The sequence below is a fragment of the Actinoplanes sp. NPDC051388 genome, assembly GCF_055586225.1.
Genome location: NZ_JBVJIP010000004.1, coordinates 228,316 through 341,975, shown reverse-complemented (window position 1 = coordinate 341,975; position 113,660 = coordinate 228,316). Strand labels below are relative to the sequence as shown.

The following is a 113,660-nucleotide window of genomic DNA, read 5'->3' as shown; positions in this document are numbered from 1 at the left end:
GACGCACGGTCGCGCAACGCCTGGGTGAGGACCAGTTGAACGACCTGCACCACGGGGGCGTCTTCGTCCGCCGTCGGCGCCTCCTCGCGAATCAGGTCCCGGCGGACCTTCGCACGTTGCTCGAACGCCTCCACCTGCGTCCCGACGCGGCTCAGCGCGCGGTACGCGTTGCCGATGGCGCGCAGCACCTCCGCCTCCGCCGCCACCCGCAGCGACACCGGGCGAGCGGCCGCCGCGGCCAGCGTCTGTGTCAGCGAGTCCGACGGCACCGCGACCGCCATGGTCACGCCGGCGGCGTCCATGGACAACGGGATGGCCAGCAGAGCGCGGGCGGTCTCCTCGTCGAGCAGGGCCACTGCTTCCGGTTGCGGCGCCACCTGCCGCAGATCGACTGTTTCGAGCTCGTGCCGTTCGGCCAGCATCCGGGCCACGTCCCGCTCGGTGACCATCCCCCGGTCGATCAGCAGCCGGCCGACCCGCTTGCCGCCGCCGCGCTGTGCTTCGGTGAGGGCGGCCACGATCTGGTCCTGTTCGGCCAGGCCGGCCGCAACCAGCAGCTCGCCGAGCCGCGTGCCGTCCGGTTCGACGGTCAGATCAGCCGGTCGCGCCGGGGCGGTGAGTGTCTGAGCCGTAGTCGCGGCGGTCGAGGCGCCGGGTCGCTCGGAGCGGTTGCGCAGTCTCATGCGACGGACCCCGCCGTCACTCGCGGCTGCGCCTCGATGTCCTTCGGGTACAGGCTTCGGGCGGCCGCATCGGCCAGGCTGACCACGCCGTGCTGGACCAGCCAGGACAGCGACTGTTCGAGCGTGCGCATGCCTTCCTTCTGCCCGGTGAGCAGGGCGTTGCGCAGCTGGTTGTGTTTGCCCTCCTTGATCAGGTTGCGCACCGCGGTGTCCGCGACCAGCACCTCGTGGGCTCCGACCATGCCGCCGCCGATGCGGGGAACCAGCCGCTGGTAGACGATGCCGGTGAGGGCCGCGGCCAGCTGGAATCGCACCTGGGCCTGCTGGTGGGCCGGGAACACGTCGATGATCCGGCCCAGCGCCTGCGAGGTGTCGTTGGTGTGCAGCGTGGCGAACACCAGGTGGCCGGTCTCGGCCAGGGTCAGCGCGAACTGGATCGATTCGAGGTCGCGCATCTCGCCGACCAGCAACACGTCCGGGTCCTCGCGCAGAGCGGCCCGCAGGGCGTCGCCGAACGAGTCGGTGTCCGTGCCGACCTCGCGCTGGCTCACCGCGGAACGGCGGTGCGGGTGCACGTACTCGATGGGGTCCTCGATGGTCACGATGTGGCAGGCCCGCTCCTCGTTGATCTGATTGATCACCGAGGCGAGGGTGGTGGACTTGCCTGAACCGGTCGGGCCGGTCACCAGCACCAGTCCCTGATGCCGGCGGGCGAAGGCGGTCAGAGCCGAGGGCAGGCCGAGCTGCGCCATGGTCGGCACCACGGCCGGGATCATCCGCAGGGCGACCGCGGTCGCGCCGCGCTGGCGGTAGGCATTCCCGCGGATGCGCGCCGTGTCCCGCCAGGTGAAGGAGAAGTCGTACTCGTTGGCCGCGGCCCACCGGGTGGCCTGCTCCGGGCTCAGCATCTCGGCGAGCAGCGCGTCGGTGTCGGCGCCGGTCAGCATCGGGTGGTCGGCCACCGGGCGCAGCTGCCCGTCGATCCGGATCTGCGGCGGAAGGCCGGCGGTGAGCAGCAGGTCGCTGCCGCGGAATCGCCACAGAGTGTCGAAGAGGGCGTCGGCGCGGTGCATGGGGACCTCCGGGTGACCGTACGGGCGGGGGAGCGGCGGGCATGGGCGAGGCGCCGGGATCAGCGCCTCGCCCATCGGTGCTCAGATCAGCAGCCGGCCAGGTTGGAGGTGACCGTCGCGTTCTCCGGGGCGGTGGCGGTGGCGGGCACGACGGTGTACGTGATCGAGTACTTGGTGCTGGCCGGCTCCGACTTGAGGTAGCCGGCGGTGACCAGCGCGGCGACGTTCGTCGCGTGGACCCCTGTGGCGCTCTTGGCGAAGAAGGCCTCGGAAGCGGTCTCGACGCTCTTGCGGTCGGTCTTGCAGGCGGCGAGGACGCCGTCGTTGTTGAACGCGCTGACCGCGAAGACGACGATGCCGGACAGCACGCCGAGGATGACCACGACGATGAGCAGCTCGATGAGTGTGAAGCCGTCATCGGTGGAGCGCGCCTGAGCCATGCGGTTCTGGAACATGCGGATCATGGGATGCCTGCTCTCTTCGGATGCCGCCGTGGCGGCGCATGGGGGGTTCGCCGGTCAGGGGGTGACCGGGCGTCTTGGGTGGTGCGGGGAAGCGGCCGGTTCAGCCGGTGATCGGCCCGGCCACGGTGCTGTAGTTGCGCCAGCCCGAGGTCTCGAGCTGGTTCGCCATGCCCCACACGGTGATCGCGTTGAGGTTGGCGCTGGTCGTGCTGTAGGACGGCGTACCGGTGGCGGCGGTCGCGGTGAGCGTCGCAGCGACCGACGAGCTCGGGCACGGCCACGTGTTCACCCGGCAGAGCACCACCGTGACCGCGGGATTGAACGCCGGGGACAGACCGGCCGTGCCGGTCGCCCGGATGGCGCGCCCGTTGGCGGCCGCGAGCGACAGGGTGATCACCTTGGTCGTTCCGGTGCCGGTGGGCACGGTGCCGTTTCCGCTGCCCGACGCACGCCAGTAGGCGGATGCCGGTGTCACGATCGCGGTGGCGAGCGTTGCTCCGGCCAGCACGGCCGCGGCGATGCGTCCGATCATTGCCATTGCTCTGCCCGTCCGGTGAAGCTCAGTGGGAAGGAAACGCGCCGGCAGGCGTTCGATGCCTGCGTCGACAACGTGATCGTCAGCTGGACCTCGACCTGGCCACGCCCGGGCACGATCGTCTGCGGGGCGCCGGCGAACGACGTGATGGCCAGCAGACTCGGCGGACAATCCCGGCCGGCCGATTGCGCCGCCGCGCTCACCGAGGTGAGACGGATGGGCTGCGCATCGGGGTTGGTGACGGTGACCTTCAGCGGCACGGCTTTGCCCGGCATCAGGCCGGCGGCCGTTCCGCTGATCCGGAAGCTGTGCCCCGGAGCGTCCGATGCGGACAGTGAGATGGCGAGCTCACGTCCACCGAGGACACCGACACCGATCAGGACCGTCACGGCTGCCGCCATGGTGTACCGCCGCACCGCCGTCTCCTTTCAGGTGGGTCGCGGATGCGGTCCGGGGCGAAAGGAAGTCCACCGCCCCGGACCGGTCACCGGGCGGTCAGCTGGCGGTGTAGGTGAGGGTGACGGTCGCGCCCTTGCAGGCGTCCTGGTTGGTGGCCAGCGTGTCGTTCAGCTTCACCGTGCCGGCGAAGTTGACGCTGCCACCGGCCGGCACCGAGCTCGGTGCGCTCAGGCTCGGCACGCTGTACCAGGCGGCCGAGCAGCCGGCCTGGGTGTGGGTGGCGTCGACCGCGACGCTCGCGACGAACGAGGCGATCGGCACGGCGAAGGTGTTGGCGTTCGCGATCGTGCCGCTGACGGCCTGGGCGTTGCCGCCGGGCACCAGGGCGCTGCCGTTGAAGGCGGTCTGCGTGATGGTGAGGTTGGTGCTGGCCTCCGCGGTGGTGGCGGTGCCGGAGCCGGTGCCGGTGGCGGTCCAGAACGCGAAGGCGGCGCTGGCGCTGACGGCTACGATGCCACCGGCGATGGCGGCGGTGACGAGGGGCTTGCGGATGTTGAGCTTCATGTGCCGTACTCCTCGAAGTCTCGACCGTGGGTGGTCGATGAAGCCTTCGGGGTCGGTTTCGCCTCTTGCTCCCTGCCGGACCTAGGGCGACCAATGCGTCCTGGCAGATCTTCGCTTCCCGGCGGCCCGGGTGGGCCGCTGCCATAAGTGAAGACCCTCGAGCCGCGCTCTGGATCACCCGTTCGGTCCCTAAAAACAGTGCTTTGAAGTCCTTAAGCCGGAAAAATCCCGACACCAGGCATCAAACACCCAGCGCCGGCCTCCTCGACGAGGCAGATCAGGCCATCGACCGCGCGGCGTTGTTCCTGTCCCAGCACCTCGGCTGACCTCGGCGGCCGGTAAGTTGGCCCAATGCCTCGGTGGGAACACGGCAGTGCAGAGCGGATGAAGCAGGCCGCCATGGAGCTGTTCGAAGAGCAGGGATTCGAGGACACCAGCGCCGTCCAGATCGCGAAACGTGCCCGGGTCACCACCCGGACCTTCTTCCGGTACTTCTCGGACAAGGAAGAAGTGCTCTTCGCCGACGCGGACGCGCTCAACGAGGCGCTCGTCCAGGAGCTCCTGCAGATCCCCGACCTCACGAATCCGCTCGAGGCGGTGGCCCGGACCCTGGCCGGTTACGACTGGGCGAAACTCGGATCACGAGAGACCCTGCGTCGGCGGGGCCGGATGATCGCGTCGGATCCCCGGCTGCTGGAACGCGACCTGATCAAACAGGATCAGATGGCCGGCGGGTTCCGGCGAGCGCTCTGCGAGCGTGGGATCGACCCCGACATCGCGGAACTCGCAGCCAGCACGGGGAGCCAGATCTTCCGCACGGCGTACCGGAAGTGGTTGGAGAGCAACGACAACACGGACCTGACGACCATCACCGAGACAGTGATGTCTCTGCTGGCCGCCATCGTGCCCAGGGCCGGGTCGCCGCGCGGGCGGCGCCGGGCACCGGCCACCCGGCACCCCTGATCAAACCTGGCCAGGCTCTGCCCGGACCGCCTGCGCACCTCTTCAGCGGCGCGTTGACGTCACGCCGCGACATCAATAGGATGATGTCGCGGCGTGACATCGCGGCATGGGCGTCGCGCTCGGCCTGGTGGCCCTCTATTACCTGTGGAAGCCGGCCCAGACGCGTGCGTCGCTGGTAACCGCCGCCGTCGTGGCGAGCATCTACGGCCTCACCCAGCTGTCCGTCGCGCTCTATCCGGGAGTTTCCAGCGTCGACCCGCCCGGTGAGAACACCTGGCCGCAGCTCTTCACCACTCTGCCCAGCCTCGGGTGCGTCCTCGTCGGCTATCTGATCGAGCGCCGCCGCATGGCACGGATCTAGCCCCGGCCCGCGCCGTCGTCGTCGGCGGCTGGCCAGCTTCCAGGCAGCTTCCAAGCAGGCAAACGTCCTGCGGTTTCACGACCGGTGCGGTGTTCGACGCCTCGGGTGGACGGGCCGACTATTGATGAAGCCCCGGTAGGTTCGCGGCGGGTCAAGGCATCGCCCGGACCCGCCGCGGAAACCGATCGCGGTCAGGCGACGACTCGGGTGTGCTGGACGGCGGCGGGCCCGGCGACGTGCGGGCCGATCGCCGCGCGCCACTTGGCGAACTGCTCGGAGCCGCGGTAACGCTCGTGGGCCGCGACGTCGGTCCACTCCACGAGAAGGACGAAGTTCGTCGGGGTCTCGACCCCCTGGGTGAGGCGTGCCGAGAGCATTCCCTCGGACGGCCCGAATGCCTCGACGGCCGCGGCGTGCGCTTCGGTGAATGCCTTCTCACTGCCCGGCTTTGCGCTCAACTCGGCGATTTCGAGGATCATGGTCATCGCTCCAACTTCTGGGAGGCGTCCTGGATCGACTGGATATCCAGAACTCTACGCGATGATGTCACGTCGCGACATTGCTTTGTGATGTGCATTCCGGCTTTGCCGGCGCCCGCTGCCGCCCGTCTACACTGCCGACCGTCGGCAACATTCCGCTCCAGCCTCGGGCGCGGTCCACGACGCTGGGCCGAGCATCGTGAGCTGGACGCGGCCGGTCATCACCGCGGACGCAACGGATTGAGGCGAAACGTCGTGGTGATCCCGCACCGGTGCAGCATGCCGAACCGGCTGCGCGGATTCGCCTTCGCCTCCGCCCGCACCAGCCGGACAAACCTGTCCGTGACCCCGTTCCGTTCGTCCTTGCCGGCTACCGCGTGGCGGTATGCGCGCGACAGGTCGCTCGCCCGAAGTCCCGACAGATCGAGCATCGAGCCCGCCTGGACATAGCAGCCCAGTCGAGCGCCCTCCGTCTCGGCAGGAATGCGGCAGACGCCCGGCGTGACATGAAAGGTGATCGCGTCCGCCACCGTCACCCCGACCGCCTCGGAACGGTCGGCCGCGCGGACGCACTGCAACGCACGCTCGGCGCTCCGCAGCGTGAAATCCTCGCCGACGCGCGATTGCTGGAGTCCGTGGTCGTGGAGGAGGCAGGCGACGTAGAACAGCTCATCGTCCAACTGCCGATTGTCCAGCAGGGCGAGAGCACTCCCGTACGCCCACGTGCGGAACGAGTGGCGCACCACATCCGGGCTCATCTCCGCGCACGCCTCTCGAGCCTCTTGGCCGGCGATCCCAGAATCGAGCTCGTGGACGATGATGACCTGGCCAAGGCAGACGTGCTGGTCGTCATCGTCGAGAAGGCTCTTCCGCTCAGCCTTCAGACGTCGAGGCGGACCTCCGGCGGCAGCAGCGCGCCGATCGTGCTCATCGAGAACGACATGACCGAACGGCACGTCGTCGCGGCGATCTCCTACGGGGTGCGGGGTGTGATCCCACGCCGCCACGCGACGAGCGACAGACTGATCGCCACCGTGCTGGCCGTGGCCGCCCGCCATGGCGTGCTTCCGTCAAGCGTGGTCGGGGCAGCCCTGGAGTCATTGAGACCGGCATATTGGTCTCAGCCCTCGGGCCGGGAGTCGCACGCGGTCTTGTCCGCTCTCGAGTTCGACATCGTCCGGCTCCTCTCCGAAGGTTTCAGCACCGCGGAAATCGCGCTGGACGTGCACCTGTCGGAGCGTTCGGTCAAGAACTACGTCACCAGGATCATCAAGACCATGCAAGCCAGAAATCGCCCCCACGCGGTCGCGAATGCGATCCGGCAAGGCCTGATCTGATCCTGCGGAGGCGCCTGTCGACGCCGGTGCGGTCAGGAAGGCGTCAGGCAGAAGGGGTGGCCGGCCGGATCCAGGAGCACCCACCAGCGTCCGTCGCCGGGCTGATGCTCCGGTTTGATGGCACCGAGCTTCAGCGCCAGCTCTTCCGTCGCATCGAGGTCGTCGGCGCGGAGATCCAGATGGAACTGCTGTGGCACGTCCTGACCCGGCCACTGCGGAGCCCGGTATCCGTCAACCCGCTGGAATCCCAGATCACAGCCCGAGCCGCCCGTCAGAGCGACGAACTCGTCCGAACTGAACAGCTCGCGCATCCCGGTCAGTGCACCGTAGAAGCCGGCCAGCGTCTGCGGGTCGGCACAGTCCAGAGTGACCCCTCGCAGTTCAGCGCCTGGCAACATTCGCTCCTTCGGGTCCGCACGCCTGTGTCCGTAAGCCGCCGCCGCACGCGATCGCCGGCCAGCCACACCGTACGCGCCACACCCACCGCTGGAGTAGCGGTTTATCCCCGATGCGCGCGCTCGGGGGCTTGGGGCGGGGCGCTGACGAGCCGCAGAGCCAGCGCGGGGCAACGGTCGACGGCGCGGCGGGCGACGTCCTCGAGATGGCGCGGGACCGTGGGCTGAGACTTTCCGGTGCGGGCAACGGGATAGCCCCAGTCGTCCTCGACCAGCAGCTCCGGCAGCAGTTCCGCACACAGGCCTCGTCCGTCGCAGGCAGTCCAGTCGACGTGCAGGTAGCTCATCGCCTGACCCCTTCGCTCACCGAAGCCAGACAGTGGCCGGCAAGATGGGCAGTGACGTCTTCCTTGAAGGTGCGCATGGCACTGATGATCATGCGTGCCGTACCGTCCGGATGCCGGCAGGCGCCACGGCCGGTGACCATCGCGGCAAGCCTCGCCACCTCGGCCGGCAGGCCGGGTCTGGCCCGTTGCCGTGCCAGGTCGGCCATCGTCCCGGCGAGCCGCGGCAGCCCGTTGATGCAGGGGCCACATTGCCCGGCCACCTCTCCGGCGAGGTAGCCGGCGATCCGTGCGGTCTCCACCAGGCCGCATTCGTCTGCCGACAGCGCGCGCACGATGCCTGCGCCAGGCGACGCTCCGAAAGGCGCGAGGGATGCCCGGCTGATCTCCAGGTCCCGCCGGGCCGGCGCCCAGCCGCCGTGATAGCCACCCAGCAGCACCGCCTGCAGCGGTGCGGTGGGCCCGCCGGCCGCGGTGATCAGCTCGCCCAGCCGGACGCCGTGGCCCGCCTCGATGACGCCGGGGGCGGCGACCGCTCCGCTCACCGTCGTCAGGAAGGTCCCCGGTTCGTCGGCCGTGCCCGCAGACCGGAACCAGTCGGGACCGTGCCGGGCGATCAGTGCGAGCTGGGCGAGCGTTTCAACGTTCTGGACCAGGGTGGGCGCGCCTCCGACGCCGGCCTCAGTGATCCGGCGCCGTTTGTCGGCCGGCACCGCGGGCCGCCTGGAGACGGCGGCGACCACGGCCGACTCCTCTCCGGCGATGAAGGTGTCCGGAGCGACGGTGACAGTCACCGGGACCGGATCCAGCCCCGTGCCGCGCCGGTCGATGAGGGCGGCCCGGACGCCGTCGGCAGAGGCCCGGCCGGTGTACAGGTGGGCGGTGCGCGCGCCGAGCGCGCGTGCGGCCAGCTGGAGGCCGTCCAGGACGAGGTGTGGCTGGTAGCTGAGCAGCGCCCGGTCCTTTCTGCTGGACGGTTCGCCCTCGGCGCCGTTGGCCACGACTACGGGGGTGCCGCCGGCGCGCAGCACCGTGTCCACCTTGCGCCAGGTGGGGAAGCCGGCGCCGCCGCGTCCGGTCAGCCCGGCGGCTCGCAGCTGGGCGACGAGCTGAGGCGTTCAGCACCGGTGGCCTGCCGTGCCGGTCGAGGTGGGTGTCCAGCCGGCCATCGGCGGGACCGTTCAGCAGCGTGGTCATGGGGTCTCCTCGAGGGTGCGGACCCGGCGGTTGGCGCGAGCGGGGAACTGGGTGAACGACGGCGAGAGCCGCCAGACAACGGCGGCAAGGACCAGAGCGGCACAGAAGACCAGCACGGTACGCAGCCACCAGCTCCCGCCGTCCGAGCCGGTCTGCAGCCCGTGCATCAGCGCGGTCGGCCAGCACAGGTACGCGAGCCAGTGCACGATCCGCCAGCTGCGGGCGCCGAGCCGGTGCCGCAGCAGGCTGGTCGCGATCAGGGCCAGTATCAGGTCGAAACCGAGGGTGCCGAGGCCCAGCCAGAACGGCCGGTACGCGCCGGTGAACGGCAACACCACATCAATGAGGCGGAGTTGCGCGTACGGGTCGAAGTAGAGACTGCCGACGTGCCCGGCGAGTAACACCAGGGCGAGCAGCGCCGCGTTGCGGTGCAGCATGTTGACGGCGAAGCGGGGCAGCCCGAAAGCTGTGCGCCCGGAGCGTGCGCCGATGCCCAGCGCGACCACGATGGTGAGCAGGACGAGCGCGACGACGCCGGTGCCGCGCCCGATGTACCACAGCGCTTCAGTCATGCCGGCCACGTGCCCAGTCGTAAGACGTCGCCGGCGGCGGTCACCAGGCGGGCCGGCACGCCGGCGAGAAGTTTCGGTGCGGCATGTCCTCGGACGACTGCCGCGGTGCTCAGTGTGTTGGCTCGCAGGCAGGAGGCCGCGGCAACGGAAACCGTGCGCCAGACGCGGGGTGCGGGCCGGCCGCTGCGCGGGTCGAGGATGTGGTGCAGAGGCTCGCCAGGGGCGCCCCAGGCGCGGGCCACCGTGCTGGAGGTCGCGATCGCCGCGCCGCCCGGCAGCCGCACGGTGCACTGCGGGTCGCCCGGCCGATCCTGCACCAACACCTGCCAGCCGCTCACGGGGGCCGGGCCGGCGGTGGCGATGTCGCCGCCGAGCGCGACCAGCACGCCGATGCCGAGCCGCGCGGCGACCATCATCGCGGCCCGGTCGGCGGCGGCGGCCTTGGCGGTGGCGCCGAGGTCGAGCAGGACGCCGTGGGGCACGGTGAGCTTGCGGTCGTCCAGCCGTACGGCCCGCCAGTCCGGCGCCGGGAAGACGCGGACGGCCGGCGCCACCGTGTGACCGGTGATGGCGGCGAAGTCGCGGTCGTAGCCGAGCCCGCACAGCGCCGCACCGACCGTCGGGTCGACGTCACCGTCGCTGGTCCGGGCCGCTTCCAAGGCCGCACGGAGCAGCTCGGCGAGCAGCGGGCTGACGGTGACCGCCCGCCCACCGGCCCGGCAGGCGGCGGAGAGTTCGGAGTCGGGACGGAATCGGCTGCACGCCGCGTCGATGGCGTCCAGTTCTGCTCCGACGATCGTGACGGCGTCAGCCAGCAACGCGGGATCGGTGACGACGATGCGCGCTACGGTGCCCCAGGCGGACCACTGGGCGGTGTCCGGCCCGATCGGAAGGGTCTCGGCGAGCGGCATGTCACGACCCACCTGAGGTGGCCTGGCCGGAGCCGTCGTCGCCGGGCGACAGCGTGGGCGAGTCTGCGGTGCTGCCGCTCGACTCGCCTTCGCCGTCGGTGTCGGTGGTGGCTCCGTCGGTGCTCAAGGTCGCATCGCCGGTGGGCGGGGTCGTCGTCGTACCGGTGGACTCCGCGTCGCGGGCGACGAGGCCGACCGCGAGAGTCCCGCTGAGGCTGGCCACGACCAGCGCTCCAGTGATCGTCGTGGTGCGGTTCAGCCCTCTTTGCCGGTCCATCGGATCAGTCTCCCTAATCATTGAGATCTCAAATTGCCTGTCGGCCGGGTCCGCTGCGGTTGCCCTTGCGGGCTCGTCAGTCGCCGGACTAGCCGCCGACCGGTGCCGGTGCAGCGACCGGACCCATTGCCGGTCTGTCGGCCGGGTCGTGCAGCTCGTTCTCCCACATGCTGGTGTCCCTGCCGGTTCGAGCAGGCCTGGCACGGCGCACCGAAGGCCAAGCGAGCACCAGGATCGCGGCGATTTCCATACCCGCCATTCCCCGCTCGATCAGCCCCAGCGGAACGACGGTCCACCAGGGCGCTCCACCGGTGAAACCCTGATAGGCCATGGCCACGAACATCGGCACGAACCAGGCCAGCGACCCGATGCTCAGCCACTTGGCCCACGGCCGGCGGCCGGCCGCGCTGCGGGCGACCAGGAGCACGGCAATCGGCAGGGATACGAAGGCGATGAAACTGGCGTACCGGTGCACGTCGCCGCCGAGGCCTTCAGTGGCTGTGTAAGGCGCCTTGGGGAACAGCACGAGCACGATCAGTCCCGCGGACCAGAGCATCGCGAACACGCTCGCCGACGACAGCAGCGGGATCCGGCGGCTCATCACCATGGCGGCGAAGACGCTCAACGATGCGCCGGCCAGGATCAGCACGGCGAGTCCGAAGGCCCATCCGGAACTGGCGAGCGCGTACTCGCTGATGGTCAGGTCGACAGGTGAGATCGCTGCGGTCGGACCGAACACGTGCATCAGCGCGATGATCGACGCTGCGACGCAGACGCCTCCGAGACCGACCGCGGTTGCCCAGGACGCCGGCGTGCGGCGATCTGTTGACATCGCCAGATCGAGCTGGCGTTCGCTCTGTGCGTGGACTGTGGTCATGCGTCAAAGGATGGCCGCCGCAAGGGCATTGCACGTCGTACGCATGTGGTGAACGACAGCTACTGCAACAGTGGTAGATCACATTGCGGGGCCTACCACCGCCGCACGAATCGCGGCCGAGCCGCCGTCTGCCGCGGTCGTCCCGATCGCCGTTAAGCTGCCCCCATGAGTGATGGAGGTGACGCCGTGACCGCGTCGGGGATGCAGCGTCGCCCGCATCTGGTCGGCAGTTTTCCGGCGCCGGATGCCGGCGCCGCGATGCGTCAGTTTCTGGAAGCCGTCGGTGATCGACTGCCGGTGCTGCCCGACGGCGAGACCGGAGAGCGCCATCACTGGATCGTCCACATCATCGAGGGGCTGCGCCGGCATCCCGACCTCGAGGTCAAGCAGGACGGTCGCTGGACGGACTACGACGACCTGCTGGTGTTCAAGGTCCGCCGCGGGCACGCCTTGACCGGCGACAGCCTCGACTTCGGTCACGTGGCCGCGTTCCGGGAGAGTTATCCGACCTATCAGCAGGTGCGCGGCCCGGCCCAGACCGGGTTCCAGGTCGGTGTGCCCGGCGACCTCGACATGGCGCTCTTCGCGCTCGGCCCGCTCGGCGCTCTGCGTCACCGCCGGCCCTTCACCGATGCGACGATCGCCGAGGTCCGAGCGATTCACGCCGAGGCCGGCGACGATGTCGTGTTCCAGATCGAGATCCCGGTCGAACTGATCATGGTGGCCCGGACGCCGCCGCCGCTGCGGCCGCTCATGGCGCGCATGATGGGCCGGGGCGTGGCCAACCTGGCGCGGCAGGCGCCCCACGGCGCCCGGTTCGGGCTGCACCTGTGCCTGGGCGACATGAACCACCGTGCGCTCGGGCGGATGACCGACACCGGACCGCTGGTCGCATTGACCAATGCGATCGTCAAGGCGTGGCCCGGCGGACGTCCGCTGGAATATGTCCACGCGCCGTTCGCCGCCGCCGAGGAACCGCCGCCGACCCACCCGGGCTGGTATGCGCCGCTGCGCCGGCTGCGCCTTCCGGCTGACACCCGGTTCATCGCCGGCGTGGCCCACGAGGACCAGGATCTCGCGACCCAGCGACAGATCATCCAGATGATCGACGAGCTCGTCGGCGGTCGTGCCGGAGTGTCGACCAGTTGCGGGCTCGGTCGCCGCACCCCCGAAGCCGCGGCCCGCGCCCTGCAGCGCATCGGCGAGCTGACCATGTGACCGGAGGCGGCCGGTGGGGCCGCCGGGCTGCGAAGCGCGGGTGCATCGGGCGGCTCACATCGCCATGCCGCACAGGAGGCCCGCACCCGCTGCCAGGATCATCAGGACTGCCAGGCCGGTTGACCCGGTGAGGGTGCGCAGGCGATGCCGGCGCAGCGCCCGGCGGCCGTTCTCGAGGATGGCGTCGGCCCATTGTCGATCCGGCTGGACCGCACTCGGCGGGAACGCAGCGAGCAGCGCTCTGAGCTCGTGCTCGGGATGGCTTCGGCCGGCAAGCGTTGCCTGGTTCTCCTCTGACTGCAGGCGACGAGCGAGGCGCGACAACGCGCCGGCGGTGCAAAGCCCGGAGCGGGTTCGCGGACCTGTGATGTGATGGTTCTTGGTCACATGTCGTTGACGTGTATCGAACCAGGAAGGTTGCATCCAGTCGTCATTGACCTGGCGGATCGTGCGTGATCTACTGCTGCCCTCGATAGTTGTCAACCTCAATCATTGAGGAACGGAAGCGCATGCCCAAGAGAGCGGTTCGCGCCGAGCTACTTCGAGAACTCACCATGCTGTTCCGGGCGACCAATCGCCGAGTGACCGCGCAAACCGATGCCATCCTGCGCAGCCACGACCTCACCCACGCGCTGGGAGGGCTGCTCTGGGAGCTGGATCCGGCCATCGAGCCGCCGGCCATGAAGGACCTTGCGCTCACCCTGCATTGCGACCGCTCCAATGTCACCGCCATGGTCGAGAAGCTCGTTCAGCGAGGGTGGGCCGAGCGGCACGAAGATCCCGACGACCGTCGCTCCAAGGTCGTGCAACTCACGGCCGCGGGAGCCGAGGTGCGCATCTCAGTCATGCGCCAGCTCGTCGAAGACTCGGTGTTCGCCATTCTGCCGAACGAGGACCTTACCGGTCTGATCGCCCTGCTTCGCCGGCTCACCGTCGAGGAGCAATCCGTTCGCTGAACAGTCCTGCTCGACACACTGGCCGAGGCGCCGGCCGGACCAGGTGAAGAGAACGCCGCGCCCGCCTGGCGGGCCCAACGAGGAGTGACCACGTGGACGACAGTCAACAGCGCACGAACGCCGGACCCCTGGCCGATCTGGAACGGCAACTGGCCGGAGGCGAATTCGACGTCATCGTCTGCGGCGCGGGCTCGGCCGGCTCGACGGTCGCGGGTCTGCTCGCGGCCGACCATGACCTCAGTGTGCTGCTGTTGGAAGCGGGACCCGACGACGCCGACGATCGGGTGTCCACTCCCGATCGGTGGTTCGAAAATCTCGGCAGCGAACGCGATTGGGGCTATGTCACCGCGCCGGGCGCACAGATCGATCACCGGCGCCTGTTCTATTCGATGGGCAAAGGACTCGGTGGCGGTGCAAGCATCAACGTCGGAGTCTGGTCCCGTGGCCATCGACGTGACTGGGAGGACATCGCCGCGATCAGTGGGGACCCGCGCTGGGACTATCGTTCGGCCCTCAGCGCGTACCGCGATCTGGAGACGTGGAGTGGCGAACCCGACCCCGTCCGGCGAGGCACAGCGGGGCCCATGCACGTTCAGCCGGCGCAGCAGGTGCACCCGTTCTTCGCTGCCATGCTCGAAGGAGCCGAGTCCGTCGGCCTTCGGCGGTACGACAGCCCGAACGGCGAACTCGCGGAGAACGGACCCGGCTGCGCCGTCCGGGACGAGATCGTCGAAAACGGTTCGCGGCTGTCGCCGTTCCGGGCGCTGGTCACCCCCCGGCGCCGGCAGCGCAACCTGACGGTACTCACGCAGACACTGGTCACGCGGGTCCTGTTCGACGGTAAGCGCGCGGTCGGCGTCGAGGCGGTTTCAGCCGGCCGCCCGGTCAGCTTTCGGGCCGCACGCCAGGTCGTTCTCAGCCTCGGGGCGGTGCAGACACCCAAGATCCTCATGCAGTCCGGCATCGGCCCCGCCGAGCACCTCGAAGACTTGGGCATCGACGTCCTCGAAAATCTGCCCGGAGTCGGCGCCAATCTCGACGACCACCTCATGTTCGGCTGTGTCTGGGAGGCCGGCGCAGAAGAGATGCCTCCGCCGCCACGCGCTCAAGCGGTGTCGTTCTGGGGCAGCGACGGCGGCGCGGACTCGCCCAAGTTCCTCATGTACTCCGGGGCCGACGCGTTCATGAGCCCCGAGGCGCAGGCACGTTACGGCAGACCGGAGAAAGCGTTCACTTTCCTGCTCGGCATGCGCCTGCGATCGCGCGGATCCGTGCGGCTCGCAGACTCCGACCCGGCGAGCGCCCCGCTGATCGACACCGGATTCTTCGACGAACCCGATGACCTCCGAGATGCCGTCGAGGCATACCGCTTCGCCGAATCGATCGCACACGCCAAGGCCATGGATTCCTACCGGGGCATCCGCGCCGTCCCGGGAGACGTCTCCGACGACGACGTCGCGGCTTACCTTCGCGCCGCCGCCAGCACGTTCTGGCATCAGTGTGGAACCGCACGCATGGGTCTCGACGAAAACGCTGTGGTCGATGCGGAGCTGCGCGTCCGAGGTTTCGAGAACCTACGCGTCGCGGACGCGTCGGTCCTGCCCCGCGTGACGTCCGGCAACACCATGGCGCCGTGCGTGGTCATCGGATACCAGGCAGCCGGTCTGATCCGCGGATGAGACCCCAGTCGGCGGCACAATCCCGTTCGGCAGTGATGATGCGGCAGGTCGCCGGCATGAAATAGCTGCCGAACGCGGTCTGGTAGTCGCTGATGATGTCGCCCATCATCTGCCGGGCGATGGTGCGTTCGCGCTCGTCGAGTGTGTCGAAGACGGGCTTGAACGGGCCGGCGCCGGACTCCAGCTGCCACCATGTCTCGAAGTCGGGGCACTCGATCTCCCAGGAGAACCGGGTCGCATCGATCCGCGTGAAACCCGCGCCCGCAAACGGTTTCTCCCACGCGCTGTCGAGTGCGAACTCGGCGTAACGGGCTTCGAAGTCGGGAACCGCGCTCTCGCCCAGCACGTGCCGCAGGACCGGGACGGCGACACCGGTGTAGGGGTTCGACGCCGGATCAGGCCATGTTGCGACGCTCAGCAGTCCGCCGGGGCGCAGCACACGGGCGGCTTCGCTCAGCGTGGCGTCGAGGGGCGCAAGCTCTGCCGTCAGCAGACCCATGCGCGAGACGATGCCGTCGATGCTGTCGTCGGCGAAGTCCAGGTCCTCCATGGGCATCGTCCGGAAGCCGACCCCGGCGAGCCCGTCGCGAGCGGCCTTGGCGCGGGCGGTGTCCAGCAGCGGCGCGGCGGTGTCGATCCCGGTGATGCGCAGGTCCGGGCGGCGGTGGGCCAGTGACAGCGATGGTTCCCCGGTCCCGCAGCCGAGGTCGACCACGTGTGCGCCGACCGGCAGGGAGTCGAAGGAGGCGAGCAGGGGATGGTTGACCGCGGCCAGATAGGACTGGATCAGATTCTGGGCGGGTGCCGCCTGAGCGTAGGTGAGCATGACGTTTCCTTCCTTCGGTGGCGGATCCGGTTGCCTCGGCGGCGATGTGCGCCCTCTACAGGCCGGCCTGGGCACGGGCTCGTCTGATGGCCAGCGCCACTTCTTCGCAGGTCCACTGGCTTTCGCCGCCGTACAGGACCCACCGCACATCGCCGCGTCCATCGGTCCGCCGCCGTGCCGAGAGCCAGCCGGCCGGTTGTCCGGACCGTTCGAGCGGCACGTGCAGCAGGGTGGTCGCGGTGATCCGCTCGCGGGCCAGATCGAGAAATCTGAGGTCGGCAGCCAGCCGCATTGTCAGTTTCGGCGCCGCTTGCGGCTCCAGGTGAACGAACGTGATCTCGGCGCGGTCGGCGTCGAAGTCGGCTCGTTCAACCTGCTCCCAGCCCAGCCGGTGCCACGGTTCCATCTCCCACGGGGAGCTCTGGTAGTACATCGCGTGCTGGGTCGCCACGACCTGTCGATCTCCCGTGGCGTCGTGCTCACTGGCCAGCACCCGCTCTCCTCGAGGCAGGGGCGGGCACGGCGATCGGGAACCTCGACGCCGAAGCCAGCCTTCCGCGGGATGCCGGAACAGAGAGGGCATCGGGTGAGCCCGGGTCATCAGTGATCTGTGGTCATCAGCCATGTCGTCACGATCGTCCGCAGCGGGTACCGTCCGCGTCCTCCGGCTGTGGGCATTGTCGGCTACCGCCGCAGTGGTAGCCGAGGCGGTCGGCGTGTGCACGCGTGTAGACGACGTGGGCTCAGGTGCTGTCCCGTACGGTGACCGGCATGCCCCTGTTGTCGACCTGGCTGCCGCGCGCCGAGGCTGTTGTGGCCCGCCATCCTCAGGTGATCGACGCGCTGCTGGGCGTGCTCATCGGCGGGTTGTCCCTGATCTCTGTGCTGGAGGGACCCCGCGGCATCCCAGGTCGCCACCTGACGGCACTGGACGTCGTGGTCGCCGCGGCCGCAGCCCTGCTGATCACCCTGCGGCGCCGCTGGCCGGTGCCCGTCCTGCTGATCGCCGCCGTCGGTGCGGCGTGGGCGGTGGCCGAGGCCGGGGAGATATACGTCCTCACCGCGGTGTCGGTGATCTGTGCGTACACCGTCGCCTCACGCATCAAGCGCACTACCGCGTGGATGACCGGCACGGCCGCCGCGCTGATCGTCTTCTTCGCCGCCGTCGTCTTCAACGGACAAGGATGGGACTCCTCGGAAAGTCTGGAGGACCTGGGCTGGATGGGAATGGCAATTGCGGTCGGTGACGCGGTGCGCACCAGGCGGGCCTACCTCGCGGCGGTCGAAGAGCGGGCCGAGCGGGCCGAGCAGAGCCGCGAGGAGGAAGCCCGGCGGCGGGTGGCGGAGGAGCGGCTGCGCATCGCCCGCGAGCTGCACGATGTCGTGGCGCACCACATTGCCGTGATCAACGTGCAGACCGAGGTGGCGTCACATCTGCTGCGGCCGCGCCCGGATCAGGCCGAGGAAGCCCTGGGACACATTCGGCAGGCTGTCGGCACCGTGCTCGAGGAACTCTCCACCGTGCTGACCGTGCTCCGCCGCTCGGATGACCCGGAAGCGACCACCGAACCGACACCCGGCCTGAGCCGGCTCGGCGGGCTGCTCGACTCCGTGGCAGCCGCCGGTTTGCGGGTCGCGCACCAGCAGGACGGCGAAGCCAGACCACTGCCCTCCGCCGTCGACCTCGCCGCCTACCGCATCGTCCAGGAATCACTGACCAACGTCCGCAAACACGGCGGCGACCCCACCGCCCACCTCCGGCTCAGCTACACCGCCGGCGGGCTGGCCATCGCCGTCGACAACCGGACCGGTTCCACAGCTCGTCCGCACCCGACCTCCGGGCACGGCCTGACCGGGATGCGTGAACGGGCTGCGGCGGTGGGCGGGACACTGGATGCTGGTCCCGACGCGGACGGCCGGTTCGCCGTACGGGCCTTCCTGCCGGCGCCTCTCGCGCAGGACATGTCGACGTGATCGGCGCGATCTCACTCGCTCACAGCTGAATCTCGGTCGATCCTCGGCCGTTCGCCGGGTCGATCGGCACGTGGGCCGCTGGATCGTGGTGGCGGAAGCGGCCCGGTGCGATACCGAACTCCCGCCGGAAGGCTCCGGCAAAGGCGAACTCCGACGTGTACCCGACCTGGTGGGCGATTTCGGCGAGCGTCGCCTGCGTTTCGCGCAGCAACTGCGCGGCCCGGACCAGCCGCCAGCTGATCAGGTAAGCCATGGGCGGCTTGCCCACTGCCGCATTGAAGCGACGGCTGAACGCCGTTCGCGAAGTGCCCGTCAAAGCACTGAGCTGCGGCACGGTCCAGGGCATGTGCGGGTTCTCGTGGATCTCGCGAAGCGCGACGACGACGGCGGTGTCTTCGACCGTGGGCCAGCCGGTGGGTCGGTGCTCGTCGTGCCACAGTCGCAGGACCTGCACGAGGAGCAGGTCGACCAGTGCAGCCAGGGTCACCTGACCACCAAGCGCCGGCCGCGACACGTTCTCATCCAGCAGGCCGGCGAGCGTCCTGAGGTCCGGGTGACGGTCATAGTCCGGCGATACCTGAACTGAATCGGGCAGCGCCCGCAGCAGATGGTGGACTCGACCTCGATCGAGGCGGTAGGCGCCGCAGAGAAATTCAACGGCGGAGGCCCGCGGATCGGGCGGCCCCGCGACCTCCGAAAACCCTGTCGGGAGTTCAGTGAGCGCGACCGGGCGGTGACAGAGCCCGTGCTCGGTGCCGTGGGGTGCGAGCACGATGTCACCGGCACTCAAGGCGATCGGGTCACGGTCGGCGGTGATCAACCATGGCGAACCGCGCCGGATGACGTGGAAGCCCGCGCCCTCGAAGGCCGCGAAGCGCCATCCCCAGGTGCCCGACTCGCGGGTTGTCCGGGCCATCACCCTGCCGGCCCGTGCGCTGCTGACCATCTCATCGATCATGTCCACGCGAGGAGATGATATCCGCCCGAGCACAAACGCTTATGCGGCGGTGCGGTACGGACATGGCGCCTTCGCCACACCGGGCGCTTAAGTCAGCGGACGACCTGTCGGCGCGCTGAACACATTGCGCGTCCGTGCATGTTCCGCCCGGCCAGTGAGGAACGCGCTATGACGAGCTCCACCACACCGATGCCGCAGCGCAAGAGCCCGGAGGTTGACTGGCAGCGTGCCGCTGCCGGGATGACTACCGCCGTGCCGCCGACCAGCCCGGTGACGGAGGCGCTCCTCGGCCGGCTGCCATCCCTTCCCGCCGGGTCGGAAATCGTCGATCTCGCCTGCGGTAACGGTCAGCCGACCTTCGTCCTGGCGCAGGACCGGCGAGACCTCGAAGTGCTCGGCGTCGATATGACCCCGGCGCTGATCGATCGGGCTCGGTCGATAGCGCGTACCCACCAGATCGGCAACGTTCGCTTCGAGGTCATGTCGCTGGACCGGCTGGACCTGGCGGATGGCAGCATGTCCGGCGCCGTCTCCCAGTTCGGCTTCCTGCAAGAGGGTGATCTCCCGACTTCAGCCCGCGAGCTCGCGCGAGTGCTGGCACCGGGCGCACCCTTCAGCTTCGCGGCCTTCGACGACATGGCATTGAACACCTTGATGACGACGATCGCGGACGCCTTGGCCGTGCAGGTGCCGGCAGACGCGCTGCCTGACTTCGCCTACCTGACGCAGCTGGCAGCTCCCGGTCTGCGTGAGCGAGTGATGCGTCAGGCGGGCCTGTCGGCGCTGGAGTCTGAACTTTTCCACTGGTCGGTGCGGCTGCCGTCGGTGGATGTGCTGTGGCAGATCGCGTCCGGACCCATTCCTTTCGCCCGGGCGTTCGATGCTTTGGACATCGCCGGAGCGAGCCGCGTCCGGTCGGGGCTGGAAGACGCGGTGCTGCCGTTCCAGGCCGAGGACGGCACCTTGGTGTTTCCGATGGCATGCCGAGTGTATTGGGGTCACCGCTGATCTGCGGCGAGTGCGGCCACACATTCGAGGTTCGTTGACTGGCCGTCGAACAGTCGACTGACGCCGCGAATCTTCGGGCAAGATCTCGGCCCTTTCGGGCACGACGCCTTGGTGGGCACCGTGTTGTCCACTCGTCGCTGTGTCGAGAGTGGAGCTTGCCGGCGCGCGATCCCGCTTGTCTCTACAACGCCGGCAGGCGGCTTTGCGCCTCAGCCCGCAGCGCTACTACAGCGGTGGTAGCCCGCATTGTCCCCAGCTGGAGGACGCGCCGTACGGCCCGCACGACGATTGTTTGTCTGGCAGCGATCGAGGCTCAGGCCGTTTCCCCCGCCGTTGCCACCACGGGCCGCCACCTCACAGAACGGGAGTAATCCGTGAACCGAACACCGGCTGTGCCCTCCACGGGCACGACCGTCAGAGTCGGCAACATCGCGCTCTGGACCCTTCAGATCGCCCTCGCCGCCCTCTTCATCGCCAATTTCGGTCTCGGCAAGCTGACGGGCAGCGAGCAGGCTGTGCAGACATTCACCGACATCGGCGTCGGGCAATGGTTGCGCTATCTCACCGGCAGTCTGGAAGTCGCCGGCGGCATCGGACTGCTGATCCCGCGTCTGAGCGGGTTCGCCGCGCTCGGGCTCACCGGCGTCATGGGTGGCGCCGTCCTGACCGAGATCTTCCTGCTCGACGCTGACCTGCTCGTGCCGCTCGTCCTGACACTCCTCGTCGCCGTCATCGCATGGATCCGCCGTGACGACATGCTCGAGTTCATCGGACGACGACTCGGCGGCACGGTCACATCGGATGGACGCTGACCCGTTCGCCGACTGTTCTCAACCATTCTTCGATCCGCAACACCGCATTCTAGGAGATTGATATCTGATGGCTGGTTTCTTGTATCGCGTGGGCCGGTTCGGGTTTCGCCGGCGTGGGTTCGTCCTGGTGGGCTGGTTGTTGGCCGTAGGTTTGTCGGTCGGCGGTTTCATCATGTGGTCGGGCACGCCGACCAACGGCCTGGAGGTGCCGGGCACCGAGGCGCAGGTCGCGATCGACACGTTGCAGCGGGAGTTCCCGCAGTCGGATGGCGAGGGCTCGTCGGCGCAGGTGGTGATCGCTGCGCCCGAGGGGCAGAAACTCACCGATCCGGCGAACGCGGCGGCGGTGTCCGAGCTGGTGTCACGGCTCGGCGGGTCGCCGCAGGTGGTGGACGTCGCAGAGTTGGATGAACGATCGACCAGTCCGGAGGGCCGATTCGGGATCATTGAGGTCTCCTACGGCGTGGACGGTGATGAGCTCACCACGGCGGCGCAGGATGGTCTGACGGCGGCGTTGGAGGGCGCCCGCACTGCCGGGCTGGCCGCCGAAGCCGGCGGCAACGCGGTCGACGGCGGGCAACCCGAACTGGGTAACGCGGAGATCATCGGCGTGGTTGTCGCGGCTCTGGTTCTGCTGCTGACGTTCGGGTCGATGGTGGCTGCCGGACTGCCGTTGCTGACCGCGATCCTGGGTGTGGTCATCGGTTTCACGGGGATCGGCCTGGTGTCGGCGGTGGTGGACATGCCGTCCGCGGTGAGCACGCTGGCCTTGATGCTCGGCCTGGCGGTGGGCATCGACTATGCCCTGTTCATCACCTCGCGCTATCGGTCGGAGCTGGCGAAGGGCCATGAACCCGAAGAGGCCGCCGGCCGCGCGGTGGGGACGGCGGGTTCCGCGGTCGTCTTCGCCGGCCTGACGGTGATCATCGCACTGGTCGGGTTGATGGTGGTCAACGTTCCGTTCCTGACCGTGATGGGTCTGGGCTCCGCGGGTGTGGTGGCCGTGGCCGTGCTGATCGCGCTGACGCTGCTGCCGGCGCTGTTCGGCTTCGCCGGCCGCCGGATCGTGGGCCGGCGCGCCCGCCGTGCTCCCGCTGTCGTGGCCGACGAGCGGAAGATGACGCTGGGGCGTCGCTGGGTGATGCTGGTGCTGCGCCGCCCGGTGATCGCGGTGGTGATGGGCGTTGCGGTGCTGGGTGTCGCGGCGATCCCGGCGATGGATCTGCGGCTGGGCCTGCCCGACGACGGGACGGCCGCGGCGGACTCCTCACCGCGCAAGGCGTACGACCTGACCGCGCAGGGGTTCGGGCCGGGCTACAACGGTCAGCTCACCATCGTGGTGGACGGCGCGGGCGCGGATGCGGATGCGGTCAGTGCGACGGTCGCCGCCCTGCCGGGAGTGGCCGGGGTGAGCCCGGCCCGAGCGTCGGAATCGGGCACGGTGTCGATCTTCCAGGTGATCCCGACGACCGGCCCGAACGACCCGGCCACCACGGATCTGGTGAACGCGATCCGATCGGCCACCGCGGACACGCCGGGCGGTGAAGTCTCGGTCACCGGTATCACGGCGGTGAACATCGACGCGTCGGAGACGATCAGCGGTTCGCTGCTGCCGTATCTCGCACTGATCGTCGGACTGGCGTTCCTGCTGCTGCTGGTGGTCTTCCGGTCGATCCTGGTGCCGATCAAGGCCACCCTGGGGTTCCTGCTCACCATCGGCGCGACGTTCGGCACCATGGTCGCGGTGTTCCAGTGGGGCTGGCTCAACGGATTGCTCGGGGTGCCCGCGACCGGGCCGATCGTGAGCATGATGCCGATCTTCATCATCGGGATCGCGTTCGGCCTGGCCATGGACTACGAGGTGTTCCTGGTGACCCGCATGCGGGAGGAGCACGTCGCCGGCGCCGAACCGCGGGACGCGATCATCGACGGGTTCTCCGCCAGTTCCAGGGTCGTGACGGCCGCCGCGGTCATCATGATCAGCATCTTCTCCGGGTTCATGCTCTCGCCGGACCTGCAGATCAAGATGCCCGGTCTCGGGCTGGCCACCGCGGTGCTGGTCGACGCGTTCCTGGTCCGGATGACGATCGTGCCGGCCGTGCTCGCCCTGCTTGGACGCTCGGCGTGGTCGCTGCCCGCCTGGCTCGACCGGATCCTGCCGAACCTCGACGTGGAGGGCAGTGCTCTGCACACCCCCACCCCGCCCAGCACCGAGGAGGAGGACAGCGCCCCGGCCGTCGAGCTCGCGCGATAGGCCCGAGCGACGACCGGCTTGACCGTCCACGTCCCCGCCGAGCAGACGCTCGCGGGGACGTGGACGGTTCGTCGTCAGCCTTGCAGCCTGGCGACCGCGACCCCGTATCCGCCCAGGACGAAGGTGTCGCTGGTGGCCCGCTCCTCGCGGATGGCGCCACCGGCGTTCTGCTGATCCACGATCCGGACGAGGGCCCGGCGCAGGCCGTCGATCTCGACGGTCACGGCGGTGTTCGTCTTGTTGATCATCAGCACCTTGCGGCGTCCCCGGTCGCGAACGGCGAGGGCGTAGAGCGTGCCCGCTTGCGGCTGGTCCGGGATCTCGATGAGTTCGCAGCCGGGCCGGATCTCCGCCAGGATCAGGTCGAGCACGTGGTAGCGGGCATTGGGATCACCGCTCGTCCAGTCCACCATCGTGACCGACGGGAACTGTCCCGGATGGCCCACCAACTGGCTCTCGCCGACGATGTCGATGCCCAGCAGCGCGAGCCGGGCGAACACGTAGGCGTAGATGCCGGCGGAGAAGTTCCAGTAGGCGTCCGGGATCGGCGCGGGATCGGGCTGGGTGGACGACTGCGGCAGGATCGTCCCGACCTCGTTGACGGTGGTGCGCACCGTGGGCGCGATGCTGCGGCGGATCTCCTCGATCTGCGCGACGGTCGCGACGAAACGCTCGGCCTGCGAGAAGCCGTCCGGGCCCAGCTGGTCCACTGTGTCCGCCGGGTTGGGCTGGGCGTAGAAGTGATAACTGATGAGATCGAGCGGAACGCCTGGCCGGTGGTTGTCCGGGTTGAGAAAGTACCGGTAGTAATCGAGACTCGCCGCGTTGCCGAGCGACAGCCCGACGAACCTGGTGTTGGGCGAGACTTCGCGGATACCGGTGACGATCGCGTCGTACAGCGCGGTGTAGAGCTGCGGACTGATCGCGTGCTCGAAATCGATCTCGTTGAGCACTTCCCAGTAGGGCAACGGGTAGTGGTGGCGGGACCGGTGAAACTTGCCGTACTCGTCGGTGAAGCCGCCGGCCGTGTACCAACTGATCAGCCGCTTGTAGTAGTCCGCGACGACCTCGACCGGAACGGCGAGCCTGGTGCCCGCCGAGTAGCCGAAGTCCGCTTGGTTGGGGTCCTGCGGATAGGCGACGGGAGGGGCCCATCGAGACAGGTCGCCCGAGAAGTCGTCGGCGAGCACCGTCTCTCCGCCGGCTGTCGTCACGGCGACGTTGTCGAAGGTCGCTGATTCGGTGTCGAACTCCCGGAATCCGACGGTTCCCGAAGGGTACGTCTCGTCGTGGACCGTGAGGACCTCGGTGCCGTCCACGGTGACCGTGAGATCGGCGCCGGTCACCGTCGTTCGCACCCGATAGGTGCGTCCGGGTTCGACCGCGAACGGCAGGGCGGTGGGACGAACGCTGACCGGTCGACCGTTCTGAAGGAGGACGAAGACGATGTATCCGGTCGCCGCAGGCGTGGAGTAGGCGAAGTTGGAGAGCAGGAAGGCGTAGCCGTTGTCCGGGTCCTGCATGCGCGACAGCCACCCCGCCTGCGCGTAAGGGGGCGTTCCCTGCGGCCCGGTCGCCAGGGGCGTGACATCGACGGCGAAGGTGTAGTCGGTCCAGCCCTTCCCGGTCGCGGCGATGGCGTTGTCACCGCCGGCGACGTGCAGCGCTCCGTCCCTGATCGTCCACGGGGTGGGTTGCCACATCCATTGCGGGATGGTGCTGAAGTTCAGCATCGGCGATCTGCCTCTGGTGGCTTCCACGAAGTCTTCGACGAGCGGGTCGATCAGGGTGAAGTCCCAGCTCGTCCGGCCGTTGGACGGGGGTTCGAGCTCGGCGACCCCGAGCTTCGGGTACGGGAACCAGGGAACGAAGCGCACGTACTTGGCGTTGAGGTCGCGAAGCGCGCGGTAGGCGTCTTCGACGATCGGGGATCCTCGCCGGACCAGAGGGTTTACGACGACCTGCAGCGTCGGTGTCGTCCTGGAGATGAGTCCGGCGCCCTGCCAGTCGATCGTGAGCGGCACCTCGGCGCGACTTGCCTGGGCAGGCGTGCTGGACACCAGGGGAGCGGCGGCTGCGGCGACCCCCGCCGCGCCGAACGACTTCAGGACGGCTCTGCGGTCTGCCCGGGAGGGAGCGGGGGTTGGGCCTGATGATCGAATCACGATGACTCCCGTCGGGGGCGCCTCCGGATCAGGGCGGCAAGACGTGACGCAGGACTGTCGATCGACAGGTCCGGACCCAGGAAGCGGCATGTACTGAATCGTTTCAGAAATCTGATTGTTGACGCTACTAATCGGTTTCTGGCGTGTCAAGATTGACGGAGATGATTGCGCTGCGCTCCTGGAAGCGGCTATCGCGCGACGGACGCAGCCGCCTGCCGGTCGATGCCGCGCACCTGCATGCTGGGCTGATAACGCTGGCAGCCGCCGTCGCCACGGTTCTTCGCCTCATACATGGCGATGTCCGCCCGGCGCAGCAGTTCACCCGGATCGTCGCCCACCGCACCGTCGACGACGCCGTAGCTGGCACGGACCGACAACAGGTTCCCCCCGGTGTGTACGGGCCCACCCACGGTGCCGGCCAGCCGGCTCGCGACCTGATGCACCTGAGGCGGATCAACGCCGTCGAGAAGCAACGCGAACTCGTCGCCCCCGAGGCGGGCGACGGTATCGCCAGGTCTGACTGCGTCACTCATCCGCTGGGCGACTGCGACAAGCAGAGAGTCACCTGCCGCGTGGCCAAGAGTGTCGTTGACCAGCTTGAAGTCGTCCAGATCGACGGGCGCGACGGCAAACCGGCTGTCGGGCTCGGTCCGGGACACGGCAGCGTCCAGTCGTTCGGCGAACAGGGCGCGGTTCGCCAGTCCCGTCAGCACATCGTGAGTGGCCTCGTACCTGAGCCGTTCCTGCACCTGGCGAGTCTCGGTGACGTCACGGGAGTTGTGCACCAGGCCGGCCACGCTGGGCTCGTCGATCAGGTTAGTGCTGGTCACCTCCATCCATTTCCACGACCCATCCGCGTGGGCCACCCGAGCCTGATACGTCGTGCTCTCGCCGCCGCCGCGGCCGCCGCCGCGAGTTGCTCGGCGACGGCGTCCCGGTCACCGGGGTGAATCAGTGGCAGGAACGCGACCTGGTGCAGGTCCGCGGGCTTGCGCCCGAGAATCCGCCACACCGAAGGGCTGACATAGGAGATGGAGCCACCGGGTTCGCTGATGAACACCACGTCGGTGGCGTTCTGCGCCAGCGACCGGAACCGGCGCTCCGTGCGGCGAAGTCGATCTTCGCTGTTGCGGGCGATGCTCATCACCAGCAGGACGTCGGTGGCGGCGATCGCCGTGTAGGGCAGGAGGCTGTAGTGACGTCGGCGCTGCGACGACACCGCCGTGGTTTCCGCCGGCCCCGACCCGGTCCCGGTGCGCGGCCGGGTTGAGTTCTCGAGGATCGGCCGAGCCCGGCTGACCTCGCGGCGGGCCCCAGGGCGATCAGCATGCACGACACCGGAACCCCGAGAAGACTGATGTCGAGATATGTCGCGTGCACCAGCGCCCTCGCCACGCTCGAGCCGGGGATGCCGGCGACGAGGGCAGCGCCCAGCAGCACGAGCACACCCCGGTCCAGGGCAGCCGAACCGGTCATAGCCACCTTCACCACGACGATGCCGATGAACGCGAGGATCGGCATGACGAAAGTCAAGATCGTCGTGGTCCGGACCTCGTCCCGGTCGAGGACCGGCTGGAGGCGGAAATGCCACAGGAAGACGGCGCTGCTGGTCATCACCGTGCCCATGTCCAGCCACAGCGTCACCGCCTGGCGCCGCGATTCGATGCCGGACGGAAGCCGGATCAGCGCGGCCATCATCACGAGCATGGCGATGGCATGAAATGCCGCGCTCAGCCCGCTGAATCGGGCGGTCATGGTCCCATCGGTGTTCAAGGAATCGGTGATTCGGGAGACCATTGCCACGCCGCATACGGCGAGTGCGGTGCTCATGGAACGCCAGAACGACCGCCCCACCTGACCGACCGATGGCGTCTCCGACGTCTGCCAGCACACGGCTGCCGCGAGCGCGGCGCTCGCCGGGGCAAGGAACCAGCCGAGCACGATCGGTTCCACCGGATGGATCGCCATCACCGTGAACCATGCGGCGGCACCGAACGTCAGCACGGCGCACAGCCCCATCATCGGGCTGTCCGACATCGATGCACGGCGCGCCCGGAGCTGTTTCTGTTTCGAACCGATCTGCGAGGCGCGCCAAGCGCCCTCTGTCCGATTCTCCGGCCGGTCTGCGCTTGCCGGGCCGGCAGTCGACTACGGCCGGGCGGTGTGCAGCAGCCGGAAGCCCTGTATCCGGCCGGAATCCAGGAAATGGAGCCAGACACCCGCCGGTGGGCAATGCGAGGGCTTGTCGGCGGGGTTGAGGAAATCGGTCTCCCAGATGGTGATGTCGTCACTGGCCACGACGTTGGTGAGCCGGTATCGCACGCCATCCTCGTGGTTGGCCGTGATGGCCTGTGCCAGCCGGCCGTACCCGTGCTCGAAGGTGCCGTCGGGCAGAACCGTGACCGCGGACGGCGACCAGGTCTCAGCGAGCGCCGAGGTAACCGCGCCGGCCCGCATCGCGGCCAGCGCCTCCTCGGCATCCCGACGTGACCGCAGCGTCCGCATGGCGGCATCGGGGTGGGCGAGGGCGGCGGTCGCCCGCAGCTGTTCAGCGAGCTTGGTCCGCGCTTCGCTGAGCCGGCTCCGCACCGTGCCCACCGGGACGCCGCACAACTCGGCGATCTGCGCATACGCGCTGGCCTCGGTGAAGTAGCGAAGCATCGCCACGACGCGCAGGTTCGGCGTGAGCCGTTCCAAGGCGTGCCACGCCCAGTCCCGCAGCGCTTGCCGCTCGAGCAACTCGGCCGGGTCGGCGTCGGCCGCGGCCACCTCCCGGCGCAGGTCTTCTAGAGGGAGGGGGACCGGTCGGCGCCGGGACGCCCGGCAGATGTTGCGGACGATGCCACGCAGCCAGGAGCCGACCGACTCCGGATCGCGCAACGCGGCGAGCCGGCTGACGGCGACGAGAAACGCCTCCTGGACGGCGTCCTGGGCGTCTGATCCGTAGCCGAGAACGGCATAGGCCGTGGCCAGCATCCCTGCCTCATGGCGATGCAGCAGCAGACCGAGGCTGGCGGCGTCGCCGGCCCGCGCGCGGCGCACCAACTCCGCGTCCGCCGGAATGTCGATCATCGATCGAGACTACCGGCAACATTTCCGCGACTCGATCGAACTAATCGCGCCCCCCGCGCACCTGCGGGTATGGAACTCTTCGCTACGACACAGGCCGGGCGGGTGCAGGGACGGCCGACAGCCACGGGAGTGGCCTTCCTCGGCATCCCCTATGCGGCACCACCGTTCGGACCGAACCGGATGCAGCCGCCGCGACCGGTCACCGCGTGGGACGGCACACGGCGAGCCACCGCATACGGTCCGACCGTCCCCAAAGGAACGTATCCGCCGCCCTACCGCCCGTATTTTCCCGAGGTCGACAACCCTGGCGCGGACTGCCTGAACCTGAACGTGTGGACACCCGATCCCACCGCCGGCGGGCTGCCGGTGCTGGTCTGGATACATGGCGGCTCGTTCACGAACGGCTCCGGGTCGGTGAACGCGTACGACGGCAGCGCCTTCGCCCGCGACGGTGTGGTGTGCGTGACCATCAACTACCGGTTGGCCGCCGAAGGCTTCCTCTACCTGCGTGGCGGATCCGCGAACCTGGGACTGCTGGACCAGATCGCCGCGCTGCAGTGGGTCCAGGACAACATCGCCGCCTTCGGTGGCGACCCCGCCCGGGTCACCGTGGCGGGCGAGTCCGCGGGCGCGATGAGCGCCGTCACGCTGCTGTCGATGCCCACCACAAAGGGCCTGTTCAGCCGCGCGATCGCCCAGAGCGGAGCCGCCGCGAACACACTCACCGCGGAGCAGGGGCTTCTGGTGTCGGGCCACCTCGCCGATGCGCTCGGCGTGACGCCTACCCGCGACGCCATCGCGAAGGTGCCGCTGGACAGACTGGTCGGCGCCGCTTCCGACCTGGTCACCGAGGTGCAGACCACACCCGACCCGGCCAAGTGGGGTGCGATCGCGGCCAGCCAGACGCCGTTCGCCCCGGTCATCGATCACGACGTGCTCGATGACGCCCCACTGGAGTCCTTCAGGCGCGGTGTCGGTGCGCACGTCCCGATGCTCATCGGCTTCAACCGCGACGAGGCCCGGCTCTTCCTGATCGCGCCGGGCACGTGGCACCGCATCGACGACTCGATGCTGGTGAACGCCGCTTCAGGCTACGGCCTGACACCCGCGCAGGCAGCGCTCTATCGCGCCAACCGGCGCGGGGCGGCAGCAGGAGACGTTCTCTCAGCCATCGCGACCGACTGGTTCTTCGGCGTTCCGGTGCAACGGGTCGCCGAGGCTCGGCACGGGAACACCTGGGTCTACCGCTTCGATCACCCGGAACCCGCTGCCAACGGGGGGCTGGGCGCCTGCCACGGCGCCGAGGTCCCGTTCGTGTTCGACACCATCGACGAGCCGGATGCCCGCCCCCTCATCGGCGACGACCCATCCCGGACGGTGGCCGACACGGCACACAGTCTGTGGGTCTCATTCATCAGCGGGTCCGTGCCCGGCTGGGCGCCCTACGAGATCCCCGACCGGGCCATGGCGCTGATCGCCGACCGGATCGACGAAGTCCGCGATCCGGCCCCGGACGAATGGCGGGTGTGGAACGGTATTCGTTGACCGGCGCTCGGTAGAACAGGTGTGGCATGGACGCGGGGTGCCTACTGCAGCCGTGGTATCCCGCATTGTCCATGGCAGGAGGACGCGGCTGGTGCCCGGCAAGGGGATCCTGATGCCGTGACCGAGGTCATCGGCCAATCCCGACACGTTAGGAGGGCTCGTGAACCGCGCATCGACCACGACAAGCGAGACCGGCACGCGTTCCAAGGCGGCCAACATCGCACTCTGGGTCTTCCAGATCGCTCTTGCGGCACTGTTCATCATCAACTTCGGGCCCGGGAAGTTGTTCGGCAGCGAGCAGGCCGTGCAGACCTTCACCGACATCGGCGCCGGGCAATGGCTGCGCTACGTTACGGGCACGCTGGAAGTGGCCGGCGGCATCGGTCTGCTCATCCCGCGCCTCTGCGGGCTTGCCGCGCTCGGGCTCGCCGGTGTCATGTCCGGCGCGGTGCTCACCGAGCTCTTCCTGCTCGACGCCGACGTGGTCATGCCACTGATCCTGCTGGTCTCCGTCGCGGTGATCGCATGGTTCCGGCGCGACCGCACCCGCGCGCTGATCCAGCAACTGCGGACGACACGCGCACCGGCCAAACGCTGAAGTCCCGGCAACCCGATGCCGGCGTCCTCATCGCCCGGTCGCGCAGCTCAGCCCCGAGAGCCCTTGGCCTCGGGGCTGAGCTGTGCCGCGGCCGCCCAAGCAGATGGACTCACCTGCGGCCGGTCTCAGCAGAGGTAGCCGAGACCGGCAGTGCCCTCCGTGGGGTAGCCGCCGAAGCGTCCGACCGGAGACCAGTCCGGGCTGATCGGCAGCGGAGACGGCGCCAGCTTGCGGAACTCGGCCACGGCGTAGGCGACCTTGCCGTCGGTCAGGGTGAGAACCGACTCGATGTCGAGGATCTCCCGCTCGGGGATGTGCAGATAGTCGTCGGAGAGCACGGCCAGGTCGGCCAGTTGCCCGGCGATCAGGGTGCCCTTCTTCGTCTCCGCGTTCTCCAGGTATGCACTGCCCTGGGTGTAGAGCCGCAGTGCGGTGAGCCGGTCGACCCGGTTGTCCGCGGCGCGCATCTCAGTGCCGGCCAGGGTGCGGCCGGTGACCAGCCACCAGAGCCCGATCCACGGGTTGTAGCTGGCCACTCGGGTGGCGTCGGTGCCCATGCCGACCGGGACACCGGCGCGGACCATCTCGCCCACCGGCGGGCTGCGCCGCGCGACTTCCTCGCCGTACCGTTCTTGGAAGATGTTGCCTTGGAAGGCCATCTGATGCTGGATGGCGATGGTGCCACCGAGCGCGGCGACCCGGTCGATGTTGCGGGCACTGATGTTCTCGGCGTGGTCGAGGATCCACCGTGATCCGCCGAGCGGCAGGTCCTGGTTGATGGTCTCCAGCACCGCGAGGAAACGCTCGATCGACTCGTCGTAGCTGGCGTGGTAACGGAACGGCCAGCCGCGTTCGATGGTGGTCCGCAGGACCCGGGTCAGATCGGCCTCCATCGCGAGTGGGAAGATCGGCCGGGGCTCGAGGAAGTTGTCGAAGTCGACGCCGTTCCAGACCAGGGTCTCGCCCGGGCCGTGGATCCGGAACATGTCGTCGCCGTTGTCCACCGTGAGCTCCCGGGTCACCCGTTCCAGCTCGGGATATTCGGCGCCCGGCACCTGTGGGAAGACGCTCGCGGCCAGCCGGGTGGTGATCTGGTCGTTGCGGTGCAGGTTGTCGATGACCGCGTAGTCGCCCGGGTAGGCCTGGCCGCCGCCACCCGCGTCCATTGCGCTGGTGACGCCGAACCGGTTGACCTCGCGCATGAACTGGCGGGTGCTGATGATCTGGTCCTCGAGCGACAGCCGCGGGATCTGCCCGACGATGCCGTAGAGGATGCGCGGGTCGGGCTTGGCGAGCACCAGCCCGGTGGGGTTGCCCTGGGCGTCGTGGTCGATGGCGCCGCCGGGCGGGTCGGGGGTGTTCTTGTCGTAGCCGAGCACCCGCAGGCCGGCCCGGTTGATGAAACCCATCGAGTACTGGAACAGCACGAACGCCGGAGTGTCCCCGGTGGCGCGGTTGATCTCGGCGAGGGTCGGCAGCCGCCGCTCCCGGAACTGGTCGCGCGACCAGCCGCCGATCACCCGGACCCATTGCGGCGGCGGGGTCACCTGCGCCTGGCGCTTCAATCGGCGCAACGCCTCGGCGAGGCTGGTCAGGCCGTCCCACCGAAGCTCCATCATGAAGTTGAGGCCGCCGCGCAGCAGGTGGGTGTGTGAGTCGTTGAGGCCCGGGATGACGGTCCGCCGCCGCAGGTCCACGACCCGGGTGGCGGGGCCGCGCCGGCGCAGGATCTCCGCGTCCGTGCCGACGGCCATGATGCGGTTGCCCTTGATGGCGATGGCCGAGGCGTACGGTTGCCCGCGGTCCAGGGTGAGCAGTTTGCCGTTGTGCAGAATCAGGTCGGCCGGCACCGGAGGCGGCGTGTCAGTCGCCCAGGCGGGCGAGGAATGCAGGACACCGGAGGCCGCTGCGGCCGCCCCGCCCGCAGCTCCCTTGAGAATGGTGCGCCGCTGGACGGCGCTGCGCTGATCATCGTGAGACATGCGGACATGTTCTGGCCGGGATGGGCCGGCCGGGTGACTTTCAGCGTCCGGTGGCGTGACCTTCCGCGCCCGCGCGCACCTCCGCCGGGCTCCGGCCGTCCCATCTGCGGAAGGCGCGGCTGAAGTGCGACCGGTCCGGGAATCCCCACCGGTTGGCGATCGCCGAGATGGTCAGCTGGGCCAGCGCCGGGTCGAGCAGATCACGACGGGCGGCGCCGAGGCGCTGTTCCCTGATCCAGCCGGCCACCGTCACCTCGGTCTCCTCGAACGCGCGATGCAGGTAACGCACCGACACCCCCAATGCGCCGGCGACCGCGGCCGGGTCGAGATCAGGATCGGCAACGTGTCGGTCGATGTGCTCATAGGCCCTGATCCGCAGCAGATCCAGGCCCGACGAACCCTTCCCGGCCTGTTCACTGAGAACTACGGCGAACGCGCTCAGCAGCGTCCGCTCCACGTGTCCGCGGCTGGTCACCGCCAGCCTGCCGTGCGAGCGCGAGACGCTGCGCAGCAGCGCGCCGAGCATGCCGGCCCCCGGCTGCCGCGCGGGGAACGTGGTGGCGGTCATGGCTCGGTAGTCCGTACGCGGTCCGCCAACGTCGACGCCGGGCGGCACCAGCATCGTCACGAAGTGGACGTCGTCCGGATTCCAGGTCGCGAAGGGGCGTGCGGCGTCCGACAGGACCAGGTCACCCGGCCGGATCATCGCCTCCCGACCGTCCTGGGCGAGCACGGTGGTGCCGGCGAGCTGCAACCGGACGCTGAGCGGGCGTAGTCCCTGGCCGGTCGCCATCGTCGCGCTGCGGACCGCCTCGTGCGCGGCGAGGCGCATCCGAACCAGCCGCAGGCCGCCGACATCCATCCGATGGGACACGGCGGTGAAGGAGGACTGGTCGGCCGGCGTGATGTGCAGTTCAGCGACCGTCTCACGGGCGATCTGGGACCAGGCCCGGACGCGGTCCTGTGCGGGCGTGCCGGCGTCGACGCCGGCGGTCTCGTCCATGGCGGATCCCACCTGTCATTACGGCGCTTGCGGCTGGCTTCTCAGAGTCGCAGCCGCGGGAGTTCGAGAGAAGGCAGAAGGTGAAGGTGTGCACCGGAATCCATGGTGATTTCCCCTTCACCGCGGCCGGCACCGGCTCGAGTACAAGGGGCAAACAATTGCCCCAAGGTGCAGGGGTGCTCGGCGCGGTAGCTTTCGCCTCGTCCAATGGTCACGTTTCCGGCGTCTGTGAGAGGAGTTCGCGCCCATGGCGGAGGACAGCGGCCGGCTGGGGAACGTGCGGCCGCCGGCGGACCTGGCCGCGAGCTACCGCCACGACGGCCTGTGGCGAGACGAAAGCCCCCTCGACGATCTGCGCCGGTGGCGCGACCAGACACCCGAGGCGACCGCGGTGTTTGCCTGTCGTGCCGGCGACGACAAGGTTCAGCGTCTGACGTACGCCGAGTATGCGGAAGCGGTGGAACGTTTCGCCGGCATCCTGACAGGTCTCGGCGTTCGTGCCGGGCAGGTTGTCGCGGCGCAGCTGCCCAACTGGTGGCAGGCGGGAGCGTTGTTTCTGGCCTGTGCACGGATTGGTGCGATGGTCGCTCCCATCATGCCCACGCTCGGTGCGCGGGAGGTGGAACGAATCCTGGCCCGGCTGCGGGCGAACGTGTGTGTCACGCCGGGCCGTTGGTCGGGCGCAGACTACGAAGCGCGCATTGCGGAGATGACGCCCCGGCTGTCCGAGCTGCGCCATCGGGTGGTGCTGGGCGGCGGCGCCGGGCCCGATGCCGTGGACCTCGACCACCTTTTCGACGCCGCAGGGCAGGACGAGCGCCGCGCGGCGCTGGAAGATTTCCGCGACGAGCCCGACCGGGCCTTCATGGTGTTGTTCACCTCGGGCACCTCCGGCGAGCCGAAAGGCGTGGTGCACAGTCACAACACGCTGCACGCCGCTGTTCCGCAGTTCGCCGCGGCGGAGCGACTCGGCCGCGGCGACGTCATCATGACCCCCCATGCGGCGATGCACATCATGGGCGTCAACTTCTCCATCCTGCTCCCGCTGCTGGTGGGGGCGACCACTGTCCTCGTAGACACCTGGGACCCGAGTGTCGTGCTGGACCTGGCCGAGGAACACGGCCTGAGTTGCCTGGCCGCGGCGCCCGTCTTTCTGAGCCAACTGCTGGCCGCGCAGCGCGACGAACCCCGCGACCTCACCTCGGTGCGCCTGGTGCTCAGCGGTGCCACCACCGTTCCCCCGCAACTGGTTCGCGAGGTGCACGCCGTCCTGGGCTGCATCCTCCGGTCGATGTGGGGAATGACCGAGGTCCCCGGCACCTGGACCCGATCGGACGCCCCAGCGGACTGGGCGATGCACAGCGACGGCCGTCCCAGCCCGGCACTGAACCTCGAGCTGCGCGGCGAGCCGGACGCCCCGGCCGGCTCGCCGGCGCGCCTGTTCGTCCGAGGAGCCAGCGTCTGCCTCGCGACGTTCGGCCGTGACAGCAGCGGACTGTCCCTGCTCGCGGACGGCTGGTACGACACCGGCGATCTGGCTGTGCCCGACGGACGCGGCGGCATCCGCATCGTCGGACGGGCAGACGATCGCATCGGCGGCGCGTTCATGATTCCGGTGGCTGACGTGGAAGCCGAGTTGCTCAACCACCCGGCCGTGACGGAGGCGGCACTGGTGGGCTACCCGGACGGCTCGGGCGGGGAACTGGCGTGCGCGTTCGTCGTATCCCGATCGACCGTGCCGACGCTGGCCGAGCTTCGCAGCTTCCTGAGTGGACGCGGGATGACCGAGTGGTATCAGCCCAGCCGGCTGGAGATCGTGGCGGAGTTGCCGCGCAACGCCATTGGCAAGGTGCAGAAGTCGATGTTGCGCCGGCGACTGCGGACCGGAACGTGATGGCGTCGCACTCGACCGAGTGCCAGCGAATTCTCAGTCGGCACCCGCTCACGGTGCCGCGCAAGTGCTTTAGTATGTGAATTGTTTATGGCATCAATTGAGCGCCGAGGCGCCGGCAAGATGTCCGGGAAGAGTGTTCACGGATCGGGAGGGCCGGATGAGTGTTAGATGACATTGAACGGCGCCGCTTGTCGGAAATCGATGCTTTCCTGACAGCGAGTGATCCCGCGCTGGCCAGGGCCCTTTCGCGCCGGACGATCTGGACTCTTCCGCGCTGGGCGACCATCGCCGTGTCGGTATCCGCCCTCGTCGTGGCGGTTCTGCTGGGCGGATTCATCGCCGGAACCCCGGCCGCCATCGCAGGTGGGTTGCTGGTCGGCGCCGTCGTCGCCGGCTGCTGGCTGCAGATCCGCCAAGGCCGTGGTGAAGATGCCTGAAGACAAGCTCGTCGACGACTACCTGCGAGCCGTGGAGACGTTCGACGTCGCGCTCATCACGAGTCTGTTCGCTCCGGGTGCGGTCGTCCACTCGCCGCTGTACGGACCCACGCCGGCGGCCGAGTTCTATCCCGCGCTCTTCGCCGACACGGAAAGCGCCGTTCTCACGTTGCGATCAACGATGAGCGGCAGCGATCGGACGGGACGGCAGACCCTCAGTTTCTGGTTCCACTTCGACTGGCGCTTGTCCGACGGTGCCGCAGCACCTTTCGATGTCGTGGACGTCGCCACGCTCGACGAGTCGGGCAAGATTGCGGAGCTGGCGATCATCTACGACACCCATTTCCTCAGAGCCGCATTCGAGTCGGCAACCGGAAAACCGTCGTGGCGCCCGGTGGCAGGCACCTGAGTCGCCGGATCGGGCCCGAAAGGACTCCGGGCGAGGCTCGGCGACCGGCGTAGGACCACGGGACCGAACAAACCTGTCCGCGTCTGTCCCGCGGCGATGGCCGGGGTCGGTGACACGTCGTCGAGGTAGCCGGCGAGCGTTCCTCTCACGACGACCGTGATCACGTTGCGGCCCGCGATCACGTCGTCGGTCACCTCCGCCCGGTACGGGCTCCAGATGCACGTGTGCCACTCGCCGCCGTTGACGCGCACGTCGGCGGTCCCGCGTACGTCTCCCAGATCGACCATGACGCGCTCGCCGGCGGTCGCGGCGCCGAGCTCCACCTCCGTCTCATAGGTCACCTGCCCGCCGAGCGAACGAAGGCCCAGCTCCTCCCACGATGCGAGCTCAGCCGTGGCGCTCGCGAGCTCGACCGTCACCGGGCCGCGCAGCAGACCCCCGGCGGTGTGCCCGTCATCCACGGTGAACCGCAGCTGAATCAGCTGACCGGGGGCGAGCGGCCCGGCGAAGGTGAGCACCCTGTCGTGCTGCGGCACGGGAACGCCGTCGACGAACGCGGCGAACGGTGCGTGCGCGTCGACCCGTGCGACAACGGCGCCGACCGGGGCCGGAAAGCGAAGCCATTCGACGCGTTCCCCCCTGCGGTGCGCGTCCGGCACCACGTCGAGCACCGTGCCCGCGCTGCGGGCTGAGGGATCGAGCCAGCCGGCGCGCGGCAGCGGGTGCGGCCGAGCGTGCAGGCAGACCCACCGCGGATCGGTCCACTGCTCGCGACGCAGTTCCAGGTCGAGTGGGGCCCCTTCACTCGTCATCGTCCAGTCCGCGCCCGTGCTCACGCCGATCCCTCCGACGCTCACCGGGCGGCTGTCGGCGAGCGCTGCCGGCGTACGGCCGTGGTTGTCGATCGTCAACTCGAGCACGTTGTCGCCCACACACAGGAACGGGCCGAGGTCGTACGGATGGACGTGCACGTGCCGCATCCCGGCGTAGGGCTCGAAGCCGCCTTGCCGCCCGACCTCGCTTCCGTTCACGGACACGACGCAGGCGCCCTCGGCGCTCACCTGAACCGTCGCGTCCACCGGCAGCTCGTCGAGCCGGAATTGCTTCGAGAAGCTCACCGGAGCGGGCTTGCCAAGGTGCGAGGCCGGGCGCAACCACTCCGGACGCCGGTAGCGGGCCAGATCGGTGACGACAGCGAAGGACGCCCGGATGCCCGCGGTCGGTCCACCCCGAGCATCGGGGCCGAGTTCCGCCTCGTTGAACAGCCACACCTCGACGTCGGCGTCGCCGATGCCGGAGCGAAGGGGCAGCGTGGACCAATAGCCGTCGCCCGTGGCGGCTGTCTCGACCCCGTTCAGGAACACCCGCCGCACCGCATTCGCGCCGAGCGCCAGCCAGCGCGGCTCGGTTGCCGGCGGCATCGGCAATGTGGTGCGGAATGCCACCCACTGCCCCGGTCGAGCCGTCGGCCAGGCCAAGAACTCCTCGGGCACCATTCCCTTGGGGCCGAGGTACTCGAAGTGCAGCGCATCCTTGTGAATGCCTCGCGAGAGGGAGTACGACGCAGGCTTCCAGCGGTCGTCCGCCGCACCGATCGTTCCCGCGAGCCGGTCATCGTCCTGTGGATCGAGGGTGTGCACATATGGTCCGAACGTCGCGAGGGCGTCCGACCAGCCGGAGGCGGGCGGCGCCTGACTCCCGTTCTCGCCGATCGTGTGCTCGACGCGCCAGATCTGCAGCGGGAGCATTCCGGTATCTCGCCGGTCACCGAGGTCGGCCCATCGGTTGTCCAGAGTCGACGCGGCGGTGAGCCGCCAGGGGCCGGCAACCTCGGTGACGGTGTCCGCCGGCGATGGCGTCCACCTGGTGGCGTTGGGCGGCGGTGGCTCCGGGGCGAGCACGACGACGGACATCGGCCCGCTGTCGTAGGGGACGACCAGGTGAAGGTCACCGGCGTCGTCGACGGCGTCGAGTTCGGTCCGCAGACCGGTGCGAGGGTCCCATTGCTGCGCTCGCATCTTGCCGGCGCCGCGGATGCACACGTGTGCCTGGCGCTCGCCCACCGGAACGAATGTGTAGCCGTTGGTAGACAGCGCCGCCCAGTATCTGTCCCACCGGAAGGAGGACTCGACCCAGTTGACGTCCCGGTGATCGGGGATGATCGGGGCCCGCGTACCCGTCTTGTCGTCGTGGCTGGTCAGCAGGAGCACAAACGCGTCGCCGTGCCGCCTGACGAGAACCGGGGCATCAGCGGTCACGACGGCGGCGGGAAGCTGCCCGGGCACGTCGGTGGCGCTGGACACCACCGCGATCTGCCCGCCGGCCACCGCGGCCACGAAACGGTCGGCGATCGAGGGGTCGTCGCCGGCCAGGACCTCCGGCACCACACCGACGCAGATCACCTGTCCGCCGTCGTCGGCCAGCTCGGTGAGCCGTTGTGCGAGCGCCTCATCGATGAGGGGGACCGCAGGCAGCACGACGCTGCGAAAAGCTCCGCCGGCCACCCTCAGCGCTCCTGCGCTCACGACGCCACCGGACACGGTGGCGTCGTCGAAGGCCTCGTACTCGATGCCCGCGCGGTCGAGCACGCCGGGTGCTTCGGCGAACCACGCCGTGACGCCGTTCAGTTCGTGGAACACCTCGCTCGCACGGGCTGCCTGCGGCAGCGTTCCGGCGAGCGTCTGTCCCGCCTGCGCGGCAACCAGCGGGTACAGCAGCACGGTGTCGGCGAGGAGTTCGCCGATCGACAGCAGTGAGCACAGCCTGGCGACCGCGGCAGTCAGGACGCCGTATGACGGCCAGTAGGGCTGGCGCCAGCAGGTCGACGGCGGCGCCCACTCCCACCATCCGCTCACGGTCGCGTAGTAGACGGCGTGGGGGTCGTACAGGGTCGTGCCGCGGCGGAGGAATGGCGACAGCCAGTCGTAGGTCTCCTCGAGGGTGCCTCCCCAGCCGGACGAATGAAAGCCTTCCAGCCAGGTGCGCGGGTGCCGCCGCGCGTGGGCCAGCGAGCTGTGGATCTTGGGATCGCCCCAGTGGTCGCTACCCGGTGCGGTGAACTGGTCATGGGTCTCGAGGTAGTCGCCGTAGAGCGCGACGCCGCCGCTGGGGTCACCGTCACGCGCCGGCGACTGCTGGTCGAAGCCGGCGATGAGCCCGGTGCGCCGAGTCCACCGTGCCAGGGGGTCGAAGAAGCCGCGTCGGGCGAGGGCGCCGCGATGCGCGTGGTAGTGGTGGCGCACTCGCCGGCCGAGGGCGCCACCGTCCTCCCAGAGGAGCCCGATCACCTCGACGATGGAGTAGCCGTTCGCGGCGCCGAACGTTTCGGGAAAGTCCGCCGCCCACGTCGGCATCGCGGGCAACTCGTCCTGGAACAGCCCGACGATGACGGAGCCGAACCAGGCGCCGGCGCGTCGTTCGAACTCGCCGAGGACGGAGTCGACGAGATGTTCGCCGGCGTCGGCCGAGAAGTAGTCGAATCCTCGCCGCTCCGCGTAGACGAGCACGAGCCGGCCGGCCTCGCCGCCCCATCGCACGGCGTCGCCGTCCAGCTCGACCGGCAGCGGTGGGTTGTCCTCGGTTGCGGCGTCCGCGACGAAATAGGCGCCGACCGGGCGTGCTTGCGGCGGGCACCTGAGTTCAACGCCGACCGTGCCGTCACACGGCGCCTGCAGCCGGTGCAGCTCGTGCCCGGACCACGCGGGCTGAGCGCTGACCAGTTGCCCCTGCAGGTTGGCGCCCGAGAAGCCGATCTGGTCGTACAGCCAGAACCTGAAGCCCAGCCGCCCGGCGTCGGAGCAGGCCTGGAGAAATATCTCCCACCACGGCTCACTGAGGAATGGCGGGTCATCGGCGACCGATCCGAAGATCGGTCCGCGGGGCGCGAGGCACATGACGACGGCCTGGTTGACTCCCTGGGCGGTCAGTTGCTCCATCTGCCAGCGCAGCCGGGTGCTGTCGAGTCGGGCTCCGCTCCACCACCAGATGGGGATCGGTCCGAAAGCCTTGTCGGGGCGCTCGAAGCTGTCCAGCAGTTCGGTTACGGAATCTTCGGGCTGCACCGCGGGTGTCTCCCTGGTCGACTCTGTCGGAAGGCGGCCCGGTCCGCTCGTCGGACCGGGCCGCCTTTCCGGCTACTTGCTCTGGTAGGCGGCGTCCATCTTCTTGCTGATGTCCTGCGGAGTGGCTTTGCCGCCGAACATGTCGGCGACGCCGACGAACAGGTCCTGCTGCACCTTCGGGTTGGGCCAGAGTTGGTCCATGAAGGGAACGCCCTTGTTGGCCGTGTTGAACTTGTCGAGAACCGCCAGCGCCGGGTCCAGCTTGAAGTCCGGGTTGGAGATCGCGGGCAGGCCGCCGAGCGCCGTCATGTAGGTGTTCTGGCCCTCCGTCGACATCAGGAAGTTGATGAACCCCTTGGCGGCCGGCGCGTTCTTCAGTTTGTTGTTGAGCCCGTACGAGCCGGATGCGGCGAGCGGCATCCATGTCTGCGCCGAGTCGTCCGTCGCGGGCAGGGGCTCCATGACGAACGAGGCGTCGGCCGCGCCGGCCTTCTTGATCGGGTCGAGCGCCCAGTTGCCGTTCACCAACGCGACAGCCTGCCCCTTGCCGACCAGGTCGGTGCTCGCCTCGTACGCCGTTCCGAGAGGCTTGTCCTGGAAGCAGCCTTGCCGATCCATCTGCTGGTACTGCTCGAACACCTTGTCCCAGTTCGAGCCGGCGAATGTCTTCCCGCCCGCGGACATCTCAGAGGCGAACTGTGGTTCGCTCTGATAGACCAGAGTGGACGCCAGCGCGTAGGGGATCAGCTGCGTGACCCAGTTGGTGCCGTTGCCCAATGCGAACGCCGTCTTGCCTTTGGCTTTCGCGGTGTCGCAGAACGCCAGCAGTTCGGTCCAGGTCGTCGGCGGGGTAGCGCCGATCGCGGCCAGGGCCTGCTGGTTGTAGATCGCGCCGATGCCGCCGATGCCGGTCACGGCGACGTACGTCTTGCCGTCGATCTTGGTCACCGAGTCCATGCCTTTCGGCATCTTGGCGGCCCACGGCAGGTCACTGAGATCGGCGATCATGCCGGCCTCGTGCAGCGTCTGCATCGCCGCGGGGTTGCCCTGACCGGGCCACGTGAAGAACACGTCGGGCGCGGTGCCCGAGACGAGTTGGGTGCGAATCGCGGGCTGGTAGGCGTCGGTGTCCGCGAAGGTCGCCTGCACCTTGGCCGCGGGGTATTTCACCTCGAACGCCTTGATGACAGCCTCCGCGGCCGCCCGGTCGCTGGTCAGCCCGGAGAACGTCACCGTGCCTTTCACCTCGGCGCTGGTCGGGGAGTTGGACGTGGATGCGGCGTTCGAGTCACTGTCGCTCCCGCATCCGGCCGCGAGCGCACCGGCCATGAGCAGAGCCGTCGTTGTTCCTATCCATCTTGTGCCTGACATGTTTTCTCCTGTGGTGAAGCGAGCCGATCTGAATCGATTCAGTAAATGCGATGCGTCGGGGGAGGTCGCCCACGTCCGCGCTCATCCTTTGAGCCCGCCGGCGAATCCCTTGATGATGCGTCCCTGCATGACGAAGTAGACGAGCAGGATGGGGGCGATGCCGATGAGGAGACCGGCGAACACGAGGTTCCAGTCGCTGGTGTATTGCCCGACGAAACCGTTGATGGCAACGGGAATCGTCTGCTGACCACTTCCCGAGAGATAGAGCAGGGGAGTGAAGAAGTCGTTCCACACGAAGACCGCGTTGAGGATGGCAACGGTCCCGGTGACCGGCCGCAGGAGTGGGAACACCACCAGGCGGAACGTCGTGTTCGGCCCCGCGCCGTCGATCTTCGCCGCCTCTTCGTACTCCCGCGGGAGAGAGCGGAGGAACCCCACGTAGAGGAACGTGGCGAACGGGACTTGCAGGCCGCTGTAGAACAGGACGAGTCCCCACACCGTGCCGAGCAGGTGCAGGTCACGCATCGTCTGGTAGAGGGGCAGCGCCGCCAGCTGGAACGGGAGGATGAGGCCAAGGATCACCACGGCGAACGTCACTCGTGACCACCGCGCGGTCACCCGGGCGAGCGGGTATGCGGCCATCGAGCTGACCGCGACGATGATCAGGACGGCGAGGACGGTGACGGTCAGGCTGTTTCTGATGGCGCTGCCGAGCCCCGCATCGGTCCACGCGTCCCGGAAGTTCTGGAAGGTCGGCTCCGATGTCGGGGAGATGGGCGAGCCGGCGTCGTGTTCTCCGCGCAGGCTGAGATTGATCAGCACATACAGCGGAAACGCGACGACGACGGCAACGGCGACCATGACGAGCTCGAGCAGCGCGGTCCACCGCGTATACCTGTTCACTCCTCGGACCCTTCGGATCGGCGCAACGCGCGGAATTGGATGCTCGCCAGCACGACCACGATGACGGCGAGGGCGACGGCCAGCGCGGCGCTGTAACTGAAGCTGCCGTAGGCGAAGGCCTGCTTGTAGATCATCGTGGACAGCGTCTGGGTGTCGTTGCCGGGACCGCCTCCCGTCATCGCGAAGACCTGGTCGAACAACTTGATCCCGCCGATCAGCGAGAGCATCAGGTTGATCGTGATCGCCGGCCCGAGCAGTGGCCGGGTGATGTACCAGAACCGGCGTACCGGTCCCGCCCCGTCGGCCGCGGCCGCGTCGATGACGTCTTGCTGGATCCCCTGCATGCCGGCCAGGAAGATGACCATCGAGTAACCGCAGAACTGCCACACGACGACGCCGACGATCGCCCATAGCGCCACCGAGCCGTCGCCGAGCCAGTCCTGCTTGAGCGACGACAGGCCGAGCGCATCCATCGCACTGTTGACCGCGCCGTCCGGCGCAAGCAGGTTCCGCCAGAGGAAACCCGTCACCACGGGAGTCATCACGGCCGGCGCGAACAGGAACACCCGAAGCACGTTCCGGCTCTTGATGCGGCTGTCCACGCCCAGCGCCAGCAGCAAGCCGACCACGTTCTGGATCACGGTGATGGAGCCGGCGATCAGCAGGGTCCGCCTGAGCGCCGCAAGCGCATCCGGATCGGAGAACACCTCACGGAAGTTCGCCAGACCCACGAAGTCGGCCGTCGCGCGCAAACCGTCCCAGTCGGTGAGGGCGAAGTATCCGCCGCGCACGCTCGGCACCAGCACGATGAACCCGTACAACACCAAGGCGGGCACCAGGAACCAGGCCGGCGCGGCACCCACCCGTCGGCGCCTCGGCCGCCACCGCGACGGGCGGCCGGCACGCCCCCGACCTGCCGCTGCCGCGGCGGTTGGGCTGGGGGCGGCCGTCTCCTGGCTTGCCCTCGTCGATGGGGTCCGCATCGTGTTCGTGGTCCTCCGTACTGAGGCCTTGCCAAGGGCGGCCGCGGATTTGAAAACCCCGGTCACGGGCTTCTGAATCGTTACAGGAAAATTACGACCCGGTTCCCGAACGTGTCAATGGCCCGGGATGACAAATGAGCAGGTCGTTACAGTCCGTCGCGAGTTACGCGGTGGGGGAGGGCCCGCAGCCGCACGACTCCCGGAGGACGACCTCCAGCGGAAGCGTCAGATGCCGCTCGGGCGGCGCGACGCCGTCGATGAGCGAGAAGAGTCGCTCGGCGGCGGCACGGGCGAGATCCTCCGCGGGTATCCGCACGGTGCTGAGGCCCGGCTTCGTGACCCGCGCCAGCCCGAAGTCGTCGAAGCCGACGATCGACACGTCGCGGGGCACCTGGATCCCGCCCACCCGCAGTTCCTCCATGGCTCCATATGCCATCTCGTCGTTGGCCGCGAATATCGCATCGAACTCCAGCCCGGTGGCGAGAAGTCGTCGGGTCAGATCACGACCGGACTCTTCGCTGAAGTCCCCCGTCCACACGTCGCGAGGGTGCGCGATGCCGGCCGCGGAAAGCGCCTGCCGATAGCCCTCGTAGCGCTCGATCGACACCTGGTGCTCCGTCGGCCCGCCGAAGTGGATCGGTCGCCGCCGCCCATGTGCGGAAATCAGGTGAGCGGTGATCTCCCGGGCGCCGGACAAGTCGTCGATGCCGACGCTGTAGGCGTCGGGAAGATGAGGGTAGCGGCCCATGAGGACGACCGGCAGGCCGGAGTTGACCAGTGAACTCAGCTGCGGGTCCGCGACCTTGGCCACCGTGACGATCGCGCCGTCGGCCGCCCGGGACCGCAGCACCCGGTCGTACGCCGCGCCGCTGGTCTCGTCCTTGTTCGTCGAAATGATGACGTAGGCGTTGTGTTCGGTGCAGACGTCGGTGACTCCGACCAGCACATACATGAAGAACGCATGAGTGAAGGCATGCCGCCCGGTGTCGGGCACGACGAGGGCGATGGAGCCCGACGACTGCGAACGCAGGGCTCGCGCCGCCGAGTTGGTGACATAGCCGAGCTGACGCGCCGCGGTCCGGACCCGCTCCTTGGTGCGAGCCGCGATCTCCGGACTATCGGAGAGCGCCATCGAGACGGCGCTGCGGGACACTCCGGCGAGCATTGCCACATCCTTCAGCGTCGCTCTTCTGGGAACGTCCCGCTGCGCCAATTTTCCTCACCCTCGTCGTGCCGACCATCGAGTCGGTAATGGTATGGAGCGATGATATCTACGGGGTGAGATAACAGCTCTTGACCACCAGATAAGCCGGATCATTGTCGAAACCGTTGGCATTCGCATTGCACGGCGCACTGCCCGTAAACGACTTGTACACGAATGAGCCCCGTTCACCGTACGCCACGGTCCGGAAGCCGGCGAACGTGCACGTCCCGCCTTCGCCGGCACACTGCGTCGCGTAGCCGCCGGGGGCGCCGTTGCGCACATAACAGGCCTTGGCGAGGTTGGCGATCGGATCGCCGCCGAAGGATGCGTTGCCGCACGGCGCGGAGCCCGACAGCGCGTTCGAGTAGCGGAAGGCGCCTCTGGCCCCGTACGCGACGACATAGCCGGCCTCGACGCCGCAGGCCCCTCCTTCGCCCGCACACTGGGTCCAGGCACCGCTCGGGCCACCGCTCGGCCCGACGTAACAGGCCTTGACGACACCGAAGAGCGGATCACCGCCGAACGCGGACGAGTTGCAACCCGTCGCCCCCTGCGCGGTGACGTAATTGAACGCACCGTTGGCGCCGTACGCTATCCGCGCCGGTCCGCCCGGGGCACACGTGCCGCTCTCGTTGGCGCACAGTGTCCAACCCGCCGGCCCACCGGCCGGGGCCACATAGCAGCTCTTGAGAATGAGGAATGCCGGGTCGCTGCCGAATGTGCCCGGGTTGCACGGCGAGCTTCCAGATGCGGTGCGGTAGAGGTATTTGCCGGCGCCGTAGGCCACCCGGCGTGTGCCGGAGAACGAACACGTGCCGCCATCGGTGGCGCAGAACGTGTAGCCGACGGGAAGTTCATCGTTCGCCGTCGCCGGGTTGCCGCCGCCTCCGTTGTTCATCGTTCGCGACATGGCGATCAGGGCGAGGTTGGCGGCGCGAACTCGGCCGACGTCGAACTTCGTGATCTGCCGGTCGTACGTGTAGAAGCCGACCGGTTCGCCTTCGACGTCGGTGGCCTCGGTGAAGACCGACCCCCCGAGGCCCTTGGTCCGGATCAACCCCTGCATCCGGTCCGCCATGCCGACGAAACGGTCCGTCATCGCCGCCGAGGACGTGAACAGTTCGGCGTACCCGTACTGGCCGTTCGGGCTGTACTCGTGGCCGGGCGTGCGCAGTGCGAGCGAGCCGAACTCACCGTTGACGGTGATGCGTGTGGTCGACGCGAAGCCGGAGTCCGGCCCGGCGTAGACGTGCCGGTCGTCGACGTCGCCCGCGTGGGTGTCGTTGTTCGGCGAGGTGCCGATGTTGTAGCCGCTCGACGCATTGACCAACCTGCTCGGGTCGTAGTTCTTGACCATGTTCGCGATGCGGACCACGTCGGCGGCGGACGGCTCTCCCCACCCTTCGTTGTAGGTCACGTACATGATCAGAGAGGGCGAGCTGCGGTGCTGGTCGACGATGTTGCGCATCTCGCCTTCCTGCGCGGCGAGTTGCGCGGCAGTCCGGGACGCGCCCGCCTTCTGCGACGGCATGTCCTGCCAGACCAGTAGACCGAGGCGGTCGGCGTGGTAGAACCAGCGCTGTGACTCGACCTTCATGTGCTTGCGCACCATGTTGAAGCCGAGATCCTTCTGCTTCTGCAGATCGAAGGCGAGTGCCGCGTCGGTCGGCGGCGTCTGGCCGCCGTCAGGCCAGTAGCCTTGGTCGAGGGTGCCGGCCTGGAACACGAACTGACCGTTGAGGGTCGGCATCGCCCGGCCGTCGATCAGCTTCATGCCGACCTCGCGCATGCCGAAGTAGTGCATGGTGGTGTCCACGGCCGTGCCGGCACTGTTGCGAAGCGTGAGCCGGAGGTTGTAGAGGAATGGATCCTCCGGCGTCCACAACCGGGCGTTCGGAACGGGGACGATGACATCGGTGCCCACGTTCGCCGTCGCGGTGCCGACCACAGCGGTCCCGTTCATCGATTCCGCCAAGACGGTGTACCCGCTGGTTACTCCTCGGGTGAACGCCTTCACCCGCAGCGTGTTGTTCGAGATGTTCGGGTAGGTGTCGGCGCTGAAGATCGATGACACCGGTGTCGGTTCCAGCCACACGGTGTCGTAGATCCCCGAGGTGGGGGTGTAGGACGTGCCGCCCGGGCTGATCGTCTGCTTGCCGAGCAGCGGACGGTCGCCGTTCTCTCCCGAATCCGTCGGGTCATAGACCCGGACGATGAGTTCGTTGGCGCCGCCGTTCAGTTGCGGCGTGATGTCGAAGACGAACGCGTCGTACGCGCCGGTGTGCACGCCAACCTGCTGGCCGTTGACCCACACCGTCGCGCGCCAGTCCACGGCACCGAAATTCAGGTTGACTCGCCGGCCGTTCCACCCCGCCGGGATTGTGAACGTGCGGCGGTAGGTCAGATAGTGCCGGGGATCGTTGGCGGCCCGCATCACACCCGACAGCGGCCACTCCACGGCGAACGGCACGTTGATCAGCTCGGGCAGCGTCGCACCGAACACCGGCGCGGTGTTGGTGGTCGACTGCTGGAGCTGCCACTCGCCGTTCAGGTTGGCCCAATCCGGGCGTGTCATCTGCGGACGCGGATATTCCGGTAGCGGCGTCCCGTTCAGCGCGGTGGATGTCCACGGCGTGGTGAGAGGCGACGGCTTGGCCGGCACCGCGTTCGCTGGAGCCTGCGTGACCGCGATCCATCCCGCGGACCCGATGGCGAGCGCCAATAGGAACCGACCGAACCGGGTCTGCCTTCTTGCGGTCATCGATGACTCGCTTTCTCCGGGTACGTGCCGTCACGGGGGGAGGCAGCCGACCGGGCGGGGAGGGATCGAAGTTAACTGAATCGTTCCAGGACGGTAACGCCAGCGATCGGGAGCGTCAATGGCTTGCTTGGCCGGAACATGGCAGGACGCGCTGTGTGCGCTGCGGCAGGGTCGTCTGGATCGTGTCAGTGACCAGATCGCTGTTTCCCGGCCCTGAGCCGAGAGCCGGCGGTTCAAGGCCGGATCGACGTTGAGGCAGAGAGTGGTCCGGCAAGTCGATCGCTGATGGTCGGGTAGCTCTTCGAGTCCGATAATCGGTCAACGAATTTGCCGAATAGCCTCAACCTTGAAGGTTTGGGGGTTTATGCGAGGCGAGATATCACCGATCAGCACGCAGCTCAGCAGGCCGCGACGTCGGCCAGGGAGCCAGCGAATCCTGCGTGTCGGGTGCCGTCTTGTGAGCCGCAAGGGTGCCGGCCCTACCATCGGAGCGGGGGCTGGCAGGATCGATCCGCGCCGTCGGCGCTTTATAGCGTCATGAATATGACGGATAGCAAGGGAATCGTGTCGAGAGTTCGTGTCGTGCCGACGCGGCGTGTGGGGCAGAGGCTGTTGTCCGCGTGGGCTGCCGTCGGGTTGGTGCTGATCGCGCCGGGCGTGGTCGTGGCGCCGGCTGTGGCCGGTCCGCCGGCGCCACCTCCGCTCGCCGTCGAGGTCCTGACCGCGCCGCAGCCGGTGCCCGCCACCGATTGGCGTACGCATCTGGTCTACGAGATTCTGCTGCGCAACGACGCGGATCATGCGGTCCGGCTGGACCGGGTGGAGGTCCGTGCCCGGGGCATCCTGGCCGTGCTGGACGGTGACGCGATCGAGGACCGGCTGTTCCGGTTCGCCGATGGCGTATACGCCCGGACGCTCCCGCCGGGCGGATCCGGCATGCTGCTGCTCGACGTCGCGCTGGCACCAGGCGTACCGGTGCCGGCCCGTGTCGACCACCGCTTCGGTGTGGCCACGGGCACCGGCGACGACTCGGCCACCTTCACCGGCGCCCCGACCACCGTCGACCGGCGGGAGCCGCCGCGCGTGAGTGCGCCGCTGCGCGGCGGCAGCCTGGCCGTGTTCGGCTGCTGCGGCCCGCCGTTCGGGCACCGGCGGGCGCGGGTCGAACTCGACGGCCGGCTCTACCTTGCGCAGCGCTTCGCGGTCGACTTCGTCCGGATGGACGCCGCGCTGAACACGTACGCCGGTGATCCGACGCGCAATGAGAGCTACTACATCTTCGGCGCGGAGGTCATGGCCGCCGCGCCCGGCCGCGTGCTCGCGGTCCGCGACGGCGTGGCGGAGAACACCCCGCCGGAGTTTCCGGATCTCGGGGACAACGACGCGCTCGGCAACTTCGTGCTCCAGGATCTCGGTGGTGGCCGCACCGCCGTGTATGCCCATCTGCGCACGGGCAGCGTGCGGGTACGGCCCGGCGATTGGCTTGACCGCGGCCAGGTCCTCGGCCAGGTGGGCAACAACGGCAACTCGTTCCAGCCGCACCTGCACTTCCAGGTGACCGACGCGCCTGGCCTGCCCTCCGGCCTGACCGCCAATGGCGTGCCCTTCGTCTTCGACCGGGTCCGGCTCGACAGCCGCGTCGCCGGGTACGACATCTTCCCGCCGGCACCGGTCCGCGTCCCCGTGTCGCCACCGCACCGGCGTGCCGGGCAATACCTCCTGAACGGCGACATCGTCACGTTCGAACCGTCCGGCGACCGGCGGTGAGCGACGCACGGACATCCCAGTCGGGCCAGCCCGCCGACGAAAGGTAGACCCAGCTCCATTGGAGGGGGCCAACCAGGCGGCTCGGGGTCCGTAACGCGAACGGCACCTCTCTATGTCAAGGCGTCGGCAGCTGAGTGGTGCCGTTCGTGGTACAGCCCCACAGCCCGGAAACCCCGCTACCTCCGGTGGGTGCGGGTCTCGAGTTGCTGGACTCGTCGGGTGGTTGCGGCCGACGAGCTTTGCACCGGGCGATCGGTTTGGTGGTCGTCCGGGCGGCCTCGGTGTGATTTCGGCACCTTGATCGAGTACCAGAACGTCACGTTCTCCGGGCACCACGGCTCGGGCGCAGGTATCGCCGGCCATGTCCGTCAGACGACCACCGACGCGAAGGTGCTTGCCGAAACTATGACCCGGCAGGGCTCCTTGGCGAGCGTCGCCGACGCCGCGACCCGGCTCGGCGCGACGGCCGTGCCGTCAGACGACGCCGGCCTGCGCGACGCCCTGCACGCCACGCACAACACCGAGACCGACCGCATCGATCTGGTCGGTCAGATCCGCGCCGCTGCCACCCAAGCGATCGCCGGCGTTCCGCCGACCACGCGGCCCGCGGCCGAAGCGGCCGCTCAGCCCCTGCTGCGGCTGCTCACCGAAGACGCGTCACTGGCAGACATCGCGCGGGAACTGCCGCCGCACCTCGCTGCCCGGAAGGCTGCGGGAGTCGCATTGAGTACGTCCTCGATCGCCGGACCGCCGGACCGCCGGACGAACGGGCGGCCCCCGAAGAACTCTCGGGACGACCGCGGGCCGACCGCCCGACCGAGCAGATACCGGCGATCGCCCGCCGCGTCGTCGCGGGCGGGCTGTCCGTCGGCACTGAAATCCTGCGCTTCCTGCTGCTCGCGGCGTTGATCTCCCTGTTGGCCTACGGGCTGTTCGGCGGTGACTGGGTCGGCACCTGGGGCCGGATTGTCGTGGTGTTCTCGTGGGCATTCGTGCTCGACGTCGGGGTGGAGGCCGTCCGCGCGCACTACCCGCGACACCTGTGGCGCCCGCGACACCTGTGGCGCCTGCGACGAAGTAGCTCGGCCATGTGAGGGAAGCTCAGGCGTGCCGCAGTGCCGGCAGCGGCGGCAAGGCGGCGAGCCAACCCGCCAATTCATCGGCGGTCATCGGCGATGCCAGCAGGTCGCCCTGCGCGGCTGATGCGGCGGTCCGCCGCAGCCGGGTCAGCTGCTCGGGCTCGGTGACGCCCTGCACGACGGTGTGGGTGTCGAGCACCTCGCCCATCGAGAGCACGAGATCGAGAGCGTCCTCCGATCCGTTGAGGAAGCTTGAATCGATCTTGAGCTGGTGTATCGGGAACGAGCGCAGGGAGGCGAACGAGACGTGCCCCGTGCCGAAGTCGTCGAGGGCGATCCGTACGCCGTGCCCGGCCAGCACGCGAAGTTGCCCGTGGGCGGCCGGATCGTCGACCTCCTCGGCTTCGACGATCTCCAGGATGACCCGGTCCGGACTCAGACCGCCGGCTGCCAGTGTGGCGAGGACCCCGTCGGCGAACCCGGGCAGCAGGTCCCGGGCGGCGACGTTGACCCCGATCGACAGCCCGGCGCCGGCCGGCAGCGCGGCGAAGTCGGCGCAGACCCGCCGGAGCACGTACTCGCTGACGGCGGCCAGATCACCGGCGTGTTCGGCGACATCGGACAGTTCCTGCCAGCCGACCGTGCCCAGCACCGGGTGCGCCCATTCGGCCAGCGTCTCCACGCCGGTGCAGGCGCCGGTGTCCAGGTCACGGTAGGGCTGATAGCGCACGATGATCTCATCGCGGGCAATGGCGTGCGGGAACTGGTCCTCGAGCATGCGGTGCCGGGCGACGTCGCCGTGCTCGCCCGGGGTGAAGACCCTGACCCGGTTCTTGCCCCGGGCCTTCGCCGAGTACATGGCGATGTCGGCGCACCGAGTCAGTTCGGTCGCAGTGCCGGCGTATTCGTTGACGGCGACGCCGATGCTCGCGCCCACGCGCACGGTGACATCCGCCAGCCGAAGCGGCTGCACGAGCCGGTCGCACAGGGCGTTGGCGATCGTCTCGGCCTCGGCCGGGTCGCTGAGGCCGGTCAGCAGCAGCGCGAACTCGTCGCCCCCGAAACGGCTGGCGACGCCCGCGGGGCCTGCGGCTTCGCGGAGCCGGAACGCCACCTCGATGAGAAGCTCGTCGCCGGTGCTGTGACCGTACGTGTCATTGACCTTTTTGAAGTCGTCGAGATCGATGTTGAGAATGGCGACCGTGCCGGGCGGGCCGGCGTCCACGGCCTGGAAGAGGTGCTGGGTGAACAACGCCCGGGTGGGCAGGCCGGTGAGGTGGTCGTGATTGGCGCGGTGATCGAGTTCGGCGTGCGAGCGGCGGCCGGTCTCACCCAGCAGCACCTGGTTGCAGATGCTGCGGAGCACGTCGAAGACGTGGTCGGGGACCGGGTTGACGCCGCCGACCAGCAGGCGGCTGTCGACGGCGAGATCGTCGATGCGCCAATGCTGGAACTGCGGCGCGTCGTCGGCGAACAACGGGCCGGGATCGGCCGCAAGCGTGTCGGGAAGCACCCGGCCGACGATGTCCTCCGGTAGGCCGGCGACGAGGGAGACGGTGAGCCCGTCGGCCTCCGGCTGATGCTTCAGGATGATCATGGTGAATCCGGGGTGCAGGGCCAGGATCTCGCCGGCGGCCTGCTTGCCGATCTGGTGCACGGTCTCGACGTCGGGCGCACTGAGCATCCGGCTGCCGGCGCGAGCCAGGATCGTCGCGCGGGCACCTGCCCGCTCCTGACTGCGGATCGCTATGTAGACGCCGCGCAGCACCGCGGCCACCAGCAGCAGCTGCGGCATGTCGGCCAGCACCGCCCAGGAGTTCCACTCGGTCATCCGGTCGGCGGAATACGGCGAGATCGCCACCGCCGTGGGAATCGCGATCATGCAGCCGATCGTGCGGATCGTCCAGGACCGCGTCGAACCGTAGAACGACTGGACCGCCGCGATGCTCGAGGCAAGCGTGATGAGGTCGAACGACGGGAGCATGCCGACACCGCTGACCAGGACCAGTGGCGGCACGACCAGCGGCTCCCACGTCGGTGGTCGTCCCCGCACCGAGGTGGTGACGAGCATGGTCGCGATCAGCACGATGGCCACCCCGGTGACCCTCTGCCACGGATCCGACCATCCCGCACCGCCGATATCGACGAGCTGATAAAGGAGGAAGAGACAGCTGAGGGTCACCATCGCGAGCCGGATGCGGCCGAGAATGGTGGCCGGAAGCCGGTGCCGTAGACCCCTCACGACATGACGTTCGGCCGGGCGGAGCCGGATGTGAGGCCAAATACGAACGATGTACGGCTGCTGTAGGGGAGATTCAGCGATTATCGCTGCGGCTCCGAACCGAAATGCCCATGATGGTCACGTACCACCCTCGTAGTAGACCGCGATGTCTACGCTGGTAGGACGCTTCTCCGACGGAGTCCACGGCAAGCTGTGGGCATGAATCGCCTGGCGACGGTTGGCACCCCTTGAGCTGTCAGTTTCAACGCTCGCGCCTCGATGGCCGGCTGCCACGATGACAACTCCCTTGCATGCGCAGCTCGACGGTCTGACCGAGGATGAAGCGGCCGCCCGCCTCGCCCGAGGTGAAGGCAACACGAGCTCGACCGGCACGTCGCGCTCGTATGGAGTGATTCTTCGCGCGAACGTATTCACCTTCTTCAACAATCTACTGTTCGGCATCGGCGTGGCGTTGCTGCTCCTGGATCGGACCAACGACGCTGTCATCAGCGTCGGGCTCGGCCTGATCAACTCCGTGATCAGTTCGGTGCAGGAGATCAGTGCGAAACGAAAGCTGGACCGGCTCAAGCTGCTGCACCGCGCGAGCTGTCTGGTCGTCCGCGGAGGCGTCGAGCGGACCGTGCCACCGGAGCAGATCGTTCGCGGCGATCTGATCCATGTGCGCCGCGGTGACCAGATCGTCGTTGACGGCCCGCTGGTCGCCGGCAACCGCATCGAGTGCGACGAGTCACTGCTGACCGGAGAGTCGGAGCCCGTCGTCAAGCTCGAGGGCGATGTGCTCCTGTCGGGCAGCTCCTGTTTGTCCGGCGACGGTTTGCAGCGCGCGGATGCCGTCGGCGCGGCCAGCTATGTGCAGAACCTCACGGTGGTCGCCCGCGGCTGGACGAGCGAACCGACCCCTCTGCAACGCCGGATCAATCAGATTGTCCGCGCGGTGATGTTCACCGTCGCACTGCTGAGCGTGACCATTATGGTCCAAGCAGCGCTGCTCGACTTGACCGTCCTGCAAATGGTCAAGGACGCCGCAGTGCTCTCCGGCCTGATCCCGTACGGGCTGTTCCTGCTTGTCGCAGTCGCCTACGCCACCGGCGCCGCCACAGTTGCGGGACGCGGAGCGCTGGTGCAGCGGATCAGCGCGGTCGAAGCACTGAGCAACGTCGACGTGTTGTGCACGGACAAGACCGGCACACTGACGACCGGCAGGCTGCAGGTCGAGCAGATCCACGTGCTGGAGGCGGGCACAGACGACGATGTGAGCGGCAGGCTCGGATCCTTCGCGCGCAGTGTGAGCGCCGGCAACGCCACCATCACCGCGCTGATCGAGGCACTTCCCGGAGAAGCGTTCGCAACACGCGAGGAGGTTCCTTTCTCCTCAGCGCGACGGTGGAGCGCTGTGTCCGGCCGGCACCAGTACGTCCTCGGGGCGCTCGACCGGCTCACTCCGGTGCTGACCTCATCCGAACCGCTGGAAGCGATGGCGGCCGGCTGGACGAGCCGCGGCTATCGGGTATTGATCTTCGCCGAAGCGTCAGACCCTGCGCAGAGCCTTTTCGACCCCTCCGGCGAACCTCGGCTGCCGCAACTGCGGGCCCTGGCTCTGGTCGTGCTGCGCGACGAGTTGAGGCCGCACGTTCAGGAGGTGCTGCGCACTTTGCAGGACACCGGAGTCCGGGTGAAGGTGATCTCCGGAGACGACCCCAACACCGTCGCCGCTCTCGCCGCCCAGGTCGGACTGCTCGACACCGCGCCGGTCTCCGGAGCCGATCTCGACGGCATGAGTCCGGCGGAGTTCGATCTGGCGGTCGACCAGCGCTCGGTGTTCGGCCGCATCGCACCCGACCAGAAGCACCGGATCGTCGACTCGCTGCGTCGCCAAGGCTATTACACGGCAATGATCGGCGACGGCGTCAACGACATACCATCCCTCAAACGCGCCCACGTCGGCGTGGCCATGCAGAGCGGCAGCGCCGTCACCCGAGACATCGCCGACCTCGTCCTGCTCGGTGATTCCTTCGCCGCACTGACCGCGGCACAGGACCAAGGCCGCCGCATCATCTCGGGCATCAGTACATCGCTGAATCTGTTCCTTGCCCGAGTCGCCACGTCGACCCTGATCATCATCGTCGTGGCGGTGATCGGACTCGGCTTCCCGTACGAGCCGGCGCAGGTGGCCCTGACTCTGTTCACAGTGGGCCTGCCAACCTTCTTCCTGACCCGATGGGCGCCCGCGCGGCGTTTCGACCCCCGGATGATCGGCAACCTTGCCCCCTTCGTCGGGCCGGCGTCTCTGGTCACGGCAGCGTTCGCAGCCGCCATCTACGTCGTGGTCTATCAACTGGTCGACGTGGGCATCGGCCGCGGCGAAGTTCCCTCCGACGTCCTGCATAGGTTCAGCGAATACACCGGCGTCGACGGCTCCGAGGCGGGGTTCGCCGACGCGGCAGCCACCATCACCGCGCAGACCGCGTTGTCGACGTTCACCGCCGTCACGGCGTTCATCCTGATCCTCTTCCTGGCCCCTCCGCGGCGTTTCTTCGCCGGCTGGACCCAGCCGGTCAAGGACACCCGGCCGGCCCGGCTCGTGCTGTGCCTGTTCGCGGTGTTCGCGATCGTCCTGGCGTTCCCACCGTCCGCGCACTACTTCGCTCTGCTGCCCGCGTTCAAGGTGCTCGTGCCGGTCATCCTGATCACCGTGCCGATCTGGTTCTTCCTGCTGCGCGGCATGTGGCGGCACCGACTGCTGGAACGGGTTCTCGACCTCCCGCCGGCTCCCGCCGACAGGCATTAGCCTGTCGCCCACGTCCGAGGAGGCGGCGGCTTCGCGGAGGAGCGGGTACGGTCGGGGTCTGTAGTCGACGTCTTCAACCGTCGACCGAGCCATCGTCAAGCAGCGGCGTCGGTCTAGGACTCCCCCCGAGCGGGGGCCTGCAGCGACCTCGTCGACCTCGCCGGACTCAGCATCCCGGGGGTTGCCGAGGCATCTGTCACCGTGGTGCGGGGCGCGGACGCCCACACTCCGGCCTGCACCGGTGGCCTCGCCCTGGCCCTCGACCCATCGCTGTGGCGCAGGCCTTCGCCAGCTACGCGAGTCTCGCCATGGCCAACGACTACCTCAACGACGCCCAGGTGACCCTCTCGCGAGACCTTGAGGCCGGCTTGCGGTTGTCAGACGTACCGCCGGGCCGTCGACGCGCGCTGGGTGGCGTCGAGCGGCGCAAGGCGGGCTTCGACCGACGGGGGTCGGGTGCGGCGGGCGGCGATCACCCAGGGCAGTCCGCGGACGGCGTCCCACCAGGCCAGCGCCGAGATGCGGTCACGCGGTGTTGAGACAGCCAGGAAGAACGTACGGTGCAGGGCCGGTGCTGTCGGCCGGCGCAACCAGGTGAACCACAGGGTGTTGCGCAGACCGTTGCGGCGGCGTCGGACGGCGTCCCGGATCGGCGAGGCAGCGTGATGGACGACCAGGTGCTCGACGTAGCAGATCTCCCAGCCGGCGCTGAGTAGGTCGGTGGCGAGCAGTTCCTCCTCGCCGCCCAGCCACAGCCGGGAGCTGAATCCGCCGGCGGATCGGAAGGCGTCGCGCCGAACCACGGAGGCGCCCGCCAGGAAGCTGCCGAGGGCCGGGCCGGGGAGCCAGTCGGGTCCGGGCACGGGTGAGTCGCGCAGCTCCGCGACGATCGGGTCTTCCCGGCCACTGGGTTCGACGACGATCCGGGCATTGAGGACGGCCAGCCGCGGGTGGGCGTCCAGGAGATCAGCCGCCTCGGTCAGGCTGCCCGCCTCCCACCAGGTGTCGTCGTCGCAGAATGCCACGTACGGCGTGGTCAGGCGTTCAACCCCGAGGTTACGACCGACCGCGCCGGCGTTGTGCTTCAGCGCCAGCACCTCGACCTGCGGAAACATCTCCCGTACGGCGTCTGCCGTGCCGTCGGTGGAGCCGTTGTCAACCACGACGATTGGCGGTCGCTCGGGCAGTGCGGTGAGGCGCTCGATCGCTCGGAGTGCCTCGCCCCTGCGTTGATGGGTGATGAGCACAACTCCGGTGCGCATGTCGGCCATGACGAGGGTTGCTACCCGATCGGGCACGCGTCATTCCCCGGCTCACGGTGAAATGCGAGTACTACGACGGGTGAGTCCTGGCCGGATGGGTATTGCGCTGTGCTGACACGAGCACGGACCAGCAGGGAGGGGAAGACGATGTCATTCGAGGTCCCGGACGGCGATGAGCTCGACGAAACGGGGGTGGCGGCGGCCGATCTGTCCGAAGCTGATCTGCTGCGGGAACTGGAGCAGCTGCACCGCACGCGGCATGAGACGTTCCTGCACGCGCCGACCCAGGCATTGCAGCATCACTCGGAGCGTACGGCCGATCTCGAGCTCGAATACCTGCGCCGGCACCCGGACCGAGAAATCGACCAGTCCCGGCTGCGGGACCAGGCTCGCGAACGGACGTCATAGAACGATTCGCTCGCTGCGCCGGCACAGTCCTTGGGCCCCGGCGATTCTGCCGCCGGGGCCCCGTGCAGTGCCGTTTCGCCATGATGGTGCCTTACCGGCGAATTCAGTGGCGGGTTTCGATGATTCCGGCGCTCCGGAGAATGGCTCGCACCGGGACGGACGCTCGGACGAAGTCGAGCCGGCAGTCCAATTGAGCCGCGTCCGCACGGCAGAGCCGCAGGCCGCGCACCCCGCCAGCGTCGATCACGGTGCAGCCGTGCAGATCCAGGTGGATCCGGCTCGATCGGGGATACGGGAACAGCGGCGCTGTGGGCCGGAACGTTCAACATGAGCACACTCCGACGGAAATGGATGTCGCCCTCGTTGCTGAAGGTTCGGTGACCGGATATCCCGCTGCGGGCGAAACAAACCCCGTGATCCGCTCGGCGCGTTCATCCTCGGCGTCTCAACGTTGCCGTTCCTCTACAACGTGTGGAAGTCGTACAAGGTCGGCCAGCTCGTCACGGTCGCCGACCCGTGGGGTCACGGGAATTCACTGGAATGGGCGACCTCCTGCCCGCCGCCGCTGCGCACTTCGACCGGATACCCCGAATCCGCTCCGAGCGCCCGGCGCCACCTACGAGGAAGATCAGCCGGACACCCGGTAGACGACAGCGGCGAGCCCGATACCCGCTGAGCGTCAGCGCCGTCCGGCCAACCGTTTGTAGGCCGAGTAGGCGAGGAGTGCGCCGAACACCCACGGCGTGGCCACGATGATCGGGTCGAGCAGTTGATGGCCGACGTCTGCTCGTTTCCGGCCGAACCGCGAGCCGATGCCGCGGTGTGTGAACTCGCTCAGGACGCCGGTCTCGGTGACGGGGTTGTCCGGGTGGAGGGTGGCGAAGGAGCGAAGAGTGCTCTCGACGGTGTCCACCCGGTCGGCGGCCAGCAACAGCAGCCAGTGTGCGGCCCGCCCCTCGCTGTACTTCCGGTACGAGAATCTGCGGATGACTCCGGACAGGCCCTTCGGCCGGCAGGAGGTCCCGAAGACCGGGGGGAGGAACTCGTGCTCGACGGACCGCTCGCGTGGCCACGTCTCAGGTTGCCGATCCGGAAACTCCCAATGCGCCCCGCTGAAGGATGGGTCGAAGCGCTCCCGCGGGACCGCGGGACGGTCCTTCGGGTCGAGGTCGGCCCCCCAACCGGGAATCCGGGCTCGCAGCTCGTCGCTGGACTCGGCCGGCTGCGGCCTGTCCGATGTGTAGGGCATGCTTCCTCCGTCGTATCAGCCGGGAATGATGAGCGGCTTGATGCAGTCGTCGAGCTTCGCGGAGAACATGTGGTAAGCCTCGGCGATGTGTTCCAGCGGGATCCGGTGGGTGACGATCTCACTGGGCTTGAGGTGACCGTTCCTGATGTGCTCGAACAGCCGCGGCCACTGCCGCTTCACCGGGCACTGGTTCATCCGCAGGGTCAGCCCTTTGTTGACGGCGTCGCCGAATTTGACCGCGCTGAACATCGGCCCGTACGCGCCCATCACCGAGATGGTGGCCCCTTTGCGGACCGAGTCGATCGCCCAGTTCAGCGCCACCGGTGAGCCACCCTGCAGCTTCAGCTTCGCGGAGGTCACGTGCTGGATGAAGTTGCCGTCGGCCTCCGCGCCCACCGCGTCGATCGCCACGTCGGCGCCCAGGTGATCGGTGATCTTCTTGAGGTGGACGACGATGTCGTCGTACTCGGTGAAGTTGTAGGTTTCGGCGTGGGCGAACGTCCTGGCCTTGGCCAAACGGTATTCAAGGTGATCGATGACGATCACCCGGCCCGCGCCCATCAGCCAGGCGGATTTCGCGGCGTAGAGTCCGACCGGGCCGGCGCCGAAGACCACCACGACGTCACCCTCGGCGATGTCGCCGAGCTGGGCGCCGAAGTATCCGGTGGCGAGGGCGTCGGTGAGCAGGACGGCGTCGTCGTCGTCCATCCACTCCGGGATGAGGCTCGGGCCGACGTCGGCGAAGGGCACACGCACGAACTCCGACTGGCCACCGTCGTAACCGCCGGCGGTATGTGAGTAACCGTAGATGCCACCCACCGCCGTTGCGTTCGGGTTGACGTTGTGACAGTTGGAGTACAGGCCGCGGGCGCAGTAGAAGCAGGTACCGCAGAAGATGTTGAAGGGCACCATGACCCGTTGTCCCGGCACGAGGTTCCGCACCGAGGAGCCGACTTCGTCGACGACCCCGATGAACTCGTGCCCGAAGGTCATGCCGACGCGGGTGTCGGGCATCAGCCCGTGGTAGAGGTGAAGGTCGGATCCGCAGATCGCCGCCCGGGTCACCCGCACGATGGCGTCGTTGGGATGTTCGATCGGCGGCCGGTCCTTCTCCTCGACCCGCACCCGGTACGGGCCGCGATAGACCATTGCTCGCATCAAGTGCCTCCTCGACCGTTCAAACCTGTCCGGACGTGGCGGCTACCCGGGCGATTCCCCGGTAAACGTCGGGGAGTGCTGCGAGCGGCGTGCGTGCGGGCGAATTCGACGGCTTTCGCGGCGACCGCTGTGCCGGCGGTCGTCACGGCGTTGTGTGCCGCGCCGGGGATGACGTCGGTGCTGCCGGCCCGGGCCAGCGCGGCGGCTCGGGCGGCCCACCGGGCCGGGACGATGGGGTCGTGCTGGCCGCGCCGGCGCTCGCCGCGACCGGGTCGACGGTCGGGCCGACATGGGTGGCACGAGTCAGGTCTCGCTGAACGGGGCTCATCCGGGCGGTGCGGAACGCGGGCATACCTGCGTCTACCCGGCCGTCGGGCTTTCACCGCGGGAACAGGTGGTGGATTCGGCGAGCTGTTTATTCGTTGGTCGCACGGGTATGCAGCGCCGTGGCTTCCCGGACCATCGGAGGACTTCAATGTCGACTGACGCCATCGTCATCCTCAAGGACGATCACAAGAAGATCAAAAAACTGTTTCGTGAGTTTCAGAACGCCGGCGAGAACGCTGAAGCGGCCAAGGAGCGCATCGTCAAGCAGATCATCGAGGAGCTGACGGTGCACACCTACCTCGAGAACGAGGTCATGTATCCCGAGGTGCGCAAGTTGCTGCCGGCCCTCGAGGACGACGTGCTGGAGTCGTACGAGGAACACCACGTCGCGGACATCCTCTGCGCCGAGCTCGCCGCCATGGATGCGGGGGATGAGCGGTTCGACGCCAAGACGACAGTGCTCATCGAGAACGTCACGCATCACATCGACGAGGAAGAGCAGGACTGGTTCCCGCAGGTCCGTGAGGGTGTCGGCCGGAAGCAGCTGCAGGAGCTGGGCGCTCGGATGAACGACATGCGGGAGAAGGCCCCGCGCAGCCCCGCGCAGCCATCGGCGCTCAAGAAGGCGGTCGACGCCGTCATCGACTGACCCGGAGGGAGAGATCATCGAAAACCGCTCAGTCACGCGACGCGGACCGGCTGCGTCTCCTCGGGGATGGCGCTGCGCAGGTCGTCTCTGGGAACGGTGAATGTGATGCGGGTGCCGTGTCCGGTGGGGCTGTCGGTGGCGACGATCGTGCCGCCGTGGCGTTCGACGATGCGTTTGCAGATGGCCAGGCCGAGGCCGGTGCCGCTGTAGTCGGCGTCGTGGTTGGCGCGGTGGAAGTTGTTGAAGACGGCGTCGTGTTGCCCGGTGGGGATACCGATGCCGTTGTCGGTGAGTTCGACCCGCGTCAGCCACGGCTGCGCGGCATCGGTGCCGGCGGTGATCGTGATGGTCGGTGTGACGCCCGGCGCGGTGTATTTGATGGCGTTGCCGATGAGGTTTTCGAGCAGCTGGCGCACCAGGGCGGGATCGGCGTTGACGGCGGCGAGGTCGCCGACCTGGAACACGGGTGTGCATCTGCCGGCGCCTTGGGCGTGGTCGACCCGTCCGGCGGTGATGTCACCGACGATCGCGTTCATCGCGCGAGAGCGCGAGAGCCAGACCGACAACAGCCAGGGTGCCGACGAACAGCTGGGCGACAAGCGCCCGGGTCGGGTGCGAGCCGATCATGGCGAATGGTCCCTGACCGTGCAGGGTGAACAGGATCGCGACGGTGCCGAACACCAGGTCGTGCAAGACCACGAACGTCGTGTGCATGCGCAGACCCGCCCAGACGGTCATCGCGATCAACACGAACGCCACCGGCAGCCGGCCCACGACATTGAACAGCAGGTAGTAAGCCAGCGCGGACGCAGCGACGAGCGCCACGTACTCGAGCCGCTTCCCGATGGGCAGCGACCGCCACCACCCCGCATCCGTGGCCGGGGTGTGACGGCGGCGCCACCACGTCACGAGCAGGTAGCCGATCCGGCGGCTGGCGACGCCGATGAGAAGGATGCTGACCGCGTTGCGGGTCAGCCACACCAGGGCGCTTTCCCAGGAGTAGTGGCCGGATATCGCCCATGCCGCGGTCGGGCCGATCAACGCGCCGCAGCCCGTTGACACCACCGCAGCGGCGATCAGACGCCACAGCTGACAGCCGAGACAACGGTTGCCCGCCGTCGCGTCCGCTCCACAAACCTGGAAGCCATTGGCCGAACAGCGCCGTGAACACGTATGCCTGCACGAGGTTCGCGACGACGAAGCAACCAGCCAGGCCAACGCTCGCACCGGTGGCGATGTTGACTGTCATGGTGATCACGGCCAGCGCCAAGGCGTCGAGCCAACGCCACCGCGAGTCCCGCTGCGCGACGAACCAGACCGCCAGGATGCCGGCAGCCGGCCACACCAGGCTGAGGTTGGTGGCGTCCATGACCGTCAACCGGCCAAGATAGGTCGCCACCAGATAGAGAGCCGAGAACCCGGCGGTGCGGGCCAGAGAGTGGGAAAATCTCATCTCTGTCCGCCCACCAACGCCGGCATCGGCTTCGTCATCCGCGATCAGCAACCGCGCCACTCAGGGCCTCCTGAGGCTCTCCTCCTTTCTATCGGCGACATGCCGACGCAACTGAACGCCAGGGACGTCGACGCGAGCGCGGCCGGCGCTCCTCACGATCGTCGCCCGTCATCGTCGCGGTTCGCGTGTCCGCCCGTGAGTGCCTGGGCGTCCAGGGGAGCGAACGGGTCGAGGGAGAACAGCGCCTCGACGGGCAGGTCGAAGTGCCGAGCCAGCCGCAGTGCCAGATCGAGGCTCGGGGTGTAGTCGCCCCGTTCGATGTAGCCGATGGTCTGATAGTGCACGCCGACCGCTTCGGCCAGTTGTTGCCGGGAGAGGTTGCGTTCGGTCCGCACCAGGCGCAGTCGGGTGTAGAACGCGGGTTGCGGTTTACTCATCGTCGGTGAGGTTGGTCGGCATCCGCCAGGCGAGGACCATCGATGGTGCGCCGTAGAGGAGCCCGAGGACGGCGATCATGACGCCCATCATCAGCGCCTCGTCGGCCAGGGCGGCGACTGCCACCACGAGTCCGCCCATGAGGCCGAGGCTTGCGCCGGTCGCATACGGCTCGCGGAACAGGGATCGTCGCAGGTGCACCTGCCGCTCGTCGAGGGACCTGAGTGGCCGGTCCAGCAGCCCCTGCGTGGCGATCCCGAGCAGCAGGGATCCGATCGCGTACGGGATCAGCAGGAGCAGGACCACCCAGAGCCGGCCGGTGAGCCAGCCCAGCACGGGAAGCGCGGCCAGCGCGATGAGGTACAGGCCGGCCAGCAGCCGCCGTCCGGATCGCGATCGGAACGGCGCCATCATCGGGCTGTCGTGCAACCTCCGGCACGCACGTGACCACCAGGCAGCCTGGTGGGTGAAAGGCTCGGTCGCCATCGTACGCCCCCTTGTAGATTGTGTATAAAATTTACTACGACCTGGCGTAGATGTCGACCCGACGTCGGCAGGCGCGGCTCAGGTCAGCTCAGGGTGATGAAGGCAAGGGCGACGTCGCCGATCCAGACCACAACGCCGAAGCGGTCGGTGAGCTGAGTCAGCAAGTCACCGGGTTCTGATTCTCCCGCTCTGGAGATGCGTACGGTCAATGTGGACGAACTCGTCAGCGCCCGATTGTCGACGGCCGTCGCGGCTGCGTCGGGATCGCGGGCCGCATCCAGGGTCTCGTTGTCCGGCGCCTTCTCCGCCGGCGAGATCGTTACGGCAGAGTCGTCTGACCGGCCCGGCGCACAGCGATCATGGACACCATCAAGGAAGATCAGTCCACCAGGGCAGAAGAAGCCCGGCGGGACAGGGGGCGGTGGTGGAGAGCAGCGTTCGGGCGGAGGACGGTGGGGTGGTGCGTGTGTCCGTCACCGGTGAGATCGACATGGCTACCGCTGAGGACCTGCTGCGAGCGATGACCGCGGCGGTCGAGGTTGACGGTGTCACGCAGGTCGTCGTTGACCTGGGTGCGGTGACCTTCTGCGATTCATCCGGGCTGGCCGCTTTCGACCGGGCCTATGCCACCGCAGCCGGACGGGGAGTCGTGCTGCGCCTGGTCGACGTGCAACCACCCGTCCGCCGAGTGTTGGAGTTGGTCGGCATGGCGCAGACGCTGCTCGGCCCCGAAGGCCCGTCGGTTGCCGACGGTGGCTGACGTCACGGCTCTCGCGGGGTCGGCCTTCGTCTGCTGCGAGCCTCGGGGCCGGTGACAGCACCGCGTTCAGTAGCTGAACCGGGAGACCAGGGTCTGCAGTTGAGTGGCGGCCGTGGTGAGGTTGTCGGCCGCGTTGCGGGTGTCACCGACGGTTTCGGTGGTCCGCTGGGCCGCTTCCGAGACGCCGGTGATGCCGGCGGCGATGTCGCCGGCGCCGACGGCGGCTCCGGACAGGGTGCGGTTCATCTCTTGCGTGATGGCGGTCTGTTCCTCGACCGCGGACGCGATGGTCAGCTGGATGCCGTTGATGCGTTCGATGATCGATGAGATCTCACCGATCGCGGTGACCGCACCGTCGGTGTCGGCTTGGATGGCCTGCACCCGCCGGGAGATGTCATCGGTGGCTTTCGCCGTTTCCTGCGCGAGATCCTTGACCTCGCCGGCGACCACGGCGAAGCCCTTGCCCGCCTCACCGGCGCGGGCGGCCTCGATGGTGGCGTTGAGGGCCAGCAGGTTCGTCTGCCCGGCGATGGCGGTGATGACTTTGACCACGGTTGCGATCTCGCCGGAGGATTCACCGAGCCGCGACACGATGGCATTGGTCGCTGTGGCGACCTCGACTGCCTTGGCGGCGACCTCGGAGGCCTCGGTGGTGGACACCGAGATGTCCCGGATCGACGAGCCCACCTCAGCGGAGCCGGACGAGACGATCTGCAGATTGTCCGACACCGCCTTCGCCGCCAAGGCGACTGAGCCGGCCTGTGCCGAGGCTTCGGAGGCCGCTGTGTCGACCGCACCGGATACGGCGGTGAGCTGTCCGGCAGAGGTCTTCAACGTGGTGGCTGTCCCGGCGAGCTGAACCACGTCGGCACGCAGACGCGCGATGGCCTCGTCCAGGGCCCGGGCCATCCGGCCGACCTCGTCGGTGGCGGTCACGCCGGAGGAGCGGGTCAGGTCGCCTTGGGTGAGTCCGTCAGCCAGGTGGGCGACGCCCTGCACGGCACGACGGACCCCGTTCATGACCCGTAACCCGACGAGCACGCTGAGCAGGACACCGGCAGCGAGCAGCACCGCGATTGTCACCATTGCGGTGCGCGCTCGGGACTGCGCGTCGCGGATCGACGCCTGCGACGACTGTACGGCCCGCTGTTGCAACGCGGTCTGGTCCGCGGTCAGCGCGCCGTACACGGTGTTGTACTCCTGTAGCAGGGCGGTCATGTCCAGCGTGGCCGCCGGGTCGCGGTCTGCCGTGATGAACGCCAGAAATGCCTGCCAGTCCTGCTCAGCCTTGGCCACCGCCTGCGCGCTCTCCGGGTCCGCGGGCAACGCTGCCCGCAGCCGGTCCAGGGCGTTCGCGATGGCTTGCCGGTTCGCGGCAAGCCCTTTGTTGATCTCAGTGGCGAGGCTGGGATACAACTGCGCCGCCGAGATGCCGCCGCCGAACGCCTCGACGTTCTTGCTGAACGCTCCGACAGCCGTCTCGACCGCGATGGTCCGTTGCTGCGCTGCCTCGGCCTCCCCGTTGAGCCGTTGCACCGTGTGGATCGCCACCGCACCGACCACCAGCCCGCTGATGATCGCTGCAAACATGGCAGCACTCAACTTCGTCCGGAGCGAACGATTGTCGAACGCCCTTGCGATGCCCATCACGACGCCCCCGTCAGCAGATTTCCGCCCTATCGCATCTTCCGCCGGTCCAACCGCGGCCGCCGGGGATTCCCCAATTCAGTGGATCTTCGGTCGAGGTCGGGAGGGTTCACAACTGCCACGGAAATCAGCGTGACGCCAAGGTCTCGGATCTTGGTGAGCAGGCCGTGGAGTTCCGCCTGGTCGGCGACGGCACCGGTGAGGCTCGTGGTCCCGTCGTCTTCGTGGGTCAGGGTGAGGTCACCGAACCAGGACGACCAGTGCTCGTCGAGGTGCCCGTCGACCCGCAGCTGGTAGGCGGAGGGTCCCGGTCCTGGTGCCCGTCGGCCGGCGTGCGCCGAGGCGGTCACGTGGCGTCAGCCGGGTCGAGCTGAAAAGTGGCCGGACTGGGCAGCGGGCGAGTGGTAGCGGTTCGCTGCTCACGCCAGAGCGAGAAACCGAGGCCGATCAGGGCGACGCCGGCGGGGACGGCGAACAGCCGCTGGGTGAGTTCCGGCAGCTGGAAGGTGGCGACGGTGGCGATGGCGCCGACGGACATGAGCGCTGCGGCCCACCGGGCGAGGATGTTCGCCCGGAAGAGCGCGATGCCGAAGATGATGCCGCCGGCGATGTAGGCGATGCCGACCATGCTCAGGTTCTGGAACCCGCCGACGTCGCCGACCGGAGGCTTGCTGGTGGCCACGGCGAGGACGTCGTTGACGTAGCCGGGCCGGCCGGCGGCCAGGTCCGGCAGGACGAACACTCCGATGACCTGAACGCTCAGGAGGGTGAGGTAGCCGACGGCGAGTACGGCGTACCCGATGAGGCCGAGCACTCCGGCCTGGCGGACCTGCCGCAGGTAGATACCGGTGATGCCGATCAGCGAGAAGACGGCCATGAAGATCTTCGCGGTTTCCCTGACGGCGTACTCGGTGGTGGTGGTGAACGGGGCGTCCAGCAGGGGGTGCTTGACCTGAACTGCGATGAACAGCAGGCCGCCCACGACGGCGGCAAGGCCCGCCGCCCGGGTGAGTGTGGTGGGGGTGAGTGTCATGTCGACTCCTGGTGTCCGAGTGGTCCGTGGCGGCGCCGCGGGATGACTCGAACCTAGAGACGGGCTGGGTGAGCGGGCGTCACCCAACGATGTGACCGACTGGGTGAGAGGGGAGCTGTGCCGATCAGATCAGGCCGTGTTCGCGGGCGCGGAGCACTGCCGCCCGGCGGTTGGTGACGTCGAGCTTGGTGAAGATGTGCTTGGTGTGGGTGCGCACCGTGTTGTGCGTGACGAACAACGCGCGGGCGATCTCCGGCCCGGTCAGCTCGCTGTCGAGAAGCCTGAGCACATCGAGCTCCCGTTCGCTCAACGGCTCGATGGGCGAGGGGGCCCGCGGCCGGAGGCCTTGCGCGTCGCGGACCAGGGCCTGCAGCAGGCGGATCTCCCGGACGCTTCCGGCCCGTCCCGATGCCGCAGCCGCCTCGTACAGCCGGTCGAGTAAACCGGCCGCCTGCGCGATGACGCCGCGGTCGGGCCGCATCCGATGCTGCGCGAGAAGCAACCGTACGAGTGTGAGGTGGTCGAACTCGCTCAGGTAGCGGGCCTCGTCGGTGATCGACACCCCTCGCTCACCGGCCCAGTCAGCGGCCTCCGACAGTCTGCCCTGCTCGATCCAGATCTGCGCCTTGATGGTGGCGATGGGCCGCACGTCCGGGAAGAAACCCGGACGGTAGAGCTGCTCGGCCTGGTCCAGAAGCTGGATCGCACCGTCCGCGTCGCCGGCGGCCCGGGCGAGGAGCCCCTTCGCGACGAACCAGCGAAATCGGCTCTCGGTCATCGGCGGCCCGGCGACAGCGGCGGCAGTCGCGAGGTGGTGCCGGGCGCTCTCCAGGTCTCCGATCTCGATGTCCATCTCGCTCAACGCCACATGCAGCTCGGCGGTCGCCCGCCCCACCGGTGCGCCGTGTGCCTCGGCCGAGACCAGTGCCTGCGTGCAGAGCCGGCGTGCCTTGCCCGGCCGGCCGGCGACGAGCCACAGGTCACTGAGCACCACGGTTCCGCTCAGCCCGTCGACCAGGCTGCCGGCGGCATGCAGGCTGGCCACCGCTTGGCTGAACGTCTCCAACGCGGAGGACACGTCACCCGTGGCCCACGCGGCGAAGCCGAGAAATCCGGCCGCACCGCCGCGCGCGAGATGGTCGTCGGGACCTGCCAGGTCCAAGGCGCGCCGGGCGTGCTCCGCTGTGCCGGTCGCGTCGCCGCGGGCCTGGGCGAGGGCAGACCGGTACATGGCGATGGTGGACGGCAGCGTCAGCAGGTCCTTGGTTTCGGCCCGGGGGAGAGCTTCGCCGTCGGCGATGGCCGCGAGCGCCCGTTCCGCGTCGTCGAGCCAGGGCTCGACCCCGCTCAGATCGCCGGACGCCATCAGCATGGAACCGTAGAACAGGCTGAGCACCGGGCTGCGCCGGACGGTGTCGTCGGGCAGCGCCTTCAGCCAGCCGTACATCGTCGCTTCCTGCCGATGTCGTCGGATCCTGGAGACGGCCAGCTCCATCAGGTGGGCGGCGCGGTCGAAGTCCCGGCCGGCCAGGGCGTGCCTGACCGCCTCCTCGGTCAGATCGTGGCGCTCGTACCACTGGCTGGCCCGCTGATGCAGTCGCGGAACTTCGTCCGGCTGCTCGCTGAGTCCGCGCGCCCGCAACACGTCGGCGAACAGGTGGTGGTAGCGGTACCACTCCCGCCGGTCGTCCAGGGCCACGATGAACAGGTTGGCGCGCTCGAGAAACTGAATCATCTCGGTCCCGTCTCCGCGACCGGTGACCGCGTCACAGAGCGGTCCGGTGAGCCGATCCAGAACCGCCGACTGCATCAGGAACCGGCGCACCGCGGCAGGCACGTGCGCCAGCACCTCCTCGATCAGGTAGTCGACGATGTAGCGGTCGTCGCCGGCGAAGCGCGTGATGAAGCCGCTCACATCCGACCGGCCCCGAAGCGAGAGAGCGGCCAGCTGCAGCGCGGCGATCCATCCCTCGGTCCGCTCCTCGAGGACCTCGACGTCTTCGGCGGCGAGCTCCTGGTCGACCGCATCGGTGAGGTACGCGGCCGTCTCCTCGGAGGTGAAACGCAGGTCCGCGGCCCGGATCTCGACCAGCTCGCCCCGCGCCCGCCACCGCGCCAGAGGCAGATCCGGGTCCGCTCGGGTGGAGAGCACGACGTGGACGTTGGGCGGGAGATGCTCCAGCAGGAAAGCCATCCCGCGGCCGACCTCGTGGTCGTCGATGAGGTGGTAATCGTCGAGCACCAGCCACACCTCGTCCGGCGCTGCGGCCAGCTCGTTGAGCAGCGTGATGAGCATCAGCTCGGTCGGTGCCGGGGTGGACGCGAGGAGTTCCAGCAGCGCAGTCCTGCCTACGCCCGGCACGGGGTCCTGGAGGGCGGTCACCACGTAGGTCCAGAACGATGCGGGCTCGTTGTCCGCGGCCTCGAGCGAGAGCCACGCCGCACCACGGCCGGCTGCCGGTCCCTGGTGCAGCCACGCCGCCAGGATCGTCGTCTTGCCGAACCCGGCCGGCGCGGAAACGAGCGTCAATCTCGCGTCAGCTCCGCCCTCCATCCGCTTCAGAAGTCTGGGGCGTGCCACCAGACCGCGCCGCAGCTTGGGGACGTAGAGCTTGGTGGCCATCAACGGCCGTGTCACGGCCGCCGCGGTCCGGCCTGGTCCAGCGCCGTCACGATGGCGCTAATGGTTTCCCCCACAACGCCATTCCACCGCGCCCTGCCGGAAACAGCAACGTCCGGGTGGAATCACCGTTTTACCTGCTGGTTCGTCGAGACCCGGGTCGTCGGCTTTGATTGGCCGGCCCGGAACTGCGGGGGCGAAGCGGCTGATCGCTCGGGCCGTCGACGGCGCCGGGACTGGAGAACGTCACCGAAGGCGCCGAGGGCCGGGACGACGTCGGTGGCGGCCACTGCGATGCCACGATCTGCGCTCCGGTGACCGGCATCGCGGGCGACATCTGGTCAAGCAGGCGCTGGGCGATGGTGGCGTCGATCTCGAGGTCAGCGCTGATGCGAACATCGGCGGCGGTCGCCAGGTCCACCACGTCGTCACTGGTGAACGCATCGGCTCCGAGAGTGCTGAGCCGTCGGGCGAATTCCAGCACATCGATCATCTGCAGCCACATCCCCCGGGGTTGTTGTCGACCCAGCGTAACCGGCGCTGTGATCGGTTGTTGCTGCGCCCGGCGCGGGCAGCCGAGGTGTGAGGGTCGTGTCGCGCCGATACACGGCGACCGAGCACACCGGCCGTGGAGAAATGGAATCACTGAGCCCTGCCGCCGGGCCTGGGTATCGGCAGCAACGGGCAGCTGTAATGGCGAAGCTGGTAGGCGCTGGGACGGATGGCTCTGCGCGGAGGTGGGGGCGCCCGCGAGTTGTTCCATTGTCCCTCCGGTAGTAGGGAGTCCACGTCGAGCCGACGCCGGCGATGTCCTCGGGTATCCGGACCACGCGGGTCACCAGATCGACCGCTCAACGGACGCGCGACGGTCTACCTCATCCGGCCAGGACGACAGGGCGGCCCAGGTGCAGGGAATCGGGGGCCGCAAAGCCGCAGCTCGACGCTAGGCGTGCCGACGTGCACAAGGACCGAATGAGAGACGCCTGTCTCACCCATCGTAGGCTGTGGCACCAGGTTCGCCGGTTGCCGTATTTGGGCGAATTAACCGGCTGATGCTCGTGGTACCGGCCGGCCCCGAGGTCCAGGGCCCGCCAGGGCCGCACGTCGCAACATCGTCATCGCCGCAGGTGGTATCGCCACCTATGCAGAACGGGAAGGATCCGCATGACCAAGGTCGTCATCCAGCCCTCCTACGGTAACCAGGACGCTTGGCGGCACTGGGCGGACACTCTCGATCAAGAGGTTCCCTTCACCGCAGACGCGAGAAGGACGGCGCTGAGCGCCGAGCAATTGACCGCGTTGACGGCGTTCCACCCCACCGGCACAGCCAGGTTCTGGGGGGCGACAGGAAACCATGACGCACGGATGACGACCCTGCAAACCGGCGACGTCATCCTGTTCACAGGCAAGAAGATCGTCCGCGCCATCGGCGAGGTCGGCTACAGCTTCTCGAACCCTGCGTTCGCCGATACTCTCTGGAACCCCCACCAGGACCGCGGCAGCTACAACAACGTCTATAGCCTGATCGCGTTCCAGCGCACCGACATCCCGTACGAGGAGGTCTGGGATCTGCCGGGCTTCAACCAGGGTGACAACTTCATGGGCCTGCGTTTCCTCGACCAGGCTAAGAGCGACACCGTGCTCCTCGGCCTCGGCATCGACACCCTCACCACCGCGGTCCAGCAGGCAGCCGAGGAATCCCTCACCGCTGCCGCCTTGGCCGGCAGCGCCTCCCAGATCATCAGCGTCGAGGCGGTCAACACCACGCACACCAGCTATGAACGCGCGGCCGGCATCACCCTGGTCCACCGCGCCGAGGCGCTCCTGGTCGCCCGGTACCGGGCCAGTCTGACCCGGAGTGAGCAATCACGACGGATCCTTACCCCGGCCGGGATCACCGACCTCTACGTCACCGGCCCCGCTGGGCCGGAAATCATCGAAGCCAAACGCAGCGCCGATCACTACTTCGTGCGCCAGGCACTCGCACAACTCCTCGACTATGTCATTTACGCCCCCGAGCCAATTTCCCGTCTGTCCGGCCTCTTTCCCGCCCAGCCGTCGCCAGCGGATATCGCCCTGCTCAACCGGTACGGGATCGACTGCATCCACCCGGCGTCCAACGGTCAGTTCGCCCGCCATGCCGCAACCGACGACCAGCGTCAGCGCATGAAGACCGTATGGTCATAGTCCAGGCCCGCACGCAGACTTAGTCTCGGCCGTCAGACTGTGCCTATGAGTCCTGATCCTTGGCCGGTGGCCGTGCAGGCGCAACTGCGCTCCTTCGCCGAAGAACGCGATTGGACACAGTTCCACACACCCAAGAACCTGCTCCTCGCCCTCATGGGCGAGGTCGGCGAACTCGCGGAGCTCTACCAGTGGGCCGCCCCCGAAGCGACGCCAGACGGGGTCGCCGACGAGATCGCAGACGTAATGATCTACCTGCTCCGCTTCGCGGATGTCGTTGGTGTCGACATCGACCTCGCCGTGCAGAACAAGATCAAGGCGAACGGCGCACGCTACGACGTCGCGACGTGGCAGGGTAAGGCCGGCAAGGCTCCCTGAGAAGAGTTGCCGGCTGACCCACGTAGGTCGGGCCCAGTTCTCGTCGATAACGCACTCCGGTCGAAGGCGGTGTGTGGGACTGGGCCGATCGTTGCGATACAGCTGATGACCGACTGTGTTTTGGCGAAGGTTCGGTAATCGTCCTTCACCCAACGCCTTCCCGGAGACCGGTCGGCAGACTCTCGTTTGCTATTGATTTAGGGGCGATCAGTCTTGTCAGCGGTCGCGAGAGCCTCCTTGATGCGGTGCAGCAATTTCTCGACCTTATGGCCTGCGTCGAAGGCGTCCGCTCGGTCATCAATCTCGTTGGCTGATCCCCAGTCCCATTTTCCTTGACCAACTGACATGACAAACCAAAGGTCGCCACTGCTTGGATGTAGAAATAAGGCGCATCCCCATTCTTTAACGAGCAATGTCATGGGCTGTGTTGAACAGGTGATGAGGCACGTGCAAGCCTCAGCGTTGTAAATAGTGCGCCGAGAGTGGTGATGAATAGGGCATCGGCAATCACAGAGTCGATCAATCGGATGCGGGAAGGCCACAAGTGATCCAAATCATTATGAGGATGAGAACAGCCCTGGTTTGTACGTCTCTGGCCGACCCGCCGAGAGGTCCGCGTCGGTCCTGAGGTTCGAGGATGACGTGGTGCAGACCGGCGTGCCGCCCTTTCGTTGCACGCTGTGGACAGCTTCGAGCTGTGGACAATCGCCACGTGCCTCGGTCGGTGTGGTATGAGCGACCGGTGGGCGCGGAGACGCGGGCGCCGATGTGTGTCGACGCATCGAGCCGGATCGGGTTGGCGGTCAAGAGCCACAGAGTGCGCGGAGGCGCCGGAATTCTGGATGGTGAAGAGAGCGACAGATCGAGAGATCGGGAATGACAACCACCACGGGTCTCGACATCGGGCTAGGTCGCGTCGCCGAATCAGATTGATTGGCTCTGTCGCGCCACGCGGCTACAGGATCGGGGCGACGTTGATCCGAAATCCCTCGACTCAGTTCGGCGTCGCAGACCACAATCCACGCTCGTGCAACAGCCGGACCAAACCACCCAATGACCGTGCCGTTCGCTCTGGACGAGCGGGTGACCGGTACCTCTTGTCGGAAAGTCAGGCCTTGGCTGTGTTCTGGTAGTGGATCCAGCCCTCATCGAGAAGCCGGAAGCCCGCGTTGATGGCCGGTTCCGGATCAGGGTCCCGCGTTGCGCTGAGCTGGATTTGAAGGGCGAACCGGACGTAGAAGCGGATCTCGTCGGTCGGTTCGGCGAGTGTGAACTCGTCGGCGATGGCCGCGGTCAGGGCGTTTTCGTGGCGGAACCACATTCGTTCGGCGTACTCGACGAGGGATGGGGTCTGTTCCATGAGCGCCAGCAGCGAACGTTGGGGTTCGGACGAGAGCGCGGCGATTTCGTCGAGGTAGTGCGCCTTCAGCGCGGCGGAGATCGTGGTTCCCGGCGGCCGATCGGACACCGCGGCCACGAGCCGCGCATGCCGCTCGTCTTCGTCACCGAAGGCGAGGGCCTCCTTCTGCGGGAAATGTGCGAAGACGGTGGTGGGCGACACGTCCGCCCGGTCTGCGATCTCGCGCACGCTCACGGCATCGAACCCGCGCTCGAGGAAGAGCTCGTGCGCCGCTTCCACGATCGACGCCCGGGTCGCGGCCTTCTTGCGCTCACGCCGGCCGGCTCTCAGATCGCCCATGTCCGTCAGCTTAGTGGAGCCGGCCAGAAGTTGGCTTGACACCAAAACTGGTATCGGTACAGTTTCGTAGTGACACCGGGAAAGCTCTAGAGGAGAAGTCATGAACGAATCCAGGCGGCGCCGCGCTGCCGGCGCCGTGCTCATCGCCGGCGGAATGATCTTCTTCCTTGCCGAGTTCGTTGCTGCCGCGGCCTGGACGAAACCTCCGTACAGCTACACGTACCACTACATCAGCAACCTCGGCGTCCGCGGACCCGCGGAAGGCTTCGGGCAGCTCATGTACTCGCCGCTGGCCTGGGTCATGAACACGGGCTTCGTCCTCTTCGGGATCACCCTGTTCATCGGTGCCGTCATGCTGACGGGCCTGCACGGCCGGCGGCGCTGGGCGGTGCTCGTTCCGGGATTCCTGCTCGCCGCCGGCGGCGTTCTGCTGGGGCTGTTCCACGGCACCGGCGAAGAGCCGGACAGCGGCGCCATCGACTTCCACTCGATCGGCGCACTGGCCGGCATCGTCGGCGGCAACGTGCTCATCGTCATCCTCGGACGGCTGGGCCGGCACGCGGGGATCGCCAGGAGGACCGGCCGGGCGATGATCATCCTCGGCATCGCGGGCCTCGCATCCCTGGTGGGCTTCCTTGCCATTGCCGGCTCGGAAGCCGCCCTTATCGGCCTGGTGGAACGCTGCGCCGTCTATCCATCCCTGGTCGGCCTGATCTGTGCGGGTCGATCCATCCGGCGTCGCACGGCCTCGGATGCGCCAGAGGCGCGTCGCGTCGACCCGGCGCTGGGTCAGCCGAGGTGGGTGGGTCTGATCGACGGGGGGATCGGGCCCTTGTTGCGGCGGCCTTGACCGGTTTCCTCCCACGCGTGGGCGAGGATGCCCACGCTGCGGCTGAGGACGAACAGGCCGCGCGCCAGCGGGGCGGGGAAGCCGAGTTCCGCATAGATCACGGCGGTCGCTCCGTCGATGTTCATCGGCACCGGGCGGGTGCGGCCGCGGTTGAGCGCTTCCTCGACGCCGAGCGCCGCCCGCAGGTGGTGACCCTCCACTGTGCCCTCCGCGACCGCCGTCGCCACGAGGGCGAGCAGCGGATCGCGGCGCGGATCACGGGTGTGGAAGCGATGGCCGAAGCCGGGCAGATAGCGGATGCCGTTGTCCCGCCAGGCGGCGATCACCTCGTCCACGGCCGTCGGCAGCGGTGTGCCGGCCGCCTCGCGTACCCGGATCTCGTCGAGCAGGACCACGCACTCCTGGCCGGCGCCCCCGTGTGAGTCACCCAGCAGGTTGATCGCGCTCGCCATCGCGTTGTTGAGGCCGACACCGCAGGTGACGGCCATCCGGGCGACGGCGATCGACGGCGCGTGCGGACCATGGTCGACCCCGGCGACGAGCGCGGCCTCGAGCAGGCGCACCTGCTCGGGCGCCGGCCGGTCGCCCCGCAGCATCAGCCAGATCATCGATCCGAAGCCGGTCGCGCCGATGAGGTCCTGCACCGGGTGGCCGCGGAGCTCCACGACGTTCGGTTCGATGCGTGACACCGCGGTCGCCCACCAGTCGGCGGTCTCCTCGTCTGACAAGACGGCTCCTCCAGTCCGCTAAGCGGACCATCAGGCGGACTAGTGGTCCACACTGCGGTCCGGCCCAATATAGGTCGCACCGTCGTGAAGTGGCAACGACCCGGTCCGCACCGCGGACCGGTATTGACATCCGCGGTTTCCGGGGCATTAACTAACGCACCAGTTCGTACATTGGTGGAGGTCCCGAGTGGCCAACCCGGACGAGCAGTTTCTGGTGGGTCTGATCGGCGCCGGGATCGGCACCTCGATGAGCCCCACGTTGCACGAGCGCGAGGCCGATCGCCGGGGTCTGCGCTACCTCTACCGGGTCATCGACCTGAGCCGGCTCGGCCTGGCCGCGGCCGACGTCGGTGCCCTGGTGACCGCGGCGCAGCAGCTCGGCTTCCGCGGCCTGAACATCACCCACCCGTGCAAGCAGGAAGTGGTCGAGCACCTCGACGAGCTGTCTCCGGAGGCCGCGGAGCTGGGCGCGGTCAACACCGTGGTGTTCGACCGCGGGCGTTCGATCGGCCACAACACCGACCGGCACGGCTTCGCGGCCGGCTTCGCCCGCGCGCTTCCGGGCGCCCCGCTCGGCCGGGTGGTGCTGCTCGGTGCGGGCGGCGCGGGCGCCGCGGTGGCCTCGGCCATGGCACAGGCGGGTACGCGCCGGCTCGCGGTCGTCGACATCGACCTGCGCCGGGCGCGCCGCCTCGCCGCCTCGTTGCGTCGCCACCCGGGTCTGATCGCCGAGGCGGGCGGGCCGGAGTCGGTGCCCGGCTTCCTGCGAGACGCGGACGGCTTGATCAACGCGACGCCGATCGGCATGGAGGGGCATCCGGGCCTGCCGCTCGATGCCGGCCTGCTGTCGTCCCGGGTCTGGGTGGCCGACATCGTCTATCGCCCGCTGGAGACCGAGCTGCTCCGCGTGGCCCGTGCCCGCGGCTGCCGCACGGTCGCCGGCGGCGGCATGGTCGCCTACCAGGCCGCCGAGTCGTTCCGCCTGTTCACCGGCCGGTCGGCGGACGCCGAGCGGATGTACGCCGACTTCGCAGCGCTCACCGGGAGCGCGGCCGATGGCTGAGGAACGGCTCGGCGCTTCAGCGGGCGACGTCGACGGCGGCCGTCGCCGAAGCGGTGCGCCAGCGCTCGAGCAGGTTCGGCAATTCGGCGTTGTGCTCGCCGAGGGCCGGTGGCGCGCTCGACGGCCGCAGCTGCTCGCCGTCGACGAGCACGCCGTTCCCGCTGAGCCGCAGCCCGTCCCGGCCGTTGGCGGCGAGGGCCTGCGGGGCGTCCGCCCGCAGCGGCAGATCGGTGAAGAAGCCGCGGTCGTGCAGCTGCTCGGAGGTGACCGCCTGGGCGACGGTGAGAATCCGTGCGGCCGGCACGCCGGCGCCGGAGAGCAGCCGTTCCCACTCGGCTGCGGAGCGGGTGCGCAGAGCGGTGTTGAGCTCGTGGTTGAGCGCGTCCCGATGGGCCTTGCGGGCCTCCCGGTCGGCGAACCGGGGGTCGGTGACGAGATCGGGGCGCTGCACCAGCGCGCACAGCACCTCGAACTGCTGCTGGCGGTTCGCGGCGATGTTCAGCGGGCCGTCCGCGGCCTCGAAGGTGCCGGAGGGCGCGGCCGTGGCGTTCTGGTCGCCCATCGGCTCCGGTGCGACACCGCTCAGCAGATAGTTCGAGACGGCCCAGCCCATCGCGGACAACGACGCCTCCAACATGGACACGTCGAGGAAGCGGCCTTTGCCGTCCCGCTGCCGGCCGGCCAGCGCCGCGGTGATGGCGAGCGCGGCGCTGAGACCTCCCACGGTGTCGGCGACCGGGAAGCCCACCCGCAGCGGAGCCGTCTCGGGCGTGCCGGTGATGCTCATCATCCCGGAGAGTCCCTGGATGATCTGGTCGTACGCGGGCGCCTGGCTCATCGGCCCGTGCTGGCCGAACCCGGTGATGGCGCAGTAGATCAGGGCCGGGTTGAGCTCGCGCAGACGGTCCCAGGGATAGCCGATCCGGGCCAGCACCCCGGCCCGGTAGTTCTCCACCAGCACATCGGCGTGGCGGACCAGCTCGTCGAAGACCGACCGTCCCTCGGCGCCCTTGAGGTCGAGCTCGATCGACTTCTTGCCCGCGTTCTGCGCCAGGAAGGAGACACCCATCCGAGCCTGGTTCAGCAAGGGATCCGGCCCGAGCTGGCGCGCCAGGTCGCCGCGCCCCGGCATCTCGACCTTCACCACCTCGGCGCCCAGCAACATGAGGTGGTAGGTGCAGAACGGGCCGGCCAGGACGTTGGTGAGGTCCAGGACGCGGACGCCGGCCAGTGGTCGGTCAACCATGTGCGAGTCTCCTTCGGACGGATCGGACCGGGAATTCTCCGAGCCGATCCGCGATCAGAGCGGCGAGCTGAGCGGATGGTCGAAACCCCGCTCGCTCATCTGCTGTGCGGCGGTGACAAGAGCCTTGACGAAGCCCTCGACGCGTTCGCCGGTGAAGCGCGTCGAGGGGCCGCTGAGGGTCAGCGCGGCGACCACCGTGCCAGAGCGGCCCAGCACCGGCGCGGCGACGGCGGACAATCCCTCCTCCCGCTCGCCGTGGCTGACGGCGAAGCCCTGGCGCGCGGCGTCGTCGATCCACTCCTGAACGCGCCGCGCGTGCCCCTCGCCGTACGGCGAGGAGCGGGCGATCCGGGCCACCAGCGCGGGATTCGCGTGCCGCAGCAACACCTTCGCCGAGGCGCCCGCCCACAGCGGCAGCTCGTCACCCACGCGGACCACGTGCCGCAACGGCTGCGGGCTCTCCTGCTGGGCGATGCACACCCGGACGATGTCGCGGGCGACGTAGAGATTGACCGTCTCGCGCTCGCGAGCGGCCAGGTCGCGCATCATCCGCTGGGTTTCCGGGGGCAGCTCCCAGCTGCGCCGGGCCAGGTGCGCCCAGCGCCACAGGCCCGGTCCGGCCAGGTATCCCGAGCCGGTGGCCCACAGCAGCCCGCTCTGCTCCAGTGTCTGGACCAGACGGATCACCGTGGTCTTCGCCAGGCCGGTGGCGGCGACGATGTCGCGAATCGCGATCGACGGCCGGTCCTCGCTGAGCAGGGACAGGATGTCCAGCGCCCGTTGCACGCTGCGGACGCCATGACTCTCGGCGGCCTCCTCGACTGCGGTTCGTTGCTCGGCTGCGCTGGCATCTGGCGTGATCGCGGAGGTCACTGCGGCTCACTCTCCCTTGCGTCGGGTGCCGGCCGGACGCGCCGGCGAAGACCCGATTCTGCCCGCCTGCCCGGCCGGTTCATCGGCCCGTAACTTTTCGGACCGACCTATTGCCAGGGGCTGTCGGGCAACCCTAAGTTACACCTAGTCCACACAGTGGTCCATATGCCGGATGTAGGTCCACCCAACGGACCTCGGGAGGCTTCCGATGCTCGACTCGCTCCTCAAGACGCGATCACCCGACGAGGTGGTGGTGGTCCCGTCGCTGCTCGGTGGCAAGTGGGTGGAGGACGGCCCGCTCGCCGATCGCGTCGGCCCGTACCTGCGCACGGTGGTCAGCCGGGCCCGGGTCGCCGCGCCCGGTGACGAGCGGGCCGCGGCGGAGTACGCGAAGGCCGGCAGCAGGGCGACGGCCCGCCTGGCGCCGGCGACCCGGGCCGCCGTCCTGGAGCGCGCCGCGACTCTCGCCGCGGCCCGCCGGGACGAGTTCGCCCGGCTCATCGCGCTCGAGCTGGGCAAGCCGCTCAAGGACGGCGCGGGCGAGCTGGACCGGGTGGCGGACACCTTCGCGGTGTGCGCGGCCGAGGCTCGCCAGATCGGGGGAGACGTCCTGCCGGTCGCCGGTTGGGAGCGCGGCGTCGGCAACACCGCCCTCACCTATCGGGCGCCGGCCGGCGTGGCACTGGCCATCACGCCCTTCAACGCGCCGGCCAACCTGCTCGCGCACAAGCTGGGCGCCTCGTTCGCGGCCGGGAACAGCACCATCGTGAAGTCGCCACCACAGGCGCCGGCCGTGTCGGCCGGGATCGTCGCGCTGCTGCTCGAGGCCGGTGCGCCGCCCGAGGCGGTGCAGCTGCTGCACGGCGGCGGCGACGTCGGTGCGGCCCTGTGCGCCGCCCCGGAGGTGGCGGTCATCAGCTTCACCGGCAGCGCGGAAACGGGCGCCGCGGTGGCCCGGGCGGCCGGCGCGAAACGTCTCGTGCTGGAGCTCGGCGGCAACGCCGCCACCATCGTCTGCGACGACGCGGACGTGCCGGCCGCTGCTCGGGTGTGCGCCCGCACCGGCTACACCAACTCCGGCCAGAGCTGCATCTCGGTGCAGCGGATCTACGTGCAGCAGTCGCGGTTCGACGAGTTCGTCGACGCGCTCACCACCGAGGTGGCCGGGCTCCGGGTCGGCGATCCGCTGGACCCCGCGACCGACGTCGGCTCGATGGTCGACGAGGCGGCCGCCGACCGGGTGCTCACCTGGGCCACCGAGGCGGCGGCCGGCGGCGCGCGGATCACGCTGGGCGGCACCCGCGACGGCGCCACGCTGCACCCGACCGTGGTCGCCGATCCGCCGGCGGAGGCGTCGATCGTCACCAGGGAGGTGTTCGGCGCGCTGGTCACCGTGCTGCCCTTCGACGACTTCGACGCGGTGCTGGAAACCTGCAACACCAGCCGGTTCGGGTTGCAGGCCGGCCTGTTCACCCGCGACCTCGGCCGGATCCTCACCGCGTGGCGCGAGCTGGAGGTCGGCGGGCTGGTGGTGAACGGCTCCTCCAACTTCCGGCTGGACCACGTGCCGTTCGGTGGCGTGAAGGACTCCGGGTTCGGCCGGGAGTCGCCGCGCTGCATGGTCGAGGACTACACGGTGATCAAGACGCTGCTGCTGCGCGGCATGTCGATCTGGGGTGAGAACTGATGACGATGACGGCTGATCAGCGGGCGCGGACCCGCACGGCGGCGGACGCGCTCGTCGAGCAACTGCGGTCGTACGGGGTCGAGTACGTCTTCGGCACCTGCGGGCACACCAACATCGCGCTGCTCGATGCGATCGGCCGCAGCGACATCACCTTCGTCATCGCCCGGCACGAGCAGACCGCCGCGCACGCCGCCGACGGATACGCGCGCGCGACCGGCAAACCCGGCGTGCTGCTCATGCACGTCGGCCCCGGGATGATGAACGCGGTCACCGGGGTGGCCACCGCCGCGATGGACTCGGTGCCGCTGATCGCCATCTCCGGCGACATCCCGTCCTACATGTACGGCCGGCACCCGCACCAAGAGGTCAACCTGCACCAGGACGCCGACCAGACGGCGATCTACCGCCCCTTCGTGAAGCGGGTGTGGCAGGTGCACCGGGTGGAGGACCTGGCCCGCTTCACCGAGCGCGCGTTCTGGACCGCCACCTCCGGGCGGCCGGGCGCGGTGCTGCTGAGCGTACCCATGGACGTCTTCTCGCGGCCGCAACCCGAGTCCGTGCCGGACCATCCGCTGCCGGGCTCGGCCACCCGCCCCGGCCTTCCGGAGGCGGATGCCGACCGGATCGCGGCCGCGCTGATCGGCGCCGAGCGGCCGCTGCTTTACATCGGCGGCGGGCTGGGCGGTGACGCCGGGCGGCGGGCGCTGCGTGAGCTGGCCGAGCACCTGGACATCCCGGTCGCGCACTCGCTGATGGCCAAGGGCACGGTGCCCGACGAGCACCCGCTGGTGCTCGGCATGACCGGCTTCTGGGGACTCGAGGTCACCAACTCCTATGCCCGCGACGCCGACGTGGTGCTGGCCGTCGCCACCCGCTTCGCCGAGACCGACGCCAGCTCCTGGAATCCCGAGTACACCTGGCGGTTCCCGCCGAGCCGGCTCATCCAGATCGACATCGACCCGGCCGAGATCGGGCGGAACTATCCGGTCGAGATCGGGGCGGTGGCCGACGCCGGGCTCGCCGTGCCGGCCATCCTCGCCGCGGTCCGCAAACGCTCGCCCGAGCCGGTGCAGCGGGCCGGGCTGCGCGAGCGGATCCGGGTGGCGCGCACGGAGCTCTTCGCCGCCAGCGCCGAACGCGGTCGCAGCGACCAGTTCCCGCTGCGCCCGGAACGGATCCTGGCCGACGTGCGCGCGGTCCTGCCGGAGAACGCGGTGCTGGTCACCGACGTCGGCTGGAACAAGAACGGGGTGGCGCAGTGCTATCCGCTGCCGGCCGCCGGCCGGTTCATCACCCCGGGCGGCGCGTCCACCATGGGCTTCGGCCCCGCTGCGGCGCTCGGCGTGCAGATCGGCGATCCGGAGCGGGTGGTGGTCGCGCTGATCGGCGACGGCGGGATGAGCGCGCAGCTGCCGGCCGTGCCGATGGCGGTCGAGCAGGGCCTGCCGGTGATCTTCCTGGTGATGAACAACCGCTCGCACGGCACCATCTCGGATCTGCAGTCCAGCTTCTTCGGCCGCAGCTACGGGTGCGACTTCGTCGATCCGGACGGGCGGCCCTACAGCCCCGATTTCGCCGCTCTGGGCCGGGCCTGCGGCGCCGACGGCTATCTCATCTCGGCGCCGGGCGAGCTCGCCACCGCGCTGCGCACGGCCGTCGAACGCCGCCGTCCCGCGGTGCTCGACGTGCCGATGGTGAACGAACCGGTGCCGACGCCCGGGCACTGGAACATCAAGGACATCTATCAGGGCGTCTTCGAATGATCCGCACGATCCCCCCTTTCCATGCTCTTCAGACCGATCGAGGTGAGACGCACATGTCCCGACGACGCGCCACCGCTTCCATATCCCTGATCGCCGCCCTGACCGCCGTCCTGGCCGCCGGGTGCAGCGCGCCCGGCGGCGAGGAGGAATCCTCCGGCGACGCCTCCGGACCCATCAAGATCGCCGTCGCCGACGCGCAGAGCGGTCAGCTCAGCTCGCTCGGCGCGTGGGAGCTCAAGGGCGTGAAACTCGCCGTCGAGGAGTGGAACGCCAAGGGCGGCATCAACGGCCGGAAGGTCGAGCTGGGCGTCTTCGACAGCCAGGCCGACCCGACCATCGGCACCAACCTGGCGCGCAAGATCGCCAGCGAGGACTACATCGCCATGCTGGGCACCGCGGAGAGCGCGGTGACCATCGCGATGGCGCCGATCCTCAAGCAGGAGTCCATCCCGAACATCACCTCGGGCCAGTCACCCGGCCTGGTCGCGGTGAAGAGCGAGTTCCTCTTCCTAAACGGCCCGACCAGCACCACCTACGACGAGACGCTGGCCAAGCACATCGTCGACGGTCAGGGCCTCAAGGAGATCGCGATGATCACCAACAACGGCGGTTACGGCAAGGGCGAGCATGACGCGTTCCTCAAGGCGCTCGGCTCGCGCGGCGTGAAGCCGGTCGTCGACCAGGTGGTCACCACCGACCAGAAGGACTTCAGCGCGGTGCTCACCACGATCCGGCAGAAGAACCCGAAGGTCATCTTCCTGGGCGCCGAGGAGGTCGAGTCCGGCCTGATCGTCAAGCAGGCGCGCGATCTCGGCATCAAGGTGCCGTTCGCGGGCGCGGCGCCACAGGGCACCCCGGTCTTCCTGGACACCGCGGGCGCGGCCAACGCGGAGGGCACGATCGTCAGCTCGCCGTACCTGAGCAACGAGACCAGCGAGGCGGCCAAGACCTTCGCCGCGGCGTACAAGGCCGCGTACGGCGAGGAGGCCGAGTTGCACGGGGCCAAGGCCTACGACGGCGCGCAGATCCTGCTCACCGCGCTGAAGAACAGCAACGTCGCGACCGGCAAGGAGCTGGCCGACGCGATCCGGGCGGTCAAGCACCAGGGCCTGCTGGGTGACTTCGCCTTCGACGAGACCGGGGTCGGCATCTTCGAGACCTCGATCGGCATCATCCAGGGCGGCAAGCTGGTGGCCGCCGCCGGCTGACCGGTCACTGCTCCGATCCCGGCGGCCCGTCCTCGGCCGCCGGGATCCCACCGTCCGAGGGGAACGCGATGCAAGTCTTCCTGCAGACCATCATCGGCGGGGTGAGTCTCGGCGCCATCTATGCCCTGGTGGCCCTTGGCTTCTCGCTGGTCTACCGCACCATGGGCCTGGTCAACTTCGCGCACGGCAACGTCGTGACGGTGGGCGCCTACCTGGCCTCCACCTTCTATCTGTCGACCAAACTGCCGTTCGCGCTCGCCATGGTGGTCGCCATCGTGGTCACCGGCGTCATCGGCCTGGTCATCGAACGAGTGCTGCGCCCCTTGGAGAACAAGGACTTCGACCTGATGCTGATCGGCACCATCGGCTTCGGCATCGTGCTGGACGCCCTGATCATCATGGTCTGGGGAGCGACCGGCCGGGCGGTGCCGTCGCCGGTGCCGTCCGCGCCGCTCGAGATCGCGGGTCTGCGGATCCGCACCTACGACCTCGTGGTGCTCGCCATCGCGGCGGCCGCGACGGTGCTGCTGGTGCTCTTCCTGCAGCGCACGAAGCGGGGCGCGGCCATGCAGGCGGTGGCGATGGACCATGAGGCCGCCACGGCGGTCGGCATCCACGTCGGCCGCAGCAACGCCATCGCCTTCATGATCGGCGCCGGCCTCGCCGCGCTGGCCGGCGGGCTGGTCGGGCCGTTGCTCTACGTGAGCCCGACGCTGGGCGGCACGCTCGGCATCAAGGGTTTCGCGGCGGCCATCCTCGGCGGCTTCGGCAACATCCCCGGCGCGATCCTCGGCGGACTGGCCATCGGGATCCTCGACTCGTTCGCGGCCGGCCACTTCCAAGGCTATTCCGAACTGGTCACCTTCCTGGTCTTCACGGTGATCATCATGATCCGGCCGACCGGCATCTTCGGCGAGAGGACGGTGAATCGCGCGTGAAGTACCGTCTCGGCGTCCTCGCGCTGCTCGCGGTCGCGGCCTGGTTCCTGCCCTACGGGCTCAACTCCTACTCGATCCACGTCGTCAACGTGGTGATCATCTTCGCGGTGCTGGCCGTCGGCCTGGGCCTGGCGATGGGCATCGGCGGGCAGGTCAACCTCGCCCAGGTGGCCTTCTTCGGCGTCGGCGCCTACACCACGGCGATCCTGACCACCCGGGCCGGCTGGGGCTTCTGGGTCTCGGCGCTGATCGCGATCGCCGCCACCATGGCGATGGGCCTGTTGGTCGGCACGCCCGCGCTGCGCATTCAGTCGCACTACCTGGGCATCGTGACCCTCGGGCTGGCGCTGGCCTTCACCAACTGGGTGACCAACGCGCAGATCGCCGGCGGCGCCGAGGGCATCTCCGGCATCTCGGTGCCGACCCTGCCCGGCATCGATCTGTCCAGCGAGTACCTCTACTACTACCTCGAGCTGATCGTGTTCGCGATCGGCCTCGGCTTCGGGCTGTTCGTGGTGCGGACCGGGCTGGGCCGGCGGATGCGGGCGATGCGCGACGACGCGCTGGCGGCCGGCGCGCTGGGCGCCGAGGTGCCGATGCTGCGGATGACCGCCTTCCTGCTCGCCAGCGTCTACGGCGGGGTCGGCGGCGTGCTCTACGCGGGTCTGATCCGGTACGTGGCACCGGAATCGTTCAACATCGCCAACATGTTCCTGCTGCTCGGCATGGTGATCATCGGCGGCCGGCAGAGTCTGGTGGGCTGTGTCGCGGGCGCGATCGCGCTGTCCGTGGTCCGGGAGCTGCTGGTGGACCATCCGGCGCTGGCCCAGCTCGCGTACGGGGCGGTGGTCGTGCTGGTCGTGGTCTTCGCGCCGACCGGCTTGGCCGGCCTGCCGGTGCGGGTCCGCGCGGCGATCGCCCGGCGACGCAGGGGTGGGGGATCGGCTGCCCGGATGGGTGCCTTCCGGCCGTACGAGGAGGCGGCCACGCGACCCGACCCGGAGGCGGAGCCGGTGCTCCGGGTGGCCGGCGTGAGCAAGCATTTCCGCGGCCTCAAGGCCCTCGACGACGTGTCGCTGACCGTGGTGCCGGGCGAGATCCGCGGCATCGTCGGCCCCAACGGCTCCGGCAAGACCACACTGTTCAATGTGGTCAGTGGCCTCTACCGGCCGACCGCCGGCCGGGTCGAGTTCCGCGGCCGGGACATGACCGGCCGCCCGCCCTATCGGGCCGCGCGCGCCGGGATGTCCCGCACGTTCCAGAACCTGCGGCTCTTCGGTGATCTCTCGGTGCGGGAGAACGTGCTCGTCGCGCTCGACCGCAGCCGCACGATCGAGAGCTGGCGCTACGTGCTGCGCCCGCTCAGCGTCGGGCGTCGCGACCGCGAGCTGCGGGGGCGCGCCGATGCGGTGCTCGAACGGTACGGGCTGACCGAGTTCGCCGCTTTGCCGCCGAAATCGCTGCCGTACGGCACCCAGCGCCGGGTCGAGCTGGCCCGGGCGGTCGCCGCCGAGCCGTCCCTGCTGCTGCTCGACGAGCCCGCCGCCGGACTCAACGGCGAGGAGGTGCGGCAGCTGCGCGAGATGGTGCGATCGATCCGGGACAGCGGGATGACGGTGGTCATCATCGAGCACAACATGGGCCTGGTGATGTCCCTGTGCGAGAAGGTCACCGTGCTGGCCAGCGGGCGGATCATCGCCGAGGGCACGCCCGCCGAGGTGGCTGCCACCCCGGCGGTCATCGAGGCGTATCTCGGCGACTCTATGGACGCCGACGACCTTCCGCCGATTCCCAGCGAGGTGACTCCGTGACCGCATCGGTGACTACGCAGACCGGCGCCCGTACCCTCACGGTCGAGGGTCTGACCGTCCACTACGGCGGCGTCTGCGCCGTGCGGGACCTCAGCTTCGAGGTGCCGGCGGGGGAGGCGGTCGGCGTGATCGGCGCCAACGGCGCCGGCAAGACCTCCACGCTCAAGGCGGTGCTGGGTCTCATCCCGCGCAAGGTGGGCACGCTGCGGCTCGGCGACACCGATCTGCGGTCGGTGAACGCGCGGAGCATGGTCCGGCACGGCATCGGGTACGTGCCGGAGGGCCGGCACGTCTTCGCGGGCCTGTCGGTGGAGAAGAACCTGCTGCTCGGCGCGTACGCCCGCAAATGGAACGCCGCTACCAAGGCGACCCTCGGCGAGGTCTACGAGCTGTTCCCGGTGCTCGGCGAGATGCGGGGCAGGCTGGCCGGGGCGCTCTCCGGCGGGCAGCAGCAGATGCTCGCCATCGGCCGGGCGTTGATGTCGCAACCCCGCCTGCTGTTGCTCGACGAGCCGTCGATGGGCCTGTCCCCGAAACTGGTCGACGACATCCTCGCGGTGCTCCAGCGGCTGCGCGGCGAGGGGCTCAGCCTGCTGCTGGTGGAGCAGAACGCCAAACTCACCTTCGAGGCCACCAGCACCTGCCTGGTGGTCGAGAACGGCGAGGCGGCGATGACCGGCACCTCCGCCGACCTGCGACACGATCCGCGGGTGCGCAAGATCTATCTCGGGCTGTGACCGCCCGGCCGACGTTGCTCGGCGCGCCGCTCACCGTGGGCCGGGCGCGGCTGCGCAACCGGGTGGTCAGCCCGCCGATGGAACGCAACTACGGCACACCGGACGGGCTGGTCACCGATCGCTATCTCGACTATCTGCGGGCCCGGGCGGCGGGCGGCGCGGCACTGGTCTTCACCGAGGCCACCTACGTGCGGCCGGACGGGCGAGGCCGGGTGCGGCAGCTCGGCGCCGACCGGGACGCCGTGCTGCCCGGGCTGGCCGCGCTGGCGCGGGCGGTGCACGCCGAGGGCGCCCTGATCGGCGTGGAGCTGAACCACGCGGGCCGGGTGGCCGATCCGGACGTGTCCGGATTCCAGCCGGTCGCGCCGTCGCCGGTGACGTTCCGCGGGCGGACGCCGCGGTCGCTGGACCCGGGTGAGGTCGCCGAGATCGTCCGCGCTTTCGGAGACGCGGCCCGCCGCTGCGCGTCCGCCGGGGTGGACGTGATCGAGATCCACGCGGCGCACGGTTACCTGATCCATCAGTTCCTGTCCCCGCGGACCAACCGGCGGACCGACGACTACGGCGACCCGGTGCGACTGCTCGACGAGGTTCTCGTCGCGGTCCGGGCCGCGGCTCCCGAGCAGACCCTCTTCCTGCGGCTGTCCGCGTTCGAGGGCGTGGCCGGCGGGCTGGACGCCGACGCGAGCCTGGCGCTGGCCCGGCGGATCGGCCTCGGGCCGGTCGACGCGATCGACATCTCGGCCGGCTGCTACGAGGCCGGCGAGTGGATGGTGCAGCCCGGCGAGACGGAACGCGGTGTGCTGGCGCCCTACGCGGCCCGCTACCGCCCGCTGGGCAAGCCGATCTGTGTCGCCGGCCGGATCGCGACCGGCGCGGCGGCGGAGGAGGTGCTGCGCTCGGGCGCCGCCGACCTGGTGTCGGTCGGCCGTGCGCTGCACGCCGATCCGGCCTGGCCACGGCTCGTGCTCGAGGGCCGGGAACCGCGGCCGTGCATCGCCTGCAACCAGGGCTGCATCGACCGGTTGCACACCCAGCAGCCGATCTGGTGCCTGGTCAATCCGGACACCTCCCGCGAGGGCCGGCCGTCCTTCCCCGCACGTCGCCGCCGGGTCCTGGTGATCGGGGGCGGTCCGGGCGGCCTCGAGGCGGCGACCCGAGCGGCCCGGCGCGGCCACACCGTCACGCTCCTCGAAGCACGACCGCACCTCGGCGGCCAGTTCCGGCTGATCCCCGGCCACCCCGAGTTCGCCCGCCTGCTGGACTGGTACGACGCCGAACTGAGCCGGCTGGCGGTGGACGTGCGCCGGTCGACCCCGGCCACGCCGGAACGGGTCGCGGCCTGGTCGCCGGACGCGGTGATCGTCGCCGTCGGCGGCGTGGGCCGCCGGCCCGAAGTGCCCGGCGCCGGCCTCCCGCACGTGACCGACGTGCGGGACTGGCTCGCCACCCCGGCCGCCGCCCCCGCGGTCACCGTCTGGGGCGCGGATCGTGCCGCGGTGGCGGTGGCCGGCGCCGTTGCCGCGGCGGGCGGGCACGTGCTGCTGATCGGGTCGCCATCCGAACCGGCGCCGGAGGCCGGCCCTCGGGAGAAGGTCCTGGCCGTCCGGCGCCTGCGGGAGAACCCCCGGGTACGAATGCTGCTGAACTCGACGGTGGAGGCGATCGAGCCCGGCCGCCTCCTCATCGGAGCCGAGGGCGGGCGCTCATGGATCCGGGCGCCCGGCCCCCTGCTGGTCTCGCAGGGCGTCGTGCCCGCGCCGGTCGACGCCGGTTCGGGGCCGTGGCAGACCCACCTGATCGGGGACGCCGCCGCGGGCACGTCCGCCGCCGACGCCATTCACCAGGCCGCTGCCGCGGCCGATGCCCTGGGCTGATACGGCGTTGCGCGGGCTATCGGCAGAACGGACTGCGCCCCATCGCGGACTCGATGCCGCCGAGCACGTGTCGCAGGAAGTACTCGTCGCCCGCCGTCGGCGCCTCCGTCCACGCCTCGACCGAATGCCCCAGCGTGGTCGCCCAGGAGCGGCCGCCGTCGTAGTACTGACACCAGGACACCGGGTGGTTGCGCCCGTGGCCGGGGTGGCCGCTGCCGCCGGTCGCGCCCTCGGCCAGGGTGGACTCGTCGACCTTGGCGAGGATGCGGACCTTGCTGGGGAACGGGACGAGGTTGTACCACTCGTCGGCGAAGTCCCACCGGGCCGGGAGGCCGGCCGTGGAGGCGTCGCGGCGGCTGACCGTCTGCACCACGCCCGGCTGGTTGCTCCCGTGGTCGTAGTAGTTGGTGCCGCCGATCAGGCCCTCGTACCACTCCCAGTTGTACTCGGTGCCGAAGGCGTTGTGGATGCCGACGAATCCGCCGCCGCCGCGGATGTACTGGCGCAACGCGGTCTGCGCCGGATCGTCGAGTGTGTCCCGGGTGGTGCTCATGAAGATGACCGCGTTGTAGCGGAACAGCCGGGCCGGCGAGGAGAGCTGGGTGACGTCCTCGGTCCAGTCGACGCCGAACCCGTGGTCGGCGCCGAGTTTGACCAGGGCGCTCTGGGCCGCGTTGGCCGGGGCGAGCGGCGGGTTGAGACCGGGTGGGAGCACCGGGCCGAGATGGGCGTGCCGGGGGCCCGCGGTGCGGCTGTAGACCAGCACCCGGTAGCCGTCGGTGGCCGGGTCGAAGTTTCCCCAGTCGTGGTAGCAGTCCGGGTCGGTGCCGCGGCAGACGCCGTAGTCGGGATCGCCGAGGTTCTGCGCGCCGCTGTCCTTCGGATCGTGAGCGGTGCGGTCGGCCGAGCTCGGCAGGGACGTGCCGGCCAGCAGGACGGCGGCGGTGAGCACGGCGCCGAGCGCCGCGCTGAGGACGGTCGTGCGCCTCACTGCCATGGGTGGCTCCTCAGTCGTCAAGGTCCACCAGGCGGATCAACCGTACCGAGTGGAGGTTCGGTCAATATAGGTGCCCTGTTCCCGCGCCCGCAACAGTTTCGAAATCGTCTATTGCCTCCTGGCGGGACCGGCCGTACGTTTCTGAGAGTCCGTACAGTGGTTCAGCTGATCCGCATGGTGGTTTCTGGCGCATGCGGGCGGAGAAGGTGAGCGCATGGCACACATCGACCGAAGGACCGTGCTCAAAGGCGCCGGCGCGGCGGCGGTGGCGGCGACGGCGGCACCGGCCATCGCGACTCCGGCCGCGGCGGGCGGCGGCCACGGCGGCGGGCCGGAACCCGGGGCCGCCGACCTCGCCCGCTTCGACACCCCGGGCGACCGGGACTTCCCGAAGGTCGGCGGCAACCTCGGCAACCAGAACTACACCTCTCTCGATCGCATCCACCCGGGCAACGTCCGCCGTCTCCGCGGAGCCTGGGTCAACCGCATCGAGGGTGGCCTCGCCACCGGCAACAGCCAGAGCACGGCGGTGGCCGTCGACGGCGTCCTCTACATCGAGTCGGCGCTCGGCAACGTCATCGCGGTCGACGGCGTGACCGGTCAGACCAGGTGGCGCTACGAGCAGGTCCGCGGGGCTCTGACCCGGCGCGGCGTCGCGGTCGGCGCCGGCTACGTCTTCACCAAGTCCAACGACAACTACGTCATCGCGCTGCACCAGCAGACCGGCGAGGTGGCCTGGGAGCGGCAGGTCGAAGGATTCGGCAACATCGAGAAGGTCGCTGTCGTCTACCACGACGGGCTGCTGTTCTGTGGCACCAACGACGGCCCCCGCGGCGCCGCGCTGGCACTGGACGCGCGCAACGGTGACGTGCTGTGGCACTTCTGGGGGACGCCCGGCCCGGGCGAGTTCGGCAACGACACCTGGGAGGGCGACTCCTGGATGGAGGGCGGCGCCACGCCGTGGATCCACCCGGCGGTCGACCCCGAGCTCGGCCTCACCTATTGGACCTTCGGCAACGCCCGCGGCAACAACTCCTCGCAGGACGGCTCGGCCCGCGGCGGGCAGAACCTCTTCGCGAACTCCATCGTGGCGCTCGACATGCGCACCGGCGAGCGGCGCTGGCACTTCCAGTCGATCCACCACGACATCTGGGACATGGACAACGTGATGTCGCCGGTGCTCGCCGACGTCCGCATCCGCGGGCGCAGGCACAAGGTGGTCGTCTACGGCAGCAAGTCCGGGATGTTCTTCGTCCTCGATCGCGCCACCGGCATCGCGCCGCTGGGCGTCGTGGAGCGGCCGGTGCCCCAGGAGCCGCGGCAGAAGACCTGGCCGACCCAGCCGTTCCCGGTGCAGGGCGGGTGGACCGAGCAGCGGGTCGTCGATCAGCCGCTGGGCACCTCCGTCCCGGGTGATCCCAACCGGGCCGTGCCCAACTATGTGCAGGGCTCGCTCTACGACCCGCACTGGGACGTGCCGATCCTGTCCATCCCCGGCCACGGTGGCGGCGCGGACTGGTCACACCTGTCCTTCAGCCACCGCACCGGACTGGTCTACACCGGCTACGGGTACGTCGCGGCCGCGCACTCGCTGACCGAGAGCAGCAACGGGCTGCGCGCTCCGGGCGAATACCAGACCGGCGGGATCGTCGCCGTCGACGTGAGCACCAACCGGGTCCGGTGGAAGCGGCGGATGCCGTACTCGCTCGCCCACGGCAACGGCATCCTGACCACGGCGAGCGATCTGCTGTTCATCGGGCAGCCGGACGGCAACCTGCTCGCCATGGACGCCCGCACCAGCCGCGAGCTGTGGCGTTTCCAGACCGGCGCGGCGATCAGCTCCAGCCCGATCATGTACAGCGTGGGCCGCAAGCAGTACCTGGCCGTCTACTCCGGCGGCACCAGCATTCCGTACGGCAACTCGGCGCCCCGCGGCGACTTCCTCTGGGCGTTCGAGATCGACGGTGCTCTCGGGCCGGCGCCGACCCCGCCGCCTCCGGTGATCCGCAGGCCGGTCTCCGGCGGACCGGTCGAGGGCGCGGCGGTGGCGAACACGGTCGTCATCGGCCGCACCTATGACCCGGCCACCGGCACGATCGGCGCCACCGAGTCGTTCGCCGTCGCCGGGATGGCACCCACCCACCTGCGGGTGCCGACCGGCACCACGGTGACGTTCACCAACCATCCCGGCAACGCCGGCGAGCGCGGCGTGACGCAGTTCTTCGAGGGCCTCTTCGACGTGCGGCTCGCCCCCGGGGAGTCGTTCCAGTACACCTTCCGCCGCGTCGGCGAGTATTTCTTCAACGATCCGGCGAGCCCGCGCTCCACCGGCAAGGTCGAGGTCTACTAGCGGTTCCGCCGGCGTGGCCCCACCCGGGGCCGCGCCGGCTCACGGTCAGCCGTCGCCGAACGGATGGGTGAAGCCGCGCTCGGACATCTGGCGGGCGATCTGCTTGAGGTCCGCGGCGAACTCGGCCACCCGGGCCTCGGTGAAACGGATCGTGGGCCCGCTCAGCGCGAGCGCGGCGATGATGCCGCCGGAGCGGCCGAGAATCGGCGTGGCGACCGCCGACAGGCCGGCCTCGCGCTCACCGTGACTCTCGGCGAAGCCCTGCACCGAAGCCTCGTCGATCCACTCGCGCAGACGCTTCACATGGCGTGCGCCGTAGGGCGAGCTGCCGGCGATGCGCTCCAACAGGCCGGGGGAGGCGTCGCGCAACAGGATCTTGGCCGACGCGCCGGCCCACATGGGCAGCTCGTCGCCGACATGAACCACGTGCCGCAGTGGTTGCGGCCCCTCCTGCTGCGCGATGCAGACCCGATAGATGTCCCGGGCGACGTAGACGTTGACCGTCTCGCGCCGGCGCGCGGCGAGCTCACGCATGAACCGCTGCGTCTCCGGGGGCAGCTCCCAGCTGCGCTGCACGAGATGGGCCCAGCGCCAGAGGCCGGGGCCGGCCGTGTATCCGCTCGGCGTGGCCCACAGCAGCCCGCTGTGCTCGAGCGTGGAGACCATCCGGAGCACGGTGGTCTTCGCCAGCCCGGTCGCCTCGACGATCTCCCGGATGGAGATGACCGGCCGATCGGCGGTCAGCAACCCGAGGATGTCCAGAGCTCGCTGCACGCTGCGGACACCTTGCTGATCGGCTGACTCCACTGCCGGCTTGGCCGGAACCTCCCGTTTGATGGGCGCCTCCATCCTCACGCACTCTCCCCGCACTCCGCTGAATGGTACCGAGCGAACCGTGGACGGCCGCATCTGCCGACCGCGCGGCGCGGCACACCCGGCCGGCATCAGGCCGCCGTGGTCGAGGCCGCCGGCCGTGCGGCCTCCAGGTAGTCGCGGGTCGCCGTGATCGCCAGCCGCGCGTGCTCCTTCGCGCCCACCTGAGCGACCAGCGTGGCCCGCGGGATCTCCAGAGCGAACGGCAGTCCGGGCGGAAGGGCATCCAGGATGCCGTGGACGTCGATGCCGCCCTCGCCCGGGAACAGCCGCTCGAAGCGGGCGGTGTGGATGATCTCCGCGTTGGTGGCCGGCACCCCCGGCGGCGCGTCGCACACGTGCGCGAAGTGGAACCAGTGCGCGGGCAGCTGGCGGAGGTCCGCCACGCTGGAGCCGGAGCGGGCGAAGTGCAGCAGATCGACCAGGATGCCGGCGTTGGGCTGGTCGGCGCCTCGGAGCACGCGTACCGCCTCGCGGAGATCGGGGGTCTCCGTCCACGAGGGGAACTCCAGGTCGACCGTGAGGCCGAGTGGCCGGGCCAGCTCACACAGCCGCGCGAACCGTTCGGTCTTGCGCGCGCGGTCCGGATCGGGCAGCTGCGTGATGACGTGTCGCGCGCCCAGCTCGGCGCCCGCCTCGAGGAACCGCCGGAAGTCGTCCGGGTTCTCGTCCGGGCTCATCCGGGCCAGCTCGATGTCGAGCACTTCGATGCCGGTCGCGGCCAAGCGTGCCTTGGTGGACCGCATCAGAGCCGGGTCCGTCGCCAGCGGGTAATGCGGCTCCTGGGGGGTGACCCGGGTCAGCCGCAGGCCGACGAAGCGGTAGCCCGCGTCGGCGGCCGCGTCGACAAGCTCCGGCGGTGAAAGGCTCAGCGCGGTCAGGTGAGCCAGCGAGTAATCGTGCCCCTGGGCGCCGGGAGCCGCCGGAGTCTCGCGCATGGCGACCAGCCGGCGCGCCCGGTGCGCGGCCATCCGGACCGGGGTGCTGCTCGGATCGCCGTAGGCGAGGTAGCCGTCGAGGCGTTGCACCACCGCGAAGAAGACCCGGGAGCCGAGCATCTCGGTGTAGAAGTGCAGATAACTGCCGTGCTCGTCGCGGTCGTAGAGGATCGAGTGCTCCCGCAGGGCCGCGAGCAGCTCCGGCGGCAGATCGAGCCGGGCGTCGAGGTCGGCGTAGTAGTTGCCGGGGATCTTCAGGACCGGCGCACCGAGTGCCTGCATGGCCCGGGCGCTCGCGATCGCGTCGTCGGTGCGGAACGCGACGTGCTGGGGGCTGGGGATGGCGGGTGACCAGTCGCCGCGCCGCAGCGGCGCCGTGTTCAGGGCGATCCGGACCAGATGCTCCGCGTCCGAGGCGGCTCGACTGCGGATCAGGCCGAACGGCGCGGCGATCTCGGTCGTGTCGTCCGCCCGGAGGCCGAGCACGGCCCGGTAGAAGAGCGTGCTCTCGTCGAAATCGTCGACCGAGTCGGTCAGCGAGACGTGATCCGTGCCGGTGATCCGCCCGTCGCCCGGCGCGGCGTTGCCGGTCGGCTCGAAGTCCTGCAGCCAGTTGTCACTGCCCGGGCCGGCGCCGACCAGGAAGACGGCGATCCCGTCCGGGGCCGCGACGGACATCAGCTCGGCTTCCCCCGGTTGACGCAGGCGCGGCAGCACGGGCGCGAGGAGACGCTCGGCGCGCTGCACCGAGCTGTGCGGGTCGGCGCTCTCCAGTCCCAGCGCGCAGATCGCCGCCGTCGCGGGGGCGACCGCGCTGTGCGGCGCGGAGTTCAGCAGGACTCGCGCATCGCCGTGCTGCCACAGCTCCACCGGCTTCGAACGGTGCTGGCCGGTGTGGGCGAAGCCGAGTGCGGCGAGGGTGCGGGCCACGACCGGCCCGGAGCGCGGGTCGACCGCCAGCTCGGTGAAGACGTGACCGCCGAGCCGGGGCGGCGGCGGCAGACCGAGGGGCCGGACCCGGTCCCGGACCGGCGGCGGCGCGGATGCGCTGACCGCCTCCTGCAGTGCGAGCAGTGAGCGCATGCCGTCGATGGCGGCGTAGCGGGGGTCGGCCTGCCGGTACACGTCGTTGAACGCCTCGAGCGACAGCGGCCCGTCGTAGCCGGTCGCCAGCACGTGGCCGACGAAACCGGTCAGGTCGAAGGAGCCGAGGCCGGGGAACAGGCGGTGGTGGCGGCTCCACTCGACCACGTCCATGTTCCGCCGGGGCGCGTCGGCGAGCTGCAGGTGGAATATCTTGGCGCCGGGCACCACCCGGATCGCCGCCGGATCGTCACCGCGGGACAGGATGTGGAAGCTGTCGAGGCACAGCCCCAGCGCCGGGTGGCCGGCCCGCCGGACGATCCGCCACGCGTGGGTGTACGTGTTGACGAACCGCCCCCACGCCAGGGCTTCGTAGGCGACGCGCAATCCGCGCCGGTGCGCGCGCGTGGCCAGCTCGTGCAGCTGCTCGGCCGCGAGGTCGTCGTCGTCGACCGCGTCGGGCGACACCGACGAGCAGACCAGCAGCGTCGTCGCGCCGAGCTCCTCGAGCACGTCGAAGGTGCGTTCCGCCCGGCGGAGGTTGGCGGTGACCACATCGGGCGGCACGGCCTCGAAGTCGCGGAACGGCTGGAGGACATCGATCGACAGGGCCCGGCGTGCGCACTCCTGCCGGATCCGCTGCGGCGACCAGGCGGAGGCGACCAGGTCACTGGCGAAGATCTCGACGCCGCGGAAGCGGGCCGCGGCGGCCGCCGCCAGTTTGTCTTCGAGAGTGCCGGACAGGCAGACCGTCGCGATCGCCGGATGGTGAGTCATCGATTCGCGGTCGAGGGTCATCTGCGCCTCCCACGGGAAGGCTACGAACGTACCAGATAGTTAGTTATCTGTCGTCCGCGTGGCAGACCCGCAGGTCTTCACAGCGGTATTGCCTCCCCATGGGGCGCAAGTTAGGTTCGCCTGGCGGACGTATTGATCCGCCAGGCGGAAGGATGATCGTCATGAGCTCGATCGATCGACGTCGGTTGCTCAAGGGCGCGGCCGCGGTCGCGGCGGCGGCCACCCTGGCGGACCAGGCGGTCTCCGCGCCGGCCGCGCGTGCGCACGACGGACTCGGCCCGCCGCGACCTCTGGACGGCCGTCCCTTCCCGGCGTACGACTACACCCGCGCCAACAAGCTGCCGCGGGAGATGACCGGCTACTGGACGAAGTCCTTCGACGTCGCCGGTGTGATCCGGAGCGCGAAGGTCTACATCGCACCCGAGACGCCGATCCGGTCCTACTACACGGTGATCGCCGTCCCCGACGGTGTCGACACCGCGGAATTCCTGCGACGAGCGGGCTGGGCCGGCGTCGCCGACGAGCGGGACGAAGGCCTGTTCGTCCTGGAGCCCGGCCCCGGCGGCTGGGGGAGTGCGGCGGACGAAGCGGCCTACGTCGAGGCGGCGATGTCCTTCTATCAGAACAACCGCTACTTCTCGATCTTCGGACTGCACTACCTCGCCGGATTCGGCGCCGGCGCCGCCGCCCTGGAGGCGTGGGCGGTCGCGCACCCGCTGCGGGTCATCGCCCAGGCGTACGTGGACTCGCCCGGCCTGAGCGCGGACTACCTGGACGCCTATGCGGCCCGCGAGTTCGGCGGTGAGACCGACGGCGCCTACACGCCGGTCGAGTTTCCCGCGGGCTTCGACCTGATCAGGTACGACGAGACGGTCCTGCCGACCTGGTACCTCCACCCGGACCGCCGCTCGATCGGCGCCAGCCTCGCCTACTGGAAGCGGGCCAACGACACCGCCGATCGGGCTCGAGCCGACCGGACGCTCGGCGCCGTGTTCACCCAGCGCCGCGGCTCGGACCGGTGGATGACCTCGTACGCCGGGCCCATCGCCCAGCTCGCGGTGCAGCCGCGTCCGGCCGGCGTCCAGAGCCGGACCACTACCCGCCAGATCGTCGATTTTCTCACCCGGTACTCCCGGTACGAGAACTTCTTCGCCTACGGCAACCAGCTCTTCGAACGCGCCGACCTGGCCGAGCTGGGCGTCGAGGTGCGCACGATGACAGTCGAGGGCTTCCTCCGCGAATACCTCGTCCACGTTCCCCGCTCGGCCCGCCGGCTCTGGCGTGACCGGGCGCCGGTCGTCTTCGTCTGGCCCGGCAACAGTCAGACCGACAAGGTGTTCTTCGACGCCGCCCAATGGTGGAAGGTCGCGGAACGCGAAGGCTGCGTGCTGGTCGTCGTCTGCGAGCAGTACAGCAACACCTCCGTCTCGGTCAGCCACCGCGATTCGCTCGCCTTCTATCGGCAACTGCGCGAGGTGGTGAGCGCCGAATATCCGGTCGACCCGGCCAGGTTCTACTCGACCGGGCAGTCCGCCGGCAGCGCGGTGACCCAGAATCTGGCGATCGCCTTCCCGGAGTATTTCGCCGCGGTCGCGTCGACGTCGTTCACCGCCGCGCCGGACGAGGCGGGCACGGTCGGCATCGACGGCGTGCAGCACCCGGCCGCCGGCCGGATGATTCCCAACTACCACATCTACGGGTACGGCGACCTGGCCTTCCTCGAGGGCGATCTGTGGGACGACACCCAGAATTCCCTCGACAGCTGGGCCCGGTATCACCTGGGGGTCGACGATCTGACATTGTCCGATGTGGATAGCCTACGAGGCGAACGCAGCGGATGGCACGACCGTTTCCGCACCTGGACGTGGCACGACGACGACACCGGGATCCCGGTGCTGAAACTGACCAAGAACCTCTACCGCTCGCACAACACCATGCCCGAGGAGTCGCCGTTGCTCTGGGACTTCCTCAAGCACTACAGCCGCGAGTTCGACGGCGAGGGAAACGTCGTCCGCTACTACAGCAGGTCCGGTTTCCGCCGCCCCCGAGACCGCAAGCGACTCTGACACTCCAGGCCGGTGCCCTCTGCCAGGAGATGATCAAGGCGTCCCGGTCGGCGTCTCCCACCGCTGTGCCGTCCGAGTCCCGATTCGCATTCGTGAGGTCTACATCAGCTCCGGATCGAGGGATGGGCTGGCAGTACACCCTTCAGCAGTAACTTCTCCGTCCCCGCGGACAGGCGTTTGCTGGAAGCGATTGCAGCACCGGGACATCGCCGACAATGTTGTTCGTCGGGATGCCCACCTCACCGGCCCGAACCAGGAGTGGGAAATGAAGAACGCGCGCCTCGGCGGCCTGGAAGTCTCCCGGATCGGCCTGGGAGCCATGACCATGGCCGGCACCTACACCAGCGAGGGCGGCCTGGACAACGCCGAATCGATCCGCACCATCCACCGCGCGCTGGATCTCGGGGTGACCCACATCGACACGGCCGAGATCTACGGACCGTTCCTCAGCGAGGAGATCGTCGGTGAGGCGATCAGGGGACGCCGCGGCCAGGTGCAGATCGCCACGAAGTTCGGACTGGTATCCCACGCGGGCGGTGGCCCGGGAGCCGTCGACAGCAGCGCCGCCAACGTGACGGCCGCCGTCGAGGGATCACTCAAGCGGCTCGGCACCGATCACATCGACCTCTATTACCAGCACCGCGTCGACCGCAACACCCCGATCGAGGAGACCGCCGCCGCTGTCGCCGACCTCATCGCCCAGGGCAAGGTGTTGCACTTCGGCCTCTCCGAGGCGTCGGCGGAGACGATCCGCCGCGCCCACGCCGTTCAGCCGGTCACCGCGCTGCAGACCGAGTACTCGCTGTGGACCCGTGACGTGGAGGCCGAGATCCTGCCGCTGCTGCGCGAACTCGGCATCGGCTTCGTGCCGTACTCACCGCTCGGGCACGGCCTGCTGACCGGACAGATCCGCACGGTCGACGACTTCGCCGACGACGACTGGCGTAAGACCAACCCGCGGTTCACCGGCGAGAACTTCCAACGCAATCTCGCCATCGTCGACGAGGTCACCGCCATCGGGGCCGAGATCGGCGCCACCCCGGCGCAGACAGCGCTCGCCTGGATCCTCACCCGTGGCGACGACGTCGCTCCCATTCCCGGCACCCGCCGGGTGGCCCGGGTCGAGGAGAACACCGCCGCGGACGCCGTCGAACTCACCTCCGGCCAACTCGAACGCCTCGACGCGCTGCGTCCGGCGGTCGGAGCACGCCACGACGACGCCAACATGGCCTCGATCGACCGCTAGGCCGGCCGGCATGCCCGGCAAGGCAGGCGCTCAGCGGCGACGGAGACGTTTCACAGCGTTCGCAGGGCCTCGACCGGTGACAGGCGCGCTGCCCGCGCCGCCGGGTAGAGGCCGGCGAGCGCGCCGATCAGGAGGGCCGCGGCGAGCCCGGCGGCCAGCCCCTCCGCCGGGATGACCACCGGGTTGCCGCCGAGCCGGGCGGCGACGGCGGTCGCCGCGGCGCCCAGGCCCGTTCCGAGCAGCCCGCCGATCGCCGCCAGCAGCGTCGACTCCAGCAGAAACTGGGCTGCGACGTGCCGGCGGCGGGCGCCCAGCGCGCGGCGGAGCCCGATCTCGCCGCGCCGCTCCAGCACCGAGATCACCATGATGTTGGCGATGCCGACCCCGGCGATCAGCAGCGCGATCGCGCCCAGCCCGAGGAACAGGCCGACGAACGCGCTCTTCGCCGCGATCCGGGCCACCAGCAGGTCGGACGGCCGGCGCACCTGCACGTCGTCCTGCCCGTCCGGCACCGTCGTGGCGGTGAGCACGGAGGCCACCGCGGCCACCTGGTCGGGGTCGGCGCGCAGGTAGATCCGGCTCGGGCCGCCGGTGCGACCGAACACCTCGGCCGCCTGCGGAAAGCTGATCAGGGCCGCCACGTCGATCTCCGGCGCCACCGCGACCGGTGCGAGCACCCCGACCACGGTGAAGTAGTGATCGCCGACGAGGACCTGGGTCGGGTCGTCCAGCGATCCGATGCCCAGGATCTTGGCGGCCTCGTAGCCCAGAACGGTCTCCGGGTAATGCTCCGCGGTCGCGTCGAGGTAGTGCCCGAGCAGCACCCGCGCCGACACGGCCGGCGGGAGGGAGGTCTGCGCGGCGAGCACGTTCATGCCGCCGGTCTGCTCCTTCGGGATGGCGGCGCTGCGGCGTACGGCGATGCCGGGGAGCGTGCCGACCGCGGTGACCGTGCGCACCGGTGGGATCCGCCGGATCATCGGCTCGGCGGTGACCGGCAGCGGCACCTCGCGGCCGTTGACGGACTGCCCGGATGCGACGGTCAGCAGGTTTCCCTCCTCGCCGAGTCTGGTGATCAGGTCGGCCTTGGCGGATTCGGCGATGCCGAGCACCGCGACCACGGCCGCGACCGCGATGGCGATGCCGAGAGCGGACAGGGCCGAGCGGACGCGGCGGGCGCGCAGGCCGTTGACGGCCAGGGCGATCGCGTCCGGCAGGCGCAGCCGGGAGGTCATGCGGGTGTACCGGTGTCGCTGACGATCCGGCCGTCGTGCAGGTGCACCCGCCGCCGCATGGCCGCGGCAACGCCCGCGTCGTGCGTGATCAGCACGACCGTGGTCGTGCCGGCCAGCGCGCGGAGCAGCTCGATGATCCCGCCGCCGGTGGCCGAGTCCAGGCTGCCGGTGGGCTCGTCGGCCAGCAGCACCGCCGGTCGGCCGACGATGGCGCGGGCCACGGCGACCCGCTGCCGCTCGCCGCCGGAGAGTTGCCCGGCCCGATGCGCGATCCGGCCGGCGAGCCCCACGTCGCGCAGAGCGTCGGCGGCGCGCGCACGGCGAGTCTGTGCGGGCAGGCCTCGATAGAGCAGGCCGGTCGCCACGTTGTCGAGCACGCTGAGGTGTTCGAGAAGGAAGAACTGCTGGAAGACGAAGCCGAGGCGAAGGGCTCGGACAGCGGACAGCTTCGCGTCGGGCAGCGCCGAGACGTCGGTGCCCGCGATTCGCACGGTGCCGCTGGTGGGGCGCTCGAGCGTGCCGAGGATGCCCAGCAACGTCGACTTGCCGGCGCCGGACGCGCCGGTGACGGCCACCGCCTCGCCGGCCCGCACGACGAGATCGATGCCGGACAGTGCGGTGACCGGTGTCGGACGGGGATAGATCTTGCGGACGGCGGACAACTCGAGGGCGGGTACGTCGATTGTGGTCACACCGGCACCTCCACCGTCGCGCCCTCGTGCAGACCGGCTCCGTCGACCTGCACCAGGGTGTCGGAGAACAGGCCGGGGGTGACACCGATCAGCCGGCGCGCGCTCCCGTCCAGCAGGTAGACGCCGTAGCCCCCGCCGGCGAGCGCGACCAGCGCGGTGATCGGCACGGCGAGCACCCCCGTGGCGGCGTCGGTGACCACGTTGACCTGGACCGGCGCCTGGTCGAGGGCGGCCGCGGCCGGCTGCCGGCCGAGGGTCACGGTCACCGCGATGGACGGCAGCTGATCGCCCCGGCCGAAGTCGTTCTCGCTGGGCGCTGAGGCCACCGTCGACACCTCGGTCACGCGGCCCGGCACCGTGTCGCCGTCGGGAAGCGTGACGGTCACCGCGTCGCGGGGCTTGACGAGATGGCTTTCGGTCACCGGCACCGCGAGAGTGACCGCGACGGTGGGCGAGGTGCCGGAGACCAGCGGGCCACCGGACTCGCCGGCCGCCGGACCGCCGACCGTGGCGCCGAGAGCGGTGATCCGCAACGGGCCCGGCTGAAAGGTGACCAGGCCGAGGTCCATCCGGCCGGTGACCGGCTGGCGGGTCGCCCGCTGCCAGCGGCGTGCCGCGGCCGCGGTGGCCCGGGTGAACGTACCGTCGATGGTCAGGTTTCTGATGGTGGCATGACCCAGCGCGACGAGGTTCTGCTCGAACGCGCGGACGTCCGGCCCGGCGGTGACGCCGGCTGCCAGCGACCGCCACGCCGGTCGGTCGCCGAAGAGGAGGCGGACCGGCCGGTTGTCGACGGCGAGGATCCGCTCGCCCCGGCGGATGGTCTGGCCGGGGCGCGGCAGCCAGGTCACGGTTCCGCCGGCACCTGGCCAATGCACCGCGTACGCGCCGGCGTACCCCAGCGTCCCGGGCACCGCGGTCGTGGTCGACAGATCGGTGCGGGTCACGGTCGCGGACCCGGTCGGCACCGCGGTCGTGGCCGGAGCGGCCGGAGTCTCCCGGAGCCACCAGCCGGTCCCGGTGGCTCCGGCGGCCGCGACAGCGGCCGCGCCCAGCACCACGCGCCTACGCATTGCCGAGATTCCCCAGACTCGACAGCCGCGCCTCGTCGTCGAGGATCGCCCGGCACGCGCTCAGGGCCCGCTGCACGACCGGGTTCTGCTTGCCACCGGCCGGCACGCCGTCGGGGTCGAGGCCGAACCCCTTGCCCGGCGAGAAACGCTGATCGGCCGTCGGGTCCTTGACGTTCGGCAGCCCGTTGGCGCGCAGGCACTCCGCCGACTTGACCCCGGCCTGGATCAGCTGCGGCGGGGGCGGGCCCTGGTCGCGCATCGAGAAGGCCGCCGTCCGGATGAGGTCGCGGCAGGCCGCCTGAATGGCGTCCAGGTCCGGCCCGTCCAGCTCGCGCAGCGCCACGTCGTCGGTGTAGACGTACCCCTCCGCGGTCAGCAGCGGGTCCTGGTAGCGCGGCGCCCCGTGCTGCCTGATGCAGTCCGCGGCGGCGTGCAGCCGGGCCCGTCGTTCGGCGCTGCCGTCGCCGCCGACCGCGTTGAGGTTCTCGTCATCGCCGGTGCCGCTACCGGTGCCGGCGCTGGCGCCGGTGTTCGGGAGCTGCGGCACGGTCGGCGCGGGCGGGTCTTCGGAGCAGGCGCCGAGTGCGATCAGCGCCACGGCGGTCACCAGCAAGCGTTTCATCACGAACCCCCGAATCGTGGATTCCGGACCGGTCGCCGACAGGTCTAGCCGGTGGGTGGTGACATCAGCGCTACGCGCGATGTCGGACGGATGTCACGTCCGGCGATGCACAATGTCGGCATGCGCGTGCTGGTGGTCGAGGACCACGTCACGTTGGCCTCTCGGATCGGCGAGGGGCTGCGCGACGCCGGGATGGCGGTCGACGTCGTCCACGACGGCGCGGCCGCGCTGGCCGGCGCGGCGGACACCGCGTACGACGTGATCGTGCTGGACCGCGACCTGCCGGTGCTGCACGGCGACCAGGTGTGCCGGTCCCTGGCGGGCGACGCCGACGCCCGGATCCTGTTGCTGACCGCGGCCACGTCGGTCGACGACCGGGTCGACGGCCTGGAGCTGGGCGCCGACGACTACCTGGGAAAGCCGTTCGCCTTCCCGGAGCTCGTCGCCCGCGTGCGGGCCCTGGCGCGGCGTGCGCCCTCGGCGCCGCCTCTGGTCCGCCGTGGCGACCTGACCGTGGATCGCGCCCGCCACCGGGCGAACCGCGCCGGCCGGGCCCTGTCGCTGACCCGCAAGGAGTTCGGTGTGCTCGAGATGCTGGCCGCCGCGGACGGCGCCGTGGTCAGCGCCGAGGAGCTCCTGGAGCATGTCTGGGACGCGCACGCCGACCCGTTCAGCAACATCGTCTCGGTGACGCTCACCCGGCTGCGCCGCAAGCTCGGCCCGCCGCCTCTCATCCAGACGGTGGTCGGGCGGGGCTACCGCTTGTGAACGGCCGGCGGTTCACGATCCGGCCCCGGCTGACCGTCCGGGTCCGGCTGACCCTGCTCTACAGCGGGCTCTTCGCCGCGGGCGGCGTGCTCCTGGTGTCGATCACCTATGGCCTGCTCGCCGCGAACCTCCCCGACGCCGGCTCGAAAACCGGCGCCGGGGCGAAACCGTCCGTCCCGGCGGGCTTCGCGGCGACCTGCGCGAAGGCGACCGGCGACCCGGCCGCCGAGCCGAACCTGCTGCAGAAGTGCAAGGCGGCCTACCAGGAAGGCGTGATCGAGGGGGCCGCGAGCCAGCGCGACGCGACCCTCGACCGGCTGTTGCGCTACTCCATAGGCACCCTCGTGGCCGTCACGCTGCTGGCCGCGGCAGCCGGCTGGGTCGTCGCCGGGCGGGTGCTGCGGCCGGTGCACCGGATCACCGAGGCGGCCCGGAACGCCTCCGACGAGCACCTGACGGCCCGGGTGGCGCTCACCGGCCCGCACGATGAGCTGCGCGAGCTGGCCGACACCTTCGACGACATGCTCGATCGCCTGCAGTCGGCGTTCGAAGGTCAGCGCCGGTTCATCGCCAACGCCGGGCACGAGTTGCGGACGCCGCTGACCGTCATGCGTACCGCGGTCGACGTGGTGCTGGCCAAGCCCGAACCCACCCGGGGCGAGTTGCTGGCGATGGGCCGTGACATCCGTGCCGCCGTCGGTCACGCCCAGGCCCTGATCGAAGCGCTGCTCACCCTGGCCCGCAGCGACCGGGGCGAGGCCGATCGGGAGATGGTCGACCTGGCCACGGTCGCCGAGGACGCGATCGACGCCGCCGGCCCGGCGCCGGGAACGGCGCGGCTGCACGCGTCGCTGACCCCCGCGCCGACCCGCGGCGATCCGATCCTTCTCGAACGTCTTGCCGCCAACCTGCTGGACAACGCGGTTCGTTACAACGTCCCGGGCGGCGCCGTCTGGATCAGCACGAGCACGGACGGCGCTCGGGCGACGCTGACCGTGGACAACACCGGCCCGCTCGTCGCCGCCGAGGGAATCGGCACGATGTTCGAGCCGTTCCGGCGTCTGCACGAGCGGACCGGCGACGGCGGCTTCGGGCTCGGCCTGGCGATCGTCGCCGCCATCGCCGCCGCGCACGGCGGTCAGGCGCAGGCCAGCCCGCGCCCCGGCGGCGGGCTGCGGGTGCTGGTCAGCCTGCCGTCGCCGTCTCCGCAGCAGCCGTGAGAGAGGCTTCGCCGAAAGTGTGGTTATCGAGTCGCGGCCAGAGTGCAGCGCACCTGCTGGTGCAGATGGATTCGGCCGTCGGCGCCGCGGGCCTGTTCGAGATGGTCACCGGCGATCGCCTTGACGGTGTCGTGTTCGGTGTCCGCGATGGCGTCCCACATCGCCCGCTGGCCGTGTGATCGGCTGAACGTGTGCCACTCGTCGACGTCGGCGAAGCTCACCTCGACATCGACGTGGGCCGTCCGCACGCCGGTGAATCCGGCCGCCGCGACCAGTTCCTCGACGCCGGTGTCGCTGGCGAAGGGCCCGGCGGCGCCGGAGGTGCGGGCGTCGAGCATCCCGGCCGGCAAGTAGGGCCGGAAGGTCGCGTCGACCTTCTCCCACACCTGATCGCGGCCGGCGAAGGTCGAGATCGCCAGCCGGCCGCCCGGCACGAGCAGGTGTTTCCAGGCGGTGAGGGCGGCGAGCGGATCAGGCAGGAAGAACACGACCAGGGACGAAACCACGAGATCGTACGTGGCGGCCGGCAGCGGCGGCGATGAGGCGTCGAGGACCTGGACGTCGACGTTCGACAGGCCGAGGGCGGCGACGTCGGCCGCGCACATCTGCACCATGCGAGGGGACAGATCGATGCCGGTCACCTGCCCGCCGGGTCCCACCGCCTGCGCCAGGGCGATGGTGGCGGCACCCCGTCCGCATCCCGCGTCGAGGACCCGCTCACCGTTGGCCGGCGCCGCCAGGCGTACCAGGTGCTGGGCGATGGGGGTGAACCACGGAACGCCCACGTTGTCGTAGACGTCGGCCACCCGGTCGAACACCGCCGCCACCCGCGCGCTCTTCGCTGCTTGTTCTGTCAGGTCCATGGGGCGAGTCTCGTCCGTGCCGTTGCCGGTGGCCAACGCGACGTGCCGTGGCCGTCAGCCGATGTGATGAGTGCCTGCGATCGTCGACACTGAGGCAGGACCGAACTCCGCTCCTCCGACGACCTGCTGGATGCCGCCCGCGGGATTCTGCGGCGGGAGCGGGTGCGGCTGGCGGAACCGGCTCCGAGCACGACCTGCGGTTCACCCGCACCTGGGCCAGGCTGGCCGCCGAGCCGGCCCTGGTCGAGGCCTACAACGACATCAAGCTGCGGCATCGCGACGATCCCGGCGAGTACGAGCGGCGCAAGTCCGCCTTCTTCGACTCCCTCCAGCCGTCCGCCACCTGACCAGCGGGCCGCCGGCGCCGGCCACTGATACGGTTACCGACACATCGCTCCCGGCTAATGTAGCGTCGCCTTGTCGGGACACGTGCTCGTTCCGGCGCCGCTGCTCCAGACCCCGGCAGTTCCTCAACTCTGTCCAGGTGCCCGGGAGCCGCTGTGGCCGAAGTGAACTGTTGCGTCGGGCGACGGGTCGTCCGCGCCGTCCGCGCGGACGGTTCGTGGTGACCGCTGTCGAGCGGCGGCCGTTGGAGTCCCCGCATCTCATCGACGCCGTGATCGATCGTCACGGCGTGGGGGCGACCGTCATGACCGACGTGGGCATCGAGGTCATCGAGATGGCCGTGCACGGCCAGTGGTCGCCTCAGGTGAGCGCCCGGGTGTCCGCCGCACTACCCCTGTGCCTGGCCGGGCCGTCGCCATCGATCATTGTCGATCTGCACGATCTGGGTGACGCGTACGGGGCGAGCCTGCCGTTCTGGCTGGCGCTGTGGCGGGAGGCCAGGCTCGCGGACACGCCGACGCAGATGACGTTCTGCTCGCCGGAAACCGCGTTGAGCCGGCGCCTGCAGAAACTTCGAGGGCCGCAACCACGGGTGTTCGCCACTGTGCGCGACGCGCGGATCGGGATCGCCGCCCGGACGTCGCGGGCCGACCGACTGCAGGTCAGCCTGGAGCCTCGTCCAGCATCCATCGCGGCCGCCCGCGCCCTCGTCACGCAGGCATGTCGACTGCGGAACCGGCCGGATCTGCTCCAGGACGCCTGCTTGATCGTGTCCGAGCTGGCCACCAACGCGGTGATACATGCCGGCACCGACTTCATCGTCACCGTGTCGCACAGCGGCACCCGCCTGCACCTGGCGGTTCATGACCGCGTCCGCGGCTTTCCATGCCTGCGCGAACCGGGGCCCGCCGGCCCGCTGGCCCCACTCGAGGTGCGAGGCCGGGGCCTGCCGCTGGTGCACCTGCTCGCCACCGCGTGGGGCGCAGTGCCGACGCGCCACGGCAAGGTGGTGTGGGCGACGGTGATGTGATTCCCGGCAGATCTTGGCCGCGGCCGGGGATGATTCGAAGCAGGCGTAGTCTGGCGGCTGTCGCTCCGGACCCCGGCGACTCCGATCCAAAGCCGGCGGACGCGACCCTGAAAGAGCAGACCATGATCATCTCGAAAGCCCTCGTGCTCAGCATCCTCCGGGAGCGTGGGCAGAACGCCCGGGCCGATTTCGTCGATCGGGAGCTGCCCGAACACATCGACTCCCTGCAGCACGGGGGACTGCTCGCCACGCTGCACCTCGACCCGAGCGAGTTGGCAGCCGCTGATCCGGCGTGAGGGTCGCATTCCTCCGGCCGGTCGCATACCCGGATGCCGGCTGGCGGCCTCCGCCGCGCGCCTGCGGCCCTTGGGACCGTCTGGTCGCCTTCACAGAGCATTGCGGCTTCGCTGCACCTTCCTCGGCGCGGACGGGATGGTCGCCGACTGCTTAGCCGTCTAAGTCAGTTGACGCTTCAACCGTCGAGAGCCGACAACCGGAAGGCACACAGATGACCACCAGATACGGATTTCTCAGCACCCACCCGCCGACCCGCTGCGGCCTCGCGACCTTCAACTCCGCGCTCGTCACCCATCTCGGCGAGGCCGGCCACCCGGGTGGCGTCGTGCGGGTGGCCGCGCACGGCGACGAAGCGGCACCCGCGCCCGGCGTGGCATTCACCTGGATGGCCAAGACACCGGCCGGCTGGCGTGCCGCCGCCGACGTCCTGAACACCTTCGACGTCGCCGTCATCCAGCACGAGTACGGCATCTACCCCGGCCGCGACGGTCGCGACGTGCTGTCGGTGCTGCGCCGGCTCACCGTGCCGAGCCTCACCGTTCTGCACACCGTGCTGGCCCACCCGACACCGAGCCAGAAGTCGGTGCTCGAGCAGGTCGTGTCTGCCTCCAGTGCCGTGGTGACCATCACCTCGGCCGCGCGCGACCGGCTGCTGCTCCACTACGCCGTGGACGGGGCGAACATCTCGGTGATCCCGCACGGCAGCTTCGACTATGCCGGCCCGCCGGTCGAACGGAACCCTCAACCGCACCTGCTCACCTGGGGTCTGCTGGGACCGGGCAAGGGCATCGAATGGGCGCTGCGTGGCCTCGCCCGGCTGGAGAACCTCGACCCCGCGCCCGTCTACACCGTGGCCGGCCGGACACACCCCAAAGTCGTGGAGTTGCACGGCGAGGCGTACCGGGCGGGTCTGCACCAGCTCGGCGCGGCTCTGGGCATCGCCCACCGGGTGCGCTACGAGTCCTCCTACCTGGACGATGCGGCGCTTGGAACACTCATCCGATCCGCCGACGTCGTCGTGCTGCCCTACGACTCCACCGAGCAGGTCACCTCCGGTGTCCTCGTCGAAGCGGTCGCGGCACGGATCCCGGTCGTCGCCACCACTTTCCCGCACGCGGTGGAACTGCTCACCGACGGACCCGGCCTGCTCGTGCCGCACAAGAACCCGCGAGCCCTGGCCGCCGCCGTCAAACGCATTCTGACCCAGCCCACCCTGGCCGCCTCCCTGCGCAAACGCGGCGGTCACGCCGAACCGGCGGTGCGGTGGTCCACCGTGGCCCACCGCTACCACGAACTCGCCACGACCCTCGCCGTCACCGGTGGCCGTGAGGTCGTCACGGCCGGCGCGTGACCGTCCGGACGACCAGCCCGTTCCAGGGCTGGCGCGGCCGGCCAGTGAGGCCCGCGATCAGCCGGCGCGGTAGGCGAGCCAGATCAGCGCCATCCGGACGCTCTGGCCCAGGCTGAAGCGGTCCAGGCACGGGTCGTCGCCGTAGCTCATGAAGTTGTGCACGGGGTCGCGGCCGGGAGCCGGGCACGTGTCGTCGGACTCGTTGCACTCGAAGATGTTCTCGCCGTCGAACTGGTACGGCGTGTCGATCACCGAGTCGCCGGGAGCCGCGCAGCCGTTCTCGAAGGTGTGGTAGAGCCCGAACCAGTGGCCGACCTCGTGAGTCAGCGTGTCGCCCTCGTTGTACGGCGCCGCCGAACCGCCGGGCAGGCTGTCGTTCAGGATCACGACGCCGTCCTGGATCAGCGTCGCCTCGTTCGGGAAGTACGCGTAGCCGAGCAGGCCGTCGGAGAGCCCCGCGACGTACACGTTCAGGTCGTCGTAGCCGCCCCTGTGCAGCGCCGCCTTGGCCTCCTGGTCGTCCGCCGGGTCCACGTCCGGGTCGGACCAGTCGTACCAGTCGTCGTTCCTGGTGTAGTCGATGGACTTGGTCCTGAACTGGAAGATCGTCTTGCTGCCGAAGGCGGCGTTGAGCACCGCGATCTGGTCCGCGATCTGCTTGCGCGTGACTCCACCCGTGCCGTCCGAGCGGGTGATGACGTGCACGCGCACGTCGACCGTGACGCCGCGCTTGGGCACCTTCGCGCCCCAGGTCAGGCCTTTCGACCGCAGCTTGGCGGTCATCTGCTGCTCGGCCCGGGCCGCCTCGGCCCGGGTGAGGTCGTTGGGATCGGATCCCTGCTTGCCGGTGCGGACGCGGTCGTTGGAGACCGTGGCGCACTCCGCCACGGACTGTGCCACCTGCGTCGCCGGAGCCGCGGCGACCGGGCTCGCCGGGGCCGCGACCAGCGTCGCCCCGAGCAGGCCGACCGCGGCCAGACTGATCCTGATTCGTTGCATGAGACCCCCTGATGAGCCGGCCGACGACGTGGCGACACCGGTAATCGGACTATCGACAGAACGTAATCCGTCGATGTCTTTCGCCGACACCGTCCGACCGGCCCACCGACGCCGGCCACCCGGCCCACCCGAGTGGAGCAATCGTTACCTGCTGGTTCTTGTCCACTCCGTGTCACCTTGATGTGATCGCTGGTAACCATCGCGCGACGGTGTTCATCGATGTGTCACTGAGAGGAAATCTCATGAAGATCGATTTCCGGCCGCTACCGGCGCTGTTGGTCACCGGCCTGATCGCCGTGACCGCGCTGGCCGCATGCGGCGGCGACGACGATCCCGAGGACGGCGGCGGCGGCACGCTGACCGTGTGGAGCCTGGAGAATCAGACCGACCGGATCCAGGCGACGCAGCGGATCGCGGACAAGTTCACCGCCGCCTCGGGCACCAAGGTGAAGATCGTCGCGACCGACGAGAACCAGTTCAGCAGCCTGATCACCTCGGCCGCGGCGGCGGGCACCATGCCTGATGTGGTCGGTGCGCTGCCGCTGGCGGCGGTGGCCCAGATGGCCGGCAACGACCTGCTCGACAACGAGGCCGCCAAGGCCGTGGTCGACCAGCTCGGGACGGGCACGTTCTCGCCGCGGGCACTCGAGCTGAGCAGCCAGGACGGCAGACAGCTCGCCGTGCCGTCCGACGGCTGGGCGCAGTTGCTGTTCTACCGCAAGGACCTCTTCGACAAGGCCGGGCTGCCGGCGCCGGACACCTACGACAAGATCCGCACCGCCGCGCAGAAGCTGAACACCGGCGGGACGGCCGGGATCACCATGTCGACCGTGCCCAACGACGCGTTCACCGCGCAGACCTTCGAGAACTTCGCGCTCGGCAACGGCTGCCAGCTCGTCGACGACAACAAGACCATCACTCTCGACTCGCCGCAGTGCGTGCAGACCTTCGAGCTGTACGGCGACCTGATCAAGAACTACTCCGTGCCGGGCACCCAGGACGTCGACACCACGCGGGCCACCTACTTCTCCGGCAAGGCCGCGATGGTGGTCTGGTCGTCGTTCCTGCTCGACGAGATGGCCGGCCTGCGCAACGACGCCGCGCCCACGTGCCCGGAATGCAAGTCCGACAAGGCCTTCCTCGCCAAGAACAGCGGCGTGGTGACGTCGATCGCCGGCCCCGGCGGCCAGCCCGCGCAGTTCGGCGAGATCACCAGCTGGGCCATCACCAAGGAGGGCGAGAACACCGACGCGGCGAAGAAGTTCGTGGCGTACATGATGAACGAGGGCTACCCGGACTGGCTGGGCATCGCGCCCGAGGGGAAGTTCCCGGTGCGCAAGGGCACCCAGGACGACGCGGCGAAGTTCACCACCGCCTGGAACGACCTGCCGGCCGGTGTGGACGCGAAGAAGCCGCTGAGCGACGTGTACCCGGCGGACGTCCTGGCCGCGCTGCAGAAGAGCCCGGACACCTTCCAGCGGTGGGGCTTCCCGCAGAAACAGGGCACTCTGGTCGGGGCGACACTCGGCGAACTGCCCGTGCCGAAGGCGGTCAACGCGCTCGCCGGCGGTGAGCTCGACGCGGCCGCCGCCGCGAAACGGGCCGCCGAGGACGTGCGGGCCATCCAGAAGTCGCTGGAGTGATGGTCGCGACCCGGCCGCCCGACGCGGCGGCGCCGAAGCAGCGTGAGCGCGGACGGCGGCCGCTCACGCTGCGCCAGCGGGAGAACCGCGCCGGGCTGGCATATCTGTCGCCGACGCTGATCGTGGTGCTGTTCGTCGTCGTGGTGCCGATCCTGTGGACGATCATGCTGGCGTTCCAGCGGATCCGGCTGATCAACATCCGGCGAGCCGGCGTCTTCGGCGACTACACGATGCGCAACATCGAGGCGGTGCTGAGCTCGCCGGGCTTCTGGTCGTCGCTGTGGACCACGCTGGTCTACACCATCGGCAGCACCGTGCTGTCCATTCTGTTCGGCCTGGCGGCCGCGCTCGCGCTGCGCGGACGGTTCCGCGGCCGGACGTTCGTGCGCGCCTCGGTGCTGCTGCCGTACGTGGCTCCGGTCGTGTCCGTCACCTTCGTCTGGGAGATCCTGCTCAGCCCTCAGTTCGGCCTGGCCAACGACTGGGGTGCGCGGTTCTTCGGCTGGGACCGGCCGATCGACTTCCTCGGCCAGCGCGAGTACGCGCTGTCGGTCGTCGGCTGGCAGGTGGACATCCCGCTGGCGCTGTTCACGGTGATCGCCTTCGAGGCCTGGCGGTATTTCCCGTTCGCCTTCCTGTTCCTGCTCGCCCGCCTGCAAGCCGTCCCGGCCGAGCTGGAGGAGGCCGCGCTGGTCGACGGCGCGGCGCCCAGCCAGAGCTTCCGGCACATCCTGCTGCCGCAGCTCGGCCCGGTCATCGCGCTGCTCACCGTGTTGCGGTTCATCATGACCTTCAACAAGTTCGACGACGTGTACCTGCTCACCGGCGGCGGCTCCGGCACCGAGGTGGTCAGCGTCCGGGTGTACGAGTACCTGACCGCCCGCTTCGACGTCGGCGCCGCCTCCGCCCAGGCGCTCGTGCTCGCCGCCGGACTGATCGTGTTGCTGGCGATCTACCTGCGGTTCCTGGCCCCCCGCGTCGAGGAGACCTGATGGATCGGGCGACGTTCGAGATCCGGCTGTTCCGGGTGCTGCGCTGGGTGGTCATCGCCACCCTGCTGGTGGTCACGCTGTTCCCGTTCCTTTACATGGTGCTGCTGTCGGTCCGCCCGATCGACGAGCTGCTGCAGAACCCCGGCCGGCTGTGGGGCGGCCTGTCCGAGTGGACACTGACCACCTATCGGGAGGTCCTCACCTCGGCCGACGACGGCGGCCAGGGCTTCATGCGCTTCCTGGCGAACTCGGCGATCGTGTCGGCGGCCGCCACGATCCTCACCCTGCTGGTGTCGATCCCCGGCGCGTACGCGGTGAGCCGGCTGCGGTTCGTGGGGCGCCGTCAGGTGCACTTCCTCTTCCTGGCGGTGTATCTGTTCCCGTCGATCCTGCTCGCGATCCCGTTGTTCGTGCTGTTCACCCGGCTCGGGCTGCGCGGGTCGCTGGGCGGGTTGACCATCGTCTACATCGCGCAGACCGTGCCGGTGTCGATCTACATGCTGCGCAACTACCTGGCGACCATCCCGGAGAGCCTCGAGGAGGCGGCGGCGGTCGACGGGTACAGCCGGTTGCAGACCCTGCGCAAGGTGGTGCTGCCGCTGGCCGCGCCGGCGGTGATGGCCAACGCGCTCTACATCTTCATGATCGCCTGGAACGAGTTCCTCTTCGCGCTGCTGTTCCTGGTGGAGGACCGCGACGACTGGACGGTCTCGCTCGGGCTGGCGCAACTCTCCGGCGGCATCGAGGTCAGCAAGACCGTGCTGATGGCCGGCTCCGTCGTGCTCACCCTGCCCATCGTCATCCTGTTCTTCGCCGCCGAACGCCTGCTCACCGAGGGGCTGACGGCGGGCGCCGACAAGGGCTGAGGCTCACCGCGGCTGGTGCGCGCAGGACACGCGGTCGAGCAGTTCCTGCAGCATCAGCCCGCGGCGCACGTCCAGGGCGTGCGGCACGCCGGAGCGCACGGCTGCGGCGAACTCGGCACGCAGCGTCGGCCAGCACTGCTCGTGGTCGATCGTGCCGAAGTCGAGCGCCAGCGTTCCGGCCGGGCCGAAGAGCTCGATCCCGGCCCGGGAGGCGGCCGGCCCGACGGCGCCGGACAGCGACATCTGGCTGACCGCGCCGCCGCGGTGCAGGCAGGTCAGTTCGATCCAGCGGCGGCTGTCGCCGGTGGCGCGCAACTCCTCGATCGGCCCGAGCGCGGCGTCGGCCAGGTCCAGCAGATGTGGGCCCAGGTCGTACAGCGCGCCGCGGGTGAGCCGCCAGCCGGTCGCCATCGCGCCGCCCAGGAAGGCGCCGTGCAGGTACTGCGTGCGGGCGCCGGTCGCGTCGAAGGTCGCCGCCGCGGCGAGGAAGGCGCGCGTACCGGGGTGGTAGCGCTTGGTCAGCACGAGTTGGGTGACCACGCCGTGCTCGGCGACCGCGTCGGCGAGCGCACGCGCGCCGGTCAGGTCGAGCGCGAGGGGTTTCTCCAGCAGCAGAGCCTTGCCGGCCCGCGCGGCGCGCGGCGCCAGCGCGGCCTGGACATCCGGCGGCACCGCGAACGCGACGGCTTCACACCGATCGAGCAGTTCCTCGTACGAGCGCGCGGCGTGCGTGCCCAGTCGTGCGGCGAGCCACGTGGCGGCGTCGGGGCGGCGCGCCCAGACGGCGCTGAGCCGGGTCTGCGGGCCGGCGGCGAGCACCGGCCCGTGCATCGTCGCGGCCCACGGCCCGGCGCCGACCAGCCCTACGTCGACCGGCGTCTGCGCATTCCACTCCATACCGGCATTCTGCACGGAACGGTCAGCAAGACACCGATTCGGCGGCCGGCATCATCCGGGCCAGTTCGGCGTCCACGGCGGCCGGGGCGTACACCTGGTCGACGACCATCGCGTACCCGCCGATCACCGCCGACCGGGCGCCCAGCCGGCTCGAACCGACCTCCAGGTGGCGCGTCGAGCGCGGCAGCGCGTTCTGATAGAGCACCTCGCGCACGCCGGTGACGAAGTGGATGTCGGCCAGGTCGCCGGCGATGATCAGGACCGCGGGGTTGACCATGCACACCACCGTGGACAGCACCTCACCGACCCGCTTGCCCGCCTCCCGCGCCAGGTGCACCGCCTCCGCGTGACCCGAGCGGATCCGCTCGACGAGCTCGGCGCCCGACGACGTGGGCGTGCCCGCGGCGGTGAGCCGGTGGGCCAGCGCGAGACCGCTGGCCACCGCGGCCAGACAGCCGTAGAGGCCGCACTCGCATCGCGCCTCGCCGTGGTCGTGCAGCCGGATGT

105 protein-coding genes and 1 pseudogene (2 of these 106 only partly in view) are annotated in these 113,660 nt (G+C 69.4%); 46 read left to right on the top strand and 60 right to left on the bottom strand.

Annotation, left to right across the window (positions count from 1 at the left end; genetic code table 11):
* The 6 genes from ACZ6TI_RS13335 to ACZ6TI_RS13310 form a co-directional block, all read right to left on the bottom strand.
* Positions 1-683, bottom strand: the beginning of a protein-coding gene (locus ACZ6TI_RS13335; protein ID WP_465345285.1) for a GspE/PulE family protein. 1,117 nt of this gene lie to the left of the window's left edge; 683 of the gene's 1,800 nt are visible here — the first part of the coding sequence; the start codon lies at positions 681-683; its stop codon lies beyond the left edge, outside the window.
* On the bottom strand, positions 680-1,756 hold the full coding sequence (locus ACZ6TI_RS13330; protein WP_465345284.1) for a type IV pilus twitching motility protein PilT: 1,077 nt from the start codon (positions 1,754-1,756) through the stop codon (positions 680-682). Before ACZ6TI_RS13330 ends, ACZ6TI_RS13335 begins: the two co-directional genes overlap by 4 nt.
* An 86-nt stretch (positions 1,757-1,842) precedes the next feature.
* The gene (locus ACZ6TI_RS13325) at positions 1,843-2,220 is read right to left on the bottom strand and encodes a competence type IV pilus major pilin ComGC (RefSeq protein WP_465345283.1); all 378 of its coding nucleotides are present in this window, start codon (positions 2,218-2,220) and stop codon (positions 1,843-1,845) included.
* Positions 2,221-2,320: 100 nt separating this feature from the next.
* A complete protein-coding gene (locus ACZ6TI_RS13320; protein WP_465345282.1) occupies positions 2,321-2,752 on the bottom strand; it encodes a hypothetical protein in 432 nt (143 codons plus the stop codon).
* Positions 2,749-3,171 carry a hypothetical protein gene (locus ACZ6TI_RS13315; RefSeq protein ID WP_465345281.1) on the bottom strand — a complete coding sequence of 141 codons (423 nt, stop codon included), beginning with the start codon at positions 3,169-3,171 and terminating at the stop codon, positions 2,749-2,751. Before ACZ6TI_RS13315 ends, ACZ6TI_RS13320 begins: the two co-directional genes overlap by 4 nt.
* A 79-nt stretch (positions 3,172-3,250) precedes the next feature.
* Positions 3,251-3,718 (bottom strand): hypothetical protein, encoded by a 468-nt coding sequence (locus ACZ6TI_RS13310; protein ID WP_465345280.1) that lies wholly within the window; start codon positions 3,716-3,718, stop codon positions 3,251-3,253.
* Positions 3,719-4,117: 399 nt separating this feature from the next.
* Between ACZ6TI_RS13310 and ACZ6TI_RS13305 the strand changes: the two genes are divergently transcribed.
* Both ACZ6TI_RS13305 and ACZ6TI_RS13300 read left to right on the top strand, forming a co-directional pair.
* Complete coding sequence (locus tag ACZ6TI_RS13305) at positions 4,118-4,681, top strand: TetR family transcriptional regulator (protein ID WP_465345279.1); 564 nt, start codon at positions 4,118-4,120, stop codon at positions 4,679-4,681.
* Positions 4,682-4,787: 106 nt separating this feature from the next.
* Positions 4,788-5,042: a DUF6640 family protein gene (locus ACZ6TI_RS13300; protein WP_465345278.1), complete on the top strand. Its 255-nt coding sequence runs from the start codon at positions 4,788-4,790 to the stop codon at positions 5,040-5,042.
* A gap of 191 nt (positions 5,043-5,233) precedes the next feature.
* Here the strand turns inward: ACZ6TI_RS13300 and ACZ6TI_RS13295 are convergent, their stop codons facing one another.
* Together ACZ6TI_RS13295 and ACZ6TI_RS13290 are read right to left on the bottom strand one after the other, a co-directional pair.
* Complete coding sequence (locus ACZ6TI_RS13295) at positions 5,234-5,521, bottom strand: putative quinol monooxygenase (protein ID WP_465345277.1); 288 nt, start codon at positions 5,519-5,521, stop codon at positions 5,234-5,236.
* 221 nt (positions 5,522-5,742) lie between these two features.
* Positions 5,743-6,201, bottom strand: coding sequence for a hypothetical protein (locus ACZ6TI_RS13290; RefSeq protein WP_465345276.1), 459 nt, complete (start codon positions 6,199-6,201; stop codon positions 5,743-5,745).
* Between the two features lie 129 nt (positions 6,202-6,330).
* Between ACZ6TI_RS13290 and ACZ6TI_RS13285 the strand changes: the two genes are divergently transcribed.
* Positions 6,331-6,858, top strand: coding sequence for a helix-turn-helix transcriptional regulator (locus ACZ6TI_RS13285; protein ID WP_465345275.1), 528 nt, complete (start codon positions 6,331-6,333; stop codon positions 6,856-6,858).
* Positions 6,859-6,890: 32 nt separating this feature from the next.
* Here the strand turns inward: ACZ6TI_RS13285 and ACZ6TI_RS13280 are convergent, their stop codons facing one another.
* From ACZ6TI_RS13280 to ACZ6TI_RS13250, 7 genes are all read right to left on the bottom strand, one after another.
* A complete protein-coding gene (locus tag ACZ6TI_RS13280) occupies positions 6,891-7,256 on the bottom strand; it encodes a VOC family protein (protein ID WP_465345274.1) in 366 nt (121 codons plus the stop codon).
* Between the two features lie 101 nt (positions 7,257-7,357).
* On the bottom strand, positions 7,358-7,600 hold the full coding sequence (locus ACZ6TI_RS13275; RefSeq protein ID WP_465345273.1) for a ferredoxin: 243 nt from the start codon (positions 7,598-7,600) through the stop codon (positions 7,358-7,360).
* Complete coding sequence (locus tag ACZ6TI_RS13270; RefSeq protein WP_465345452.1) at positions 7,597-8,679, bottom strand: NADH-ubiquinone oxidoreductase-F iron-sulfur binding region domain-containing protein; 1,083 nt, start codon at positions 8,677-8,679, stop codon at positions 7,597-7,599. The genes ACZ6TI_RS13275 and ACZ6TI_RS13270 overlap by 4 nt, the downstream gene beginning before the upstream one ends.
* Before the next feature lie 111 nt (positions 8,680-8,790).
* Positions 8,791-9,366 (bottom strand): ferric reductase-like transmembrane domain-containing protein, encoded by a 576-nt coding sequence (locus tag ACZ6TI_RS13265; protein ID WP_465345272.1) that lies wholly within the window; start codon positions 9,364-9,366, stop codon positions 8,791-8,793.
* Entirely contained in the window at positions 9,363-10,277 is a 915-nt protein-coding gene (locus ACZ6TI_RS13260) for an FAD:protein FMN transferase (protein WP_465345271.1), read from the bottom strand. The genes ACZ6TI_RS13265 and ACZ6TI_RS13260 overlap by 4 nt, the downstream gene beginning before the upstream one ends.
* A gap of 1 nt (position 10,278) precedes the next feature.
* Positions 10,279-10,554 (bottom strand): hypothetical protein, encoded by a 276-nt coding sequence (locus ACZ6TI_RS13255; RefSeq protein WP_465345270.1) that lies wholly within the window; start codon positions 10,552-10,554, stop codon positions 10,279-10,281.
* An 88-nt stretch (positions 10,555-10,642) separates the two neighbouring features.
* Entirely contained in the window at positions 10,643-11,431 is a 789-nt protein-coding gene (locus ACZ6TI_RS13250; RefSeq protein WP_465345269.1) for a DUF998 domain-containing protein, read from the bottom strand.
* Positions 11,432-11,596: 165 nt separating this feature from the next.
* Between ACZ6TI_RS13250 and ACZ6TI_RS13245 the strand changes: the two genes are divergently transcribed.
* The gene (locus tag ACZ6TI_RS13245) at positions 11,597-12,649 is read left to right on the top strand and encodes a hypothetical protein (RefSeq protein WP_465345268.1); all 1,053 of its coding nucleotides are present in this window, start codon (positions 11,597-11,599) and stop codon (positions 12,647-12,649) included.
* Between the two features lie 54 nt (positions 12,650-12,703).
* Here ACZ6TI_RS13245 and ACZ6TI_RS13240 read toward each other — a convergent pair whose 3' ends face one another.
* Positions 12,704-13,132, bottom strand: coding sequence for a hypothetical protein (locus tag ACZ6TI_RS13240; RefSeq protein WP_465345267.1), 429 nt, complete (start codon positions 13,130-13,132; stop codon positions 12,704-12,706).
* Between the two features lie 71 nt (positions 13,133-13,203).
* On the opposite strand from ACZ6TI_RS13240, the gene ACZ6TI_RS13235 reads away from it, so the two are divergent.
* Both ACZ6TI_RS13235 and ACZ6TI_RS13230 read left to right on the top strand, forming a co-directional pair.
* A complete protein-coding gene (locus ACZ6TI_RS13235) occupies positions 13,204-13,605 on the top strand; it encodes a MarR family winged helix-turn-helix transcriptional regulator (protein WP_465345266.1) in 402 nt (133 codons plus the stop codon).
* 92 nt (positions 13,606-13,697) lie between these two features.
* Positions 13,698-15,284 (top strand): GMC family oxidoreductase, encoded by a 1,587-nt coding sequence (locus ACZ6TI_RS13230; protein ID WP_465345265.1) that lies wholly within the window; start codon positions 13,698-13,700, stop codon positions 15,282-15,284.
* On the opposite strand, the gene ACZ6TI_RS13225 is transcribed toward ACZ6TI_RS13230, so the two are convergent.
* Both ACZ6TI_RS13225 and ACZ6TI_RS13220 read right to left on the bottom strand, forming a co-directional pair.
* A complete protein-coding gene (locus ACZ6TI_RS13225) occupies positions 15,247-16,185 on the bottom strand; it encodes a class I SAM-dependent methyltransferase (RefSeq protein ID WP_465345264.1) in 939 nt (312 codons plus the stop codon). The genes ACZ6TI_RS13230 and ACZ6TI_RS13225 overlap by 38 nt on opposite strands.
* Positions 16,166-16,603, bottom strand: coding sequence for a hypothetical protein (locus ACZ6TI_RS13220; protein WP_465345263.1), 438 nt, complete (start codon positions 16,601-16,603; stop codon positions 16,166-16,168). The genes ACZ6TI_RS13225 and ACZ6TI_RS13220 overlap by 20 nt, the downstream gene beginning before the upstream one ends.
* Before the next feature lie 278 nt (positions 16,604-16,881).
* Here ACZ6TI_RS13220 and ACZ6TI_RS13215 point away from each other — a divergent pair, with 278 nt between their 5' ends.
* Positions 16,882-18,084, top strand: coding sequence for a sensor histidine kinase (locus ACZ6TI_RS13215; RefSeq protein WP_465345262.1), 1,203 nt, complete (start codon positions 16,882-16,884; stop codon positions 18,082-18,084).
* 19 nt (positions 18,085-18,103) lie between these two features.
* On the opposite strand, the gene ACZ6TI_RS13210 is transcribed toward ACZ6TI_RS13215, so the two are convergent.
* A complete protein-coding gene (locus ACZ6TI_RS13210) occupies positions 18,104-19,042 on the bottom strand; it encodes an AraC family transcriptional regulator (protein ID WP_465345451.1) in 939 nt (312 codons plus the stop codon).
* Positions 19,043-19,210: 168 nt separating this feature from the next.
* Here ACZ6TI_RS13210 and ACZ6TI_RS13205 point away from each other — a divergent pair, with 168 nt between their 5' ends.
* The 3 genes from ACZ6TI_RS13205 to ACZ6TI_RS13195 all read left to right on the top strand — a co-directional run bounded on the left by ACZ6TI_RS13205 (position 19,211) and on the right by ACZ6TI_RS13195 (position 23,116).
* Positions 19,211-20,050, top strand: coding sequence for a class I SAM-dependent methyltransferase (locus ACZ6TI_RS13205; RefSeq protein ID WP_465345261.1), 840 nt, complete (start codon positions 19,211-19,213; stop codon positions 20,048-20,050).
* Positions 20,051-20,424: 374 nt separating this feature from the next.
* Positions 20,425-20,862 (top strand): DoxX family protein, encoded by a 438-nt coding sequence (locus ACZ6TI_RS13200; protein WP_465345260.1) that lies wholly within the window; start codon positions 20,425-20,427, stop codon positions 20,860-20,862.
* 67 nt (positions 20,863-20,929) lie between these two features.
* Positions 20,930-23,116 carry an MMPL family transporter gene (locus ACZ6TI_RS13195; RefSeq protein WP_465345259.1) on the top strand — a complete coding sequence of 729 codons (2,187 nt, stop codon included), beginning with the start codon at positions 20,930-20,932 and terminating at the stop codon, positions 23,114-23,116.
* A 74-nt stretch (positions 23,117-23,190) separates the two neighbouring features.
* On the opposite strand, the gene ACZ6TI_RS13190 is transcribed toward ACZ6TI_RS13195, so the two are convergent.
* The 5 genes from ACZ6TI_RS13190 to ACZ6TI_RS13170 form a co-directional block, all read right to left on the bottom strand.
* Positions 23,191-25,431: a 3-keto-alpha-glucoside-1,2-lyase-like domain-containing protein gene (locus tag ACZ6TI_RS13190; protein WP_465345258.1), complete on the bottom strand. Its 2,241-nt coding sequence runs from the start codon at positions 25,429-25,431 to the stop codon at positions 23,191-23,193.
* A 38-nt stretch (positions 25,432-25,469) separates the two neighbouring features.
* Complete coding sequence (locus ACZ6TI_RS13185) at positions 25,470-26,117, bottom strand: diguanylate cyclase domain-containing protein (protein ID WP_465345257.1); 648 nt, start codon at positions 26,115-26,117, stop codon at positions 25,470-25,472.
* Positions 26,108-26,425 (bottom strand): PAS domain-containing protein, encoded by a 318-nt coding sequence (locus ACZ6TI_RS13180; protein ID WP_465345256.1) that lies wholly within the window; start codon positions 26,423-26,425, stop codon positions 26,108-26,110. Before ACZ6TI_RS13180 ends, ACZ6TI_RS13185 begins: the two co-directional genes overlap by 10 nt.
* Positions 26,425-27,318 carry a hypothetical protein gene (locus ACZ6TI_RS13175; RefSeq protein WP_465345255.1) on the bottom strand — a complete coding sequence of 298 codons (894 nt, stop codon included), beginning with the start codon at positions 27,316-27,318 and terminating at the stop codon, positions 26,425-26,427. Before ACZ6TI_RS13175 ends, ACZ6TI_RS13180 begins: the two co-directional genes overlap by 1 nt.
* 111 nt (positions 27,319-27,429) lie before the next feature.
* Complete coding sequence (locus ACZ6TI_RS13170; protein WP_465345254.1) at positions 27,430-28,353, bottom strand: RNA polymerase sigma factor; 924 nt, start codon at positions 28,351-28,353, stop codon at positions 27,430-27,432.
* On the opposite strand from ACZ6TI_RS13170, the gene ACZ6TI_RS13165 reads away from it, so the two are divergent.
* The gene (locus tag ACZ6TI_RS13165; RefSeq protein ID WP_465345253.1) at positions 28,267-29,898 is read left to right on the top strand and encodes a carboxylesterase/lipase family protein; all 1,632 of its coding nucleotides are present in this window, start codon (positions 28,267-28,269) and stop codon (positions 29,896-29,898) included. The genes ACZ6TI_RS13170 and ACZ6TI_RS13165 overlap by 87 nt on opposite strands.
* A gap of 160 nt (positions 29,899-30,058) precedes the next feature.
* Complete coding sequence (locus tag ACZ6TI_RS13160; protein ID WP_465345252.1) at positions 30,059-30,496, top strand: DoxX family protein; 438 nt, start codon at positions 30,059-30,061, stop codon at positions 30,494-30,496.
* 125 nt (positions 30,497-30,621) lie between these two features.
* Here the strand turns inward: ACZ6TI_RS13160 and ACZ6TI_RS13155 are convergent, their stop codons facing one another.
* Positions 30,622-32,478, bottom strand: a complete 1,857-nt coding sequence (locus tag ACZ6TI_RS13155; protein WP_465345251.1) for an amidohydrolase — start codon at positions 32,476-32,478, stop codon at positions 30,622-30,624.
* Positions 32,479-32,518: 40 nt separating this feature from the next.
* A complete protein-coding gene (locus tag ACZ6TI_RS13150) occupies positions 32,519-33,481 on the bottom strand; it encodes a helix-turn-helix domain-containing protein (RefSeq protein WP_465345250.1) in 963 nt (320 codons plus the stop codon).
* Between the two features lie 247 nt (positions 33,482-33,728).
* Here ACZ6TI_RS13150 and ACZ6TI_RS13145 point away from each other — a divergent pair, with 247 nt between their 5' ends.
* From ACZ6TI_RS13145 to ACZ6TI_RS13135, 3 genes are all read left to right on the top strand, one after another.
* Entirely contained in the window at positions 33,729-35,375 is a 1,647-nt protein-coding gene (locus tag ACZ6TI_RS13145; protein ID WP_465345249.1) for an AMP-binding protein, read from the top strand.
* A gap of 161 nt (positions 35,376-35,536) precedes the next feature.
* On the top strand, positions 35,537-35,812 hold the full coding sequence (locus ACZ6TI_RS13140; RefSeq protein ID WP_465345248.1) for a DUF3040 domain-containing protein: 276 nt from the start codon (positions 35,537-35,539) through the stop codon (positions 35,810-35,812).
* Positions 35,805-36,221 carry a nuclear transport factor 2 family protein gene (locus ACZ6TI_RS13135; RefSeq protein ID WP_465345247.1) on the top strand — a complete coding sequence of 139 codons (417 nt, stop codon included), beginning with the start codon at positions 35,805-35,807 and terminating at the stop codon, positions 36,219-36,221. Before ACZ6TI_RS13140 ends, ACZ6TI_RS13135 begins: the two co-directional genes overlap by 8 nt.
* On the opposite strand, the gene ACZ6TI_RS13130 is transcribed toward ACZ6TI_RS13135, so the two are convergent.
* The 6 genes from ACZ6TI_RS13130 to ACZ6TI_RS13105 form a co-directional block, all read right to left on the bottom strand.
* Positions 36,143-40,282 carry a hypothetical protein gene (locus ACZ6TI_RS13130; protein ID WP_465345246.1) on the bottom strand — a complete coding sequence of 1,380 codons (4,140 nt, stop codon included), beginning with the start codon at positions 40,280-40,282 and terminating at the stop codon, positions 36,143-36,145. The two genes, ACZ6TI_RS13135 and ACZ6TI_RS13130, sit on opposite strands and share 79 nt — an antisense overlap.
* 72 nt (positions 40,283-40,354) lie before the next feature.
* Entirely contained in the window at positions 40,355-41,611 is a 1,257-nt protein-coding gene (locus ACZ6TI_RS13125; RefSeq protein WP_465345245.1) for an ABC transporter substrate-binding protein, read from the bottom strand.
* A gap of 123 nt (positions 41,612-41,734) precedes the next feature.
* Entirely contained in the window at positions 41,735-42,556 is an 822-nt protein-coding gene (locus ACZ6TI_RS13120; protein ID WP_465345244.1) for a carbohydrate ABC transporter permease, read from the bottom strand.
* Positions 42,553-43,605, bottom strand: coding sequence for a carbohydrate ABC transporter permease (locus ACZ6TI_RS13115; RefSeq protein WP_465345243.1), 1,053 nt, complete (start codon positions 43,603-43,605; stop codon positions 42,553-42,555). The genes ACZ6TI_RS13120 and ACZ6TI_RS13115 overlap by 4 nt, the downstream gene beginning before the upstream one ends.
* Positions 43,606-43,702: 97 nt before the next feature.
* On the bottom strand, positions 43,703-44,710 hold the full coding sequence (locus ACZ6TI_RS13110) for a LacI family DNA-binding transcriptional regulator (protein ID WP_465345242.1): 1,008 nt from the start codon (positions 44,708-44,710) through the stop codon (positions 43,703-43,705).
* 100 nt (positions 44,711-44,810) lie between these two features.
* Complete coding sequence (locus tag ACZ6TI_RS13105) at positions 44,811-47,504, bottom strand: glycoside hydrolase family 2 protein (protein ID WP_465345241.1); 2,694 nt, start codon at positions 47,502-47,504, stop codon at positions 44,811-44,813.
* A gap of 612 nt (positions 47,505-48,116) precedes the next feature.
* Here ACZ6TI_RS13105 and ACZ6TI_RS13100 point away from each other — a divergent pair.
* The 3 genes from ACZ6TI_RS13100 (at position 48,117) to ACZ6TI_RS13090 (ending at position 50,365) form a co-directional block, all read left to right on the top strand.
* The gene (locus tag ACZ6TI_RS13100; protein WP_465345240.1) at positions 48,117-49,271 is read left to right on the top strand and encodes a M23 family metallopeptidase; all 1,155 of its coding nucleotides are present in this window, start codon (positions 48,117-48,119) and stop codon (positions 49,269-49,271) included.
* Positions 49,272-49,568: 297 nt separating this feature from the next.
* Complete coding sequence (locus tag ACZ6TI_RS13095; RefSeq protein ID WP_465345239.1) at positions 49,569-50,180, top strand: hypothetical protein; 612 nt, start codon at positions 49,569-49,571, stop codon at positions 50,178-50,180.
* Positions 50,177-50,365, top strand: a complete 189-nt coding sequence (locus tag ACZ6TI_RS13090) for a hypothetical protein (RefSeq protein WP_465345238.1) — start codon at positions 50,177-50,179, stop codon at positions 50,363-50,365. The genes ACZ6TI_RS13095 and ACZ6TI_RS13090 overlap by 4 nt, the downstream gene beginning before the upstream one ends.
* Before the next feature lie 7 nt (positions 50,366-50,372).
* Here ACZ6TI_RS13090 and ACZ6TI_RS13085 read toward each other — a convergent pair whose 3' ends face one another.
* Positions 50,373-52,592 (bottom strand): putative bifunctional diguanylate cyclase/phosphodiesterase, encoded by a 2,220-nt coding sequence (locus tag ACZ6TI_RS13085; protein WP_465345237.1) that lies wholly within the window; start codon positions 52,590-52,592, stop codon positions 50,373-50,375.
* A gap of 274 nt (positions 52,593-52,866) precedes the next feature.
* On the opposite strand from ACZ6TI_RS13085, the gene ACZ6TI_RS13080 reads away from it, so the two are divergent.
* A complete protein-coding gene (locus ACZ6TI_RS13080; RefSeq protein ID WP_465345236.1) occupies positions 52,867-55,380 on the top strand; it encodes an HAD-IC family P-type ATPase in 2,514 nt (837 codons plus the stop codon).
* Between the two features lie 377 nt (positions 55,381-55,757).
* Here the strand turns inward: ACZ6TI_RS13080 and ACZ6TI_RS13075 are convergent, their stop codons facing one another.
* Positions 55,758-56,642 carry a glycosyltransferase family 2 protein gene (locus tag ACZ6TI_RS13075; RefSeq protein WP_465345235.1) on the bottom strand — a complete coding sequence of 295 codons (885 nt, stop codon included), beginning with the start codon at positions 56,640-56,642 and terminating at the stop codon, positions 55,758-55,760.
* Positions 56,643-56,789: 147 nt separating this feature from the next.
* On the opposite strand from ACZ6TI_RS13075, the gene ACZ6TI_RS13070 reads away from it, so the two are divergent.
* Positions 56,790-57,050: a DUF6158 family protein gene (locus ACZ6TI_RS13070; RefSeq protein ID WP_465345234.1), complete on the top strand. Its 261-nt coding sequence runs from the start codon at positions 56,790-56,792 to the stop codon at positions 57,048-57,050.
* A 103-nt stretch (positions 57,051-57,153) separates the two neighbouring features.
* On the opposite strand, the gene ACZ6TI_RS13065 is transcribed toward ACZ6TI_RS13070, so the two are convergent.
* Positions 57,154-57,324, bottom strand: a complete 171-nt coding sequence (locus tag ACZ6TI_RS13065) for an STAS domain-containing protein (protein WP_465345450.1) — start codon at positions 57,322-57,324, stop codon at positions 57,154-57,156.
* Between the two features lie 147 nt (positions 57,325-57,471).
* Here ACZ6TI_RS13065 and ACZ6TI_RS13060 point away from each other — a divergent pair.
* A pseudogene (locus ACZ6TI_RS13060) lies at positions 57,472-57,806 on the top strand (hypothetical protein); the annotation flags it as partial.
* Here ACZ6TI_RS13060 and ACZ6TI_RS13055 read toward each other — a convergent pair.
* Positions 57,730-58,299: a hypothetical protein gene (locus ACZ6TI_RS13055; RefSeq protein ID WP_465345233.1), complete on the bottom strand. Its 570-nt coding sequence runs from the start codon at positions 58,297-58,299 to the stop codon at positions 57,730-57,732. The pseudogene ACZ6TI_RS13060 and the gene ACZ6TI_RS13055 sit on opposite strands and share 77 nt — an antisense overlap.
* Before the next feature lie 15 nt (positions 58,300-58,314).
* Positions 58,315-59,457: a zinc-dependent alcohol dehydrogenase gene (locus tag ACZ6TI_RS13050; protein ID WP_465345232.1), complete on the bottom strand. Its 1,143-nt coding sequence runs from the start codon at positions 59,455-59,457 to the stop codon at positions 58,315-58,317.
* A 289-nt stretch (positions 59,458-59,746) separates the two neighbouring features.
* Here ACZ6TI_RS13050 and ACZ6TI_RS13045 point away from each other — a divergent pair, with 289 nt between their 5' ends.
* Positions 59,747-60,433 carry a hemerythrin domain-containing protein gene (locus ACZ6TI_RS13045; RefSeq protein ID WP_465345231.1) on the top strand — a complete coding sequence of 229 codons (687 nt, stop codon included), beginning with the start codon at positions 59,747-59,749 and terminating at the stop codon, positions 60,431-60,433.
* 32 nt (positions 60,434-60,465) lie between these two features.
* Here the strand turns inward: ACZ6TI_RS13045 and ACZ6TI_RS13040 are convergent, their stop codons facing one another.
* From ACZ6TI_RS13040 to ACZ6TI_RS13025, 4 genes are all read right to left on the bottom strand, one after another.
* The gene (locus ACZ6TI_RS13040) at positions 60,466-60,969 is read right to left on the bottom strand and encodes a sensor histidine kinase (RefSeq protein WP_465345230.1); all 504 of its coding nucleotides are present in this window, start codon (positions 60,967-60,969) and stop codon (positions 60,466-60,468) included.
* Positions 60,950-61,474 carry an MASE1 domain-containing protein gene (locus tag ACZ6TI_RS13035; protein ID WP_465345229.1) on the bottom strand — a complete coding sequence of 175 codons (525 nt, stop codon included), beginning with the start codon at positions 61,472-61,474 and terminating at the stop codon, positions 60,950-60,952. The genes ACZ6TI_RS13040 and ACZ6TI_RS13035 overlap by 20 nt, the downstream gene beginning before the upstream one ends.
* A 564-nt stretch (positions 61,475-62,038) precedes the next feature.
* Positions 62,039-62,323, bottom strand: a complete 285-nt coding sequence (locus ACZ6TI_RS13030) for a helix-turn-helix transcriptional regulator (protein ID WP_465345228.1) — start codon at positions 62,321-62,323, stop codon at positions 62,039-62,041.
* Positions 62,316-62,807 carry a hypothetical protein gene (locus tag ACZ6TI_RS13025; RefSeq protein WP_465345227.1) on the bottom strand — a complete coding sequence of 164 codons (492 nt, stop codon included), beginning with the start codon at positions 62,805-62,807 and terminating at the stop codon, positions 62,316-62,318. Before ACZ6TI_RS13025 ends, ACZ6TI_RS13030 begins: the two co-directional genes overlap by 8 nt.
* 208 nt (positions 62,808-63,015) lie before the next feature.
* Between ACZ6TI_RS13025 and ACZ6TI_RS13020 the strand changes: the two genes are divergently transcribed.
* Positions 63,016-63,567, top strand: coding sequence for an STAS domain-containing protein (locus ACZ6TI_RS13020; RefSeq protein WP_465345226.1), 552 nt, complete (start codon positions 63,016-63,018; stop codon positions 63,565-63,567).
* Between the two features lie 66 nt (positions 63,568-63,633).
* On the opposite strand, the gene ACZ6TI_RS13015 is transcribed toward ACZ6TI_RS13020, so the two are convergent.
* The 4 genes from ACZ6TI_RS13015 to ACZ6TI_RS13000 all read right to left on the bottom strand — a co-directional run bounded on the left by ACZ6TI_RS13015 (position 63,634) and on the right by ACZ6TI_RS13000 (position 69,360).
* Entirely contained in the window at positions 63,634-65,157 is a 1,524-nt protein-coding gene (locus tag ACZ6TI_RS13015) for a methyl-accepting chemotaxis protein (RefSeq protein ID WP_465345225.1), read from the bottom strand.
* A gap of 403 nt (positions 65,158-65,560) precedes the next feature.
* The gene (locus ACZ6TI_RS13010) at positions 65,561-66,247 is read right to left on the bottom strand and encodes a hypothetical protein (RefSeq protein ID WP_465345224.1); all 687 of its coding nucleotides are present in this window, start codon (positions 66,245-66,247) and stop codon (positions 65,561-65,563) included.
* Between the two features lie 124 nt (positions 66,248-66,371).
* Positions 66,372-68,885, bottom strand: coding sequence for a winged helix-turn-helix domain-containing protein (locus ACZ6TI_RS13005; protein ID WP_465345223.1), 2,514 nt, complete (start codon positions 68,883-68,885; stop codon positions 66,372-66,374).
* Positions 68,886-69,000: 115 nt separating this feature from the next.
* The gene (locus tag ACZ6TI_RS13000; RefSeq protein WP_465345222.1) at positions 69,001-69,360 is read right to left on the bottom strand and encodes a hypothetical protein; all 360 of its coding nucleotides are present in this window, start codon (positions 69,358-69,360) and stop codon (positions 69,001-69,003) included.
* 671 nt (positions 69,361-70,031) lie between these two features.
* Here ACZ6TI_RS13000 and ACZ6TI_RS12995 point away from each other — a divergent pair.
* Complete coding sequence (locus ACZ6TI_RS12995; RefSeq protein WP_465345221.1) at positions 70,032-71,054, top strand: hypothetical protein; 1,023 nt, start codon at positions 70,032-70,034, stop codon at positions 71,052-71,054.
* A gap of 66 nt (positions 71,055-71,120) precedes the next feature.
* On the top strand, positions 71,121-71,429 hold the full coding sequence (locus tag ACZ6TI_RS12990) for a nucleotide pyrophosphohydrolase (protein WP_465345220.1): 309 nt from the start codon (positions 71,121-71,123) through the stop codon (positions 71,427-71,429).
* Between the two features lie 1,108 nt (positions 71,430-72,537).
* Here the strand turns inward: ACZ6TI_RS12990 and ACZ6TI_RS12985 are convergent.
* Complete coding sequence (locus tag ACZ6TI_RS12985; protein WP_465345219.1) at positions 72,538-73,170, bottom strand: TetR/AcrR family transcriptional regulator; 633 nt, start codon at positions 73,168-73,170, stop codon at positions 72,538-72,540.
* Between the two features lie 94 nt (positions 73,171-73,264).
* On the opposite strand from ACZ6TI_RS12985, the gene ACZ6TI_RS12980 reads away from it, so the two are divergent.
* Complete coding sequence (locus ACZ6TI_RS12980) at positions 73,265-73,978, top strand: DUF998 domain-containing protein (RefSeq protein ID WP_465345218.1); 714 nt, start codon at positions 73,265-73,267, stop codon at positions 73,976-73,978.
* On the opposite strand, the gene ACZ6TI_RS12975 is transcribed toward ACZ6TI_RS12980, so the two are convergent.
* Positions 73,918-74,706, bottom strand: coding sequence for a citryl-CoA lyase (locus ACZ6TI_RS12975; RefSeq protein ID WP_465345217.1), 789 nt, complete (start codon positions 74,704-74,706; stop codon positions 73,918-73,920). The two genes, ACZ6TI_RS12980 and ACZ6TI_RS12975, sit on opposite strands and share 61 nt — an antisense overlap.
* Positions 74,707-74,893: 187 nt before the next feature.
* Between ACZ6TI_RS12975 and ACZ6TI_RS12970 the strand changes: the two genes are divergently transcribed.
* A complete protein-coding gene (locus ACZ6TI_RS12970) occupies positions 74,894-75,769 on the top strand; it encodes a shikimate dehydrogenase (RefSeq protein ID WP_465345216.1) in 876 nt (291 codons plus the stop codon).
* Between the two features lie 16 nt (positions 75,770-75,785).
* Here ACZ6TI_RS12970 and ACZ6TI_RS12965 read toward each other — a convergent pair whose 3' ends face one another.
* Positions 75,786-77,015: a CaiB/BaiF CoA transferase family protein gene (locus ACZ6TI_RS12965; protein ID WP_465345215.1), complete on the bottom strand. Its 1,230-nt coding sequence runs from the start codon at positions 77,013-77,015 to the stop codon at positions 75,786-75,788.
* Between the two features lie 54 nt (positions 77,016-77,069).
* Positions 77,070-77,888, bottom strand: coding sequence for an IclR family transcriptional regulator (locus tag ACZ6TI_RS12960; protein WP_465345214.1), 819 nt, complete (start codon positions 77,886-77,888; stop codon positions 77,070-77,072).
* A gap of 208 nt (positions 77,889-78,096) precedes the next feature.
* On the opposite strand from ACZ6TI_RS12960, the gene ACZ6TI_RS12955 reads away from it, so the two are divergent.
* The 7 genes from ACZ6TI_RS12955 to ACZ6TI_RS12925 all read left to right on the top strand — a co-directional run bounded on the left by ACZ6TI_RS12955 (position 78,097) and on the right by ACZ6TI_RS12925 (position 87,909).
* Positions 78,097-79,575, top strand: coding sequence for an aldehyde dehydrogenase family protein (locus ACZ6TI_RS12955; RefSeq protein WP_465345213.1), 1,479 nt, complete (start codon positions 78,097-78,099; stop codon positions 79,573-79,575).
* Positions 79,575-81,338, top strand: a complete 1,764-nt coding sequence (locus ACZ6TI_RS12950; protein WP_465345212.1) for a thiamine pyrophosphate-binding protein — start codon at positions 79,575-79,577, stop codon at positions 81,336-81,338. The genes ACZ6TI_RS12955 and ACZ6TI_RS12950 overlap by 1 nt, the downstream gene beginning before the upstream one ends.
* A 53-nt stretch (positions 81,339-81,391) precedes the next feature.
* Positions 81,392-82,546, top strand: coding sequence for an ABC transporter substrate-binding protein (locus ACZ6TI_RS12945; protein ID WP_465345211.1), 1,155 nt, complete (start codon positions 81,392-81,394; stop codon positions 82,544-82,546).
* A gap of 68 nt (positions 82,547-82,614) precedes the next feature.
* Entirely contained in the window at positions 82,615-83,484 is an 870-nt protein-coding gene (locus ACZ6TI_RS12940) for a branched-chain amino acid ABC transporter permease (RefSeq protein WP_465345210.1), read from the top strand.
* Positions 83,481-85,295, top strand: a complete 1,815-nt coding sequence (locus ACZ6TI_RS12935) for a branched-chain amino acid ABC transporter ATP-binding protein/permease (protein ID WP_465345209.1) — start codon at positions 83,481-83,483, stop codon at positions 85,293-85,295. The genes ACZ6TI_RS12940 and ACZ6TI_RS12935 overlap by 4 nt, the downstream gene beginning before the upstream one ends.
* Positions 85,292-86,032 (top strand): ABC transporter ATP-binding protein, encoded by a 741-nt coding sequence (locus ACZ6TI_RS12930; protein WP_465345208.1) that lies wholly within the window; start codon positions 85,292-85,294, stop codon positions 86,030-86,032. Before ACZ6TI_RS12935 ends, ACZ6TI_RS12930 begins: the two co-directional genes overlap by 4 nt.
* Positions 86,029-87,909, top strand: coding sequence for an oxidoreductase (locus ACZ6TI_RS12925; protein ID WP_465345207.1), 1,881 nt, complete (start codon positions 86,029-86,031; stop codon positions 87,907-87,909). The genes ACZ6TI_RS12930 and ACZ6TI_RS12925 overlap by 4 nt, the downstream gene beginning before the upstream one ends.
* A 16-nt stretch (positions 87,910-87,925) precedes the next feature.
* Here the strand turns inward: ACZ6TI_RS12925 and ACZ6TI_RS12920 are convergent, their stop codons facing one another.
* On the bottom strand, positions 87,926-88,906 hold the full coding sequence (locus tag ACZ6TI_RS12920) for a ThuA domain-containing protein (RefSeq protein WP_465345206.1): 981 nt from the start codon (positions 88,904-88,906) through the stop codon (positions 87,926-87,928).
* Between the two features lie 214 nt (positions 88,907-89,120).
* Here ACZ6TI_RS12920 and ACZ6TI_RS12915 point away from each other — a divergent pair, with 214 nt between their 5' ends.
* On the top strand, positions 89,121-91,256 hold the full coding sequence (locus ACZ6TI_RS12915) for an outer membrane protein assembly factor BamB family protein (protein WP_465345205.1): 2,136 nt from the start codon (positions 89,121-89,123) through the stop codon (positions 91,254-91,256).
* Positions 91,257-91,301: 45 nt separating this feature from the next.
* Here ACZ6TI_RS12915 and ACZ6TI_RS12910 read toward each other — a convergent pair whose 3' ends face one another.
* Together ACZ6TI_RS12910 and ACZ6TI_RS12905 are read right to left on the bottom strand one after the other, a co-directional pair.
* Complete coding sequence (locus ACZ6TI_RS12910; protein WP_465345204.1) at positions 91,302-92,030, bottom strand: IclR family transcriptional regulator; 729 nt, start codon at positions 92,028-92,030, stop codon at positions 91,302-91,304.
* A gap of 170 nt (positions 92,031-92,200) precedes the next feature.
* Entirely contained in the window at positions 92,201-94,948 is a 2,748-nt protein-coding gene (locus tag ACZ6TI_RS12905; protein ID WP_465345203.1) for a TIM barrel protein, read from the bottom strand.
* Positions 94,949-95,109: 161 nt separating this feature from the next.
* On the opposite strand from ACZ6TI_RS12905, the gene ACZ6TI_RS12900 reads away from it, so the two are divergent.
* On the top strand, positions 95,110-97,014 hold the full coding sequence (locus tag ACZ6TI_RS12900; protein WP_465345202.1) for an alpha/beta hydrolase family protein: 1,905 nt from the start codon (positions 95,110-95,112) through the stop codon (positions 97,012-97,014).
* Positions 97,015-97,279: 265 nt separating this feature from the next.
* On the top strand, positions 97,280-98,260 hold the full coding sequence (locus tag ACZ6TI_RS12895) for an aldo/keto reductase (protein ID WP_465345201.1): 981 nt from the start codon (positions 97,280-97,282) through the stop codon (positions 98,258-98,260).
* A gap of 50 nt (positions 98,261-98,310) precedes the next feature.
* Here ACZ6TI_RS12895 and ACZ6TI_RS12890 read toward each other — a convergent pair whose 3' ends face one another.
* The 4 genes from ACZ6TI_RS12890 to ACZ6TI_RS12875 are packed head-to-tail and all read right to left on the bottom strand — an operon-like array spanning position 98,311 to position 101,882.
* Positions 98,311-99,495, bottom strand: a complete 1,185-nt coding sequence (locus ACZ6TI_RS12890; protein ID WP_465345200.1) for an ABC transporter permease — start codon at positions 99,493-99,495, stop codon at positions 98,311-98,313.
* Positions 99,492-100,178: an ABC transporter ATP-binding protein gene (locus ACZ6TI_RS12885; RefSeq protein WP_465345449.1), complete on the bottom strand. Its 687-nt coding sequence runs from the start codon at positions 100,176-100,178 to the stop codon at positions 99,492-99,494. Before ACZ6TI_RS12885 ends, ACZ6TI_RS12890 begins: the two co-directional genes overlap by 4 nt.
* A gap of 5 nt (positions 100,179-100,183) precedes the next feature.
* Positions 100,184-101,260 (bottom strand): peptidoglycan-binding protein, encoded by a 1,077-nt coding sequence (locus tag ACZ6TI_RS12880; RefSeq protein WP_465345199.1) that lies wholly within the window; start codon positions 101,258-101,260, stop codon positions 100,184-100,186.
* A complete protein-coding gene (locus ACZ6TI_RS12875) occupies positions 101,253-101,882 on the bottom strand; it encodes a hypothetical protein (RefSeq protein ID WP_465345198.1) in 630 nt (209 codons plus the stop codon). Before ACZ6TI_RS12875 ends, ACZ6TI_RS12880 begins: the two co-directional genes overlap by 8 nt.
* Positions 101,883-102,002: 120 nt before the next feature.
* Here ACZ6TI_RS12875 and ACZ6TI_RS12870 point away from each other — a divergent pair, with 120 nt between their 5' ends.
* A complete protein-coding gene (locus ACZ6TI_RS12870; protein WP_465345197.1) occupies positions 102,003-102,650 on the top strand; it encodes a response regulator transcription factor in 648 nt (215 codons plus the stop codon).
* On the top strand, positions 102,647-103,870 hold the full coding sequence (locus ACZ6TI_RS12865; protein ID WP_465345196.1) for a sensor histidine kinase: 1,224 nt from the start codon (positions 102,647-102,649) through the stop codon (positions 103,868-103,870). Before ACZ6TI_RS12870 ends, ACZ6TI_RS12865 begins: the two co-directional genes overlap by 4 nt.
* 23 nt (positions 103,871-103,893) lie before the next feature.
* On the opposite strand, the gene ACZ6TI_RS12860 is transcribed toward ACZ6TI_RS12865, so the two are convergent.
* On the bottom strand, positions 103,894-104,733 hold the full coding sequence (locus tag ACZ6TI_RS12860; protein WP_465345195.1) for a class I SAM-dependent methyltransferase: 840 nt from the start codon (positions 104,731-104,733) through the stop codon (positions 103,894-103,896).
* Positions 104,734-104,780: 47 nt separating this feature from the next.
* Between ACZ6TI_RS12860 and ACZ6TI_RS12855 the strand changes: the two genes are divergently transcribed.
* The 4 genes from ACZ6TI_RS12855 (at position 104,781) to ACZ6TI_RS12840 (ending at position 107,756) form a co-directional block, all read left to right on the top strand.
* Positions 104,781-105,080, top strand: coding sequence for a hypothetical protein (locus ACZ6TI_RS12855; RefSeq protein WP_465345194.1), 300 nt, complete (start codon positions 104,781-104,783; stop codon positions 105,078-105,080).
* A gap of 287 nt (positions 105,081-105,367) precedes the next feature.
* A complete protein-coding gene (locus ACZ6TI_RS12850) occupies positions 105,368-106,108 on the top strand; it encodes an ATP-binding protein (protein ID WP_465345193.1) in 741 nt (246 codons plus the stop codon).
* 122 nt (positions 106,109-106,230) lie between these two features.
* Positions 106,231-106,404 carry a hypothetical protein gene (locus tag ACZ6TI_RS12845; RefSeq protein ID WP_465345192.1) on the top strand — a complete coding sequence of 58 codons (174 nt, stop codon included), beginning with the start codon at positions 106,231-106,233 and terminating at the stop codon, positions 106,402-106,404.
* Between the two features lie 212 nt (positions 106,405-106,616).
* Positions 106,617-107,756 carry a glycosyltransferase gene (locus ACZ6TI_RS12840; protein ID WP_465345191.1) on the top strand — a complete coding sequence of 380 codons (1,140 nt, stop codon included), beginning with the start codon at positions 106,617-106,619 and terminating at the stop codon, positions 107,754-107,756.
* 57 nt (positions 107,757-107,813) lie between these two features.
* On the opposite strand, the gene ACZ6TI_RS12835 is transcribed toward ACZ6TI_RS12840, so the two are convergent.
* Positions 107,814-108,755 carry a zinc metalloprotease gene (locus ACZ6TI_RS12835; RefSeq protein ID WP_465345190.1) on the bottom strand — a complete coding sequence of 314 codons (942 nt, stop codon included), beginning with the start codon at positions 108,753-108,755 and terminating at the stop codon, positions 107,814-107,816.
* Between the two features lie 242 nt (positions 108,756-108,997).
* Here ACZ6TI_RS12835 and ACZ6TI_RS12830 point away from each other — a divergent pair, with 242 nt between their 5' ends.
* From ACZ6TI_RS12830 to ACZ6TI_RS12820, 3 genes are read left to right on the top strand one after another with little or no spacing between them, the layout of a single operon-like run.
* Positions 108,998-110,398, top strand: coding sequence for an ABC transporter substrate-binding protein (locus ACZ6TI_RS12830; RefSeq protein ID WP_465345189.1), 1,401 nt, complete (start codon positions 108,998-109,000; stop codon positions 110,396-110,398).
* Entirely contained in the window at positions 110,398-111,390 is a 993-nt protein-coding gene (locus ACZ6TI_RS12825) for a carbohydrate ABC transporter permease (protein WP_465345188.1), read from the top strand. Before ACZ6TI_RS12830 ends, ACZ6TI_RS12825 begins: the two co-directional genes overlap by 1 nt.
* Complete coding sequence (locus ACZ6TI_RS12820; RefSeq protein WP_465345187.1) at positions 111,390-112,256, top strand: carbohydrate ABC transporter permease; 867 nt, start codon at positions 111,390-111,392, stop codon at positions 112,254-112,256. Before ACZ6TI_RS12825 ends, ACZ6TI_RS12820 begins: the two co-directional genes overlap by 1 nt.
* Before the next feature lie 3 nt (positions 112,257-112,259).
* On the opposite strand, the gene ACZ6TI_RS12815 is transcribed toward ACZ6TI_RS12820, so the two are convergent.
* Together ACZ6TI_RS12815 and ACZ6TI_RS12810 are read right to left on the bottom strand one after the other, a co-directional pair.
* Positions 112,260-113,153: a Gfo/Idh/MocA family protein gene (locus ACZ6TI_RS12815; protein WP_465345186.1), complete on the bottom strand. Its 894-nt coding sequence runs from the start codon at positions 113,151-113,153 to the stop codon at positions 112,260-112,262.
* A gap of 22 nt (positions 113,154-113,175) precedes the next feature.
* On the bottom strand, positions 113,176-113,660 hold the end of the coding sequence (locus tag ACZ6TI_RS12810; RefSeq protein WP_465345185.1) for an ROK family protein. Its footprint extends 724 nt past the window's final position; the window shows 485 of its 1,209 coding nt (coding positions 725-1,209); its start codon lies off the right edge, out of view; the stop codon is at positions 113,176-113,178.

Bases quoted from the DNA above. Each gene is read 5' to 3' on its own strand.
- ACZ6TI_RS13135 (WP_465345247.1), top strand. From the start codon at position 35,805: ATGCCTGAAGACAAGCTCGTCGACGACTACCTGCGAGCCGTGGAGACG.
- ACZ6TI_RS12955 (WP_465345213.1), top strand. From the start codon at position 78,097: ATGCTCGACTCGCTCCTCAAGACGCGATCACCCGACGAGGTGGTGGTG.
- ACZ6TI_RS12860 (WP_465345195.1), bottom strand. From the start codon at position 104,733: ATGGACCTGACAGAACAAGCAGCGAAGAGCGCGCGGGTGGCGGCGGTG.
- ACZ6TI_RS13030 (WP_465345228.1), bottom strand. From the start codon at position 62,323: ATGAGTAAACCGCAACCCGCGTTCTACACCCGACTGCGCCTGGTGCGG.
- ACZ6TI_RS12945 (WP_465345211.1), top strand. From the start codon at position 81,392: ATGTCCCGACGACGCGCCACCGCTTCCATATCCCTGATCGCCGCCCTG.
- ACZ6TI_RS13010 (WP_465345224.1), bottom strand. From the start codon at position 66,247: ATGACACTCACCCCCACCACACTCACCCGGGCGGCGGGCCTTGCCGCC.
- ACZ6TI_RS12965 (WP_465345215.1), bottom strand. From the start codon at position 77,015: ATGGTTGACCGACCACTGGCCGGCGTCCGCGTCCTGGACCTCACCAAC.
- ACZ6TI_RS12920 (WP_465345206.1), bottom strand. From the start codon at position 88,906: ATGGCAGTGAGGCGCACGACCGTCCTCAGCGCGGCGCTCGGCGCCGTG.
- ACZ6TI_RS12915 (WP_465345205.1), top strand. From the start codon at position 89,121: ATGGCACACATCGACCGAAGGACCGTGCTCAAAGGCGCCGGCGCGGCG.
- ACZ6TI_RS13210 (WP_465345451.1), bottom strand. From the start codon at position 19,042: ATGATCGATGAGATGGTCAGCAGCGCACGGGCCGGCAGGGTGATGGCC.
- ACZ6TI_RS13265 (WP_465345272.1), bottom strand. From the start codon at position 9,366: ATGACTGAAGCGCTGTGGTACATCGGGCGCGGCACCGGCGTCGTCGCG.
- ACZ6TI_RS13245 (WP_465345268.1), top strand. From the start codon at position 11,597: ATGAGTGATGGAGGTGACGCCGTGACCGCGTCGGGGATGCAGCGTCGC.
- ACZ6TI_RS13000 (WP_465345222.1), bottom strand. From the start codon at position 69,360: ATGATCGATGTGCTGGAATTCGCCCGACGGCTCAGCACTCTCGGAGCC.
- ACZ6TI_RS13205 (WP_465345261.1), top strand. From the start codon at position 19,211: ATGACGAGCTCCACCACACCGATGCCGCAGCGCAAGAGCCCGGAGGTT.
- ACZ6TI_RS13330 (WP_465345284.1), bottom strand. From the start codon at position 1,756: ATGCACCGCGCCGACGCCCTCTTCGACACTCTGTGGCGATTCCGCGGC.
- ACZ6TI_RS12940 (WP_465345210.1), top strand. From the start codon at position 82,615: ATGCAAGTCTTCCTGCAGACCATCATCGGCGGGGTGAGTCTCGGCGCC.
- ACZ6TI_RS12875 (WP_465345198.1), bottom strand. From the start codon at position 101,882: ATGAAACGCTTGCTGGTGACCGCCGTGGCGCTGATCGCACTCGGCGCC.
- ACZ6TI_RS13025 (WP_465345227.1), bottom strand. From the start codon at position 62,807: ATGGCGACCGAGCCTTTCACCCACCAGGCTGCCTGGTGGTCACGTGCG.
- ACZ6TI_RS12825 (WP_465345188.1), top strand. From the start codon at position 110,398: ATGGTCGCGACCCGGCCGCCCGACGCGGCGGCGCCGAAGCAGCGTGAG.
- ACZ6TI_RS12950 (WP_465345212.1), top strand. From the start codon at position 79,575: ATGACGATGACGGCTGATCAGCGGGCGCGGACCCGCACGGCGGCGGAC.
- ACZ6TI_RS13320 (WP_465345282.1), bottom strand. From the start codon at position 2,752: ATGATCGGACGCATCGCCGCGGCCGTGCTGGCCGGAGCAACGCTCGCC.
- ACZ6TI_RS12895 (WP_465345201.1), top strand. From the start codon at position 97,280: ATGAAGAACGCGCGCCTCGGCGGCCTGGAAGTCTCCCGGATCGGCCTG.
- ACZ6TI_RS13250 (WP_465345269.1), bottom strand. From the start codon at position 11,431: ATGACCACAGTCCACGCACAGAGCGAACGCCAGCTCGATCTGGCGATG.
- ACZ6TI_RS13105 (WP_465345241.1), bottom strand. From the start codon at position 47,504: ATGACCGCAAGAAGGCAGACCCGGTTCGGTCGGTTCCTATTGGCGCTC.
- ACZ6TI_RS12905 (WP_465345203.1), bottom strand. From the start codon at position 94,948: ATGACCCTCGACCGCGAATCGATGACTCACCATCCGGCGATCGCGACG.
- ACZ6TI_RS13170 (WP_465345254.1), bottom strand. From the start codon at position 28,353: ATGATCGACATTCCGGCGGACGCGGAGTTGGTGCGCCGCGCGCGGGCC.
- ACZ6TI_RS13145 (WP_465345249.1), top strand. From the start codon at position 33,729: ATGGCGGAGGACAGCGGCCGGCTGGGGAACGTGCGGCCGCCGGCGGAC.
- ACZ6TI_RS13305 (WP_465345279.1), top strand. From the start codon at position 4,118: ATGGAGCTGTTCGAAGAGCAGGGATTCGAGGACACCAGCGCCGTCCAG.
- ACZ6TI_RS13260 (WP_465345271.1), bottom strand. From the start codon at position 10,277: ATGCCGCTCGCCGAGACCCTTCCGATCGGGCCGGACACCGCCCAGTGG.
- ACZ6TI_RS13080 (WP_465345236.1), top strand. From the start codon at position 52,867: ATGACAACTCCCTTGCATGCGCAGCTCGACGGTCTGACCGAGGATGAA.
- ACZ6TI_RS13325 (WP_465345283.1), bottom strand. From the start codon at position 2,220: ATGATCCGCATGTTCCAGAACCGCATGGCTCAGGCGCGCTCCACCGAT.
- ACZ6TI_RS13070 (WP_465345234.1), top strand. From the start codon at position 56,790: ATGTCATTCGAGGTCCCGGACGGCGATGAGCTCGACGAAACGGGGGTG.
- ACZ6TI_RS13195 (WP_465345259.1), top strand. From the start codon at position 20,930: ATGGCTGGTTTCTTGTATCGCGTGGGCCGGTTCGGGTTTCGCCGGCGT.
- ACZ6TI_RS13185 (WP_465345257.1), bottom strand. From the start codon at position 26,117: ATGGAGGTGACCAGCACTAACCTGATCGACGAGCCCAGCGTGGCCGGC.
- ACZ6TI_RS12880 (WP_465345199.1), bottom strand. From the start codon at position 101,260: ATGCGTAGGCGCGTGGTGCTGGGCGCGGCCGCTGTCGCGGCCGCCGGA.
- ACZ6TI_RS13045 (WP_465345231.1), top strand. From the start codon at position 59,747: ATGGGTGGCACGAGTCAGGTCTCGCTGAACGGGGCTCATCCGGGCGGT.
- ACZ6TI_RS12995 (WP_465345221.1), top strand. From the start codon at position 70,032: ATGACCAAGGTCGTCATCCAGCCCTCCTACGGTAACCAGGACGCTTGG.
- ACZ6TI_RS13180 (WP_465345256.1), bottom strand. From the start codon at position 26,425: ATGAGCATCGCCCGCAACAGCGAAGATCGACTTCGCCGCACGGAGCGC.
- ACZ6TI_RS13055 (WP_465345233.1), bottom strand. From the start codon at position 58,299: ATGCCCTACACATCGGACAGGCCGCAGCCGGCCGAGTCCAGCGACGAG.
- ACZ6TI_RS13050 (WP_465345232.1), bottom strand. From the start codon at position 59,457: ATGCGAGCAATGGTCTATCGCGGCCCGTACCGGGTGCGGGTCGAGGAG.
- ACZ6TI_RS13150 (WP_465345250.1), bottom strand. From the start codon at position 33,481: ATGGACGAGACCGCCGGCGTCGACGCCGGCACGCCCGCACAGGACCGC.
- ACZ6TI_RS13310 (WP_465345280.1), bottom strand. From the start codon at position 3,718: ATGAAGCTCAACATCCGCAAGCCCCTCGTCACCGCCGCCATCGCCGGT.
- ACZ6TI_RS12840 (WP_465345191.1), top strand. From the start codon at position 106,617: ATGACCACCAGATACGGATTTCTCAGCACCCACCCGCCGACCCGCTGC.
- ACZ6TI_RS13275 (WP_465345273.1), bottom strand. From the start codon at position 7,600: ATGAGCTACCTGCACGTCGACTGGACTGCCTGCGACGGACGAGGCCTG.
- ACZ6TI_RS13125 (WP_465345245.1), bottom strand. From the start codon at position 41,611: ATGGCCGGTGCGCTCGCGGCCGGATGCGGGAGCGACAGTGACTCGAAC.
- ACZ6TI_RS12870 (WP_465345197.1), top strand. From the start codon at position 102,003: ATGCGCGTGCTGGTGGTCGAGGACCACGTCACGTTGGCCTCTCGGATC.
- ACZ6TI_RS13075 (WP_465345235.1), bottom strand. From the start codon at position 56,642: ATGCGCACCGGAGTTGTGCTCATCACCCATCAACGCAGGGGCGAGGCA.
- ACZ6TI_RS12900 (WP_465345202.1), top strand. From the start codon at position 95,110: ATGAGCTCGATCGATCGACGTCGGTTGCTCAAGGGCGCGGCCGCGGTC.
- ACZ6TI_RS13155 (WP_465345251.1), bottom strand. From the start codon at position 32,478: ATGTCTCACGATGATCAGCGCAGCGCCGTCCAGCGGCGCACCATTCTC.
- ACZ6TI_RS12890 (WP_465345200.1), bottom strand. From the start codon at position 99,495: ATGACCTCCCGGCTGCGCCTGCCGGACGCGATCGCCCTGGCCGTCAAC.
- ACZ6TI_RS13040 (WP_465345230.1), bottom strand. From the start codon at position 60,969: ATGAACGCGATCGTCGGTGACATCACCGCCGGACGGGTCGACCACGCC.
- ACZ6TI_RS13280 (WP_465345274.1), bottom strand. From the start codon at position 7,256: ATGTTGCCAGGCGCTGAACTGCGAGGGGTCACTCTGGACTGTGCCGAC.
- ACZ6TI_RS13295 (WP_465345277.1), bottom strand. From the start codon at position 5,521: ATGATCCTCGAAATCGCCGAGTTGAGCGCAAAGCCGGGCAGTGAGAAG.
- ACZ6TI_RS13255 (WP_465345270.1), bottom strand. From the start codon at position 10,554: ATGGACCGGCAAAGAGGGCTGAACCGCACCACGACGATCACTGGAGCG.
- ACZ6TI_RS12845 (WP_465345192.1), top strand. From the start codon at position 106,231: ATGATCATCTCGAAAGCCCTCGTGCTCAGCATCCTCCGGGAGCGTGGG.
- ACZ6TI_RS13175 (WP_465345255.1), bottom strand. From the start codon at position 27,318: ATGTCGGACAGCCCGATGATGGGGCTGTGCGCCGTGCTGACGTTCGGT.
- ACZ6TI_RS13165 (WP_465345253.1), top strand. From the start codon at position 28,267: ATGGCGATGCAGCAGCAGACCGAGGCTGGCGGCGTCGCCGGCCCGCGC.
- ACZ6TI_RS13015 (WP_465345225.1), bottom strand. From the start codon at position 65,157: ATGTTTGCAGCGATCATCAGCGGGCTGGTGGTCGGTGCGGTGGCGATC.
- ACZ6TI_RS12830 (WP_465345189.1), top strand. From the start codon at position 108,998: ATGAAGATCGATTTCCGGCCGCTACCGGCGCTGTTGGTCACCGGCCTG.
- ACZ6TI_RS13020 (WP_465345226.1), top strand. From the start codon at position 63,016: ATGTGGACGAACTCGTCAGCGCCCGATTGTCGACGGCCGTCGCGGCTG.
- ACZ6TI_RS12820 (WP_465345187.1), top strand. From the start codon at position 111,390: ATGGATCGGGCGACGTTCGAGATCCGGCTGTTCCGGGTGCTGCGCTGG.
- ACZ6TI_RS13300 (WP_465345278.1), top strand. From the start codon at position 4,788: ATGGGCGTCGCGCTCGGCCTGGTGGCCCTCTATTACCTGTGGAAGCCG.
- ACZ6TI_RS12815 (WP_465345186.1), bottom strand. From the start codon at position 113,153: ATGGAGTGGAATGCGCAGACGCCGGTCGACGTAGGGCTGGTCGGCGCC.
- ACZ6TI_RS13235 (WP_465345266.1), top strand. From the start codon at position 13,204: ATGCTGTTCCGGGCGACCAATCGCCGAGTGACCGCGCAAACCGATGCC.
- ACZ6TI_RS12835 (WP_465345190.1), bottom strand. From the start codon at position 108,755: ATGCAACGAATCAGGATCAGTCTGGCCGCGGTCGGCCTGCTCGGGGCG.
- ACZ6TI_RS13215 (WP_465345262.1), top strand. From the start codon at position 16,882: ATGCCCCTGTTGTCGACCTGGCTGCCGCGCGCCGAGGCTGTTGTGGCC.